Origin of the sequence: Ensifer sp. LC384, from assembly GCF_001695865.1 — a bacterium.
Taxonomy (GTDB): domain Bacteria; phylum Pseudomonadota; class Alphaproteobacteria; order Rhizobiales; family Rhizobiaceae; genus Ensifer.
In genome coordinates this window covers 1-111,717 of the sequence record NZ_MBST01000015.1, presented here as the reverse complement: position 1 = coordinate 111,717, position 111,717 = coordinate 1, and the positions used below count along the sequence as shown (strand labels likewise).

Sequence of the window (111,717 nt, the reverse complement as noted above, 5' to 3'; positions counted from 1 at the left end):
ATCGCGCTTTCCTACGTCTTCCTGGCAAAGGCCGTGAAGACCATTTCCGTCGGTGTGGCCTATGCCATCTGGGAGGGATCCGGGGTCGCGATCATCACGCTTGTTTCGGTGTTCGTGTTTGGCCAAGTGCTGACCGGCCGGGAAATGCTGGGCCTGTCGATGGCGGTGGCCGGCATCCTGCTCGTCAATGCGGGCGAACACCGCGAAGAGGAAGCTACGGCCTCCGAGGGCATCGTCGATGAGCGCGCCTAGCCTTTACTTCGTCTTTGCCGTCATCGCCGGCATCCTCGACGTCGCGGCCAATCTCGCCTCGACCAAATCGAATGGCTTTGCGCGCCGCGGCTGGGGCGCGCTGTCGATCGTTCTTGTGCTTGCCGCTTTCGCCTTCCTCGCAGAAGCGGTCAAGGGCATGGAACTTGCCATCGCCTATGCCGTTCTCGGCGCAACCGGGATTTTCGGGACGGCCATCTGCGGCCGGCTGCTTTTCGGCCAAAAGCTCAAGCCTATCGGCTGGGTCGGCCTCGCCTTGATCTTCGGCGCAGTTCTGGTGCTTCACACGGCCTGATGTGGCCGCCCCTTGGCGCCGGCGCGCTTCGTCGTCGCCATCGCCGGCGCCGCGCTTTGACGGCTCAGCCGGTCAACCAGCGCGAAGTAGACACCGTAAGGCAACAGCCGTGATATCTTTGCCATGGTCGTGGATCGTTTCGGGAAGCTGATTTCGAAATGTTTCGACTTCAGGCCCCTGATGATGTGCTCGGCGGCCTCGTCAGCGCTGATCGCGCCGGATCTTGGAAGTCCAGGACGGGGCGAGCCGATCGTGTCGACTAGGCCAGGGTTGATCAGTTGCAGGCGAATGCCGATCCGCTCCAGATCGGACTTCAGGCTCTCCGCCAGATTGATGAGCGCCGCCTTCGTGGCGCCGTAGGCGGCGTTGCCGGGCAGCCCGCCATATCCGGCAGCCCCCGACACGATGGCGATGTGGCCATGCCCCCTGGCCTTCATATGCGCCACAGCCGGCAACAGACAATTGACGACACCGTTCACATTGACCGCAAAGCTACGCTCAAATGCCTCGCGATGCAGGTCGTCGCCTCTCACGGGGATCGTCACGCCCGCCGTGAACACGGCGAGAGACAGGTCACCATGTTCATATTCGATCGATGCGAGCACACGGTCCATGTCCTGCGGGTCGGTGACATCACCGTCGAGAACGATGATGCGGCCGTCGGCGGCGGCTTCGTGTTGCAGGGCCACCAGTTTGTCGTGATTCCTGGAGGTGACGACCACCGAATAGCCGCCCCGAACCAATCGCAACGCCAGCGCTCTGCCCATTCCCGAACTCGCGCCCGTTACCCATGCCAACCCATGCTCGGAATTTGTCCTGTGCATACTCATTGCCCATACCTCGGCACGCACCCGCGCGGTGCACGCTCAACTCAAGGGGCCAAGGAATGACATGCCCGGCCCAGACCAGTCCCCTCCAATATCCAGCGCGCACTCAGAGCAGCCTCAACCCTAAGCTTTCCCCCGTGAAGACGTTTTTTGTTCGGGACAGGGCAGCGGTGAAACGCTATTTCTTGCCTGAGAAACAGGCTGAGCCGAAAACACGCCAATATTTCGGCGATCCGGCATCGTTCTCAATGTTCGCCGGCCACTCGGCGTTTTTCTTCGGTAACGCGGCCAGCTTCGGCGGCCGTTCTCAAGCACGAGGTTCTGCAAATGGCCATTCTTCCGTCCGTCCTTGAAGCAATCGGCAATACGCCCCTGATCCGGCTGAAGACCGTATCCGAGGCAACCGGCTGCACGATCCTCGGCAAGGCGGAATTTCTCAATCCAGGACAGTCGGTGAAGGATCGCGCCGCGCTCTGGATCATCCGAGAGGCGGAGAAGGCCGGGCAGTTGAAGCCGGGTGGCGTCATCGTCGAAGGGACTGCAGGCAATACCGGCATCGGTCTCGCCCTCGTCGGCCAAGCGCTAGGTTATCGGACGGTGATCGTCATTCCGGAAACCCAGAGCCAAGAAAAAAAGGATGCGCTGCGTCTTCTTGGAGCAGAACTCGTCGAAGTACCGGCTGTGCCCTACAAGAACCCGAACAACTACGTGAAGATCTCCGGGCGTCTGGCTGCTGAACTCACAAAGACAGAGCCGAACGGCGCCATCTGGGCAAACCAGTTCGACAATGTCGCCAACCGTGACGCCCACGTCGCGACCACGGCCCCCGAAATCTGGCGTGATACGGACGGCAAGGTAGACGGCTTCATCTGCGCGGTCGGTTCCGGCGGTACGCTTGCCGGCGTGGCACAAGGCCTGCGGGCGAAAAACCCTTCGATCAAGATCGGTCTTGCCGATCCGGACGGTGCGGCACTCTACAATTACTACGCGCACGGAGAGTTGAAGGCGAGTGGAAGCTCCATCACCGAGGGCATTGGCCAGGGCCGCATCACCGCCAATCTCGAAGGTTTCACGCCGGACTTTTCCTACCAGATCTCCGATGCCGAGGCAGTGCCGCTAGTCTTCGACCTGATCGAACGCGAAGGCATTTGCGTCGGCGGGTCGACGGGTATCAACATTGCCGGCGCGGTCAGGCTCGCCAAGGAGCTCGGTCCGGGACATACGATCGTGACGATCCTTTGCGACTATGGTAACCGCTATCAATCGAAACTCTTCAACCCGGACTTCCTGGCCTCGAAGGGCCTGCCTGTACCAGCCTGGTTGAAGGGGTCTTCAAGCATCACCGTTCCATACGAATCAGTTGGATAAGATTTGCAATGACCAAGACCGTGACTGCCCTCTTCCGCGAAGATTTCTATCTTTCGACTTGCGAAGCAAGCGTGACCGGAATTCTGGAGGATGGCGGGATCGAGCTTGATCAGACCTGCTTCTACGCCACGTCGGGCGGGCAGCCGGGCGACACCGGTTTCCTGGAGCGCAGCGATGGCGGCCGCATCGACATTGCGATTGCACGCCACGGCGCCACGAAGGACATCATCGTCCATGTGCCGGCGGGGGGACAGTCCGCTCCAGCCGTCGGCGAAAAGCTGGTCCTGCATATCGACTGGCCACGCCGCTACCGGCTGATGCGCATGCACACGGCCTGCCATCTGCTCTCCGTGGTCTGTCCCTTCCCGATCACAGGCGCAGCCGTCGGCGAAGACGAAAGCCGCGTCGACTTCGACATGAGCGAAACGATCGACAAGGACGAAGTGACGGCGGCGCTAAAGAAGCTCATCGACGAGAACCACCCGGTCTATCTGCAGTGGATCACCGACGAGGAGCTTGCAGCCAACCCCGGCATCGTCAAATCGAAGAACGTCCGCCCGCCCATCGGTCTTGGTCGCGTCAGCCTCGTCTGCATCGGCGAAAACTCGGCGATCGACAGCCAGCCCTGCGGCGGCACACATGTGTCCGAAACGCAGGAAGTCGGCGAGATCCACATCGCCAAGATAGAGAAGAAGGGCAAGGAAAACCGCCGCTTCCGCATCCGCTTCGGCACGCCAGACGACCGCCAGGCAATCTGAACAGGAGATACGACCATGACCAACAACAAAAGCACTTTCGTCGTTTCCCCGGACTGGTTGTTGCAGCGGCTCGCCGATCCCTCCATTCGCATCCTCGATGCCGCCTGGTACTTGCCGGTGCAGAACAGGAATCCGAAAGCGGAATACGACGCCGGCCACATTCCCGGCGCCGTGTTCTTCGACCAGGATGCGATCGCCGACCACACCAGCGGCCTGCCGCATACGCTGCCGACACCGGAGGCCTTCGCCAAAGCCGTCGGTGCGCTCGGTGTCAGCGAGACCGATACGATCGTCGTTTATGACGGTCCGGGCATCATGACCGCGCCGCGCGTGTGGTGGATGTTGCGCATCATGGGCGCTAAGGACGTCTATGTGCTTGATGGCGGCATGGACGGCTGGAAGAAGGACGGGCGCCCGGTGACGTCGGAAGTGCCCTCGCCCACGCCCGTCACGTTCAACGTCACGTTCGCGCCCTCGGCGGTAACGTCATTCGAGCGCATGAAGGACATCGTGCAGTCGGGCACGATCCAGATTGCCGATGCGCGGGGCACCGGGCGCTTCCTCGGCGAGGAACCGGAGCCGCGCGCTGGAATGCGCTCCGGCCACATGCCGGGCGCACACAGCTTGCCTTCCGGTATTTTCTCCGAGAACGGCAAGTTCAGGGATCTCGATACGCTGCGCAGGACGTTTGCCGATGCGGGGGTCGACCTTACCAAACCCGTGGTGACAACCTGCGGCTCGGGTGTCACGGCGGCGATCATCACGCTTGCGCTACAATCCCTCGGCCATACCGACAATACGCTCTACGACGGCTCCTGGTCCGAATGGGGTGGCCGCGCCGATACCGCCGTTGTGACCGGCAGCGAGTGACATCATGCGCCCTCCCAAGCTCGCCTCACTGACCGCGCATGTCACCGAACTGGAAATGACGACACCGCCCAAGCAGAGCTTGCCGATGCCCGTCAACATCCACACGGCAATCCTGCGCGTGTCCGACATCCCGCTCAACTACTACAGGTTCCTCTATCTGCGGGTCGGCAAACGCTGGCACTGGGCCGATCGCATCCGCATGAGCGACAAAAAATTGGCTGCACTGCTTGCCGACAAACGCACGAGCGTCACGGTGCTCTATGTCAACGGCGCGCCTGCCGGCTTCTTCGAGCTCCATCAGGCCGAGGACGACGTCGTCGAGCTCACCCATTTCGGGTTGATGGAGCACGCCTTGGGGCTTGGCCTCGGCAAATGGTTCCTGCTGCAGACGCTGTTTGCCGCCTGGACCTTGAACCCGAGCAAGGTGACGGTCACAACCAACAATCTCGATCACCCCCGGGCGCTCCAACTCTATCAGCAATTCGGCTTCTCGCCTGTCGCCACCCGCGAGGCGACCGTCGAGCCGCTGACGGACGAAGAGTTGCTGGCCTTCGCGAAGAATCTCTGACCTCGGCGCATTGGCACGTTCCGGGTGTCGCCACCGCACCGGTGGGAGCACAGTGTCCATCGAATGATCCCAATCGATCTGGAGATGCACCATGGCCCTGCGCTATATCCCGATGTCCACCGATCAGGCCGAGCGCCTGAGACATGGCGGAAAAGATGCCTATGGCAACCCGCCGGAACGGCATATATCCGACGGCGATGGCGTGCCCTGCCGGCATTGCCTTCGTAACGTCGAGGCGGGCGACGCCTATCTGATCTTCGCGCTGCGACCCTTCACGTCGCTGCAGCCCTATGCCGAGACCGGTCCTGTCTTCATACATGCCGACGAATGCCCGACCTATACCGAAAGAGCTCGGCCACCCATCCTGAGATCGAGCAAGGACTATCTGTTGCGCGGTTATGGCAGCAACGAACGCATCATCTACGGGACAGGCGGTGTGGTTCCCACCGAGCAGCTCGAAGCCCGCGCTGAAGCCCTGCTCGCCATGCCCGAGGTGGCAAGCGTGCATGTACGATCGGCCAAGAACAATTGTTATCAGTGCAGAATGGAGCGCGCCTGAAGCGCCGGACCGGTTTTGGCCGGACCGGCACCATCACAGGCTTCAGGCGACGTTGAGTATCGCTTCCGGCGCATAGGCGTCATAACCCAGCGCTTCGGCCACGGGGGCGTTGGTCACACGTCCGCGGTGAACGTTGAGCCCGGCGCGCAGGTGGCGATCCTCCGCAACGGCCTTCAGGCCGCGATCAGCCAGTTGCAGGCCGTAGTGCAGCGTCGCGTTGTTGAGCGCATGGGCCGATGTCACAGGGACGGCGCCAGGCATGTTCGCAACGCAATAATGCACGATGCCGTCGACCTCGTAGGTCGGGTCGGAATGGGTGGTCGCGTGCGATGTCTCGAAGCAGCCGCCCTGATCGATGGCGACGTCGACGATGACCGCACCCTTCTTCATCCCGGTCAGCATTTCCCGCGTTACAAGCTTGGGTGCCGCGGCGCCTGGGATGAGAACGGCTCCGATGACCAGATCGGCAGAAAAGACCTCATCCTCAAGGGCGTCGATGGTGGAGTAGCGGGTGTGCACCCGGCCGCCGAAGATATCGTCGAGCTGGCGCAGGCGCGGGATCGAGCGATCGAGGATGCTGACGTCGGCACCAAGACCGGCGGCCATTCTAGCCGCGTGAAGGCCGACGACGCCGCCACCGATGATCGCGACCTTGGCGGGAAGGACGCCTGGTACACCACCGAGCAGAATGCCGCGACCACCATTGGCCTTTTGCAGCGACGTGGCACCAGCCTGTATCGCCAGGCGCCCTGCCACCTCGGACATCGGCGCCAGAAGCGGCAAACCACCACGCTCGTCCGTGACGGTTTCATAGGCGATGGCGGTGACGCCGGAACTCAGAAGCCCCTTGGTCTGTTCCGGATCCGGAGCGAGATGCAGGTAGGTATAGAGAATTTGGCCTTCGCGCAGCTGTGCCCATTCGGAAGGCTGCGGCTCCTTGACCTTGACGATCATGTCCGACTTTTCGAACACGTCCTTTGCCGTCGCGACGATCTTCGCGCCAGCGGCTCGGTAGGTATCGTCATCCGCGCCGATCCCCGCTCCTGCCTTGGTTTCAACGATAACCTCGTGGCCGTGAGCGACATATTCACGTACCGACCCGGGGGTCAGGCCGACTCGGTATTCATGGTTTTTGATTTCCTTCGGGCAACCGACACGCATCGAGCGTTCCTCTCCTGTTGTGGGCAATTTTGCCTCATTGACACCCGCTCAGCAAAACACGCGACGAAACGAATGTCCTTGCAAAGATGTCTCCGCAAAGGCAGTAATTTCGGAGAGTATTGCGCCGTTGGCCGATCTATTGGTGGAAATCGCGAATGAGTGAACTTGATGCCATCGATCATGCGATTCTGCGCATTCTTCAGCAGAATGGCAGGATTTCGAATGCCGATCTGGCAGCTAAGGTGGGGCTGTCACCATCGGCCTGCTCGCGCCGGGTCGACATCCTGGAGAAATCCGGCACGATCAGCGGCTACCATGCCCGCCTTGCCCACAAGGCGCTCGACTACCAGATCATGGTGATCGTGCATATTTCGCTGTCCGGGCAGTTTGCGAAGACGCTGGCAGAGTTCGAGGCGGCGGTAAAACTCTGCCCCAACGTTCTCGTCTGCTACCTGATGTCGGGTGAGTACGACTATATTCTCAGGGTGGCGGCCAAGGATCTGCAGGACTACGAGCGCATCCACCGCGATTGGCTCTCCGCCCTGCCCCACGTGGTCAAGATCAACTCCAGCTTTTCCCTGCGCGAAGTCATCGACAGGCCGAACGTCGGGATCTGATCGCCTGCGACTGCGTTAGCGGCCGACGACGCAATCGCGGCCACGCCCTTTCGCCGCATAGAGCCTGAGATCAGCCTGGGAAAGCAGGTGCTCGATCGCGACACCATCACGTGGCGTCGACGACAATCCGATGCTGGCTGTCACAGGCTTGCCATCAGGTGTGGAAATGCGGGCCGACACCGCATGCCGGATATCCTCTGCATGTTTGAGCGCATCGGCATGCGACAGTCCCGGACACAGCACGACGAACTCCTCGCCCCCATAGCGAAAGAGCCGGTCGCCCGGGCGCAAGCTCGTCTTCACCGCTTCAACCAGCTTCTGGAGGATACGGTCGCCCTGCTGGTGGCCGAAGCGGTCATTGACGCCCTTGAAATGATCGACGTCGATGATCAACAGGCTGACAGCGGCATTCGTGGCTGCGCTCGCGCGCAGCATCTGCGGCCCCTCGATATCGAAGCGGCTGCGATCGAGACATCCGGTCAGCGTGTCCTGGCCAGACCGCGACAGCAGGTCTTCATAGCGTTCGCGGAAGGTCAGATCGTTGAAGATATCGCCGAGCGGCCGGTCCGACATCGCCAGGAAAGGATGGCGCGAAACGTTGAGGTAAAGGCCGATGACGATGGCGTAGAAAGTGGCCGCCAGCATCTTCGCGATCCAACCGCCCCACAACACCTCGGTGGGCGCACCCTTCAGCCAGTGTAGAGCCGCATAAAATGCCAATTGATCGAAACTCAGGATCACGACACCGCAGACCAGGAAGCGGACGGTCACGAAACGGCGCAACCATTTTCCGAGACGCTCGTAGAGCAGGATGATCAGAAGCGTATCGAGGTAGAGAATCAACGTCCCCCACACCATCAGCCCACCCATCTCATCGATGAAGGCGATGTCGGCCGAACGACCGGGGACTATCGCGACGATCTCGTGCTGGCGCAACAGAAAGCTGAGAATGACCGTGAGCAAATTGCCGGCGAGCAGACCATAGATCGGCTGGCGGACGGTCGCTGCATCCTCCTTCACGTAAAGCAGCAGGATGACCATCAGCTTGCCGGAAAAAAGCACGACCGATCCCGGCGAGACGATCCCGAACGGCAGTTGTACGTAAAAGACCGCCGCCAGATAGGTCTCGATGAAATGCATCACACCCAGGGCAGCGACGAAAACGCCGAGACCCAACCGGGCACGAAGCTGCAACAGCCAGATCATCGCCGTGACGTAGACCAGTGCTTCGCCGACAAAAAGAATGAGATTGGCGTTGGGCATGCTCTTGAAAAGGTTCCGGTTTCGCCAGGCAAACCGTTAGGTGAAAATCTTAAGGAAGGCTTTATCCTGGTTGCATACGGCCTGGATTTGCAATGCGAGAATCAACTGCTTTGCGAAGTGTTGCCTTTCCGGCATAGTCGCGACCAACCCACCGTGGTTCGCGTATCGATGAAGAAACCGCGGATTGCACCCGCATCGACCGCAATGGCATTCATCAATGGAGGGCAAGCATGCAATCGACGACATCCCCGTTCCACCTCTCGCGCCGCTCGCTTCTGTCCGGCGTCGTCGCCTCCTCGGCACTCGTGATGCTTCACCCCTTCTCCGCACGTGCCGCAGCCAACCAGGCGCACCTGCGCATCATGGAAACGACTGACCTGCACGTTCACGTCTTTCCCTACGACTATTACGGCGACAAGCCGAATGACACGCTGGGCCTTGCGCGCACGGCCTCGATCGTCGACGCCATCCGGGCGGAGGCGACGAATTCGATCCTTGTCGACAACGGCGATTTCCTGCAGGGAAACCCGATGGGCGACTACATCGCCTATCAGCGCGGCATGAAGGATGGTGACATCCATCCGATCATCGCGGCGATGAACGTGCTCGGCTACGACTGCGGCACGCTCGGCAACCACGAATTCAACTATGGCCTGGACTTCATGTTCAAGGTGCTGAACGGCGCCAACTTCCCGCTCGTCTGCGCCAACCTGACCAAGGGCGCGCTCGCCGCCGATGCCCGCCAGGATCAATTGTTCCTCATGCCCTACGTCATTCTCGATCGCAAGGTGAAGGACGGCACTGGTGCCGAACATGCGATCCGGGTCGGCCTCATCGGTTTCGTGCCGCCGCAGATCATGACCTGGGATGCGAAGAACCTTGAGGGCAAGGCCGGCACCCGCGATATCGTCAAGGCGGCAGAAGCCTGGGTTCCGCAGATGCGCGAGGAAGGTGCCGATATCGTCATCGCGCTTTCCCATTCCGGCATCGGTCAGCAGGACTATGCCGAAAATCTCGAAAACGCGTCCGTGCCGCTGGCCGCGGTCGAAGGCATCGACGCCATTGTGACCGGCCACAGCCATCTCGACTTCCCGGGTCCGAAGTTCGACAAAATTGCCGGCGTCGACAATGCCAAGGGGCTGATTTCGGGAAAGCCGGGTGTCATGGGCGGTTTCTGGGGTTCGCATCTCGGCGTCATCGACCTGCTCATCGAACGCGAAGGCGGCGCCTGGCGCGTCGTCAGTTCCACCAGCGAAGCGCGTCCGATCTACCGGCGCGAGGAAAAGAAGGTGATCGCCGAGGTCGCCGACAAGCGGCAAGTGCTGGCGGCGGCACAAAAGGAGCACGAGGCAACGCTTGCCTATGTCCGCACCCCGGTCGGCAAGAGCGCGGTGCCGCTCTATTCCTACTTCGCCCTGGTCGCCGACGATCCATCGGTCCAGATCGTCAGCCAGGCGCAGACCTGGTACATCAAGGACATGCTGAAGGACACGGAGCACAAGGACCTGCCCGTGCTTTCGGCGGCGGCTCCGTTCAAGGCCGGCGGCCGCGGCGGCGCGGACTACTACACCGACGTTCCGGCCGGCGACATCGCCATCAAGAACGTCGCCGATCTCTATCTCTACCCCAACACGGTCCAGGCCGTGGTCATTACCGGCGAGCAAGTGCGCAACTGGCTCGAAATGTCGGCGGGCATATTCAACCAGATCAAGGCGGGTTCATCGGACGCCGCCCTGATCAATGGAGACTTCCCGTCCTATAACTTCGATGTCATCGACGGCGTGACGTACCAGATCGATCTTTCCGAGCCGCCCAAGTTCGACAAGGACGGCAACGCCGTCAACCCGTCATCCAACCGCATCAAGAACTTGAACTTCAATGGGCAACCGATTGATCATGAGAAGAAATTTGTCGTTGCGACAAACAACTATCGCGCCGGTGGCGGCGGCCATTTTCCTGACATCGCTGCCGACAAGGTAGTCTTCGTCGCGCCCGACACCAACCGCGACGTCGTGGTTCGCTACATCATCGACCAGGGAACCATAAACCCGGCTGCGGATGCCAACTGGACCTTCGCGCCGCTCGCAAACACCAGCGTCACCTTCGACAGTGGCCCGAAGGCAAGGCAGTTCCTGTCGCAGGTCAAGGGCGTGACGATCGAGGATGCGGGTGAAGCCGCCGAAGGATTTGCCCGTTTCCGCATCAAGCTGTGACGCTTCGTGCCCCTGCCAGCGGGGGCACGCTCTCCCCGGCATGGAGAGCGGAAGTGCCGCTGCCGGCAACTGGCGAAAAGCAGCAGCGCGGATGCTGAAGCAGCCATCCGTCCCGGCATTCGTGTGCCCACCGCGCTTACGGGCAGCGCGAGCTTTCAGTACGAAGAGACTGTATGTCTTTATTTTTACGGATAGGCTCCAGCGGCCTGCCGCTGACAATCACACCTGTCGGGTCTGTGCATCGTCGGCAAACAGCGATGGTCCGGTCTGGTCGATGATCTGGCGGCCTTTGCGGAAAGCGGCATCGATCGCGTCCTGCTCGGACGTAAAGAGATCGGCGCGGATAAAGCTGCGCACCCTCACGTCGCCTTCAGCGATCGCCTTCTCGATGCTGCCGGCTAGGCGAAACTGCGAGCCCTCGCGCATAGGCGTGGCGCGGATCGTGCACTCGGCATAGGCCTCGGCTTTCCCCGATGCGCCTTGAGCCTCGTTTTCACCAGAGCCGGAGCGGCCGAACAATTTTGAGAAAAATGATGCCATGAGCAAGACTTAGACGCGACGGCGAAAGCTGTCAAAGCCAAAGTGTCATCACGGCACCAGGCTCTCAGATCTCGCCGCTGTCAGATGATCAGATTGGACAGGATCTCGTTCTCGGTGATGTCCTGATAACGCAAGCCGGCAGCGTCGAACCGCGATTTGAGGATCGGGAAATTCTCCGCATGCTTTGTCTCGATGCCGATAAGGATCGAGCCGAAGTTGCGAGCGGATTTCTTCAAATATTCGAAGCGCGAGATATCGTCCTCGTCGCCGAGCAGGTTGAGGAAGTCGCGCAAGGCACCGGGGCGCTGCGCCATGCGCAGGATGAAGTACTTCTTGAGCCCGGCGTGCCGCATCGCCCTTTCCTTGACGTCGGGCAGACGCTCGAAGTCGAAATTGCCGCCAGAGACGACAGCGACGACGGTCTTGCCTTCGAGCTTCTCGCGCCCGATCGCGTCCAGCGCGGTGATCGACAGAGCGCCCGCCGGCTCGAGCACGACGCCCTCGACATTCAGCATGTCGATGATCGTCATGCAGATCGCGTTTTCCGGCAGCAGCATGACCTGATCGGCAGAGAAGCGCCGAAGGGCAGCGAAATTCAGATCACCGATCCGCCCTACAGCTGCGCCATCGACGAAGTTGTCGACCTGATCGAGCGTAACGACGCTGCCGGTTTCGAGGCTTTGCCTGAGGCTCGGCGCACCGGACGGTTCGCAAAAGACGAAATGGTCGGCGGCAACGTCGTCCTTCAGATAGCCGGTCACACCCGCCGACAAGCCACCACCGCCGACCGGTAGTACGACGAGATCGGGCCTGACGCCTTCGGGCAATTGCTCGGCAATTTCAGCGGCAACGGTCGCCTGCCCCTCGATGATGTCGAGATGATCGAACGGCGGCACCATCACGCCGTCAGTCGTTTCCACGTGCTCGCGCGCGGCCTTGTAGCATTGGTCAAAGATGTCGCCGACAAGGCGGATCGTGATGAACTCGCCGCCGAACATGCGGGTCTTGTCGATCTTCTGCTGCGGCGTGGTCACCGGCATGAAGACAACACCAGGAACACCGAAGTGTCGGCAGACGAAGGCAAAGCCCTGGGCGTGGTTGCCGGCCGAGGCACAAACGAAGGTCTTGCCTGTCGCACCGGCACCAAGCACCTTGCGGAAGAAATTGAACGCACCCCTGATCTTGTAGGAGCGAACCGGCGACAGATCCTCGCGCTTGAGGAAGATGTTGGCGCCGTAGCGGGCGCTCAGATGTTCGTTCAATTGCAGCGGCGTGGCTGGAAAAATATCGCGCATCGCCGTGGTTGCGTTGTCAACATCCTGCTTCGTCACGTGAGGTCATCCATTGAGTTTGCCGATGGCTGCCGCTATTGCACATTGCAGCGCCCGAGGCCATCGCTTTGACTCGAATCGACCGGCGGTGGACAATGTCGCCGCCTCGCGCCTCGCCAGATCATGTAGTTTCATTTCCAGGAAATCGAACGCTTGAACGCAACCCTGATCCGGCATGCTGTGCATATCGCGGCAATCCTTGGTCTCTACCTGTCGCTGGCGATGCTCGTACCGGCGATGGTCGATCTTTATTATGGCCATCCGGATTGGCAAATCTTTGCCGTATCCGCTTTCCTGATCGGTGGCCTGTCGGCAGCGACGTTCATGGCAACACGCATGGGGCCGCCGCCGTTTTCGAAGAAATTCGGCTTCCTGCTCGTCAATCTGCTCTGGGCCGTCTTTTCGGTCGTCGGCGCCATCCCGCTGTGGCTGTCTTCGCTGAAGCTCGACTTCGCGCAAGCCCTGTTCGAATCCGTCTCCGCCATCACCACCACCGGATCAACCGTCATCGTCGGCCTCGACGACGCACCGCCCGGGTTGCTCGTCTGGCGCTCGCTGTTGTGTTGGCTCGGCGGCATCGGCATCGTCGTGCTCGGCCTGTTCATCATCCCCTATCTCAGGGTCGGCGGCATGTCGTTCTTCAAGATGGAATCCTCCGATACCAGCGACAAGCCGTTCGCTCGCTTGGCAAGTTTCAGCCGCGCCTTCCTTCTCATCTATGTCTCGATCACGGTTCTCTGCACGATCGGTTACAAGATGGCGGGCATGAACCGGTTCGACGCCATCAATCACGCGATGTCGACGGTGGCGACCGGCGGCTTTTCCACCCATGACGCATCCTTTGCCTATTTCGGCAGCGTCCCGCTGCTGTGGACGGCGACGTTCTTCATGGCGCTCTGCAGCCTGCCATTCTCGATCCTGATTGTACTCGTCGTGCGCGGGCGCCTCGATGCGCTGCGCGACCCGCAGATCATCGTCTTCCTCGGATATCTCTCGGCCTTCTCGATCGCGGTGGCGATCTATCATCGCCTTGCCAATGACGTCGAATTTCACCTGGCGCTCGCCCATTCGTTCTTCAACATCACCTCGATCCTCTCGACCAGCGGCTACGCGAGCGAGGACTACAGCCTGTGGGGGCCGTTCGTGGTGATGGTCGCGTTCATCGCAACCTTCATGGGCGGCTGTTCCGGATCGACGGCCGGCGGGATCAAGGCCTATCGCTTCGTCGTGCTCTTCAACGCCATCCGCTCCGGCCTCAACAAGCTCATCTATCCCAATGCGATCTATGCGGTGCGCTACGGCAACAACACGGTCGATGCCGATACACAGCGCGCCATCTTCCTGTTCTTCACCACCTATATCCTGCTGTGGGTGCTGGGCAGCCTCGGCATGGGCGCGCTCGGCTACGATTTCATCACCGCGACTTCGGCGGTGATTACCTGCCTTTCCAACGTCGGCCCCGGTCTCGGCAGTCTCATAGGCCCAGCGGGCAACTTTTCGACGCTCCAGGATCCGGAGCTCTATCTTCTTTCGCTGATGATGCTGCTCGGCCGCCTGGAAGTGCTGACCGTGCTCGTGATTCTGACGCCAATCTTCTGGAAACATTGACCATTGCCACGCCGGCCTTATCGTCTTGACTCGATGCGGCAAATGCCGAAAGTCGGATCAACCGGACAAAGGGGAGCGTCATGGCGAAACATCGGTCACGGCTGGCGGTGCTGACCGCAGCAAGCATGCTCTGCATAAGTATCGAGGCAAAGGCTGGACCGCTTGTGGACGCCGCCACCAAGGCGGAACAACTGGCAACCTCCGGCGACGCAGCCAAAGCGCGGGAACTCCTGCGGCAGGCCGTCGGCGACTTTTCGCAAACCCTGCCGTTCTCGATCGGCAAGGCCGTCTTCATCACCAAGGAGCCCGCCGGCTACGCCATGTACGAGCCGAAGGAGGGCACCGTCTTCAAGACCGGCGAAGCACTCGTATCCTATGTCGAACCGGTCGGCCTGACCTGGAAGGATGCGACCACCAAGGGCAAGTTGGAGACGCATTTTACGGTCGATTTCGACATCCTCAATCCCAAGGGCGAGATCCTCGCCGGCCAGAAAGCATTCGGCGACTTCACCTTCACCGGCTATCTCAAGAACCAGGAGATCTATTCGACCCTGACGATAGATGTATCCGGAGCCCCGGCCGGCGACTACGTGCTGCGCTTCCATTTCAACGATATCAACAGCGGCAAGACGGCGACGATCGACCAGCCGTTCAAGATCGCGGGACCGTGAGACGATGGCCGACATGATTACGACGATCGGCTTCGATGCCGATGATACGCTTTGGCAGAACGAACAATTCTTTCGCCTCACCGAGGCGCGCTTTGCCGAACTGCTCAAGGACCACGCCGACACCGATGATCTCCCCGCACGCCTGCTGGCCGCTGAAAAGCGCAACCTCGACCTCTACGGTTTTGGCATCAAGGGTTTCGTGCTGTCGATGGTCGAGACCGCCGTCGACGTGACGGACGGTCGCGTACCGTCATCGGTGATTGCCGAAATTCTTGCCGCCGGGCGCGAGATGCTGGTCCACCCGGTAGAGCCGCTGCCGCATGTCAAGGAAACGCTCGAGGCGCTTCATGGCGCCTTCCGGCTGGTGATGATTACCAAGGGCGACCTCTTCGACCAGGAGCGCAAGCTTGCCGCCTCGGGATTGGGAGACTATTTCAACGCGGTCGAGATCGTCAGCGATAAGACGGTTGCCACATATGACCGCATCTTCACACGCCACGGCGACGGCCCATCGAAAAGCCTGATGGTCGGCAACTCGTTGAAATCCGACATTGTCCCTGCACTCGATGCCGGCAGCTGGGGCATCTACGTGCCGCATGCCCTCACCTGGGCATTCGAGGATCACGACAAACCCGTCGGCCATCCACGCTTCCGCGAGGTCGCCGATCTCGGTGGCCTGTCGGGTGTGCTGCAAACGCTGGACAAATAGCAGGCTCGCCATGAACCGGAGTGATCGTGACGAGCTGTAGAGGATGGTAGCCTAGCCCCTCAATGCAGCCGTTAATTGCTTATTGCGTGAGCTGACATCTTTCTTTGGGAGTCGGAGAAATGTGCGGGCATCCAGAAGTATGCATCACAGGAGAATCAGTATGGCGCAGCTAATCGGAGCCACCGTAGTAATGGCATTCACCAGCATATTGATCGGCTGGATTATCAGGCGATTCTCCGTCATGAGCATCTTTGCCTCTCGCCTTATCGGCTTGGCAGTCATGATGTTCGTCGCGCCGACGGTCTACTTTCTGACGTCGGGCACACCATACTTTCAGGCATTTTTCACCTACGGCCTTGGCGCGTTGATTGCCGGCGCAATTTTCCATTTCTCGCGATCGAAGCACCAGCCGTCGTAAGGGCCCCAAAGGGCGCCCCCCGTCGATGTCCCGATGACGTTCGCTCATGCCGTTGCGCCACGGAAATTGTAGCCTAGCGCGAACGGCTCGACGTCGCGGCAACACAGGTGCCCATCGCACTGCTCGCGGAATCGGCCGGATCTATGCTATGTGCCGCCACCAATCGAAATCGAGGTGATCGACATGGCCGAAAATTGGGAAAACCCCGTGACCTTGGCCCTGGAGGGGCCGGAAAAATACACGATCATCTCGAACACGACCGAAGCGTCCTGGGCAATGATCGAAGACTGGCCGCTGGAAGACAGCGCGCTCTTGACGCGGGCGCTCGATACATGCGCGGCGGTGATCGAGGGCAAGCAATCGGTGGAGGCCGCCCGCCAGGCCTTCATCGATGCTGCGCGCGAGGCCGGGATTCTCATTAAGGAATAACGTGGCAGCACGACCCGGTCGGTCGCGTCTGTGCATCTTCCGGTCTGTGGCATAGGAGACGACGCGCCGCCGACTTCAGGTGCCGCTCCGGCGGAAGCGACGGCTTCCTCCGCCGACGGCGCCAAATCTCCGCTGCCGGCTAAATTAGAATTGGTCGCGCCCACTTCAAAGCAACAGCTAAAACACGTCGAACGAGGGGCGAACATCCCCAGTACGAACCCGGCCTGCCCTCCTCCCAGTAACCCATTTGAGGGAAGAACAATTGGTGAAGATCGGCATCCACCACAGAGATTGCGGGCGCCGGGCAATCGTACGCCCACTTGCGTTTTCGGGTCGTGTGGGTGAACCTGCCGACCAGGACAGGTTGAAGCCGCTGCCGGGCAACCGGACCGCACAACAGCCCCAAAACTGGAGGACATCATGGCGATCAGACTTCTCACGGCAATGGCGGTAACAGCACTCTTGGCGATTTCAGGATGTGCGACCAGTGGCTCCGGCAATACGACCTACTCACAAGCCCAAGGGGTCGACCCCGATATCGATCCCACGGGCACCGCTAACGAAAGCATGGGTGCGGGTTACTAAACCTGACCCAGGCGACCAGGCTGGCGGTGGCCGACAGTCTGCCGGTACGGTTGCTCGCCAAAACTATTTCAACTTCTTGATGCAGGAAAAGTCGTTGACAGGCAGGGGGATAGATTCGTCCTCGATGCTACCGGCACCACAGCAGCGGGCGTGATGTACGCCACGTTCAGCTCCTATCCGAAATAGATTCGAGGCGCGGATAGCGCCATGGCTTGTCCCTCAAAAACTCCAGGAGAACGGCACGTAGCTTGGTGGAGAGGCGGCAGGATCGTGCGTTGGGCCATGAGCGTTTTTCTCGTCTTTGACAGCAATTCGACAGGCATCATTCAGTTTCAATTAAGCCTATTTCCCGGATAATGGGGACAATCATAAATTGAGGGAACCTCTGGTGGCGCTTCCTGGACCAGCTTTCATTCTCGCTCTCGTTGCCTTCATCGTTGTGGTGCCCCTTGCCGCCAAGAAAGCGGAACAGGGCCGGATATACAGCCACAGCATCACAACCAACTTCTGATTTTCACCCGTTGGTCATCCCGCACACCACTGGCGGGCGTCGCCGCAGTGGTATCGCTCGCGTTTGCGGGCTCTGCCTTCGCTGCCGTATCGTCGGCGCCTGTCGAAAACAGGCAGCCGTCAAGGCGAAGCACGAGGTTGAACTCGCCAGCGGGAGGAGTCGCGACCAACGTGTAAGCGTAGAAAGAGAGCCGCAAAGGCGTGGGGAGGCACCCAACAACGGCAAGACTACGTATTCAGGGCGTTAAATTTTACGAAAGGGCGGCCTTGGTCGCCCTTTCCGGATATTTTCACCCATGGCCGGGCGGAAGCTTCCGCTGACGCAAGCCGAGCTATCTCCATCGTCTGTACCAACCGCGAAACACGGACAGAGCAACGCACTCGTCAACGATCAATGGGATGTTGAAGCAATCATCCGCTGGAACCCTATGAGGCTCATTGAATACGGACGCGTTCCGCAAGCCGGGTTTCAAACTGGTGAAAGCGACACAGGCACATGAGCTGAACAACGAAAAATCCGTTGTGCAGGCCTTCCAAAACCGAAGAGCGCAAGGTACTGAAAACACTCAGTGCGGGCGTGGCGAAACTGGTAGACGCAAGAGACTTAAAATCTCTCGGCTTCGGCTGTGCGGGTTCGATCCCCGCCGCCCGCACCAGATGGCCGCTAAGGAAAATTCTTCACACACAATACTTCACCGCCGCCCGCTCAACGGACGGTTTGGCCTGCCGCCTTAAATCGATTTACCGCTCAGTGATAGTAGAAGCAGTCGCATTCGGCTCGCTGGACATCGTCGTGCCAGACCCTGACCGCCAGTTTCGTGCAGGCTCCCTTGTCCTCTAACCGCAAACCAAGCAGCGAAACCGCTGCGGCCTTCGGGTTGAGTGCATCGACTTCAATTGCCGACCCTACCTGCTGCACGCCGTTGCGGGCGGTCCAGGTGAAGATCTGAACGCTGTAGTGTTGCATTGAAAATCCTCCGCTATGCAGACGCAGTGGACGCAATACTCTCGCTGAACTCAGATAAAGATCGGACGGATAAAGGCACGTCCGGAAAATCTATCAACCGTCGTCGACGGTTGCCTCGGGGCGGTCGCCGCCATCGGTATGCTCGAAATGCCAGTTTCCTTTTTCGTCCTGGAAACTGATATCCTCGTCGTCGCCGCCGACCTGCTGCTCGGCTGCCACGGCCTTGGCGGCCGCCAGAGCCATTTCTCGGCTGGGAAAGGGTTCCGAAAAGGCGTCGGCTGCCTTGTAGGCCCAACCGCCGTCGTGGGGAACGATGGAGTACGTAATGCGCGCCATGCTTCTCTCCCTGCACTCCGAAAGGCAATCCCGCCTTTCGCGGGCCGTCCGCCCGGCCCAATATTCCTCCTCGTCAATGGCATTCTCATGCCGAACGGGGCGGATATTAACACAGGAACAGGCCGATAGGCCACTTTCGCGAATCAGAATGTGACAGGGCGTGTCAAGACGAGAAAGCGGCCCTTTGCAGGGACCGCTTTCTTTGCAATCTTTCAAGTCTTTTCCGCGGTTTAGGCCGACTGATTCGCCGCAATCCTGGCGACATGCTCACCCTGGTAGCGGGCGGTATTCAGGCAATTCCGCTTGATCACCGTCGCCGCGAAGACTTATCAACATGCGTCCGGCTGCCGGCAGCCGTACGGTTAACAGAGCCTTCTCAATTCTCGAGCAATCACGAGATACTACTGAACAATCGACTTACATAAGCAGGATCGCCAATGAGCAGCCCTAAGATCGTTACTGCCGCCATGGTCGCCATCGGCGACGAACTCTTGTCCGGCAGAACAAAGGACAAGAACATCGGCCATCTCGCCGACATGATGACGATGGTCGGGATCGACCTGCGCGAGGTCCGCATCGTTCCCGATGAGGAAGGGTCAATCGTCGAAGCCATCAACGCCCTGCGCGCACGCTACGATTACATCTTCACTTCAGGCGGGATCGGCCCGACCCATGACGACATTACGGCCGACGCGGTGTCGAAGGCCTTCGGCGTCAGCTGTATCTATGATGGGCGGGCGATGGCGCTGCTCGGCGCCATGTACGAACGCCGCGGCATGGAATTCTCCGACGCCCGCAAGCGCATGGCGCGCATGCCGGAGGGGTCGCGGCTGATCCCCAACCCGGTCTCCACCGCGCCTGGCTTTGCCATCGGCAATGTACACGTGATGGCCGGCGTGCCGCAGGTGTTCCAGGCGATGCTCGACGCAATCATGCCGGACCTGCAGACCGGCACGCCACTGCTCTCGCAATCGGTGCGTTCACCCTATGGCGAAGGCGATATCGGCACGCCACTGACCGAGGTGCAGAAGAACCATCCGGAGACCAGCATCGGATCCTATCCCAAGTTCGACGGCAAGGTCTTCTCCACCGATATCGTCGTGCGGGCCCGCGACCCGCAGGCTCTATCGGCCGCCGCCACAGATGTGCAGGCGATGATCGAGGCGATTACCGCATCCCGCGCCAAAGGCTGACGACCTGACGGAAGCAGCGGCAGATAGGGCTTGGGCGCGAAGCTCTTGCACATCGGCCGTCATTGCCGCTATTGCATGTCGACAAATCAGGATGAAGCGTCTGCGCCTGCCCGATCTGCCGGATGCTTCGCCCTTACCTCGTCCAGACAAGCCGGAGCCCAGAAATGTCCCTGCCCGATAAAGCCTTCCCCGTTTCCTGGGATCAGTTTCACCGCGATGCGCGTGCGCTTGCCTGGCGGCTGGCCGATCAGGGGCAGGAATGGCGCGCCATGGTCTGCATCACGCGCGGCGGCCTGGTGCCGGCGGCCATCATCTGCCGTGAGCTCAATATCCGCATGATCGAGACGGTCTGCATCGCCTCCTACCACGATTATGACACACAGGGGCAGATGAAGGTGCTGAAAGGCATCGCGCCTGAGATCGCCAAGGACGGCGGTGAAGGCGTGCTGATCATCGACGATCTGACCGATACCGGCAAGACGGCAGCCGAAGTTCGCGCCATGCTCCCGAAGGCGCATTTTGCCGCCGTTTATGCCAAGCCCAAGGGCCGGCCAATGGTCGACACTTTCGTCACCGAAGTGAGCCAGGACACCTGGATCTACTTCCCTTGGGATCTGGGCTTCACCTATCAGGAGCCAATCGCCAAGGGAACGCGCGGTTAACACCGGCATCCGCCCTCGGCTTGCGCTGGCGAGCCGAGGGGCTTTATTTGTCGCTCAGTGACGACTGGGGCCAAACGCTTCAGCCAAGCGACGGGATCGACGCAACCAATGTCTCGGCAGTCAACCCTGTCCCGGCCTTCGTACCGGCAGCGCCATGGCGCCAGACACCGGCGGCTGCCGCCTCGAACGCCGGCATGCCCTGCGCCAGGTGCGCGCCGATAATGCCTGCAAGAACGTCTCCGGATCCCGCCGTTGCCAGCGACGGTGGAGCATTGGCATTGACAGCAACCGTCCCATCCGCACTGGCGATAACCGTATCGGCTCCCTTGTAGACAATCGTGGCGTGGCTCATCCGAGCCGCCGCCTGCGCCCTTTCGATCTTCGACAGTTTCTCGTCGCGGGCGATCTCGGGAAAGAGCCGGGAAAATTCGCCCTCGTGGGGCGTCATCACCACCCTGCCCGCAGCCGCGGCGAGCCGCTCGAACAATTCTGACCTGTGCTTCTGGAAAGAGGTGATGCCGTCGGCATCGAGGACGAGCGCGCGGCCGCATAGCTCAAGCGCAAAGTCGCGCGCTCGATCACCAACTCCGAACCCTGGACCAAGGACAAAAGCGCCGAGCCGGTTGTCCTCCAACCAGCGCTTGAGCTCCTTCCGGTCGTCAATCACCTTCAGCATCACGGCGGTCAGGTGCGCGGCGTTGATGTCGAGAGCAGATTTCGGTGACGCCACAGTCACCAGACCAGCCCCGGCGGCGAGACCGGCCGTAGCCGACAGCCGCGCAGCACCGGTCGCCTGCGGCCCGCCCGAGAAGACGACGAGATGACCGCGGCGGAATTTGTGTGTCGACGCGTCGAGGCACGCCGCCTGCTCCGACCAGAGCGCCGGCGTGTTGATACGCAAACCACTCCCGCCGGCCCTCACCGTTCGTGCCGGAATGCCGATATCGAAGACGTCGAGCGTGCCACACAAGGAACGGCCCGGAAGCAGCAGATGGCCCGGCTTCATCGCCATGAACGTGACTGTGTGGCTGGCGGCGAATGCTGCGCCGCGAATTTGTCCCGTTCGCCCATCAACGCCGGTCGGCAAATCGACAGCAATGATGGGCAAGCCCTGCTCGTTGACGCTTTCGATCGTTTCCCTCACCGGCTCGGGCAGATCCCGCGCGAGGCCAACGCCGAAGAGCGCGTCGACGATGACATCTCCGCTCTGCGGCAAGAGGGAATCAAGCGGATCTATCGCACCAGCCCACAGCAGCCGCGCACGGGCGGCGTCGCCCGCAAGCGCGGCCGGATCGCCGAAGGCGAACACGGCAACGTTGGCACCGCTCTCCGACAGGGCTGATGCTGCGACATAGCCGTCGCCACCATTGTTGCCGGGTCCGCACAGTACGACATAGCGTTGCGCCTGCGGAAACAACCTGAGCGCCGCCGCAGCCACTGCCAACCCCGCACTGCGCATCAGCAGGAAGCTGTCGATGCCCGATTGCGCGGCCGCCAAGTCTATTGCCGCCATTTCGGCCGGGGTAATCAACAGATCACAAAGCGAAGAGTGCATGTCTCAGACTTATCCCTCTGTACCGGCCTTCGGCAAGTGGCACACACGAAATGCCACCTGCTCACAATTCGTGCATTTGCACATAATTATTGCTCAAATAACGTGCTGCATCGCCTCCGATGGCGCGACTATCATCTCAAACCCGGCGACACCGGCGGAAAACTCATAAAAAATAGGCAGATTGCCTGGTGGCAAAGGTATGCAAAGCAGCCCCCGCCCCTCGACGGCAAGAAATTTTGCCGCTTGGCAATCATTTTGCAGAAAAACTGGCATGCAACGTGCATATTGAGCGGCGAGCGGGCATGATCCTGCTTTAAAGGGAGAAGCGGAGAGACATTTTCTCATGAAAAAGATCGAAGCGATCATAAAACCCTTCAAGCTCGACGAAGTGAAGGAAGCCCTTCAGGAAGTCGGCCTGCAGGGCATTACCGTCACGGAAGCAAAGGGCTTCGGTCGACAGAAAGGTCACACGGAGCTGTATCGCGGCGCCGAATACGTCGTGGACTTCCTGCCGAAGGTAAAGGTCGAAGTGGTGCTGGCTGACGAAAACGCGGAGGCTGTCATCGAGGCGATCCGCAATGCCGCACAAACCGGCCGGATTGGCGACGGAAAGATTTTCGTTTCCAACATCGAGGAAGTCATCCGAATTCGTACCGGCGAAACCGGCCTCGACGCCATCTGATCCTCAAGGGCCGCCCGGCCCTGCCACTTTTCAAACCTCGTCATCTCACACAGGGAATTACGGAAAATGACGACTGCAAGCGATATTCTGAAGCAAATCAAGGACAACGACGTCAAGTTCGTCGACCTGCGCTTTACCGACCCCAAGGGCAAGCTGCAGCACGTAACGATGGACGTCGTCTGTGTCGACGAAGACATGTTCGCCGACGGCGTCATGTTCGACGGCTCCTCGATTGGCGGCTGGAAGGCGATCAACGAGTCCGACATGGTGCTGATGCCCGATCCCGAAACAGCGCATATGGACCCATTCTTCGCGCAGTCGACGATGGTCATCATCTGCGACATTCTCGATCCGGTTTCGGGCGAATCCTACAACCGCGACCCGCGCGGCACGGCGAAAAAGGCCGAAGCCTACCTCAAGGCCTCCGGTATCGGCGACACCGTCTTTGTCGGCCCGGAAGCCGAATTCTTCGTCTTCGACGACGTCAAGTACAAGGCCGATCCGTATAACACCGGCTTCAAGCTCGACTCCTCGGAACTGCCGTCCAATGACGACACCGACTATGAGACCGGCAACCTTGGTCACCGCCCGCGCGTCAAGGGCGGTTATTTCCCGGTCCCGCCGATCGACAGCTGCCAGGACATGCGCTCCGAAATGCTGACGGTTCTCTCCGAAATGGGCGTGACGGTCGAAAAGCATCACCATGAAGTGGCGGCTGCCCAGCACGAACTCGGCGTCAAGTTCGACGCGCTGGTTCGCAACGCCGACAAGATGCAGATCTACAAGTATGTCGTGCACCAGGTTGCCAATGCCTACGGCAAGACCGCGACCTTCATGCCGAAGCCGATCTTCGGCGACAATGGCTCGGGCATGCACGTGCACCTGTCGATCTGGAAGGACGGCAAGCCGACCTTCGCAGGCGACGAATATGCCGGCCTGTCGGAAAGCTGCCTCTACTTCATCGGCGGCATCATCAAGCATGCGAAGTCGTTGAACGCCTTCACCAACCCGTCGACGAACTCCTACAAGCGTCTCGTCCCGGGCTACGAAGCCCCGGTCCTGCTCGCCTACTCCGCCCGCAACCGTTCGGCTTCGTGCCGCATTCCGTTCGGCACCAACCCGAAGGCCAAGCGCGTCGAAGTCCGCTTCCCGGATCCGACCGCCAACCCCTACCTCGCCTTCGCAGCGATGCTGATGGCCGGCCTCGACGGCATCAAGAACAAGTTGCATCCGGGCAAAGCCATGGACAAGGACCTCTATGACCTGCCGCCGAAGGAACTGAAGAAGATCCCGACCGTTTGCGGCTCGCTGCGCGAAGCGCTCGAAAGCCTCGACAAGGATCGCAAGTACCTGACCGCCGGCGGCGTCTTCGACGACGATCAGATCGATTCCTTCATCGAACTGAAGATGCAGGAAGTCATGCGTTACGACATGACCCCGCACCCGGTCGAGTACGACATGTACTACTCGGTCTAAGACCGACGGGCCGGGCGGCGGATGCCGCGCCCGGTCTGAAAGCGAGACGTGGCAAGCCGGCGGGGTTCAAGGAGCCCCGCCGGCTTGTTTTTTGGGGGCATGCTGCCGCGAGGCGCAAGAAGGCAAGGCAGGCATACACGAAGCCGTGCATGACACCCTATTGATGTTTTGGGTTTGGCAACCCAGATAATCCCTTGAAAGGATGTGTTGCGTCATGAAACAGAGAAACGCGAAATTCGAGATCGGACAGGTGGTTCGCCATCGGGTTTTCCCGTTCCGCGGCGTCGTCTTCGACGTTGATCCGGAATACGCAAACACCGAGGAATGGTGGAATGCCATCCCCCAGGAGATCCGCCCAAGCAAGGATCAGCCCTTCTACCACCTGTTTGCCGAGAACGACGACAGCGAGTATGTCGCCTACGTGTCCGAGCAGAACCTGGTATCCGACGAAAGCGATCGGCCGATACGCCACGCCCAAGTCGACGCCCTGTTCGAGAAGGACGACATCGGGCACTACAAGCCCAAGGTGACGTTCCGCCACTAGCGGCTTGGCTTGTTGCACTCGCTCAAATGAAAAACGCCCGGACTTGGTCCGGGCGTTTCTTTATTCTTGACGTGAGCCGAAAGGCTTAGTTCTGCTTGGCTGCCTTCTGGGCTTCTTCAAGCTTCTTGCGCGCATCTTCAGCCTTCTTCTGCATTTCTTCCTGCAGCAGGCGCTGACGCTCTTCGAGCTGCGACTGTTCGATCGGCTCGCCGTCGAAAATGCCGGTAAAGCCTTCGAGGCCCATCTTGATCGGGTTCGGAGCGCGCTGGAAGTTGACGGAGGTGAAGACCACCTCGTTACCCTTCTTCAGGCTTGCGATCAGCTGGTCGGACAGCGGGGCCTCAGCCACGCACTTGTCCGGCATGCAGATTGCGTAGTCGAGCTTCACCGGCTTGCCGCCGTCGATCTGCATCTGAACGCCGGTCGGGATCAGTCGCGCAGACGGCACGGAAATCTGCAGAACCTTGCGGTTGACCTTGCCCGTGACGGTGATGAGGCCAACGGCGGTCACGAGCTGACCGTTGTTTGCCGTCAGCAGGTTCTGAACGATGCAGACATCGTTGTCTTCCTGTTTGGTGCAGACCTTGAACCAACCCTGCGGGGGCTTGCCACCTGCCTGCTGGGCAGATGCAACGCCCGGAACGCCCGCAGCTGCTACAGAAAGCGCCAGCGTTGCCAGTCCCGCACGTTTGGTGAAGTTCGACTTGAAGATCATTGTGATTCCGTCTCCTGAAATCCGGTAACGGAACAATTCGTTCCGCAGGTGAGTATCGTCAGCCGCCGTTGTCCTGTTGGCCAAATAAGGCAAATGCATGACCCCGTTTCCGGAAACACCTGTTACATTGGCTCGTGCGGTTTATCCAGTGTTTCTTGCTTTTTTTTGACCTCTTGCCGGCCGGAATTTGGGTATAGCGTCGGTTGGAATTGTCGACCGGCATTGGTAACGTGCCGGGAATCGGCCAAATGCCACTTCACTGGAGATAACGTTGCGCACAATTCTTTCCGGTCTGGCCATCCTGTTGGCCGCAACCGCATTCGGTGGCGCCGCGACGGCCGCTCCCGTGCACGCCATTTCGATGCACGGGGAGCCCGCCCTGCCCGCGGATTTCAAGAGCTTCCCCTACGTCAATCCCGATGCAAAGAAGGGCGGCAAGATTTCCTACGGCGTGGTCGGGACCTTCGATAGCCTCAATCCTTTCATCCTGAAGAGCATGCGGACGACGGCGCGCGGCATGTGGGATCCGGAATACGGCAATCTCGTCTACGAATCGCTGATGCAACGCTCCCGCGACGAACCGTTCACGATGTACGGCCTGCTCGCCCAGACGGTGGAATGGGACGACGACCGGACATTCATTCAGTTCAATATCAATCCCGATGCGCGCTGGGCCGACGGGCAGCCGGTAACAGCTGATGATGTCATCTTCACCTTCGAGTTGATGCGCGACAAGGGTCGCGTTCCCTTCAGCAACCGCATGGCGAAGGTGGCCAAACTCGAAAAGGTCGGCGACCTCAGCGTCCGCTTCACCTTCAACGAAGATGCCGACCGCGAACTGCCGCTGTTGCTTGGACTTTCTCCAGTCCTGCCGAAACATGCAACCGACGTGGCGACCTTCGACCAGACGACGCTTAAGGCCCCACTTGGCTCAGGCCCCTATCGCGTTGCCGATGTAAAACCGGGCGAACGCATCGTCTATCGCCGCAACCCGGACTATTGGGCAAAGAACCTGCCTTCGAAAGTCGGGTTCGACAACTACGACGAGATCTCCGTCGAATACTTCCTCCAGGAGAACTCCCTCTTCGAAGCCTTCAAGAAGGGCGAAATCGACATCTACCCGGAGGGCAGCGCCACGAAATGGGCGCGTGGCTACGATTTTCCCGCTGTCCGCTCCGGTGACGTCGTCAAGGAGACTTTCACGCCGAAAACGCCGTCGGGCATGCTCGGCATCGTCTTCAACACGCGCAAGCCGATGTTCGACAACCTCAAGCTCCGTCAGGGGTTGGCGCTGGTGTTCGACTTCGAGTGGGTCAACAAGAACCTGTTCGACAGCGCCTATACGCGGACCCAAAGCTATTGGCAGAACTCGGCGCTTTCGTTCCTGGGGGCCGCGGCGGACGACCGCGAACTCGGGCTGATCGGTGACGTGCGCGAACACATCAACCCGGCGATCCTCGACGGTACATATCGCCTGCCGGTGACGGATGCATCGGGCCGCGACCGCAATGTGCTGCGCGTCGCCGTCTCGCTGCTGCGCGAGGCCGGTTATCAGATCAAGGACGGCAAGATGGTCGATGCCAAGGGGGCGCCGCTCGCCTTCGAGATCATGAGCCAGAATGCCGGCCAGGAGAAGATCGCCCTTGCTTACCAGCGCTTCCTGGCGCCGCTCGGCATCAAGGCCTCCGTGCGCACGGTCGACGATTCGCAGTACCAGCAGCGCAGCCAGTCGTTCGACTACGACGTCATCATCAAGTCGTTCCCCTCCACGCTCTCGCCGGGCATCGAGCAGGTCGGGCGCTGGACCTCGCAGTCGCGTGATCGCCAGGGGAGCGACAACTTTGCCGGCGTTGCCGACAAGGACGTCGACCGTATGGTCGAGAACATCCTCCAGGCCAGAACGACAGAGGATTTCACCGCGGCCGTTCGTGCCCATGACCGGTTGCTGATCAACAATTCCTATCTTGTGCCGCTCTACCATCTGGATGCCCAGTGGGTCGCGCGGCGCAAGCATATCGGCCGGCCGGCCACGGCACCGCTCTATGGCTACCAGCTGTCCGCATGGTGGGACGAGAACGTCCAATAAAGGGTCGGTTCCCTCTACAGTGCCGCGCGTCTTATCAGACCCACCAAGGTCGCTGTAGTACTTTGAATTGCTGCATGTTTTTATCCTTAAACCGAATGCGATTTAAGGATAAAAACATACAGAAGGTAACGCATTGAAAGCCTGATGGAGCTGGCTTATCTCGCAGCTTTGTCCAAGAGGAAAGGCACCTGCACCATGCAAACCGTCAGCATAGATATCGTCTCCGACGTCGTCTGCCCGTGGTGCTATCTCGGCAAGGCCAGACTCGATCAGGCGATCGCCAATGTCGGCTCGGAAGTACAGGTCGCCGTACAGTGGCGCCCCTACCAACTCAATCCCGACCTTCCGCCAGAAGGCGTGGATCACAAGCAACATCTCGCCGCCAAGCTCGGCGGTCAGGCGGCGGTCGACCGGGCACATGAAACGCTGAATGCACTCGGCAATGCCGATGGCATTGCTTTCGATTTCGACGCCGTGAAGATCAGCCCGAATACGCTCGACGCGCACCGGCTCATTCGATGGGCAGCGACCAATGGCGAAGCTGCGCAATCGGCCGTCGTCGGCTTGCTCTTCAAGGCAAACTTCGAAGAGGGCCGCAATGTCGGCGATCAGTCGGTTCTGCTCGATATCGCCACCGAAGCCGGCCTCGACCGGCCAGTGATCGCGGCGCTCCTCAACTCGGATGCCGACAAGGATGCCGTCAGGGAAGAGATCGGTATGGCCCGCGAAATGGGCGTGACCGGCGTCCCCTGCTTCATCCTCGACGGCCAATATGCCGTGATGGGCGCGCAATCGGTCGACGTGCTCAGCAATGCCTTGCGCGAAATCGCTCAGATGAAGGCCACTGCATAGTTTTAAGGCGCACAGCGCCGCGCCGAACCGACGTAAAGTCCTCTCGCGCCGCCAAACGGACCGGCAGCGCGAAGGCAACTACGCCTGTTTCGCCAGCCCGGCGAGTTGCGTCATCACCATCGCCGCGCCCGAGAGGCGCTTTTCAGGCGTAACCAGCTCGCGTTGGAAGAAGATGCTGTGGTCCGCCCTGATCTTCGCCAGCGTGCCCTGCTTGGCGATGTAGCCAACCAGCGCCGCAGGGTTCGGGAATTCCTTGTTGCGGAGCTGCACGACGACACCCTTCGGACCGGCATCGAGCTTTTCGACATTGGCCGTACGGCAGAGCGACTTGATATAGACGATTTTCAGGAGGTGCTGCACCTCGATCGGCAGCGGGCCGAAGCGGTCGATCATCTCCGCGCCGAAACCATCGATCTCCTTGAGATCGGTCAACTCGCCCAGGCGTCGGTAAAGGCCAAGTCGCAAATGCAGATCCGGCACGTAGTGTTCCGGAATCATCACCGGCGTGCCGACAGAGATCTGCGGTGACCAGCCGGTATCGTGAACCTCTTCCTCGCCCTTGAGTTCGGCGACCGCTTCCTCGAGCATCTGCTGATAGAGCTCGAACCCGACTTCCTTGATATGGCCTGACTGCTCTTCGCCGAGCAGATTGCCGGCGCCGCGGATGTCCAGATCGTGGCTTGCCAGCTGGAAGCCGGCGCCGAGCGTATCGAGCGACTGCAGCACCTTCAACCGCCGCTCGGCGGTTGCCGTCAGCGTCTTGTTGACCGGCAGCGTAAACAGCGCAAAGGCGCGCACCTTTGAACGACCGACACGGCCGCGAAGCTGATAAAGCTGCGCCAGACCGAACATGTCGGCGCGATGGACGATCAAGGTATTGGCCGTCGGCACGTCGAGACCGGATTCGACGATGGTCGTCGACAGCAGCACGTCATAACGCCCGTCATAGAAGGCGTTCATGATGTCTTCGAGTTCCGTTGCCGGCATCTGGCCGTGGGCTACAGCGACCTTCAACTCCGGCACGTCGGATTTCAGGAAATCATGGATTTCGGAGAGGTCGCTGAGGCGCGGGCAGACATAGAAGCTCTGGCCGCCGCGATAATGCTCGCGCATCAAGGTCTCGCGGATCACCAGCGCGTCGAACGGCGAGATGAAGGTGCGGACCGCCATGCGGTCGACAGGGGGCGTGGTAATGAGCGACAGTTCGCGCACCCCGGTCAACGCCAGTTGCAGCGTGCGCGGGATCGGCGTCGCCGACAGCGTCAGCACATGCACGTCCGACTTCAGCTCCTTCAGCCGTTCCTTATGCTTGACGCCGAAATGCTGCTCTTCGTCGATGATGAGCAGGCCGAGATTGGCGAAGTTGACCGAGGTTCCGAGCAGGGCATGGGTGCCGACCACGACGTCGGTCTTACCATCAGCCACTTCCTTCTTGGTCAGTGCCAGTTCCTTCGAGCCGACAAGGCGCGAGGCCTGCTGGATGCGGATCGGCAGGCCTCGAAAACGCTCGATGAACGTCTTGAAATGCTGTCGTGCAAGCAGCGTCGTCGGCACGACGACGGCGACCTGTACCCCGTTCATTGCCGCAATGAAGGCTGCCCTGAGCGCAACCTCCGTCTTGCCGAAACCGACGTCGCCACAGACAAGGCGGTCCATCGGCCGGCCACTGCCGAGATCCTCGCGCACGGCCTCGATCGAGTTCAACTGATCCTCGGTTTCGTCATAGGGAAAGCGTGCGACGAACTCGTCATAGACACCGTCCTGGGCCACCAGAACATGGGCATGCCGGGTGTGGCGCTCGGCTGCGATGCGGATGAGACCGCCTGCCATATCGAGCAGACGCTTCTTGAGCTTTGCCTTGCGAGCCTGCCAGGCGACGCCGCCAAGCTTGTCGAGGATCGCGTCCGTACCTTCTGAACCGTAACGGGAGAGGAGCTCGATGTTTTCGACCGGGAGAAAGAGCTTGGCGTTGTCTGCATAGACGAGCTCGAGACAATCGTGCGGCGCGCCGACCGCCTCGATCGTGCGCAATCCGACGAAACGGCCGATACCGTGTTCGGCGTGCACGACATAGCTGCCTTCATCGAGGCCTGCGACCTCGGCAATGAAGTCAGCACCACGCTTGCGCCGCTTGGAGCGGCGGACCATACGGTCGCCGAGAATATCCTGCTCGCCGATAACAACGAGATCGCCCGTTTCAAAACCTGCTTCAAGGCTGAGAACCGCCGATGCAGCTTCGCCCGGCTTCAACGTCTTGACGTCGGCCAGAGCCTTGATCTGGCGAATGTTGCCGAGACCATGTTCCACCAGCACCTGCAGCAGACGATCGAGAGATCCCTCGCTCCAACCTGATACAACGACCTTGAGACCTTTGGAGCGCTTCTCGGCGATGTATTTGACCGCCTGGTCGAAGACATTGACGCGGTCGCTCTCGGCCTCGCCTTCTCCGGCCGTCTTTGCCCAGCGCACGCCTTGCCGTGCATCGACGGTAACGACCTGGCGGGTCTCGCCTTCCTGCTCATTGAAAGGTGTGAGGCGGACCGCGTTGCGCTCAGCGAGCGCGGCCGTAAAGCCTTCCGAGTTCAGATACAGCAGTTCCGGCGAAACAGGCTTATAGGGCGTTCCCTGTGTTGCGAGCGACTTGCCCGGCGATGCCGCCGTGTGGCGGGCGTCATAGTAATCGAGAATGAGCTTCGAACGTTCGGCGGCGGCTTCTCGCGCCAGATGATCGGTAACGATGCGAAAACCGCCGAGATAGTCGAACACGGTTTCGAGGCGATCGTAGAAGAGCGGCAGCCAATGCTCCATGCCGGCATAGCGGCGCCCTTCGGAGACGGCCTGGTAGAGCGCATCATCCCGGGTCGTAGCGCCGAAGAGCGACAGATACCGCTTGCGGAAGTGACTGATCGTTTCCGGCGTCAGCGACACTTCGCTCATCGGATTGAGGTCGAGCGAACGAACCTGGCCGGTCGTGCGCTGGCTGGCCGGATCGAAGGAGCGGATGGTCTCAAGCGTGTCGCCGAAGAAATCGAGCCGCAGCGGATCGCCACTGCCGGGAACGAAGACGTCGAGGATGCCGCCGCGCACGGCGTACTCGCCGACTTCACGAACGGTGGCCACGCGCTCGAAGCCGTTGCGCTCCAGGCGCGCTGCGACATCGTCCATGCGCACCTGGTTGCCGGGGTGCGCCGAGAAGGCGAGGTTTTCGATCACATCCTGCGGTGAAATCTTCTGCAGGGCGGCATTGACCGTCACCAGCACGATGGCGGCATGCGGCTTCTTGCGGTGGGCAATCAAGGCGCTGAGGGCTGCGAGCCTGCGCGCTGACGTATCAGCACTCGGCGATACGCGGTCGTAGGGAAGGCAATCCCAACCCGGCAAAGTCAGGACCGGAATATCGGGGGCGACGAAACCGAGGACCTGCTCCAGATCGGCTATGCGCTGTCCATCCGAGAGGATGTAGGCGACCGGCGTACCGGCACGCGCCAGATCGGCAAGCACCAGCGCTTCGGCGCCTGATGGAACCGGGCCGATCGTGACTTCACACGTCGCAGCGGCAATCTTCTTCGGGTCAAGGCCAGCCAGCATCGATCTATTTCATCTCTTCAGGGAGCCGCTCGAAATCGGGGCGGTAGGCAGCGATGCGCTCGAACATCGCCGTCTGGTAGCGCTCAGGCACCGGCTTTTCGCCGATGATCCACTTGACGAGATCGTTGTCTTCCTCGGCCATGATGATTTCGAGCTCGTCCAACTCAACCTCAGACAAGGCGGAAAGCTCCGCCTCCGCGAACTGTCCTAGGATCAGGTCCATTTCGCGTATGCCGCGATGCCAGGCGCGAAACAGAATCCGGCGGCGACGCGGATCGAGATCGGCGCTGGTGCGTGAAATGCCAGTCATGGGGGATTCCTTCCTGCCGCCCGAGGAGGTACGGTTTGTCGTCAATGGGCTCTATAAACGCTGAATAGATGATTGTCAGCCTTGCCAAACTCCGAATTGTCGTCGCAATTTCATCGCCATGCGCCCTGCCCTGCTCGACCCGCTCTTTTCACCGCTCAATACTTTGCCCGGCATCGGCCCGAAGATCGGCGAGCTGTATGCCCGCCTTCTCGGCCGTGAAAGCATCGAAGACTGCCGCGTCATCGACTTGGCATTCCATGCGCCGCATTCGTTGATCGATCGACGGCAGCAGCCGGGAATCGCGAATGCACCGCAAGGTGTCGTGGTCACGATCACCGGTCGGGTCGATCGCCATCAGCCGCCGCCGCCGGGCAAGCAGAACCTGCCCTACCGTATCTTCCTGCATGACGACACCGGAGAACTGGCGCTCACCTTCTTCCGCGTCAAAGGCAATTGGCTGGAAAAATCGCTGTCGGTCGACGAGACCGTGATCGTCAGCGGGAAGGTCGACTGGTTCAACGGCCGGCCGTCGATGGTTCATCCGGACTATATCGTCAAGGCAAGCGAGGCGGACAACCTGCCACTCGTCGAACCCATCTACGGCCTAACGGCCGGCCTCTCCGCCCGCATATTGCGTAAATCAATCGAGGCGGCCGTCGCACGCGTGCCTGAAATGCCGGAGTGGATCGACAGCACTCTGGCCGAGAAACAGGGATTTCGGAGTGCGGCCGACAGCTTCCGCGCGCTGCATGAACCTCGCGACGCGACTGATATCGACCCGCAGGCGCCGGCGCGCAGGCGGCTCGCCTATGACGAGTTCCTGGCCGGTCAACTGTCGCTTGCCCTCGTTCGCCAGCGCCTTCGCAAGGTTGCCGGCACCCCGGTGCATGCGACGGGCAAACTCTCCGGCCCCGTCATCGCCGCTCTCCCCTTCTCGCTCACAGCGAGCCAATCGACCGCGATCGCTGACATCCTCAAAGACATGTCCGGTAGCGACCGGATGCTGCGGCTGCTGCAGGGCGACGTCGGCTCCGGCAAGACCATGGTCGCGCTGATGGCGATGCTGGCGGCGGTCGAATCGGGCGGCCAGGCGGTGCTGATGGCCCCGACGGAAATCCTTGCTCGACAGCATTTCGCGACGTTGTCGAAAATGGCTGCTCCCGCAGGCATCACCATTGACGTTCTGACCGGGCGCACCAAGGGCAAGGAGCGCGATGCGATCCTGGAGCGCATTGCCTCTGGCGAGACACGGATCGTGGTCGGCACGCATGCGCTGTTCCAGGACACCGTCAATTACGACAGGCTGACGCTTGCGGTCGTCGACGAACAGCATCGCTTCGGTGTCCACCAGCGTCTGCGCCTGACCGCCAAGGGTATTTCCCCGCATATGCTCGTGATGACCGCCACGCCGATCCCACGCACGCTGGTGCTCGCCGCCTTCGGCGACATGGACGTCTCCAAGCTGACGGAAAAGCCGGCCGGGCGAAAACCCATCCAGACGGTCACCATCCCGACCGAGCGGACCGACGAGATCGTCGACCGCCTGGCTGCAGCCATCAAGGAAGGCAAGAAAGCCTACTGGATCTGCCCGCTCGTCGAGGAATCCGAAGCGATCGACGTCATGTCCGCCGATGAAAGATACCAGGGGCTCTCCAAGCGCTTCGGCCGGGATGTCGGCCTTGTGCACGGCCGCATGAACGGGGCGGAAAAAGACGCCGTCATGCTCGCCTTCAAGAACGGTGAAATCCGCCTGCTCGTCGCCACGACGGTCGTCGAAGTCGGTGTCGACGTACCGGATGCCACCATCATGGTCATCGAGCATGCGGAGCGCTTCGGCCTCGCGCAATTGCACCAGTTGCGTGGCCGCGTCGGTCGTGGCGACGAGGCGTCGACCTGCATCCTGCTCTATAAGAGCCCGCTTGGCGAAACCGGCCGTGCAAGGCTTTCGATCCTGCGCGACAGAGAGGACGGCTTTCTGATTGCCGAGGAAGACCTGAAACTGCGCGGCGAAGGCGAGTTGCTGGGAACGCGCCAATCCGGCACGCCCGGCTTTCGTATCGCCAGCCTCGAAGCGCATGGTGACCTGCTCGAGATCGCCCGCAAGGACGCCGCCTATATGATCGAGCGGGATCCGGATCTCACCTCGCCGCGTGGCGAGGCGTTGAGAACCTTGCTTTATCTTCACCGCCGCGACGAAGCGATCCGCTTCCTGCGCGCCGGTTAGAGCATTTCCAGGAAAAGTGGGAGGCGGTTCTCCGTCAGGAAATGCGTAAAAACAAAAGCGTCAGGCGGTCTTCTGCTGCGCGATCTTGCGCGGCGGAGCGTTGGCAAGTGGCCTGTAGTCGGGAGCGACGAGGCCGCCGGAGATCAGCAGCTTGGCCGCATCCTCGGCGCTCATTTCAAGCGGGATGATCTTGTCGCGGGGCACGAACAACAGGAAGCCGGCCGTCGGGATCGGCGTCGGCGGCAAGAACACTGTCACCATGTCCATGCCACGCTCGTCGAATTTGGCGGCGACCTCGCCTTTCACATCCGTTGCAATGAACACAAGCGACCAGAGGCCAGGGCTCGGATACTCAATCAAGCCCGCCTTCTTGAACGACGAAGATTGCTCTTGAAGCACGGTCTGGAAGATCTGCTTCAGCGATTTGTAGATAGTGCGAACGAGCGGCGTCCGGCTGACAAGGGACTCGCCGAAGGCAACGATCGACCGCCCCACCAGATTGGCGGTGAGGAAACCGACCAATGTGATCACGATGAGCGCGACCAGAAGCCCGAATCCGGGAATAGCCACAGGCGAATAGGTGTCAGGATTATAGAAATTCGGCAGATAGGGTTTCACCCATCCGTCGGCCCATTCGATGAAGGTGCGGACCAACCAGACGGTAATGGCCAGCGGCGCGCAGATGATCAGCCCCGTCAGGAAATAGTTCCGCAACCGGGTCGCAATGTAGCTGCTCTTCGAATTTTCCGTCATGCCTCTTCCGTTTAAACCTCACTCCGAACCGAAAGCCGGATGATAGGCAACCGTGCCTGCCGGCACCGCGCCGGAGAAGGCCAGCGCCATGAAGTATTGCGGCGCACAACCCGGGAATACAAGAGAAGATTCGTTACGGAATCTGAACTTTTGGTAATAGTCGGGATCACCCACGACCACGCAGCCCAAGGCGCCGTCGGCGGTAAGCATCGCAAGGCCCTCGCGGATGAGCCGGCTGCCCACGCCCTGCGCTTGTCGCCCCGGCAAGACCGCCACAGGCCCAAGCCCGAACCAGCCGGATACTGGCGGCGTGAGCGTCACCGGCGAGAAGGCGACATGGCCGACGATCCGGCCTTCATCTTCAGCAACGAGCGAGAGCGTCAGCGCGCCCTGATCCCGAAGGCGCTCGATGATGAAGGGCTCGCTCTGGTCGCTGTGCGGATGCCCTGCGAAAGCAGCGGCGGTTACGTCGTGGATCGCCCGCTCGTCGCCCTTTCTTTCCGGCCGGATGACGATCATTCGACCGTTACCGATTTTGCCAGATTGCGGGGCTGATCGACGTCGGTACCCATGAACACGGCCGTGTGGTAGGCAAGCAGCTGAATCGGCAGCGAGAAGATTATCGGCGCGATGATTTCGTCGACATTCGGCAGCACGATCGTCGCCATCGTCTCGAGCTTCGAGGCGGCTGCGCCCTTTTCGTCGGTGATCAGAATGATCCGTCCGCCGCGGGCTGCCACCTCCTGCATGTTCGACACGGTCTTCTCATAGAAGCGGTCATGCGGGGCGATGACGATGACCGGCATGTTTTCGTCGATCAGCGCGATCGGGCCATGTTTCAGCTCGCCGGCGGCATAACCCTCGGCGTGGATATAGGAGATTTCCTTGAGCTTCAGCGCGCCTTCCATCGCCAGCGGGAAGCTGGTGCCGCGGCCGAGGTAGAGCACGTCGCGGCACTTCGAAAGTTCGCGCGACAGCATCTCGATCTTCGGCTGGATCGCATTCAGCACCTGGCCCATGATCCGCGGCATTTCGGCAAGGTGGCGAACGAGCGTCTGCTCCTCATCGGCCGAGACCGTGCCGCGGGCCCGGCCGGCGCCGATCGACAGCGCGGCAAGTACCGCCAGTTGGCAGGTAAACGCCTTGGTCGAGGCAACACCGATCTCAGGGCCGGCGAGGATCGGGAACACGGCGTCGGATTCACGCGCGATGGTCGATTCACGGGTGTTGACGACAGCGCCGATCTTCAGGCCATGGTCCTTGCAATACCTGAGCGACGCGAGCGTATCGGCGGTCTCGCCCGACTGCGAGATGAACAGGGCTGCCGACTGCGACGACAGCGGGATTTCGCGGTAGCGGAACTCGGAGGCGACGTCGATTTCGACCGGCAGGCGGGCATAGCGCTCGAACCAGTATTTGCCGACGAGACCGGCAAGATAGGCGGTGCCGCAGGCAGAGATCGCCAGGCTCGGCACGTCGGCAAAATCGATCGAGCCCGTGAGTGCCTTCACCCGGTTTTCGGCAAAGTCGATGTAATGGCCGAGCGCATGGGAGATCACCTCCGGCTGCTCGTAGATTTCCTTTTCCATGAAGTGCCGGTGATTGCCCTTGTCGATCATGTAGGCGGCTGCCAATGAGATCTGTCGCGGGCGATCGACGGCATTGCCGGCGAGGTCGAAGATATGGGCGCCATCGGCGCCGATCACGGCCCAGTCGCCGTCGATCAGATAGGTAATCTCGTTGGTAAACGGCGACAGCGCGATCGCATCGGAGCCGAGGAACATCTCGCCCTTGCCGTGGCCGATCGCCAGCGGCGGACCGTTGCGGGCAGCCATGATCGTCGATGGGTCGTCCTGATAGAGCACGGCCAATGCATAGGCGCCGGTCACCCGCTTCAGCATCGCATGCATGGCCTCGCGCCGGCCGAGGCCGTCACGCCGGAACTTTGCCAGCAGATGCGCCACGACTTCCGTATCGGTCTGCGTCTCGAACTTCGCACCGTCGGCGATCAGTTCGTCCTTCAGCGCGGAGAAGTTCTCGATGATGCCGTTGTGAACCACGGCAACCCCGTCGGTAAAATGCGGATGAGCATTACGCTCGGTCGGAGCGCCATGCGTCGCCCAGCGGGTGTGGGCGATGCCGATCGTTCCGGCCAGCGGCTCTTCGCGCAGGCGAGCCTCCAGATTGACCAGCTTGCCTTCGGCCCGGCGGCGCTCAAGCGCGCCGGCATTGATGGTCGCGACCCCGGCCGAATCGTAGCCGCGATATTCCAGGCGCTTCAACGCATCGATCAGTCGCTCCGAGACCGGCTGGTTTCCAACGATGCCAACAATTCCGCACATAGTCGTCTCCGAATTCGTCCCGCGCCGTTTTGACGCCCCAATCGGCAGGGCGGAAGTCCCGCCCGGCGCGTTGCCTTGGTAACGCATTTGCCGGACGAGGCAATCCGCCCCGATTTCACTTTCGGTTTCAGTATTTAACGCGAACCTATCTGGCCGCCTTGGCCGCCTTTTTCGCAGCCTTTTGTGCCTCGTAGCGTTCACGCAGGACACGCGCCCTGCCCGGCTTGATCTCCTGGCGCGCGCGGCCGAAGGCAACGGCGTCGGCCGGCACGTCCTCGGTGATGACGCTGCCGGAGGCGACCAGTGCGCCGTCACCGATCGTCACCGGTGCGACCAGCGAGGAGTTCGAGCCGACGAAGGCATTCTCGCCAATGCGGGTCTCGTGCTTGTTCACGCCGTCATAGTTACAGGTGATCGTGCCGGCACCGATGTTCGAGCCGGCGCCGACGAAGGCATCGCCGATATAGGTCAGATGGTTGACCTTGGCGCCGGCGCCGATTTCCGCCTTCTTGACCTCGCAGAAATTGCCGACTTTCGACTTTTCGCCGAGATCAGCACCGGGCCGCAGGCGCGCATAGGGGCCGACGGTTGCGCCAGCACGCACCGTCGCTCCCTCGACATGCGAGAAGGCATGGATGATGGCGCCGCTCTCGACGCGGACGCCCGGGCCGAACACGACATTCGGTTCGATCAGCACGTCCTGCTGCAATTCAGTGTCCCAGGCGAGGAAAACGGTCTCCGGCGCGATCATCGACACACCCGACAGCATCAGTTCGTGACGGCGGCGCTGCTGCCAGAGCCGCTCGATATAGGCGAGTTCCGCACGGGTATTGCAGCCGGTCAGCTCCTCCTCGGGCGCTTCGACGGCGATGGCGCGGCCGCCGATTGCCCGCACGATCTCGACCAGGTCGGTCAGGTAATACTCGCCCTTGACGTTGGCATTGCCGATGCGGTCGAGCAGGTCGAGCGCCTTGCGGCCGTCGATCGCCATCAGCCCGCCATTGCAATAGGTGATGCGGCGTTCTTCCTCGGTCGCATCCTTGTGCTCGCGGATCGCGAGCAGTGCACCGTCTTCGACGATCAGCCGGCCATAACCCGAGGGATCAGCAGCCTCGAAACCGATGACGACCACATCGTTGCCGGCGGCCAGGCCGTCGCGCGCCGCCCTGAGCGGCTCAGGCGTGATCAGCGGCGTATCGCCGAAGACAACCAGAATGTCGTCAAACCCCCTGGATATCGCTTCGCGCGCCGCCAGCACCGCATGACCGGTGCCAAGACGCTCCTTCTGCAGGAACGACGCAATCGATACGCCGCCGATGCCGGCAGCACCTGAAACAGCCTCGGCGTCGCGTCCGACAACGAGAGCGACGTCGGAAATCGACGCGCTCGAGAGCGCGGCCACCACATGGGCAATCATCGGCCGGCCGGCCACCGGATGCAGCACCTTCGACATCGACGATTTCATCCGCGTGCTTTCACCCGCAGCCAGTACAATCGCCAGGCAACTCCGTTCCATCCAATGAACTCCTTGGTCTTTTTCTTGAGGACCGATATCCGGCTGCCCGATTCGGCCCCTTCATATCAGCAACATATTGCGGGAAGCATAATTCGCACAATCACGTCGCGTTAACCGGCTTAAAACCCGATGATGGCATAAGGGGAAGCGGAGCCTGCCTCGGCAACCCATGCGCGTGCATCGCTCCCTCGGGGAGAGAAGCCGCAATGCATGCCAGCACCGATCTCGACGCAGCAGCAAAGCCGGACAATATCGCTCTGGCTGCCATATGTTCGCCGCTTGCAGGACTCGCTCTGGCACTCGCTCTGCTCTCGCTGCTGCTGACCGTCACGATCCCGCAGCCGATAGGGCCGATGTTCTGGGATCATTATCTCTATCTTGATGCCGCCAACCGGCTTGCTGACGGACAGATCCCGTCCGTCGATTTCTTCGCACCCGTCGGCGGGTTCGGGTACTACCTGTTCACAGCGCTGCAATCGGCGTTCCCGAACGGCCACCCCCTGCTGCTGGCGAGTTGGTGCCTTCTCATCGTCACTGGTCCGTTGATCGGCCTGGTAATGCTCGACATTCAGAAGCGCTCACGGGCACTAGCCTACGCCATCCTGCTGCCGTTCCTTCTCTTTTCCGTGCTTCCTTTCAACACCGGCGACTTTTATCCCTATCCGGGATCCGATGGCTTCGGCATCTACAACCGCCAGGTCTGCCAGTTGCTCTACGTGCTCGCCGCCGCACTCATCTATGTGCGCAGCCCGCGCATTCTTTCGACTGTCGTCGCAGGGGCGATGATCGCGCTTTTCTTCGTGAAGATTACTGGGGCAGTCGCAGGCGTGATCCTGTGTCTGACGGCATTCGCGGCCGGGCGGTTCAGCCTGCGCCCGGCAGTCGCGTCGGCTCTGATCTTCTTCAGCGTCCTTGCCGTTATCGAGCTCTCGCTTGGTGCGGTATCGGCCTATGTCGCCGATATCCTGGCGATGCTAGACGTCAATGACGGCAGTCTGCTGCCGCGCCTTTTTCAGGCAGCGTCGCTGAACGCGGGCCTTCTTCTGCCTGCGGGCCTTCTGTGCCTGACCCTCTTTTTTGCGAACCTGCCAGCTTTCGCCGCGTCGTTGCGGGCCGCCTGCCGCAGACCTTCGGTCGTCGGCATGGGCCAGGTTTTCGACCAGAAATTCTTCTGGCTCGCCGCTTTCGTGGTGGCCGGCATCCTGTTCGAAAGCCAGAACACCGGCAGCCAGGCCTTCATCTTCCTCTATCCATTGCTGCTCAAGATCGCCCTCGACTTCGCCGCCAACAGCACGTCCAAGCGGCTAACGATAGCGGTTTCGCTCCTAGCCGCCGCGGCGGCGCTGCCACCGATGACTGTCATCGCCCAGAAGAGCGCACGCGCCTGGGTCGGCGCCGTCAACAATGTCCGGATCGAGAGCCACAACCTGAAAACGATGGGTGCGGTGAATGTCCGCCCGATCCTGGCAGTGCGGGCCGAGCGCATGCGCGATGCCTATATCACGCAGCGCGGCGCCTTCGATACGCTCGCGGACGCGGGCGAGTTGCCGTCATTCCTGCTCTACAGCGATTTCGACTTCCAGACCGCCTGGCTGACGAATGTCGACGGCGCTGTCGATGCCCTGCGCGCCTACGAGGCCGCCAATGGCGTCCGCTTTGAAACCATCTTCAATATCGATTTCGCCAATCCGTTTCCCTGGTTGATGGATCGCCACGCGCCGAAACGCGTCGCCATCGGCGCAGACCCGTTCCGGGCGATCCCGCCGCCGGACGCAGGGGTGCGCGCGGCAGTGGCTGCCGTCGACATCGCGCTCGTGCCGACTTGCCCACCGACAAATGTCAACAGGACACTGCTGGCGCTCTACCTGCCGAGCCTCGAGGCAGGCCACACGCGCATCACACTGACGCCGTGCTACGACGCGTTCGTCCGGAACGGCTTGCGTCCCGGCGAAACGGCCGCCGGTTCGTAGAGATCACGCCTGTGGTCGCAACCGGCTCTCGGTCAAAAGCCCGCTTTCCTCGAGGATCGGATAGGCGACCGACGCAATGTGGGCGTTGATGCGCTTCAAATCGCGCAACATGTCGAGATGCAGCGAACTGGTCTGCAGGCTTTCCAGTCGTCCGTCGCGTAGCCGCTCGATGTGCCGTTCGGCCGACCGCTTCTCCATGTGGCGCACACTGACCTTCACCTCGATCAATTGTCGGGCGAGATCGGCGTTGCGGGTGACAAAAATGGTCTGGGCAACCCGCAGATTGTCGATCGTCAGGTTGAAGAGGCTCTTCAGTTCCTGATAGCCGTCCTCGGAGAATTTCAGGCCATTGTTGACCTTCTTGCCGATCTGCTCGCACAGCCCCTTCTCGATGATATCGCCCATATGCTCGAGATTGATTGCGTAGTCGATGATCACGATCGAGCGGCGCCCATCCTCCGGGCTCAGGCCGTCGCGACCCAGGCGCGACAGGAAAATCTTCACTTCCTGCTGCAGCAGATCGACCTGCTTCTCGAACTTGCCGATATCGCGGATCTCCGACAGATCGTTGTTGTTGAAGGCGGTCTGGGCGCGGATCAGCATCATCTCGATCAGGTCGCCCACCCGCAGCACTTCCCGCGTCGCGCCCGAAAGAGCCATGACCGGCGTGTGCAGCACGTTCTCGTCGAGATAGCGCGGCCCGGTTTCGTCCGCCTCGCTATCGGGGATGAAGCGGATCATCAGCCGCGACAGCAGGCCCGCAAACGGCCAGGCGAGGATCGCCACGGCAAGATTGAACGCCAGATGGATATCGACCGGCAGGTTCTGCTTCGGCAACGGCAGACTTTGCAGGAACTCGACGCTGACACCGGTCAAAGGCAGCGCGATCAGACATCCGATGGCACGGACGACGAGATTGCCAAGCGTGACGCGTCGCGCCGGCGGCGCCGAAGACAGCGTCGCCATGACAGGCGGGATCGCCCCGCCGAGATTGGCGCCAAGCACCAGCGCAACCGTCAGCCCGACGGAGAGAACGCCGGCGGCGGAAAGGGAGAGCACCAGCATCACCACCGCGAGGCTGGAGGAAGAGGCGAAGGCAAGGCCCGCGGATATGATCAAAGCGACTGGCCAGGCGCTGTCGAGCATGCCGAGAAACGCTGCCAGCGCCGCCGATTCCCGCATCGGCTCGGTGGCCAGGCCAAGCAAATGCAGCGACAGCAGCATCAGACCGATCCCGACAAAGGCCGCGCCAAGGCCTTGGCGGGCGTTCGAGCGGCTGACGCGGTGCAGCAACACGCCGACCAGAATGATCATCGGCGACAGCCATTCGATGCCAGTTGCGACGATCCAGGCGGTGACCGCCGTACCGACATTCGCACCGAGCAAGACGATCTGCGCCATGCGCGAGCGAATAAGCCCCTTCTCCACGAAAGAGGCAGTCATCAATGCCGTCGCAGTCGAGCTTTGCAGAGCGAGTGTCGCAACAAGGCCCGTCAGGAACGATCGCGTCGGCCCGCTCGTCCCCTGGGCCAGGCCGGCCCGCAGCTTCGCCCCGAAGGCGCGCGTTACCCCATCCTTGACCAGGGAAAGGCCGAACAGCAGCAGCGCCACCGCTCCGAACAGATTTACCATCACGATTGTCGATTGCATGGCATGTCTTTCCGCAGGGCCGCATGAATCGCCCCGCCCAATACACACAACCATAGTTCCGAAGTGTTTTCGACCTCAATCCGACGACGGCGATTTCGTCACTCTGACAGATAATTTTCCGTTGCCGGCTAACAAATCCGACATCGATTTTGCCAGCTACGCCCCTCCGTGGACGACCGTCGGCATCGCAAGCAGCCCAACCAAGCCTCAGGTCCGAAGCGCGCCCTGTTCGCGCGATCCGCCGTGATCTTCGGCTGGCGCGCAATTTGCGCCATTGCGCCCTTCATTTCCTGTTTCGTTTGTTTTAAGGAACGAACTCGTTTGGCCAACAGCCACCGCACTGTAACGAGGTTTCTGCCCCCATGCTCGAATTCCTGAGAAAAGCCGCCCAGACCTGGGTCGTCAAAGGCCTGCTCGTCATTCTCGTGCTGTCTTTCATGGTATGGGGCGCATCGACATCGATGATCGCGAACCAATCGGATGCTGTGGTCGTCGTCGGTGACGTCAAGGTCAAGGCTCCGGACTTCCGGCTCGCTTACGAGCGTCAGCTTGCGCTCGTTTCGCGCCAGCTCGGCACCCGCCTGACGCCGCAGCAGGCAAAGGCATTCGGCATCGAGCAGCAGGTCTATTCCCAGCTCGTCGCGGGTGCGGCCCTCGACCAGTTGGCCGGCGACATGAACCTCGGCCTTTCGGAAGATCGGCTGGCCAAGCTCATCGCCGAAGACCCGGCCTTCCACAGCGTCAACGGCCAGTTCGATCGCCTGACGTTCTCGAGCGTGCTGCGCAATGCAGGCCTTCGCGAACAGGACTACATCAACAACCGCAGCCAGGTCGCCGTGCGCTCGCAGATCGTCGACGCCCTGTCCGACGGTTATGTCGCACCGAAGGTGCTCAGCGACGCGATCGCCTCCTATCGCCACGAAAAGCGCTCGATCGACTACGTCCTGCTGTCGAACGCCAATATCGATCCGGTGAAGGCGCCTGGCGACGACGTTCTCGCCCCGTGGTACGACGGTCGCAAGGCAAACTACCGCGCGCCGGAATACCGCAAGATCACCTATCTGAAGCTCGCGCCCGAGGATATCGCCGATGCGACGGCCGTGATCGATGCGGACGTTCGCGCTGACTACGACAAGCGCAAGGACAATTTCCGCACCGAAGGCGCGCGCACAATCGAACAGCTCGCCTTCCCTTCGCGTGAGGCAGCGGACGCCGCGGCAGCCAAACTGGCAGCCGGCACCTCCTTCGACGACCTTGTCAAGGCCGAAGGCAAGACGCCTGCCGACGTTCTGCTGGGCGACTTCACCTCTGCCAGCGTTCCGGACGCAAAGATCGGCGAAGCCGCTTTTGCTATCGCCGCCAATGGCGGCACGTCGCCTGTCATCGATGGCGCCTTCGGACCGGTGATCCTGCGCGCGACGAACATCCGCCTGGAAACGGTTCGCAGCTTCGATGAGGTCAAGGAAGAACTCCGCAAGGACATTGCCCTTGCCAACGCGCAGAACGAAATCATCGGACTTCACGACAAGATCGAGGACGAACGCGCTGCCGGCGCCCCGCTCAAGGACGTCGCCGAGCAACTCAAGCTGAAAGTCACCACCGTCGACGGGATCGACGCGACCGGCAAGGATATGAATGGCGATGAAGTCGCGGGCCTGCCGGAGCCGGCTGCTCTGCTGCAGGAGGCCTTCAAGGCTGAAGTGGGCGGCGAAACCCTGCCGGTCAACATCGGGCGCGACGGTTATATCTGGTTCGACCTCGACGAAGTGGTTCCGGCCCGCGATCGCACGCTCGATGAAGCACGCGACGAAGTCGCAGCAGACTGGACCGCAGAACAGCAGCGCACGGCGCTCGCCGCCAAAGCTACCGAGCTGAAGCAGCGGATCGAAAAGGGTGCGACGCTCGCCGATATCGCGGCGGAACTTGGGCTTGCCGTCGAAGCGAAGACCGGATTGACCCGGTCGACGTCGGATGCGGCGCTGAGCCCGGCCGCCGTCGCAGCCGCCTTTAGCGGTCCGGACGGTCTCGTCGCCAATGCCGCCGGTATCGGCGGTGATGGTCAGATCCTCCTGCGTGTCACCGCGATCGAGAACAACGGCCCGACCGACGCCCTGGAGGACGATAGCCGGCAGATCCAGGCCGTGGCCCGTGCCAGCGGCGACGACATTCTCGACCAGATGGTATCGACGCTGCAGTCGGCCTACGGTGTTTCGATCAATCAGACGCTTGCCGAAACGGCTTTGGCACAGAGATAAGCGGCAAGGAAAGCAACCGATGAGTGATCTGAAACCGTTCGTCGCCAAAGTCGCCGCCGGCGAAGCTCTCAACCGCGAAGATGCACGAGCGGCTTTCGAGATCATCATGTCGGGTGCGGCCACGCCATCGCAGATCGGTGGCTTCCTGATGGCGTTGCGCGTCCGCGGCGAAACCGTCGACGAAATCGTCGGCGCCGTTGCCGCCATGCGCGCCCGCATGCTGCCGGTCGATGCTCCGGCCAATGCCGTCGATATCGTCGGCACTGGCGGCGACGGCGCCGGTACCTACAATATCTCGACCCTCGCCTCACTGATCGTTGCGGGTGCAGGTGTACCAGTCGCCAAGCACGGCAATCGGGCCCTCAGCTCGAAGTCCGGCACGGCCGACGCCCTGTCGTGCCTCGGCGTCAAGCTCGATATCGGCCCTGAGGCCATTTCGCGCTGCATCCGCGAAGCCGGCGTCGGCTTCATGTTTGCCCAGCAGCATCATTCCGCCATGCGTCATGTCGGGCCGACACGCGTCGAGCTCGGCACCCGCACGATCTTCAACCTGCTCGGCCCGCTGTCCAACCCTGCCGGCGTCAAGCGGCAACTGGTGGGCGTCTACGCGCCGCAATGGGTGCAGCCACTGGCGGAAGTCCTGCGCGACCTCGGCTCGGAGAATGTCTGGGTCGTGCACGGCGAAGGTCTCGACGAGATCACCACCACCGGCACGACGCAGGTGGCGGCTCTCGAGAACGGCAAGATCAGGACCTTCACGCTGACGCCGGCGGACTTCGGCCTGCCGACAGTGTCTCTCGACGCCTTGAAGGGCGGCGATGGCGCCCACAATGCCGTTGCGCTGCAGGCTGTTCTCGACGGTGCGGAAAACGCCTACAGGGACATTTCGCTTGCCAACGCAGCTGCATCGCTGATGATTGCCGGCAAGGCCGTAGATCTTGGTGAAGGCATGACGCTCGCCCGCCAGTCGCTCTCGAGCGGTGGCGCCAAGGCGGCACTGCAGCGCCTGATCAGCGTCTCCAACGCTGCCTGAGACAACGCTGCTTTAGACAAGGAACCGCGCCATGACCGATATCCTGCGCAAGATCGAAGCCTACAAGCGCGACGAGATCGCTGCGGCCAAATCGCAGACGTCGATCGAGGATCTGAAGACCCGCATCGCCGATCAGTCCGCTCCGCGCGGGTTCCACGCGGCACTCGCCGCGCGCCAACAGCAGGGCCGCTTCGGCCTGATCGCGGAAATAAAGAAGGCGAGCCCGTCAAAAGGCCTGATCCGTCCTGATTTCGATCCGCCGGCACTGGCCAGGGCCTACGAAGCCGGCGGCGCTGCCTGTCTTTCGGTGCTGACGGATGGTCCGAGCTTCCAGGGTGCACCGGCATTCCTTGAAGCCGCCCGCGCAGCCTGCGCGCTTCCGGCATTGCGCAAGGACTTCATGTTCGACACCTACCAGGTGTTCGAGGCGCGTGCCTGGGGTGCTGACTGCATCCTGCTGATCATGGCTTCGCTCAGCGACGATGACGCCCGGCGCCTGGAGGAGACCGCGCTTTCTCTCGGTATGGATGTGCTCATCGAAGTGCACGACGCCGAAGAGATGGAACGTGCGCTCAAGCTTACCTCGCCGCTGGTCGGCATCAACAATCGCAATCTGAGAACATTCGACGTCGATCTCGCCGTATCCGAGCAACTGGCGTCGATGGTTCCGTCCGATCGGTTGCTCGTCGGCGAGAGCGGCATCTTTACCCACGACGATTGCAAGCGTCTGGAAAGGAGCGGCATCACGACCTTCCTGGTCGGCGAAAGCCTGATGCGCAAGAGCGATGTTGAGGCGGCAACGCGCGCGCTGCTGACCGGCTCCGAAAGCGTGTTGGCGGCCGAGTGATGGGCAAGACCGTACTCACGCATCTCGACAGCAGCGGCGAAGCGAACATGGTCGACGTCGGCGACAAGGCCGAAACCGTCCGTAGTGCCACGGCGGAGGGCCATGTCCGCATGCGCCCGGAGACGCTGGCGTTGATCCTGGAGGGCAACGCCAAGAAGGGCGACGTGATCGGCACTGCGCGGCTGGCCGGCATCATGGCCGCCAAGCAGACGTCGAATCTCATCCCGCTTTGCCATCCGCTGATGTTGACGAAAGTGTCGGTCGACATCACGCCTGATCCGGCTCTGCCCGGCCTGCGCGTCGAAGCGCTTGCCAAACTGACCGGCAAGACCGGCGTCGAGATGGAGGCGCTGACCGCCGTCAGCATCGCCTGCCTGACGATCTACGACATGGCGAAGGCTGCGGACCGGGAAATGGAAATCGGCGGCATCCAGCTCGTCAGTAAATCCGGCGGACGCTCCGGCGATTACCGACGCCAGGGAGACTGACCGCCGATGTCGCTGCTTTCCGTCGAAGAAGCGCTTAAGAGGATCCTAGACAGCGCCAGGCCCCGGCAAGCAAGCGAACGTGTCGATCTGCATGAGGGGCTCGGTCGTGTGCTCGCGCAAGATGTAACTGCGCGCGTCACCCATCCCGCCTTCGACAATTCCGCCATGGATGGCTATGCGGTTCGTCATGAGGATATCCATACCATCGGCGCCGAGCTTACGGTTATCGGCCAGTCCGCCGCCGGCCATGGCTTCGGCGGCGAGGTGAAGTCCGGAGAGGCTGTTCGCATCTTCACCGGAGCACCGCTTCCCGCCGGCGCCGACACGGTCATCATCCAGGAAGACACCGAACAGCTTGCCGACGGCAAGATCCGCACCTTGTTTGCGCCCGGCAAAGGGCGACATATCCGGCTGTCCGGCCAGGATTTTACGTCCGGCGAGACGGTGCTGCTCGCGGGCGACGTTCTGGACGCCGGTCGCCTGACGCTCGCCGCCGGCATGAACTACGCGACCCTGCCGGTATTCAAAAAACCAACAGTGGCAATCCTTGCCACCGGCGACGAGTTGTTGGCGCCCGGTAGCGTACCCGGCGCCGATCAGATCATTGCCTCCAACACATTCGGTGTTGCCGCTATTGCGCGTGAAAGCGGCGCCGAGATCATCGACCTCGGCATCGTCCCGGACAACAGCCTGGCGATTTCAGCGGCCGTCGAGCGGGCAAAGGCAAAGGGAGCCGATGTGCTCGTGACGCTAGGTGGCGCCTCGGTCGGCGATCATGATCTCGTGCAGTCGACATTGGTTGCGAGTGGCATGACGCTCGACTTCTGGCGCATCGCCATGCGGCCCGGAAAACCTCTGATGGTCGGGAAACTCGGTGACATGGCGGTGCTCGGCCTACCCGGCAATCCTGTCTCGAGCCTCGTTTGCGCTCTCTTGTTCCTTGAACCCTTGACCTGCAAACTGGCAAGACTGCCGGGGCGCGATCGCCTGACGACCGCCCGCCTCGCCGCGCCACTACCCGCCAACGACAAGCGCCAGGACTATGTGCGGGCGCGGCTTTCGAGCGATGTGGACGGCTCGCTTGTCGCCCATCCTTTCCCGCGCCAGGACTCGTCAATGATGAAAGTCTTTGCCCAGTCCGATTGCCTGATCGTTCGCGTGCCGAACGCCGAAGAGGCACCCTCAGGTACGTCCTGCCAAATCGTCCGGCTCAGGTAGTCTTCCTCGAAAGATCGTGGTGAACCAGGTTCGGCTTTCGGCTCGCCGGACATGCCAAGCTCAACGCCACGGCAGAAACAAAGGATATTCCGGCTGCGCTGTCATATGCCCGACATGGTAACCCTTTAATAACACAGTCATTCAATCATCGCTCAAGGCGAATGACTACGGATGTACTAGCAGGCGCCGTGATGATTTGAAGGAAAGGTCGGGTATTGCCCGACCTTTTGCTTTTCTAGGGCAATCTGCTTTTCTGGAACGACCACCGCTTCTGCCGCGGTAGCGATGGCACGAGCCGCGACGCCCAGGCGGCGTCGCACCCTCAGCAGGGGCCTCAGGAGGCCGCGTTCTCACAACGGCTCACGAGTATCTTGTCGATACGGCGGGAATCCATATCGACCACTTCGAAGCGATAGCCATGCGCAATGGCGATATCGCCTTCTTCCGGCGTCTTGCGCAGTTGCTGAACCAGGAAACCAGCGATCGTTTCGAAGTTTCCGTCCGCATCGATGCCGTCGATGCCGATGGTCAGATGGATCTCATCGATCGGCGTGCGTCCGTCGACGAGGTAGGTTCCATCCTCACGCTGGCGGATCAGTGCGTGCTCGAGGTCGTCATAGTTCGACGGCAGCACGCCGACGATCGCCTCCAGAATATCGGCAATGGTGATAATGCCTTCGGTGCTGCCGTATTCGTCGACAATCATCGCCATGTTGATGCTCGACGATTTGAAAGCATCGAGTGCCTTCAGGCAGGACGCGGTTTCCGGCAAAGTATGGATCTCACGCACATATTTGCGAACGTCGAGAGGGACGGATGTCGGCGCGTTGAGGATTTCCTTGGCCAGAACCGCGCCAAGGACATCGCCGCTCGGCCCGTCGACGACTGGATAACGGGAATGGCCGTATTGGCGGATCTTCTCCCCGATGGTCTCCAGGCTGTCGTTGATATCGATGAAGCTCATTTCGGTGCGGTGCGTCATGATCGACTTCACGTTACGGTCACCGAGACGGATGATGCGACGAAGCATCTCGTGCTCCGACTTTTCGATCGCGCCGCTCTCGACACCCTCCGCCATGATCGCGTGGACTTCCTCTTCGGTGACATGGTCCGGATCATCCGGGCGTATGCCGAGCAGCCGCATCATCAGGGCTGCCGAGGTTTCGAAGAGATAGACGACCGGCGCCACGATGCGCGACAACAACGTCATCGGCCGCGCCACGAACATCGCGAAGCCCTCCGAGTTCTTCAACGCCAGTTGCTTGGGGATCAACTCACCGATGACGACGGAGAGGAAGGTGATGAGCGTCACCACGATCGCCACGGCCACCGGATGACCGTAGGGGTTGATCCAGGCGATGCTATCGAAAATCGGGGCGAACTTGGCCGCGATCGTCGCGCCACCATAGGCACCGGCAAGCGTGCCGACCAGCGTGATGCCCACCTGGACGGTGGATAGAAACTTGCCGGGGTCTTCCGCCAGCTTCAGTGCCGCTTCGGCACGGAGATTTCCCTGTCTTGCCATCTGGCGAAGCAATGGCTTGCTTGCCGAGACGATTGCCATTTCCGAGAGAGCAAAAAATGCGTTGATCAAAAGCAGGACGAAAATGACAAAAAATTCGGACATGGTCTCCAAGTCACCGTTGACGAAAAGTCGCCCAATCGAGAGCGACCGTTCACCAAATAGGGCCAGCGGGCGATCCGAGCAAGCGCAAGTCTCGAAATCCGTGAAGCCAAATGCGCTTCACCCGTATTTCGCGAGGTAGGAGCAGGCGGAATTGCGGAAGAATCCGGCGAAGGCGGTTCAGCTTTCGTCCGACCGCAGGGCGCCACGCACGCGCTCACGCCCGATCTTGATGACATTTTCCATCGCGGCCCGTGCGCCCGCCTCGTCACGCCGGCCGATTTCCTCGACGATCCGGATGTGATTGCGGGCAACTTCGTCGACGCCGCCTTTTTCAGCGACCGGCGAACTCAGCTTGAAAATGCCGACCAGCGCCGCCTCGATCAGGCCGCCGACCGTGCGCATGAACGGATTGCCCGAGGCTTCGGCAATCGACAGATGGAATTTCAGATCGGCATACGCGAGGCTCTCGGCCGTGTGCCCGGCTTCACCCATGGCGACGGCCAGGCGCATCATGCGGCTGATCTCTGCGTCAGACGCATTCCTTGCGGCAAGGGCAGCCGCATGCGGTTCGAAGGCCAGGCGGACTTCGCTCAAGTGATAGAGGAATTCCTCGTCCACACCGCATTCGAAATGCCAGGTCAGGATATCGTTGTCGAAGAGGTTCCAGTCGTTCCTGGGCGTGACGCGCGTGCCGATGCGCGCACGTGGAACGACCAGACCCTTGGCGGCAAGCGTCTTCATCGCTTCGCGAAGAACCGTGCGCGATACTTTGAAGCGCGCCGCAAGCTCCGGATCGCCGGGCAGGATCGACCCGATCGGGAACTCGCCTGAAACGATCGCCTTGCCAAGCTGGTCGACCACATGCGCATGACTGGTGCGCTTCCGCGTCCCGGAAAGGACAGTCTCCAGCAAACTCCTGTTCAACCCACCTCCTCCAGGCACTCCCTTGCCTGACAGCGCCAAATGCAGCGCCCCTACTGCCATTCCCCGTCCACCCATCCCCACGAACACGACGAGCGGGCCCGAGAACAGCCTATCCGATTCCTCAAGCATTACACGAAATGCACCAAAGCTGCACTATGGCCGAATCCGGTCGGCCACAACCATTCATTGCGCCGTTCTCAGCAAGCCAACCAACGCCGGGATCCCGGTGTCAACAAGCCGCTGCGTCGTGTCTCGACCCGCCGACAAGAACGACAAACCCCGCCATCGCGGCGGGGTTTGCACATTTGCTGCGTTCTTTCGCCGTGCTTACTTCGGCAGCTGGTCGTCGACGCCTTCGACGTAGAAGTTCATGCCGAGCAGCGTGCCGTCATCCGACGACGCGCCTGCGGCCAGCCACTCGCTGCCATCCTGCTTCTTCAGCGGACCGGTGAACGGCTTCAGCTCGCCCGACTTGATCTTGGCTTCCGCGTCCTCGGCCAGCTTCTTCACGTCGTCAGGCATGTTGGTGTAGGGCGCCATGGTCAGGATGCCGTCCTTCAGGCCATCCCAGCTCGACGTGGTTTCCCACTTGCCGTCGAGGAAGGCCTGGGTGCGCTTGACGTAGTAGGCGCCCCAGGTGTCTACGATCGCGGTCAGCTGGGTCTGCGGGCCTGCGGCGATCATGTCGGATGCCTGGCCGAAGGCCTTAATGCCGCGCTCTGCGGCAACCTGCATCGGCGCCGTCGTGTCGGTGTGCTGGGTCAGGATATCGACACCCTGGTCGACCAGCGCCTTGGCAGCGTCGGCTTCCTTGCCCGGGTCGAACCAGGTGTTTGCCCATACGACCTTGATCTTGAAGTCCGGGTTAACCGAGCGCGCGCCGATGACGAAGGCATTGATGCCCATCACCACTTCCGGAATTGGGAAGGAAGCGATGTAGCCGGCGACGCCCTTCTCGGACATCTTGGCAGCGATCACGCCCTGGATGTAGCGGCCTTCATAGAAACGGCTGTTGTAGGTCGCCACATTCGGCGCGCTCTTGTAGCCGGTTGCGTGTTCGAACTTCACGTCCGGGAATTTCTGGGCGATCTTGATCGTCGCGTCCATGAAACCGAAGGACGTGGTGTAGATCAGGCCGCAGCCGGAACGGGCCATACGCTCGATTGCGCGCTCGGCGTCCGGACCTTCCGGCACGTTTTCGAGGAACTGGGTTTCGATCTTGTCGCCGAGCGTCTTCTCCAGTTCCAGGCGGCCAATGTCATGCGCCTGGGTCCAACCGCCGTCGGTCTTGGAACCGACGTAGACGAAGCAGACCTTGGCCTTGTCCTGAGCGGCGGCGGCCGAAGCAAAGCCGATGACGGCCGCGGTACTTGCGAGAGCGAGCAATAGTTTTTTCATTTTCTTGACCTCTGTCGGTTTGAGAAACGTCCGTCTGGATTGTTATTGTCACCGATCTGGCACAAACGGCTTACCGAGCGATGCCGGCGTATTGATCAGGGTCGTGCGCCGGTTATGTGAAATGAGGATGAGGACGACGATCGTCGCGAGATAGGGAAGCGACGACAAGAATTGCGACGGAATGCCGATGCCGAAAGCCTGCGCGTGAAGCTGGCTGATGGAAACGGCGCCGAATAGATAGCCGCCGGCCACGAGACGCCACGGACGCCAGGACGAAAACACCACCAGCGCAAGCGCGATCCAGCCGCGCCCGGCCGACATGTTTTCCACCCATTGCGGGGTGTAGACCAGCGATAGTTGCGCGCCCGCAAGGCCTGCGCAGGCACCGCCGAACATCACGGCAAGATAGCGCGTCGTGATGACGTTTACACCAAGAGCATGGGCGGACGCATGGCTGTCGCCGACGGCGCGCAGCTTCAAGCCCGTGCGGCTCCTGAACAGGAACCAATGGACGCCTGCGACCAGCGCGATCGACAGATAGAAGATGATGTCCTGACGAAACAGCAAGGGGCCGATGAACGGGATCTCGGCCAGCACCGGGATGACGATCGGCTGCAGCTTGATACCCTGCATGCCGAGAAAGCTCTCTCCGAGCATGCCGGAAACGCCGAGGCCGAGCAGCGTCAGCGCCAGGCCGGTCGCCACCTGATTGGCAACCAGCGTCAGTGTCAGGAATGCAAAGAGGAGGGAAAATACCGCGCCGCAGACGACGCCTGCCAGAATCCCGAGATAGGGCGATCCGGTGATCTGGGTCGCGGCAAAGGCACAGACGGCGCCCATGACCATCATGCCTTCGACGCCGAGGTTGAGTACGCCCGAGCGTTCCGTCACCAATTCGCCCAGCGCGGCAATGACGAGCGGTGTCGCGGCGGTAATGACGCTCAGCAGTATGGCTTCAACGATCCCCATCAGCGGCTCCCGTCCAAATCTGACGCAGTAAAGCGGTACCAAACCAGCCGGATGCGATAATGAATGAGCGTGTCGCAGGAGAGCACGAAGAACAGCAGCAGGCCCTGGAAGACGCGGGTGACTTTGTCCGACACCCCGAGCGACAGCTGTGCGGCTTCGCCGCCGAGATAGGTCAGCGCCAGCACGAGACCGGCCGCAATGATGCCGAGCGGATTGAGCCGGCCGAGAAATGCAACGATGATCGCGGTGAAGCCGTAGCCGGGCGAGATTACCGGGCGCAGCTGTTGGATCGCACCGCTCACCTCGGAAATGCCGGCAAGCCCCGCAAGCGCGCCTGACAGCAGCATCGAAAACCAGATCATGCGCCGGGACGAGAAACCGGCGAAGCGCCCTGCCCGCTCGGATTGCCCGAGAACCGAGATCTCGAAGCCCTTCAGCGTATAGCGCATCATGAACCAGACCAGGATCGCCGCAATGATGGCGAAGGCGAAACCCCAGTGGGTGCGCCCGGACGCGATCAGTTCCGGCAGGATCGCGTCGGCCGCAAAGCTGCGCGTCTCCGGGAAATTCATGCCCTGCGGGTTGCGCCAGGGGCCGCGCACGATCCAGTCGAGAAAGAGCTGGGCGACGTAGACAAGCATCAGGCTCGTCAGGATCTCGTTGGTGTTCATATGCGCCTTGAGGAAGGCGGGAATGGCGGCAAACAGCGCGCCGCCGAGCATGCCCATCAGCATCATCAGCGGCAGCACCAGCGGCGACTGCCACTCGTAAAACACCACCGGCAGGATCGAGCCGGCGATGGCGCCCATGATGAATTGCCCCTCGGCGCCGATGTTCCAGTTGCTCGACCGGAAACAGACGGAAAGGCCAACGGCGATCAGGATAAGCGGTGCGGCCTTGATCGCCAGTTCGTGCAGCGACCAGACCTCGCTCAGAGGCTCGACGAAGAAACTGTAGAGCGCCGTAACCGGGTTCTTGCCCAGAAGCGCAAACATGATGCCGCCGAAAATGATCGTCAGCAGGAAGGCGATGAACGGAGACAGGATCGAGAACAGCGCCGATATCTTGGCGCGCTTTTCCAGTTCAATGCGCATGCACAGCCCCCGTGCCTTCCGTCTTGCCGTACATGCCGCCCATCAGGAGGCCGATCTTCTCGCGCGAAAGCTCGCGCGCCGGATAGGGATCGGAGAGCCGCCCTTCGCTGATCACCGCGATCTCCGTCGCCACCTCGAAGATTTCGTCAAGGTCCTGGCTGATCACCAGCACGGCGGACCCAGCCTTGGCGAGATCGACGAGCGCCTGCCGGATCCGGCTTGCAGCACCTGCATCCACCCCCCAGGTCGGCTGATTGACGATCAAGACGGCCGGTTGGCGGTCGAGCTCGCGACCGACGATGAACTTCTGCAGGTTGCCACCCGAGAGCGACCCGGCCGGCGGGTCTTCACCGCTTTTGCGCACGTCCATCGCTTCTGAGATGCGCTTGGTTGCCGTCGTCACCGCATCTCGGCGGATGATGTTGAGGAAGCCGCCGCCGAGGAAGGCTTTTGCATCGGACCGGCTTCTGGCAAGCACCAGATTGTCCGAGAGCGGCATGGCCGAAACCGCCGCATGGCCATGACGCTCTTCGGGAACGAAGCCTGCGCCCATCAGCCGCCGCGCATTGATGTTCCTGTTGCCGACCGGCTTCTGCCTGATCTGCACCGCAGCGTCGTCGGCAACCGGATATTCGCCGGAAAGCGCATCGAAAAGCTCGCCCTGACCGTTGCCGGCCACACCGGCGATCGCCAGCACTTCGCCGGCACGCACCTTGAGACAGATGTTTTTCAGCGAAACGGCAAACGGCGTGCGCGCGGAAACGGAAAGGTGGCGGGCTTCCAGTTGCACGTCGCCCTTGGTGCTGGTGCCCTCGGCGGTAACGGCCGCGACGTCGCTTCCCACCATCATGCGTGCCAAAGACGCCGGCGTTTCGGCCTTGGGGTCGCAGGCGCCCGTCACCTTGCCGTGGCGCAACACGGTAGCGCGGTCGCAGATGCGCTGCACTTCCTCAAGCCGATGGCTGATATAGAGGACCGAGCGACCTTCCGCCTTGAGCTTGTTCAGCGTTTCGAACAGTCGATCGGCCTCCTGCGGCGTCAGGACCGACGTCGGTTCATCGAGAATGATCAGACGCGGGTTCTGCAACAAGGCGCGGACGATCTCGATGCGCTGACGCTCGCCGACGGAAAGGTCAGCCACGTGCGCCTTGGGATCGAGCGGCAGGCCATAGGCGTGCGACAGGCGCGAGGCTTCTTCCGCGACCTTGGCGAGCGAGATGTTGCCGTCCATCGACAGCGCGATGTTTTCCGCGACGGTCAACGCCTCGAACAGCGAAAAATGCTGAAAAACCATACCGATGCCGAGCTTGCGAGCGGCCGCCGGGCTGGCGACGCGCACGCTGCGCCCTTGCCAAACGATCTCGCCGGCCGTCGGCGCCAGAACGCCGAACAGCATCTTCACCAGCGTTGATTTTCCGGCGCCGTTTTCGCCGAGAAGGGCGTGGATTTCGCCCTGGTTGATCTGCAGGTTGATCTCATTGCAGGCTGCAAACGAGCCAAACAATTTCGTCAGGTTGCTCACAGTCAACAACGGACCGTTCGCAGTTGCTCCCTCAACAGGCACGCTGCCCTCTTTTCCCCTCTGTCGATCCCCGTCCGCCTTAAGGCTTCGATCAAGGAATCAGCAGTGTTGTTCCACTCGTTTTTCTTGTCTCAAGATCCGTGTGCGCGCGACCGGCGTCAGCAAGCGGATAAGTCTGATTTATATTGATACGCACTTTGTTGCTTTGCACAATATCAAAGAGGGAATTTGCACACGCTTCAAGCGCAGGCCGCGTCGACACATAACCGAAGAGTGTCGGACGCGTCGCAAACAGTGAACCCTTCTGCGCCAGAATGCCGATGCTGAAGGCGTCGACCGGGCCCGACGAGTTGCCGAAGCTCACCCAAAGACCGCGCGATTTCAGGCAATCGAGCGACGCCGGATAGGTGTCCTTCCCGACCGAATCATAGACGACATCGACACCCTTGCCGTCCGTCAGCTCCTTGACCCGGGCAACGAAGTTGTCCTTGCGGTAGTTGATGACGTGGTCGTAGCCATGGGCGAGCGCCAGATCGACCTTGTCCTGCGAGCCGGCCGTACCGATGACGGTTGCGCCCAAAGCCTTTGCCCATTGACCGGCAATCAAGCCGACGCCACCGGCGGCGGCATGGAAGAGCAGCGTCGTTTCAGGGCCAACCTGGAATGTCTGGTTGAGCAGATATTGCGCTGTCATGCCCTTCAGCATCATCGCCGCCGCGGTCTCGAGCGGGATATCGTCTGGAACCTTGACCAGTTGCGAAGCTTCGACGTTGCGCTCGCTGGCATAGGCGCCATCCGACGAGGCATAGGCCACCCGGTCGCCAACGCCAAAAAGGCTGACGCCATCGCCGACGGCCGTCACGATCCCCGCGCCCTCCTTGCCCGGGACAAAGGGCAGGCCAGCGGCCGACTTGTAGAGCCCGGTGCGGAAATAGACGTCGATGAAATTCAACCCGACGGCCACCTGGCGGATCTGCACTTCACCCGGCCCCGGCGGCGAGAGCGTAACGCCCTCCAGCTTCAGGACCTCGGGTCCACCGAGTTCGCGTACGACAATTGCCTGTGCCATCGAAGAGCTCCTAGGTCTGGCCGAGCTTGGGGAAAATCTGCAGGACGAAACCGATCACGTAGAGATAGATGCCTGTCGCAAGAACACCGGTCACCACCCAGGCCGGTGTCTCGAAATGTAGAAGCAGTGCGTACATGCTGAGCGCCGACCAGAGGAGGAAGATGCCGAGATTCAAGGGCCTCAACCGCTGGACGCGCACCGGATGCAGGAAATTGATTGGCAGGAAGGTTAGCACCACCGACACGAGGACGACGATTGAGGCGGTCAGTTCGCTTGCCTGAATGACGAAGAGCGTAAAGACGACCATGTTCCAGACCACGGGAAAGCCCGAGAAGAAATATTCGTCCGTCTTCATGCCCATGTCGGCATAGTAGATCGCGCTCGAAACGACGATCGCGCCCGCCGCAACGAAGGACCACGGTTCGCCGATCATGCCGCTCTGATAGAGCGCAAAGGCCGGCAGAAGCACGTATGTGACATAGTCGATGACGTTGTCGAGCGTGTCGCCCGACCAATTGGGAAGCACTTCCTTGACCCGCACCTTGCGGGCGATCGGACCGTCGATGCCGTCCACCAGCAAGGCCAGGCCCAGCCACCAGAACATGTCGACGAAGCGGTGCTCAGCTGCGGCGACGACACCAAGAAAAGCGAGGAATGACCCGGAAGCGGTCAATATGTGCACGGAGAAGGCGCGGATCTCGGCGTAGGGGACTCGTTTGTAGTTGAAAAACTTCATCTGCGGACGCCGCCTATCCCCTTGTGCACTTCGCCAGACAGGGCCGTCACCCCGCCCCAACCGCTTTGGCGGCGCATTGCGCGTAATATGCACCCTTTGCAACGTATCGCCAGCAAAATTCAAGCACGACTTTGCCCGATGGGGATTGTTCTGTGGACACTTTCAAATTGCTTCTGCGCTGATTCAACCCATTTATTTCGCCTTTGTCGAGGACTAGAAGTAAGATCATGTTCAAGACAGCAGGCGCTTGATGGCGCGAGCGAAAGGGTTCTTCCATCATGGATCATTACGACATCGCCGTCGTCGGCGCTGGTCTCGCGGGCTCTCTGGCAGCGATCGCGCTCGCCGAAGCTGGCTACCGCGTCGCGCTGATCGGACCGGAACCGGCATCGTCCGACGGCCGGACGACCGCGCTGATGGACCAGTCGATCGAATACCTGAAGAAACTGAGCCTCTGGGAGAAGGTGCAGCCGTCGACGGCACCCCTCTCGACGATGCGCATTCTGGACGGGACTGACCGCCTGCTGCGGGCGCCGACGGTGAACTTTCGCGCGTCGGAAGTCGGTCTATCGGCCTTCGGCTACAACATTCCGAACGCCCCGTTCCTCGACATTCTGCGCCAGCGGGCGTCCGAGACCGAAACGCTCGATCGCATGACCGTGTCGGCGGCCGATTTCGACCTCTCCGGCGACAAGGCGCGGATCTCGCTCGATGACGGACGCGATATCACGGCCGATCTGGTTGTCGGTGCCGACGGCCGCCGTTCGCCGGTGCGCGAAGCGGCCAAGATTTCCGTCAGCACCTGGTCCTATCCGCAGACCGCCGTCGTCCTCAACTTCTCGCACGAGCTTCCCCACCAGGACACTTCGACGGAGTTTCACACGGAGAGCGGACCATTCACCCAGGTGCCTCTGCCCGGCAACCGCTCGAGCCTCGTTTGGGTGCGTAAACCCGAAGATGCCGCAACCACGCTGGCGCTCGACCTGGCCGCACTCTCGCGCGCTGTGGAGGACCGGATGCAGTCGATCCTCGGCAAGGTCACGGTCGAGGCTGGCCCGCAGTCCTTCCCGCTGTCTGGCATGAGCGCCCATCGCTTCGGCAAGGGCCGGGTCGCGCTTGTCGGCGAGGCGGCGCACGCCTTCCCGCCGATCGGTGCCCAGGGCCTCAACTTGAGCCTTCGCGACGCGATGACGCTGGTCGATCTGATCGGCGCACCGACGGGCGGCAACCTTCCGGGCGATATCGGCGACCGTTTTGACAGCCGCCGTCGCCTCGATATTATCAGTCGCACGGCGAGCGTCGACCTCTTGAACCGATCGCTGCTGTCAAGCTTCCTCCCGGTGCAGGCGTTGCGCGCCGTCGGCCTGCACATCCTCTCGGCAGCAGGACCACTGCGCAGTGTGTTGATGCGCGAGGGCGTACACCCCGGCAGCGCGTTTCACGCGCTGAAGGACAGCTTACGGGAAAAGATCGGGCGGAAGAGCGCCTGAGCGGATCAGATAGAGCAGCCCGGTTACGGTTGCTACCGAGAGCAACGTCGTGATCAGAATGGTTGCCGACGCCCGCTCCTGCCAGACGCCATACTGGTGGCCTATGACAAAGACGTTGGTCGCGGTCGGCAGCGCCGCCAGCAGCACAGCCGTCTGCACCCAGACCGGATCATAGTTTCCCATCAGGCTGAGCGCGATGAAAACCAGCACCGGATGCAGGATGAGCTTGGCCGGCACGATGTAGCCGATCTCGATCGGGATGCGCTTGATTGGCCGGAGCGCCAGTGTCACGCCCATGGCAAACAGCGCGCAGGGTGCGGCCGCCTGCGCCAGATAGTCGATCAGCCGCTGCACCGGCAGCGGCGGCTGGACGGCAAAGAATGCCGCTGCGACCCCGGCAAAGGTAGACAGGATGAACGGGTGCATGATGATCTTGCGGGCGATGCCAAAGGCAAGAACCGCAGCGTTTTCCTTTCGCCCACCCGAAAGCGCCATCATCGCCGGCGCCACGGTAAAGTGTGCCGCATTCTCGAAGCAGAAGATCAGTGCGACCGGCACTGCCGCCGCGTCACCCAGCGCCAGCAATGCCAGGCCCGGCCCCATGTATCCGATATTGCCATAGGCTGCGGCAAACCCCTGTATTGTCGCCTCGCCGATGGAATTGCGCCGCACGAAAAGACCGACGATGAAGATCAGCGAAAAGACGACATAGGTCGCACCGACGCTCGTCAGGATGAAATCGGCGCGCGTCAGCTGCTCGATCGGAGTTCGCGACACCAGCTTGAAGAACAGCGCCGGCAAAGCGAGATAGATGATGAAGGTGTTCAGCCACCCCATCGCCTCGCCCGGATGCTCGACCAAGCGGGCCGTGAGATAGCCGAGAAAGATCAGCCCGAAGAACGGCAGCACCAGGCCAGCAATTTCCGTCATGCCTCTCCTCGACCATGCTCATGCGTGCACTGAAGGCGACTAATCCCCCAAAGCCCAATCGCCGTCGCGGTATCCACGCTTTGGGCACGGTACTCGCGCGCCCTGCACAATCGGGCCTGATCAACCCAATAGCATCAACCCGATCGATTCCAATAGGTTGAGGCGCAACCGGCGAAGCCCAATCCCCTCCATTGATCCGCTGGAGACCTAGCCGATTTTCATCAGAATCGGGAACGTCTGCTGGAACCAGATGGCGACGGAACTGATGAAACCGAAGAGGAAAGCAAGGCCGGCCAGCACCAGAAGCGCACCCATCAGTTTTTCGACGAGGCCAAGGTGGCGGCGGAATCGCAGGAGAAAGCGCATGAAAGCACCGGAAAAACCGGCGGCGATCCAGAACGGTATGGCAAGCCCGAGCGAATACACGGCCAGAAGCATGGCACCGTCCGTGACCGTATCGCGGGCAGCCGCAACGCCGAGAATCGTGCCGAGCACCGGACCGATGCACGGCGTCCAGCCGAAGGCGAAGGCAAGGCCCATGATATAGGCGCCGGACAGCGTCGCCGGCTTGCCGCCGCCTTGAAACCGCGCCTCGCGCGCAAGCAGGCCGATCTTGAAAACACCGAGGAAATGCAGGCCCATGATGATGATGATCACGCCGCCGATACGCGACAGCAGATCCATGTGCTGGCGCAAAAGCAGGCCGATCGAGGATGCGCCGGCACCAAGCGACACGAACACGGTTGCGAAGCCGAGCGTGAACAGAAGGGCTGCCGGCAGAACGGCGCGCCGGGTGCTGCGGGCCGAAACCGCCTCGCCGCTTCGAAACTGATCGACTGACACCCCGGCCATATAGCAGAGATAGGGCGGCACAAGCGGCAGGACACAGGGCGAAAGGAAGGACAGCGCGCCAGCGAGAATGGCGGTCCAGATCGAAATATCGGCAATCGACAACGGCAAGAACTCCGGCATGCGGTATTTGGGCCATTCCTTAGCCGCATGGTCGCGATGATACCAATCACCTTTTGGCGATCATTGCGCCATGCACCATTTCTTCACGAAAGCAGTAATTTTTGGGTTGACCGGCGGGAAGCTCAAGTGCATATGTCCGCCCACTTCCGCCGGGCCTCACGGTCGCGGCTAGGGAGCGCGTAGCTCAGCCGGTAGAGCAACTGACTTTTAATCAGTAGGTCCAGGGTTCGAATCCCTGCGCGCTCACCATCAACATTCTGATTTCATTGCTTTTTAGCCTCACATTCTGGAATGTCATCCGAGATTTCCGACGCATCCGACGTCCCCCAAAATGTCGTAAGCAACGACATTGTACGCATACTCTGATCGCTGTTTCTCCATGACCGTCGTACCAGGTAACCATCTTGTCGATCGCTGTGGTCGCCATTTCCGGGTGAAGGGCGAAGTAGTGTCTCAGGATCTGGTGGACGCCCTGGAGCGAATGGCCCGTAACCGAGCAGATCTCGGGCGGCGTGGCGCTTGACCGCATTGTCGGAGCTCGACGCTCTCCTTAGGAATGCCGCTCCGAGCAATGAATGGCGCATCTGGGAAGGCGAAGAGCAGTTTGCCCCCGGCGGGTTACCGTTGTTCGAGCTATCCCAGCAGCGAACGTGAGCGGCGACTCGGATGAGAGGCCACGCGGCGCGCCGGCCACCTTCAGGAATCGGCACTATCGACAATCGTACGCATTGCGTAGATGCTGAGCCTCATGCCGAGGATGCAAAGACGCGTATCAGGATAACCCAGATTGATATCGAGCACAGGGATGAAAGCATGAGAAAGCTTATCATTGCGGTTGGAATGATTGGTACCCTCGCGTCCTGCACTCAGACAGAGCGAGGGACCGCGATCGGTGCAGGAACCGGCGCAATAATCGGGGGCGTGGTGAGCGACAGCTGGGGCGGCGCGGCTATCGGCGCTGTGGCCGGTGGGATCATGGGCAACCTGATTGGCCGTTCCCGGGAGCGCGAAGGCTATTGTATCTATCGCGATCGCTACGGCCGCCGATTCGAGGCACGCTGCCGATAATAGCCGACCAGGTGTCCGATTGCACGACCGCCAAGCATAGCAATGGCTAGCGAAGGATTCGGTGCGCTCACCACCTTCAGATCCCCTCACTGCCATCCGACATAGCAACCGTTCCGCGGTGCCTGCTTCGCATCTTCAGCGGGCTCGTTCCATATTCGCGGCTATAGGCGCGGGAAAAGGCTGACAAGCTGTCGAAGCCGCAGCGAAGGGCAATCTCGCGGATCGGGCTGCCCGAATCGCGCACCAGCCGATGGGCGACCTGAAGGCGCAGGCGCAGGTAATAGGCGCCGGGGCTGGTCGACAGGCCCTTCGCGAATAGAACCTCCAGCTTGCGCTGCGACACGGACAGCCGGCGTGCAAGCGCAGACACAGTCAGCGGCCGTTCGAGCGTTCGCTCCATCAGGCGGATCGCCTCCGCCAGACCGGGATCACGGGTCTCGATCCGTCCGAGGGACACGACGGGCTGGACGTCCGTTGCGCTGTGGGTCTGGTCGTAGACGAAGATGCTGGCCACATCGAGCGCCAGCGCCGAGCCAAGGCGTTGGGTAATCAGGTGCAGCATCATGTCGAAGGTCGGCGATGCGCCGCCCGAGGTCCAGAACTTTCCATCGGTGACGAAACGGTCTCCCAGCACCGATAGTGCCGGGAACGCCTGACTGAAATCCTCCAACTCTTCCCAATGGGCGGTGGCCTTGCGACCGTTGAGCAGACCGCTGCGACCGAGCAGCCAGCAACCCGATTCGATGCCGGCGACGACTTCAAAATGGCGCGCGCATTCCTGAAGCGTGGCGATGAACTTGCGGCCGACATGCCGGTCGAGATTGAAGCCACCGATCGCAAGCAGGACATCGCCGTCAAGCGGCAGCGTGAACATGCCGTCGACCGTGATCGGAATGCCGCATGTCAGGGCGACCGGCTCACCGTCCGCCGACAGCAGCCGCCAGCGAAAGACCTCGCGGCCGGAGACGCGATTGGCCGCGCGCATCGGATCGAGCACCGACGCCAGCGACATGATCGACGACTCTGGCAGGACGACCACCACGACATCGATCACAGATTGTATTTTCTCAGCGCTGGACATGCGAGAAATGTCAAATTTCCGGCGTGAAATGTCAATTGGGCAGGCCGCATTCAGGCATTATCAGGTGGCAATCGATCTCCCTTCGCGCGGCGCTGCAGCCCCGCGCAGAGACGTTCCCCTTTCCGCGAGATTGCCGGAACGGGCCGGCCGGATCCAGTTCCGCCGGCCCGTTTTTTTTAATCCACCGCCCATGCGAACCGAACGAACAGCGATGCACCGATGCTGGTAAGAATGGCCGGGAAGCACACTCAGGCAAATCGCCGCCCGTTTGATGCAACCCTCAACCTGTCCGTGCGGTCGAGATATCGATTGCGAACGAAGCCTGTGGCGGGGCATAGGCGATCACGCGGTTACGGCCGGCATCTTTGGCCTGATAGAGTGCGGCATCCGCCATACTGAAAAGTTCTTCCCAGCTGTTTTCCACGCCTCGGCCGACGACAACTCCGATGCTGACGCTGAGGGCAACGCGCTGGCCGTCGAAACGGACATGCAATTGTTCGGTGGCAAGGCGGAGCCGTTCGGCGATCGCCTGCGCCTGCACCTCGTTCGTTTTCGGGAGATAGAGCCCGAACTCCTCGCCGCCGAGCCTTGCGAAGCAATCGGTCGCGCGCAGGTTTGCGCGCACCAGTTCGGCAAAAGCGATCAGCACCTGGTCACCCGCCTGGTGACCAAAACGGTCATTGACGCGCTTGAAGAAATCCAAATCCATGACCGCAAGTGCATCGTCCTTCCAGCCTAAGCGCGGCAACTGCGACAGGAACCAGCGGCGATTACCGACCCCCGTCAGCATGTCGGTGTCGGCCGTCCGACGCAATGCGGCCTCTGCTCGCTCCTTGACTAGCACGAGCGCAAAGAGCGCGATTGCGAAGTGGCTGATGATCAGGAGGAAGAAGGCATAGGTCGTCGTGATCGGTACGACGGCCGGCCTGAGCAGGCCCACCACCACGACAAGGCAGAGCATGGCACCGATCGTCAGGGAAGCTGCGAAGATCGTCCGAACCGGCAACGGCTCGCCTTTCCGATCCGAGACGACTGCAAAGGCGGAAGCGGCAAGGAACAGGAAGGCGCCTGAGTTGAAGGCGCTTGCACGTGCGTAGTTCACAACGTGGAAATGCGTGATCAAGCCGACAACCGCCCCAGTCAAGGGAATGGCAAGTGCCAGCCAATCGGCCCGTCGGCGACTTTGGCCACTCAGCCGGCGCAGACCGATCCAGAACAGTGCATAGCCGCCAAGGCCGAGTGTGAAGCTCGACAGCGTCCATAGAAAAGCCGGCAGCAGCTTCTGTTCGCCATAACCTGCCAGCGTCGAAGCCAGAGCAAGAAAGAGAAACCCGGCCGCCAGAATGCCAAGCCCCTCGTTCCGGGGTGATTGCCACCGGAGGTAAAGAAAGCACAGGGCGCCGACCAGAAACGACGACTTGTGAAGCAGCAGTACAGTTGCGAGGTCAAGTTGGGCAGTCATCGGTCCGGCTCGGCGTGGTTGTTTGTCGCCGCGCCTCTATCGCACGGAGTTTAGCGATTACTAAATGGAAATGAGAAATCGGCTGCAAAGCCCGAAATTGCGGCATGTCGATCATCCCTGCACCCTGCCATCGCATGACTTTTGGCCCCTCGTTTCGGCCGAGGCGAAATTTCATGTTGCAGGGCGTGGGTGAAGCGTGTATCTCCGGCGCCGTTGGCACGGAGTGTAGCGCAGTCTGGTAGCGCATCTGGTTTGGGACCAGAGGGTCGGGAGTTCGAATCTCTCCACTCCGACCACTTTATCTAATTGAAATCATTCGAACCCCTTGCGCCGTAAGGCTTTTAGCCCATATTGACGTCACAAACCACGTCACAAATGGGCCTTCGAATGGCTGGAAAACCTCAGCACTGGAAAGAACGAAACGGGCGCTACTCGGCGCGAGTCGTTATCCCTCCCGCACTTCGCCCCTATCTCGACAACCGGGCTGAACTCGAAATTCAGCTTGGCGGCGACCGCCGCACGGCCCTTCGGAATCACGCCGCTGCCGTCGCATCGATCCAAAGACAGATTGGAATCGCCCGGCACAAGCACGAGGCGGCGAACGGCAACGCACCGAAAGCCGCCCCTTATGCTCTCACAACGCAACAGATCGCCCTTCGCGACTATCAGAGCCAAATCACCTTCGATGCAGAGATTCGACAGCATGATTACCGTTATGCGCAAGACGGTATCGACGCTGACGAAGGACGCCGGTTCCGCGATGGTTTCGCCGGACGTCTTAGCGACGACGAGCTAGAGGAACTGGTCGGCGCTCGGCTGGAGCGCGCCCGCCTTGCTGGCAACACCGACACCGTGAAGGGAACCCCGGAATGGCGAGCGCTGGCGCAAGCCCTTTGCGTCGCTTCCTATGAGGCCATGCTTCGGCAGGACGAGCGCGACGAAGGTGTTTTTAACGGCCAGCCCGTGCACCCCCTGCTTGTCGAGGCGATAAAGGAGGTCGAGGAACAGCCGGAAGATGCGTCACCTTTTCATGCCGTGACCTTTGCCGACGTGATCACGGAACAGAAGCGCCTAGCGTCCATCGGTCTCAGCCGTCCGAAATCGGAAGCGACCTTGGATAAGTATGGAACAGCGCAAGCCGACTTCGAAGACTTCCGAAAGAGCAAGAGCGTTGCCACAATCACGCTGGCCGATGGTAAGGCATGGCGCGACCACATGCTCACGGATGGAAACCTATCCCGTAAGACGGTCCACGACAAAATCACCATCATCCGGTCATTGATGAATGAGGCGAACCGGCAAGCTGAAAACAAGATGTTCCCAGGCGGCGACCCATGGACGGCGCTAGAACTGCCGGTGGTGGAAAAGGGCGATAGCGCCGACCGAACCTATTCTCTGAAGGATGCGCGGCATTTCCTTGAATTTGCTCGCACTGCTACCCGTGCAAGTTTCCGCTGGATACCTTGGATCATCGCCCATACCGGCGCACGCGTGAACGAAGTGACCCCGCTAGAGAAGCGCGATATCTCCGAAGTTGAAGGTCATTGGTTCATTCATATTCGTGTCGGCAATGGCCGGACGACTAAGACTCACAAGGCCCGAAAAGTGCCGGTGCATAGGGCGCTAATCAAAGAGGGATTTGTCGAATGGGTGAAAGCACGGCCAGACGGCAAGCTCTTTCCGGGTGGGAAGAACGAAGACCAGCGTCTTCGCGAATGGATACATGAGAAAGTCTTTCCGAACCGGGATGACTTGCCGCCGCCGAACCACGGTTTTCGCCATCTGTTTGAGGACGCCCTTACGACGGGTGGAATTACCGAACGGGCGGCCCGTTACATCACTGGCCGCTCTTCCGGTTCCTCTGCCGACGATTACGGCGGCAGCGATGTGAAGCTGGTCGAGATTGCGAGGCAAATGGACAACGTTCGGGACATCCTTCCTTCTGCTCCGGAACCAACCAATCAGAATTCGTGATCAATAGGCAATAAATCATCACTTTTGATGATTTAAGGGATTCACAGGCGAATCTGAGTGTGGGACAATATTCCTAGATTAATGGGAGTATTGTCCTTAATGGGAATTTGGACTGAGGTAAAAAGCAAGATCGGTTTTGACGGGCGCAAAGCTTACGCCCTGTCTGATCCTGCTATTTCAGAGCTTTTCGGCGTTCGCTCTACCGTTTCGGGCGTGAACGTCGGCGGCATGTCAGCGCTTTACGTTCCTGCCGTAGCGCAAGCCGTCCGGTTGATTTCCCAAAGCGTCGGCTCTCTTCCCGTAAAGCTTTACCGCGAGACGAAAGATACCAAGCAGGCGGCAGAGGATCATTCCGCCTATCGCATCGTGCACCGCCGCTCCAATGCATGGACGGGCCCGATTTGGCTTCGCACCCAACTGACCGCCGAAGCCCTCATTTACGGGAGCGGCTTCGCCCGCGTCGTGCGCTACCCGGATGGGCGCCCGTTCGAATTCATCTATCTGAAACCGGGAACTGTCTCGATTATCGAAGACACACCCGCCGCACCTCCGGTCTACCGCGTCACTGAAGACGGCGGCACCACAGATTACCCGCACACCGAAATCCTTCATATCCGATCCTTCCTTGGCCGGTCGCCTGTAGCATTCGGACGCGAGGCTATCGGCCTTTCCGCCATTCTTGAGCGTGATGCCGCCCGTCTATTCGGCAGCGGTCGAATGCCCCGTGGCGTGATCGAAGACCCGGAGAAGGTGCCGGAGAATACAGGGGGCGCGCAGCGCCTTTTCAACGTCCTGAAATCTTGGCGGAAGTGGCAGGAATCAGAGAACCGGGAACCCCTCTATCTGGACGGTGGGCGCAAATTCGTTTCGCAAACAATGCCTTCTACCGACGCGCAGTTCCTTGAAAATCGCGTGTTCCAGATTGCCGACATCGCACGCGTCTTCGGCGTTCCGCCGCATCTGCTTTTTGAGATGAGCCGGGCGACCTGGAGCAACGCCGAACAGATGGGTGCGTCCTTCCTTCAGCTTTGCCTTCGCCCGTGGCTGGATACGTGGACGGAAGCACTCGCAACCGTCCTTCTGACCGAAGACGAACACGACAGCTACTACTTCGAGTTTGTCACTGAAGACCTCATGCGCGCCGACGCGGCGAGCCGCACCGCGAACATGACCGCCCTTGTGACAAACCGGATCATGACGCCGAACGAGGCGCGCGCGATCCAGAATATGCCGCCCCTCCCAGACGGCAACGAACTTATCAATCCCCATACCACCAGCAGCGCCGCGCCAGCGTCGGTTGCGGCGAAGGAAGCCGCGTGAGCCGATCATCTTTCGACATCGCTACAACGATTCTGAAATCGAACATGCCAGAGAAGGCCCAGCTTGCAGCGCGACGAGTTCTTGCCGCTCGTCTCGACCTTGAACTTTTCCGCCCCAATGGTGCCGCCTGTAGCTCCACCGGGCGCGCCTTCCGCGCGTTGGTCGAGTTAGAGCAACGAAAACCTCTTCACGACGCATACCGCGTGTCGGTTGAGCAACTGAATGCCGCACTCAAGGAACACCCATGAACGAACACCGTGCATTCTTTGGCGACGGGGAAAAGACCTTCGCCTTCCCCTCGCGTGATCTAATTGAAGAACTTGAGCGCAAGACCGGCCAAGGCGTCGGCGCTCTGTTCCGACGCTTCCGTGGGTCCGATTACAGCTTTTCGGACGTGACTGAAATTATCCGGCTCGGACTTGTTGGTGGCGGCACCGCTCCCGCTGAAGCCGACCGCCTTGTTTCCGTTTATGCCATCGGGCGTCCGCTGGCCGAAGTCTTCGCCGTTGCCGATGGCGTCATTACCGCTCTGTTCTTCGGCACGGAGGCGATCAACGACGCTCTGCAGCAGGTGGCCGCATGATCGACGCCGCCACGCTCGAAAATCTCGAAATTAAAGCGGAAGTCTCAATTGACGACACCGGCACCGTGACCGGCACCGCGTGGCCGTTCGGCAAGCCGGACAGCTACGGCGACCTTATCGAGCCTTCCGCCTTCAGCTTCGTGCCCGAAATTCCGATGCTCATGGAACATGACGGGCGGAAGGTTGTCGGCATCTGGAATTCCTATGCCGTCACCGACAAGGGCCTTGAGGTGAAGGGCCGCCTGTTTGTCGAAGGCGTGGACCCTGCCAAGGAAGCCCGCCGCTACATGAAGGCAGGCGTCATGCGTGGCCTGTCCATTGGCTATCGCCTCCACGAACACAAGGCCCGCCCTGAAGGTGGGCGTGTTTTGACCAATCTCACCATCACCGAAATCAGCCTTTGCCGCCGCCCGGTTCACCCGGACGCCGCCGCCGAAGTCAAATCAATCATCGAAGGAAACAGCATGGAAAACGAACTGAAGAATGAGCCGGAAGTGAAGTCCGATCCGGTTGCCAGCGCCGAAGAGGTCAAGGCTCTCAAAGAAGAAATCGCCACGATGAAGGCGAAGATGAACCGCCGCCCCGCCGCCGATAACAACAACCATCCCACTGCCGTCAACGATAACGTCGAACAGAAGGCGTTCGTCTCTTATCTTCGCCGTGGTGTTGAACGTATCAGCCCGGATGAAGTCAAGGCGCTCACCGTCTCGACCGACGCCAACGGCGGATACCTGGCCCCGGAAGAATTCGGCAGCGAGCTTATCAAGCTCTTGAACGAATATTCCCCGATCCGCAGCTATGCCCGCGTCGTCAATATCTCAGCCCCGGAAATCAAGTATCCGCGCCGCGTGTCCGGCACTGCTGCAACGTGGGTGGACGAAACCGGCGACCGCACCGAAAGCGGCATGACCTTCGAACAGGTCACGCTGACCCCGTTCGAACTGGCGACCTTCACCGACGTTTCGAACCAGCTTCTCGAAGACAATGCTTACGGCCTTGAGGGCGAACTTCTTGCCGACTACGCCGAAAGCTTCGGCAAGACCGAAGGCATTGCATTCGTGAAGGGCACGGGCACCGGCCAGCCGAAGGGCATCATGACCGCTTCCGGCATCAAGGAAGTGAAGACCGGCGTTGCCGCGACTTTCCCGACTTCGAACCCCGCAGACGTGATCATTGGCATGTATCACCAGATTGCCACGTCGCACGCTCAGAACGGCGCTTGGCTCATGAACCGCAACACCCTGTCCGTTATTCGGCAGTGGAAGGACGGCACTGGCCGTTACCTTGTGCTCGATCCGATCACGGCAGGCGGCGTCATGACCCTGCTTGGCCGTCCGATTGTCGAAATGCCCGACATGGATGATATCGGCGCTGGCAAGTTCCCGATCCTGTTCGGCGATCTCTCCGGCTACCGGATCATTGACCGCGTTGGCCTTTCGACCCTTCGCGACCCTTACAGCCTCGCAGGCAAGGGACAGGTTCGGTTCCACGCCCGCAAGCGCGTCGGCGCTGACGTGACGCATCCCGACCGCTTCGTGAAGCTGAAGGTTGCCGCGTAAGCCATGAACAAGCGGCGCGCATACGAAGAAATCACCATTGTTCACGGCGGCAACGCCGTGACGCTTCGCCCCTCCCTGCGCGCCGCCACCATCCTTGAAGAACTCCACGGCATTCCGGCCTTGTTCCGGGCGTTGGACGATTGCAACCTTACGATCATTTCCGAAATGATCCTGACGATGACAAGCCGTCAGGATGCAGCGGCCTTCCTGTCTTCAATCCCCGGAAGGCCGCTTCTCCCATTCTTCCTGTCCGTTCGCGCCCCGCTGGTCGAGCTCGTTTCTATGCTCACCCCGGCGCCCGATCCGAAGGGGAAAAACCAGCTGACGATTGATAGGCCCATGACATGGGCTGAAATCTTCGCGAACTTTTATGATCGCGCAACCGGCATCCTCGGATGGACGGCAGAACAGGCTTGGAACGCCACACCTACCGAAATTAACAGGGCGTATTGGGCGCGTTTCCGCAGTGACGATAAAACCGACCCGGAACAGGCAGAGCGTAACGTCGTCGCTGGCCTTGATCCCGAATTTGACCGTGCCGGACTGCACGCACTCAAAGGCCAAGGGCGTGACCGATGAGAAAGCCACCCCGCATTTGCGCCTGTGGCGCAATCGTCCCCCACGGCCAGCTTTGTGAATGCCAGCGCACTATCCAGCGTGAGCGAAAGGCCCGGCACGATGCGCGCCGCCCTTCAGCCCGTGCCCGTGGCTATGACCACGAATGGCGCAAAGCACGTGCCGAATACCTTCAGGCGCACCCGTATTGCCGCACATGCGGAAGCCCCGCCTCGCTGGTGGATCACGTCATCCCGCACCGTGGCGACAAGCGCCTCTTCTGGCATAGGGCAAACTGGCAGCCCCTTTGCGCGCCATGCCACAACAGCGTGAAACAGCGGCAGGAGCGTGCATTGTGATGACGCCCGCCACCATCCTTGATCACGACGGTATCGGCCAGCCTATCACCGAATGGGCGCTCGATTACGGGATCACTCCAGCCATCATCATCGGGCGACTTGAGCGCGGCGCAACCATTGCTGACGCGATCACTACGCCAATGCAAATCGGCCTTGGCACCCAGCGGTTGCCGATCTTCAGCCCTGAACAACTTCCAGCCTCGCGCCGTAAAGGGACGAGCTATTGGGTAAACGGCGTGAGCAAGACACTGACAGAGTGGGCCGCACACGTTGGCATTAGCAGGACGGCCTTCCTTGTCCGGCTTGGCAGGATGCCGATTGAGGAAGCGGTAGCGCTCGCGCCCAGATCGAAAACAGCCCGCAAGCACCCGGGGGTGGTCTTGGACTTTACCCCTTCAAAGGGGACCGGCGCGGGGAAGGCTTTGGAAGAGAGGCCGAATTTAACTTTTTCACAGGAAGCAGCCGAATGACAGGCATCACGCCGGAACTGGCGAAGCAACATATGAAGGTGGATAGCACCGATGAAGACGCCTTGATCGAGCTTTACATCGAAGCCGCCGAACAATACGTGGCGAACTATGTCGGCAAGCCGCTGACCGATCTCGACCCGTTCCCGGCTGATCTTAAGTTGGCGATCCTTCGGCTTGTCGCCTTCTATTATGAGGTTCGCAACATCGCGACCTTCGGTCTGACCTCGCAGCTTGCGCCGCATGGCGTGGCCGTCGTCCTCGATAGCTATCGGGAAAGGTGGTTCCACGATGGCGAATGATGGTCTCGATAACCTCATGAGCGCCTTTGATCGCGTGAAGGCAGCACCCCGGAAGAGCATCAACAAGGCGCTCATGTCGTCGGCGGAAGAACTCGCCGCGATGCAGCGTCACCTTGCGCCCGACGATCCGGCGACCAGTGCGCCCGACCTCAAGACCTCAATTGCCGTCACCGGACCCGGAAAGGCGACCCCGCCTTACAGTCAGCCGGGCGGCTCCCGCGTGGCGGGTGAAAATGAGGTGATCGTGACCGCTGGCAATACAGACGTTCGGTATGCGCACCTTGTCGAATACGGGACCAGCAAGACCGATGCGCAGCCATTCTTTTGGCTCGCCGTTCGCCTTCTCGGCGAACGCCTTCAGCAACGCATTGACCGTGCCGGACGTAGGGCCGTGCGCGATGCATGGAAAGGATAATCCGTGGAACCCGTTCTTGCCCTTCAGACCGCCATTCGCACCCGGCTTCTGGATAAGCCGGAAGTCACGGCGCTTGTCCCGGCTGACCATATCCGCGCCGGCTCCACCCGCCCGGATAAGACGCCATGCATCGTCATGAGCGACGGCACGACGACCTTGCACGGTAACGACTACGCAAGCCAGAGCGCCGCGTGGGTTTATCTCGACCTGCATATCTGGACGCCGGATGCCGGGCAGGATGCCGCGAAAGAAATCACCGGCACCCTTGCCGCCGCCCTGTCCAAATACAATCTGCCGATTGAAGGCGGCTATTGCGACCACTTCAAGGTGACAGGAACCCGGTTCCCGCGTGATCCGAAGCCCGAATATGGGCACGGCGTCCTTTCCGTCGAAGCCCTCATTCGGTGGGTGGTCTAGTGCTCAATATCGGGAACATGGATCGCCGCATCACCATTGACCGGCAGACCGAAACCGTGAAGCCGACCGGCGACGTGGTGAAGGCATGGACGCCCGTGGCCGTGGTTTGGGCCGAAGTCCTTCAGCAGACCGCTACCGAATTTTTCACCGGCTACGGCGAGGCCGAAACCGGCACCATGATTTTCCGTGTCCGGTATCGCCCTGGCATCACCACCGCCGACCGTGTGACACACAACGGCCAGAGCTACGGCCTCAAAGAAATCAAGGAACTCGGCAGGCATGAAGCCCTTGAGCTTCGCGGCGAGGTGATCCGGTGACACACCTTCGCGGCGTGAAGCCGCCCATTTCCCGCGACAGCAACGCGTTGACGAAAGCGCCCGCCGCGCCGAGGACTCTTTCAGAGTATGCCCGTGCGGAATGGAAACGCGTCTGGCCCGGCCTTATTGAACGCGGGATTATCACCCGTGGCGATCTCGGCGGCGTCGAAGACTATTGCCGCGCCCGTGGCCTTGTTCGCGAGATTGAGGACCAGCTTCGCGCAACCGGCGAGATCGATCTTAAGTTTTGCCGCGCGCAGGATAAGGCGATGCAGACAGCGCGGCAGCTTGCGGCTGAATATGGTCTCTCGCCCGTGTCGCGTGCGCGTGTCGGTGGTGCATCCGCCGATGACGACAGCGACAACCCCCTGAAGGTGCTTTGATGGCAAGCACCTATCCCGATTGGATTTTTGACGGCAGCGATATTCCCGACCCTTTCGGCTATGGCGAAAGGGCTGTGAAGTTCCTCCGGTTGTTGAGGCACCCGAACAGCACCGCGTCGAAGTCGGCTTTCCAGCTCTACGATTGGCAGGAACGGATTGTTCGCCGCATCTATGGACCCCGACACGCGGACGGCAGGCGGATTGTTGAAACCGTGTTCTGGATGATCCCGCGTGGCAACCGCAAGACCAGTCTCGCCGCAGCCCTTGCCTTGCTCCATACCATCGGCCCCGAACGTGTCGCTGCAGGACAGGTGATCTTTGCCGCGTCCGACCGTGAACAAGCCGGGCTTGGCTTCAAGGAAGCTGCGAACATTGTCCGCATGGACAAGCGGATTGTTGCGGCGACCCGCATCTATAACGCCCATAACAGCGCGAAGAAGATCGTCCTGAATTCTGAAGGGGTCGAGCTTCAAGCCATTTCCAGCGATGGCGCGGCCCAGCATGGCAAGACGCCCGCTTTCGTCCTCGTGGACGAAATCCACGTTTGGAAGGGCCGAGACCTTTGGGAAGCCCTGAAATCCGGCATGGTCAAGACCAGCGGCACGCTTATGGTGATCGCGACGACTGCCGGGCGCGGTTCTGAAAATCTTGGCTTCACCGAATACGATTATGCCCGCAAGGTCGCGCTCGGCGAGATCGACAATCCGGCATATCTGCCGATTATCTTCGAAGCAGCGCCCGGCGACGATTGGCAGGATGAAGCCGTTTGGCATCGTTGCAATCCCGGCCTTGCCCACGGCTTCCCGAACTTGAACGCCTTGCGCACCGCTGCGAAGGAAGCAGCCGACCGGCCCGCCGAACGGTTCGCGTTTCAGCAGTTCAACTTGAATATCTGGCAGGCCCATTCCCGCGACCCGCTGTTCAACATGGCGACCTATGACGCCGGGATTGATCAGCATTTTGACCTTGTCGACCTTGCGGCGCTGCCGTGCTTCCTCGGAGTCGATATGTCCGTGAACGGCGACCTGACTGCCGTGGTTGGCGCATGGCGTCACGACGATGGCCGGATCTTCGTTCACCCGTGGTTCTTTGTGCCGGGCGATGACCTGAAGGGCCGTTCGCAGCGTGACGGCGTGCCTTATGAACAGTGGCGCGATGAAGGCTTGATTACCGTAATTGACGGCCCGGTGATCGAGCCGGAAGCTGTCGAGCAGCACATTCGCGAGATTTGCGCCGACAATGACAACGTCCAGGAAATCGCATTCGACCCGCACCTTGCCCGGATGACCATGCAGCGCCTTCATGATGACGGCTTGCCTGCAATTGAGATGCGACAGGGACCGCTCACCATGGGACCGGCCATCGGCACCCTTGAGCGCGTCGTGAATGGCTTCAATATTCGCCACAACGGGCACCCGGTCCTTCGCCATCACTTCGATAGCGTCGTTGCCAGCCGCAACGATACCGGCCTTGTGCGGATGCACAAGGGCAAGAAGACCGACCGTATCGACGGCGCTGTTGCCGCCGCCATGGCCGTGTCCCGTGCCGTTGCGAACGACAACCGCCGATCCATTTTCGACCTCGATCCCGATGAATTTGACCGGCTTCGCGACGAAGCCGAAGCCGCATAGGAGCCTATCAGATGGCAGACGACGAACAGCGCCTTTTGGTCTCGTTTGAGGCCCGCCTTACGAAATTCGAACGCGACCTTGAGCGCGGTAAGAATCGGACCCGCCGCGACTTCGGCCAGATGAAGAAGGACGCCGAAAACGCCGGTTCGGGCATCGAGAAGGCCATGGGCAATGCCATGAAGACCATGGGCGCATTCAGCAAGGGGCTGGCTGGTGGTATCGTGGGCGGGCTGGCAATCGGCGGGCTGGATGCCATCATTGGCCGCGTCACCGACCTTACAAGGGGCGTGGCGAACATCGGATCAGAAGCCAAGCGCGCCGGTCTATCCAATCGCACTTTCCAAGAACTGTCCCATGTGGCGAACCAAGCCCGCATCCCGGTTGACGCGCTTGTCGACGGAATGAAGGAGCTTTCCCTTCGCGCAGACGAATTCATTGTCACCGGAAAGGGCAGCGCCGCCGACGCCTTCGCCCGCCTTGGCTACAGCGCCACGGAACTTAAGCGCAAGCTGGCCGACCCGAACGAATTGCTTATCGAAATCATTGCCCGACTTCAGCAATTCGACCGGGCGGCACAAATCCGCATTGCCGATGAACTGTTCGGCGGCACGGGCGGCGAACGTTTCGTGGAACTCATTAGCCAAGGTGCCGACGGTATCCGGCGAGCCATCAAGGAAGCTCACGACCTTGGCCTTGTCCTTGACGACGAGGTGATTCAGCGCGCCGACGAAATCGACCGGAAGTTCTCGAAGATCACCGGCACCGTTGGCACGGCTCTAAAGAAAGCCGTGGTTGATGTCGTCGGTGCTATGGACGATTGGCTTGACCGGATGAACCGCATCGAGGAACAGACGACGCGGAACGTCCAGTCTCAGCTTCTCAGCACCTACGACAAGCTTCGCGAAGCGAAAGACCTTCTGTCCGATCTTCAGCTTGATAAGGGCATCAATCCCGACGATCCGACCATTGACCTCAACATTGATCGCCAGAAGCAGCTTGTCGAGGAATTGACCGGCGAGGCGATGAAGCTTCGCGACATTCTCGACCGGCGCAACGGCTATTCCGAAAGCTTCATCTACAAGACCGGCGAGGAAGCACGCGGCGCAAAGCCGCCGCTCGACAACCTCAACGCTACCTTGTCCGGCACTGATACCGCCGCAGGCCGCGCCGTCGCCAACATCAAGAACTTCGGTGACGCAATCCGCGCCCTGAAGAACGAAGTCCCGGAACTGGCGAAATCGCTGGCCGATCTCGACAAGAAAGCCCAAATCGAAGCCGTCTATCAGGCTGCAATCGCACGTGCGCAAGGTCAGCGCGAAATCGCCCTGGCTAACGAAATGCGCGGCAAGGCGCTTTCGTCTGTGAACCTCAAGAGCGCGACCGACGATCCGACAGGCTACCTTTCTAGCAGGCTGGCGTCCGGCAAAGCGCAGGATCACGTCAACGGCATGGCCGACGCCTTCGCGGCGAAGCTGGCGAAAATGCTGGCCTCCATGCCCGACGACCTTCGCGGTTCGGTCACGATCAACTCCGGCTATCGCTCCATTCAGCGCCAACAGGAAATTTGGCTTGATGCGTTGGAAAAACATGGATCGCCGGAAGCCGCCCGGAAGTGGGCGGCACCGCCCGGCAACAGCCAGCACAATAAGGGTAACGCTGCCGATCTCGGCTATGCGTCCGACGCTGCCCGGAAGTGGATGCACCAGAATGCAGGAAGCTTCGGCCTGTCCTTCCCGTTGTCGAATGAGAACTGGCACATTGAGGACGCCGACGCCCGTAGTAAGAACACAACCGCCGAAATTCAACGTCTGACCGACGCAGCGACTCGGCAGGCCGACGCCTATAGCCAGATCACGGCCAATGCCCGCGAATACGTCGCGGCGCAGGGCACCGAACAACAGGCGCTTGGCATGACGGCGCAGCGGGCGCAGGCGCTCCGGTATGAGCAAGAGATGCTCAATCAGGCGCAGCGAGCGGGCATCACCCTCACCCCTCAGCAGCGCGCCCAGATCGCCCAGCTTGCGCAGGGTATGGCGCAAGCGGAAGTGGCAACCGAAGGGCTTCGCCAGAAACAGGAAGGGCTTGCCGAAGCCGGGCATTTCTTCGGCTCGCAAATCACGGACGCCCTTGCCGGTCTTTTGTCAGGCACCATGACGGCGGAACAGGCGTTGCAATCCATGTTGCAAACGCTGATCAAAGTTGGCCTTCAGGCCGTTCTTATGGGCGAAGGGCCGCTTGCCGGTTTGTTCGGTGGTGGTGCTGGCGCTGGAAGTAGCGGCGGCGGTTTCGGTGGTATCCTCGGCGGCTTGCTCGGCGCACTCTTCGGCTTCGCGGAAGGGGGATACACTGGCGATGGCGGCAAGCACGAGCCGAAGGGTATCGTCCATGGCGGTGAATACGTCGTGACGAAGGAAGCCACGCGGCGGATTGGCACCCGCGCACTTGACGCGATGAACTATGGGAGGATGCCCGGCTATGCCGAAGGTGGCCTTGTCACCGGCACGCCGATGCTTTCCACGCCGGACCTTGGCAGCATGAGCGCCGCCCCGGTGCAAGCGATCTCGATTAACGCCCCTGTCACCGTCAACACGAACGGCGGCGGGACACCTGAACAGAATGCCGACCTCGCGAAGCGGATGGCCCGGCAGATGGAAGTTACAATGCGCGGCGTGGTGGCCGACGAGATGCGGAAACAGACAAGGCCCGGCAATTTCGCCAATAGCAGGAGCCGATAGACAACAAAACACCCGGCGCGTCTGACTTCGCCGGGTGTTTGTGAAAACAATTGCCGCTGCTGCTGCAATTGTCTCTATTATAGCAGGTAGAAAATCGGATGCATGGGGTTTTTCTTCTGATTTCAACGAAATAGTTCGTCAGGGCGATTGTGAACTTGCTATAATATAACCCAGAAAAGCAGCGTCTGACTTTACCTGCTTCCTGAATAGGCTGGCCTAGCCGCCGATGATTTCACGCCGTAATGTCAGACGTCGCAGGAGTGGGCTCCGCTGGTAGCTTGCGACCCACAAAACGCGTCGATATCGCCAAACTGGTATGACACGTTTACGCCTGCTCAGTCGTAAGGAAACGGCCCACACCGGAAGGGTGGCCTGTTTCTAAGGGACAGAGGAAGCCAGAGATAAAAGGCGACAGTCAGACCCCGCCTTACCTGTCACAAGGTTCTCTAGTTTGGTTATGTCCTCCCCCTGCACCCCGTCATAAGGTGTGTGCTGTGGTGGCCTCAGAAGAAGGTTTTGGATAGCTCTTCACCAAGCATAGATTAGACACTTGCCAATAGGCCCTTTGTCTTTTCTATGCGCATAGTGAAGCTATGTCCTTTTTCCTAGAAGATGGTTATTGTTGTTACGTGGATTTTGCTTCTTTAGATCGCTACGCGACTGGATAAAGCTTCCAATCCTAATGTCTCCGGTCCCCAAAAGCTCGCCGCCCTCATTTTTCCCACAGCGTCCGATTTCCAGACCGCTATAGCAGCGTGTGCGCGAAAGCGCGGCTCCATGGGAATGAGGCCGGGGCGGTTTTCCTTTCTGACACCCCGGCCTCACTGTTCGTTAGCAGGGAAGCAGCACGTGGCAATATCTCCGGTATTCCGTGAAAAGTATAAAGCTCAGCAACAGAAGCGCGCACAAGGCATCGTCGCTCGCGAAAAAGCTGAAGCGGATGCTGCCGGTTTGACCATCGCGGAACTCCGCAACCACAAGGACGCCGTTGCAAAGCGGAAGTGGCAGGAACGGACGCAAGCCGCCTATCACCGCGCAAAGGGCGAGAAAGCCCTTGCCAAGCGCAACGCCCGGATCGAGCAAGAAAGCACCGAACGTATGAAGGAAAACGAGGTATTCGGTCGGTTCTAGCGCCGAACGGCCAAAAATAAGTATGTTCTTACTTATATTAAGCCTTTGTTTTATAACAACAAAAATTAGCAATCCTCTAGACGCGTGAATCTGCGCGGCCTAAGATTCATGTCGAAAAATCAGAAAGGCTACCTATGCAAACCACCTTCATTCCCACTGCCATCTTCGACAGCCTCACCCACGGCCTCGCCGCCAATATTGCCAAGCTTCAGCCGGACATGGTTTCCGGCCAGATCGCCCCGCACCAGATCGCGGAATTGCTCACTGATTACGGCATCGTGCCAGAGGATATGATGCGACAGATCATTGAAGATCAGCGCGCGGAAGCGGCAAAGCAAATTGTTGCAGGTATTCCTTCGCTTATCCGGCCAGCCGCTTAGAGGTGAAGCATCATGTCTGATCAATCGAACATCCTTCCGTGGAAGGATACCGATGAAGCTTTCGTCAAAAAAATCAGCGTCATCATTGAAGAAACGCTGATCCAGGCACGCAATGAGCCGCAGGAAGAATGGGACTTTGTGCCCGTCTCCCGGCGCGCTGACGAACTCGCCAGCGTCATCTTTTACGCCTTCGAAAATCAGCGACGGCGTGAAGCATGACGAAGTTTGCGGCGGAAGCGATAGAGAAGCACATTCGCCGCAAGCATCCCGGATGCCCGGATTTCGCCGTCACGTTCTTCGTCGCAGAGATCGCCAAAAAGGACTGGCAGAAGGCATCCATCGGTAAGGCGGTCGGCATCACCATGCAGACCACGCTTCGACATACCATGACCGACTATGACCAGATGCTTTTAGTCGGCACCGATCGGAATGAAGCACGGCGGCGAGTGCAACCAAAGATCAACGCTATGATTGGGGCGTGGAAGAAGCGGCCAAGGCAAGCGCTTGATGACTTCCCGGCAACCCGCGCCATTCAACAGGGGATGCGATGATAAACATTGCAGCACTGCGACCTTCAGACATAACAACCCTTGATCACCGACTTTCAGATCAAAGCTTCGCTCAAGATTTTCTCGCTGCGCTTGCGAAGTTTCTGACCGAAGTTGGTCCTGACGGGGGAGCGGACAGCGACCGAATTTTCATGGCGGCAGTCCAGTTGACGCAGGCGAAAGCGTGGAACCACTTCGACGCAACCGCCCTACGAAAGGCCCTTTCATCCGTTCCACAAGACGCCATGGTGATTTTTTGCGATGGGCTGCCGACGACGCTTGCATCGCGGCTACTTCCCTAAATCGACGGCAGACAAGAGGCATCAGTCGTGAACGGCAGCTTCACTCAGTTTCCAATCCGCTTAGCCGCCGCCGTCAGTTCGCTATCCATCATAAGGGCGCACTGACGGCGTTCGAATACGATGATACCACCGTCCTGAGTCAGTTTCGGCGGCACCACATCCCGGTTGAGGTTGGCTGCTTGCTCCTCGCATTGTTCCATCGGCAGGATGGTCAACACTTTGGTCTCAATCCGGGGCTCGGCAGAACCACCGATCATTTGCACGAGGATCATTACACCGACGAATTTCATGTGGGCTCTTTGTGTCAGGTTTACAGGATATGCAAACCTTAGTTGCGCAAGAGGCAGCATGCAATCACTTAGCAGACTCGTCAGATCGGTTATTGCAGCGTGGAGAAGCGCCAGACCTCTTGTCGGGCAACACAAGCGTCGATACACGACAAGTTGTAAATCTGTGGGGGATTCCAAGAAATGAGAATGCTTATCGTTGCCGGTGCAGCGGCCTTGACGCTTGCCGGGTGCAATACCACGCCCGCCGCCACTCCAATGGAGGCGCACCTCAATCGCTATGCAGGCGCGGAAGCTGTTGCAATGAACTGCCCGGCATATGGCGGATACGGTTCGGTTGCGCAAATGCGCGCCGACGCTCAGTCGAACCTTGCAAAGGCGAAGGCGCTAGGAGCGACAGACGCGGACGTTGCCAAGGCTCGCCAAAAGGTCAACGGCAACCTAGCGGGCGCTACCGTATTGGTCGGACCCATCCAAGCTTGCAGTGCGTTCATGAACGGCCTCGCGTGGGCTGGAACAGAGACACCGAAAATACAGCCGGCAACGGCAGCGAAAAAGAAGAAGTGATCAACGAAAGCCCACTGGCCTTCACCAGCGGGCTTTCCACTCAGATTTAGCCGATGACCTGAATACCCAAGCTGATCAAAGTTAATACAATCGCGACAATTCCTGCCCAGCCAGCTATCTTCGCCCAGCGAAGCGTCGACTGGCCACCTTCCGCCGCTCGGCGCGCAATCTCGCCGCGTGCCTTTAGTGCTTCCGGGCTATCATTCATCCATGCGATTTCGGCAAGCTCGGCATCGGACAACTTTCGCGCCTGCTCTTCCATCTCACTAGAACTGCCCACTAGCCTTGCCATCTTCTAACCCCATCGGTTGCCCCTCGCGGCTCTCCCCGAACGCCTTGACTTCTGCGACAAAAAGAACAAAATAAGAACATTAAAGATATCCCCAAGTTGTGGAGGGTGCCGGACGACGCTACTTAGTCCCCACTAAACAAGAGCTACTTTTAGTGTTTCAATCCCTACGAGTGCGAATCGCTAGTTGTAAGCTGTTACGGGATATCAGGGCGAATGGTTACGAGAAAGAATGAAGAGGTAAGCGCTAGCTTCCACTATCTGGCGCGAATGAAGAAATCCGGCAACGAGGAGGCGATTTCACCGTTCACAACGGCGGAATTCTCTGCGCTTTTCGCGAAGATGCAGGCCCAAAAACCCTTCGACTTGAAACAGGAATCCGACATCGAAAGGTTGCGGTCCCGCAAAGAAGCGCCGCTTGAGAACCTTGATTTTCCCAACGCTCGCACCATTACGGGCACATTCAGGGCTTCTTACTATGGTCACGGATACGACAATACTGACAAAGGAAAGATATCCGCACAAAGCGTAAACCTACGCCCGTTTCATTTTGTGCTGTATTTGTCCGAGACTGGCATGATTTACATAGGGTCCCAATACCTTGGACTATTCGGAGGGTATAATACTCTAAAGGATACGCTTGTCGGTTTTATGCCTGAACGAAAGGGAATTCGCTCCCATTCTTTCAGACTAGGTGCGTCTTACTATAAGAACGCAGAGCCGCGTGAAATCCGGGTAAATGTTGCGAACAAATCAACAGCGATCAACGGTCGAAGCACTCTTGGCGGTAAAATAATGATTGCCCTGACCCGCTCTGGCAAGGATGACATTCTTGTCGAGCGGGTTAAACGAAACATCATTCCATTTTTCGGACAGGGCCAGAATGCGATCAAACATGCCGTCGCTGGCCTTATGAATCAAAGCGACGTGATCGCCATCGAAGACGACGACGTTATCGATTGCACCGTGCTCGCGGATATGAACGGAAAATCGACAACCATTTACATGTTCGAGAATGGGTTTCGGGCGACAAGATTTCCGCTTGAAGTCGATGTTGATGAAGACGGCCATCCTGGCAACGCAGACACATGCAACGAGATACTGATAGCCCTTAATGATCACGTCATAAAAGTCACAGAGAATGGTTAGCATTAGGTCCATCATCGCGGAGAATAACGCAACCTTCTATAACTATAGAACGGACGGGCGTATCCGTATTTGGCCGCGAATCGCTGCATTTGTAGCGATATCGCCGGCTATAGCTTTCCTTCTCACGGATAACCTGACAGATTTCGTCAATTCCATTAATACTGTGGCGTCAATTCTTCTTGGCTTCGGCTTCAGTGTTCTTTTCTATATCGCAAGTGGCAACGAGGGAACTGTTTCCAGCGACGCATCCTTAGAGAAAAAGAACAGGATGGAACGCATTCGTGATCTGTCCAAAGAACTGTTTCACAACGTTTCCTATTTCGTGATGACGGCGTCCGCCGCACTGGCCGTGGCTATGGTAGTTATTGCGCCTGAGGCACAGAACGATTGGTTTGCTAAACGAGTGCTGCCTTGCTTGCTGGAAATCACCCCTAAGGCGTCGGATTACATTTGGTGGCTGCAGCTAGTGATTCGCAGCGCCTTCTTTTTCTTAATCCTTGAAGGAGGCTACACGTTCGCTCGGATTGTTGGCCGGGTTAACTTTCTTTTTGAAGAGAAATTGAAAGACAGCAGTAAGAAGGGCGCGTAACACGTCACAAAATTACGCCCGTCACAATGTCACAAATGATCGAATGCTAATATTCATTTTATCATTTAAAAACAATTTGATACGAGGTTATAAAGTGGAGAGATGGCGATTTCGAATCTCTCCACTCCGACCAACGAAATCCCCAAAAGCATTAGATTATTAGCTGCACACGATGTTGCTGACCGCGAATCTGTGGGAGCAGTGTCGGCGTATAATGCCTGTCGAGACGAAGGCCATGCGACACGCCGGTGCCGTCGGCCCTTCATGGCCAAGCGATCGCTCGACCATTGCCGGCAAAATACGGACGAAAGCCAGATTTATCGGTCTGAAAGTCATTCCGTTTTAAATCATTCTGCGCTATGGGAAGACGCATGTTGGGGCCGCAAAATGCTCCACCAGCGAAATAACGGAGCCGTTCGAGACCATGTCCGCAAAGATCTATCGTCCAGCAAAGACCGCCATGCAGTCTGGCAAAGCCAAGACGAATCTGTGGTTGCTGGAGTTCGATCAGGAAAAGCCGCGCACAATCGATCCGGTCATGGGCTACACCAGCTCGGGCGATACGCTGCAGCAGCTGCGACTGACTTTTGAAAGCGCTGAGCAGGCAATTGCCTATGCCGAGCGCAACGGCATCGAATACCGCGTGATCGCGCCGAAAGAGGCAACGCGCAAGACTGTGTCCTACCCGGACAATTTCCGTTTCAGCCGGATGCAGCCCTGGACCCATTGAGGTCCTTGAGCCGCTTTCAACGGGCTCCGCCCGGAACGGCCCCTTAGCTCAGTTGGATAGAGCACCTGCCTTCTAAGCAGGTTGTCGCAGGTTCGAATCCTGCAGGGGTCGCCATCACTTCTCCTTGTTCAGGTTCTACGGGCCTGACCAACCTATCCTCGATAGATCCTGGGCTCTACTGGATATCGAACCTCTGAAGTGAACTGCAGCGGGTATCTGCTTATATGGCGACACAATTGATTTATCTGCTTCGTCATGGCGAGACGATGTGGAACACCTTGGGTCGCTACCAAGGTCAATTGGATTCCCCGCTTACGGCGCGTGGTATTGAGCAGGCGGATCGGGTGGCTGAACTCCTTTGGAAAGAGATTTCGGGCAGCCAGCAATCATTCCAAATGGACGTCAGCCCCCTAGGCCGAACTCGACAGACAGCTGATCGCCTAACGCGAGTGCTCCCCTTGGTCGCTCGTGACGACGCCCGGCTGATGGAGGTTTCCGTCGGCTCTTGGGATGGTATGACGAAGTTCGAGATCGACAATGAGTTTCCGACAATGCTGGATGGCTCGGACGCTTTTGATTGGTATTTTAGGTCTCCAGACGGCGAAAGTTTTGATGCTGCGTGTGCCCGGGCAAGAGACTGGCTCGCAGATACGCTTTTGCCAACCATTGCGATTTCTCACGGGCTCTTCGGTAGATTGGTACGCGGCGTGTATTCCGGCCTTTCGAAGCGCGAAATGCTGGAGCTGCCCGTTCCTCAGGATGGTTTCTATCGCCTTTGCGACGGTGAATTCAGTCTTGTAGGCGGTTCGGCGCCCATGTTCGCGTAGCCGGAGTTCATCTCGATGGCCGTCAGGGATCAAGTCGCGCCGACCTAACTCCGAAAACAGCTGCAGTTCAATCGGTCCGTACCATAACCCGACGTGATATCGCTTGGTGAAGCCAGTCAGCAAAGCGGAACGCCAGGAAATGACGACGCACCAACCACCTCAATTCGGTTGCAATTGGTCAGGTAAAACGGAGCTCATCGATTGATTCACGCTCCCGGAAAGGAACTTTCATGACCTCGAGATTGCGTGTGGGTGTGCTCTTTGGCGGGCAATCCGCCGAGCACGACGTTTCCATCCTCTCAGCACGCAATGTCCTCAAAGCGATCGATCCGGCCAAGTACGAGATCGTGCCGATCCTCATCGATCGTACCGGACAATGGTTGTTGATCGAGATGACGGCTGGCAGCCTGCCTGCTGACATCGCCTATGCCGGTACAAAAGTATGCCTGGTGCCTGGCGGACGCGGTCGCCTGATCGCCTTCGACGGAGCTCCCGGCACGATGATGCACCCACCGGCGATCGACATTCTGTTTCCCGTCCTGCACGGATTGTACGGCGAGGACGGATCGATCCAGGGGCTCGCTCAGGTCTGCAATATCCCGCTGGTCGGCTGCGGCATCCTCGGCTCCGCCACGGCCATCGACAAGGAAATGGCCAAGCGCCTGTTGCGCGAGGCGGGTTTACCGGTTGCCCGCTCCGTCACCGCAAGGCCCAATCAGCGTCCGGACTTCGAGAATGTAACGGCCGCATTGGGACAGCCGGTCTTCGTCAAACCCGCACGACAGGGTTCGTCGGTCGGCGTCAGCAAGGCGAAAACTGCCGAAGAGTTCGATGCGGCGCTCGACGAAGGCTTCAAGTTCGACACGAAGGTTCTCATCGAGGAATTCGTCCAGGCACGGGAAATCGAGTGCGCCGTGCTCGAAAGATCAGACGGAAGCCTGATGGTTTCCGTTCCGGGCGAGATCGCGACCAGTGCCAGCCACGGCTTTTATACCTATGAGGCTAAGTACCTTGATGAAGATGGCGCCGCCATCAGCATTCCGGCAGTTCTGCCAGACGAGGTAACGCAACGCTTGCAGGACATGGCCGGACAAGCGTTCATCGCGCTCGGCTGCGAAGGGCTGGCGCGCGTCGACTTTTTCGTCCGGCCGGACTTGAGCGTTGTGATCAACGAGGTCAACACCATGCCTGGCTTTACCGATATCAGCATGTACCCGAAGGCCATGGCCGCGAGCGGCGTGCCCTACACTGAGCTTGTCGGCCTGTTGATCGAGCATGGATTGGCAAGGGCCACGCTGGCTCGCTGATCATTTTCCCAAGTCCGCATTGCATTGGTGGAACGCGTCGCGTCGCGCGTTCCGACTGCGCGATGAATCGCGAAATTGCTACTTCCCGTAGCAGTCATATTCGGCTAGGAGGGTTGCGCAGCAAATTGCGCTGTCTTTTCCTGGAGTTCGGCTTTGCCTTTGTAAACCCCGGTCTCGCTTGTTTCACCACGTACGCCCGATAGCGATCGTCGCTGTCGGATCGCAGCCTAATGCGTTCGTCGAGGTGACGGTTCGAGACCGGAATGGCATTGCCGACCTGTCGCCGCATGATTCTTCGTGCGGATCGAACCATCACCAAAACGCTGCCAGACCGCGTCCCCTGAACGGGTGCTCAAACCGTCGTCTTGATGGACTTCCAATCGGAAGAACCAGACGACATGTCTCACACACTCCTGGTCCAGTGGACCATCAAACCCAGGATCGCGCCGCGCCCGTGGCTCGCCTGCAACCGCTGCCGAACAGTGCGTCCGTTTGAGCCGAGCGGCAAAACGCGGCTCAATGCCAATGGCCGGCGGCTGGATGCCTGGTTGATCTATCGCTGCAGCGGCTGCGACAGCACCTGGAATCGCCCCATCTTCGAGCGCCGCCACATCCGCGATATCGATCCGGCCACGCTGCACGCCTTGCAGAACAACGACGGAGCCTGGATCGAAAAGGTTTCTTTCGATCTCGACGGACTGCGCCAGAATGCAGGGCGAATCGAAGAATTTGCCGACGTTCATGTAGAAAAGACGATACTGAACCCTGCCGCCGAGTCATCCTTACGCTTGGAGATCGTTCTCGGCCTGGCAATGAAAACATCGCTGAGAACGGAAAGGCTGCTATCCATGGAGCTCGGCCTGTCACGCAAGCGTATCGCCATGCTTGAAGAAGCGGGCCGCGTCACCACGACTCCGTTGGGCAGGAATACGCTACGGCACTCTGTGAAGGATCAGATGCGTATCACCATCGATCTTGCAGGCGAAGCCGATCGCAACGCGATCCTCAGCCGCGCCGGGCCTTAGCCGAAGACCGGCCGGGGCCCGGCCTCGGGCTACTGCATAATTCCTTAAATCGGAATCGATTTAAGGATAAATTATGCAGCAATTTTAAAGTGTGACAGCGTCCTTAGCGCGTCATGTTTGACGCGCGGCGCTGTAAGCGTGAATAACGCGGACAACGACAGCGAAAGAGGGCTCCGATGCCATCGGAGCCCTCCTGACATCGATGGTCTTCAGAACTTCACGCCGATACCGACGGTGAATTGATGCTGGTCGAGATCGACGTTGATGCCGCCGATGTCCTTGTCGCCATAGTCGTTGTAGCGGTATTCGGCTCGGCCAAACATGCTGTCGGTGAAGGCGTAGTCGACGCCCGCACCGATCGTCCAGCCATTGAAGGTTTCCTTTTCCTTGGAAGCCCCCGGCACATCAACGAATCCGCGTGTAATTGCCCAACCGCCGGTCGCATAGACAAGCGCCTTTTCATTGACGGTGTAGCCGAGGCGGCCGCGGACGGAGCCGGACACATCGGTCCCGACTTCCGGAGAAGTACCGAAGATATCGAAGGTCTTGTCGTTCCAGTTATAACTGACATCGCCCTCGATGCCGTAGACCCAATCGCCTTGCTGATAGTTGTAGCCGGCGAAGGCACCGAGAAGGCCACCATTGAAGTCCTCAGAAGCATTTGCACCAGGCGCGCTGAAGTCGCCATTAAGCCAGCCGCCACCGCCTTGCAGACCGACATAGCCGCCCGTCCAGACAAAGGTAGGCGCGGCTTCCACCAGGGGCACCGGCTCGAGATTTTCGGTCAGATCGGCGGCCGATGCAGCGGGCGCAAGAGCGGCAGTAGCAAAGATTGCAACAAGCACATGCCTGATCATCACAGATGCCTCCTGTTGGTCCGATAGCAAGATTACCAACTTATGTAGGGCGCGTCTGCCGAAAAGGCTCGCTTCGGAGCGGGAATAATAAATTTCTCTTTTAAATCATATGATTATACATTTCCAGTCAGCCAATTCTGAAGCTGGGCGCTACTTGATCAATTGCCGCCGATGCGAGCGCCTTCGAGCCGGTCGCCGGCCTTGATGCCCAGGCGCTTGACGGTGCCGGCATTGAGCTCCAGCACAAAGGCCACCGGTTCGCCCGAATCGATGATCGCCTCCGAGAACGGAACTGCATCCTGATGGATGGTGCGAACGATGCCGCGCTTGTCGACGAACAGCATATCGAGCGCCAGATGGGTGTTCTTCATCCACATCATGACCCGGCGCGTTTCGCCGAAATCGAACAGCATCCCATGGTCAGGCGCCATTGAGCGGCGAAACATCAGCCCCTGCTCGCGTTGATCGGCATCGATGGCAAGCTCGACCGTCAACTCATGGGCCTGGTTGTCTGCCGTCACCACACGCATCCGGTCGGCGGTGAATTGCACCTCTGCAAACGCAGCAACGGCAAACAACAGCAGAGACAAAAAAAGCGCCATGGCGGCGCTTCTTGCAGAAAGGGTTCGAGCTATCGACATCAGTGCGAACGGCTCGTCGGCGTTGGGCCGTCGGGATGGATCTCGGCCGCCATCAGGCCCTTTTCACCATCGCCGAAGCGCACGAGAACTACCTGGCCGGGGCGAAGTTCGGTCAGTCCGAAACGGCGCAGCGTTTCCATATGCACGAAAATATCTTCCGTGCCCTCGCCGCGCGTCAGGAAGCCGAACCCCTTGGTCCGGTTGAACCACTTGACGAGAACACGCTCGAGGCCGCTCGTCGGCGTGACCTGCACATGGGTTCTGATCGGCGGCAGCTGCGAGGGATGAATGGCTGTCGACTGATCCATCGAGAGAATGCGGAAGGCCTGGTAGCCACGATCGCGTTTCTGGATGAGAGCCACGACCCGGGCCCCTTCGAGCACCGTCTGATAACCGTCACGCCGCAGGCAGGTCACATGCACCAGTACGTCCTGCATGCCGTTATCGGGCACGATGAAGCCAAAGCCCTTGGCGACATCGAACCACTTGATCACGCCGGTGATTTCGACGAGGTCGAGGGCGTCGCTGCCAAAGTCGTCATCATGCATGACGTCTTTTGAAGATGTCCTATCCGCCATTCTCTCCCAGCCCCTCGTTTACGCGCGACTACCGACTACGGTTAACTGATTCTTATTGACTAGAATAACATCGTCCCGCCGCTGATGCGCAAGACCCTCGGCGTATTTTGGCCTGGGCCGAATGTAGGGACGCAGCCTTGCCTCTGGCTTGCTGGCAGATCAGTATACGCCATCTTCTTCGAAACAGGGACATTGCAATGCGTTATCTGCACACGATGGTTCGCGTCAAAAATCTGGACGAGGCCTTGAAGTTCTACTGCACGATTTTCGGCCTCAGCGAAATCCGTCGCTACGAGAACGAAAAGGGCCGTTTCACGCTTGTCTTCCTGGCCGCCCCCGGCGATCTTGACCGGGCAAAGGGCAAGCTCTCGCCGTGCCTCGAACTCACCTACAATTGGGACAGCGAAGATTATACAGGCGGCCGGAACTTTGGTCACCTGGCCTATGAGGTGGATGACATCTATGGCTTCTGCCAGCATCTGATGGACAATGGCGTGACCATCAACCGTCCGCCGCGCGATGGGCACATGGCCTTCGTGCGCTCGCCCGACGGCATTTCGATCGAGATCCTGCAGAAGGGCGAAAATCGACCCACGCAAGAGCCCTGGGCCTCGATGGCCAACACCGGCGCCTGGTAAGCCTCGCGCAATTCTGGCCGCCGATGATCGACGTCTGCAGCCGGGAAGTCAGGCTTGGCAAAGTCGAGTCGCGGATCCGTTAAAATGATGAATGATCCGGGGCCTGGCACCGACACCGGGCCTTTGCATGCTAAGCGCATGTGGGCTCAAGGTTAGCGCCAGTTTACAAATCACGTATCGTTCAGTAACTTCCGCGCGAAACGTTGATACGGGGTTCTATCCGCGATGTCTCGTGGCGACGCCCCCTAACTGTATTTGGCCTAATCCTTCCCGCGGCGATCCGTTTGGCCCGCCGCGCGAAATTCGTTTTCGTTTGTTCTGGGCGATGTTTCGGAACTGAGACTTAATGCATGGAAAGGCGACGATCTCGCCAATCATGCACGGAGAGCGGGGATAGGACGTTGCAACATCGGGAAACCAAGAGGGCGCTGCTGTCGTCAATTGGCCGCGCAACCGCGATATCCGTTTCACTGCTCGCCTTGAGCGGCTGCGTGTCCGCTGTGGCCGACAGCGAAGCCGCGAACGCGCTGAAAGTCGAGGAAGCGCAAGAATCGCTGCAGGTCGCCGATTCGACCCAGGCCGGCGCGACTGTTCGCGACGCCCAGGTATCGGCGGTCGGCAGCAACCCGCAGGCAACCCAGGGCAATGGCGCCCTCGTGCCGGGGCAAGACCCCGCACAACAGGCTGGATCGCTGACGATGCAGAGCACCGGCCTGCGAGCAGCCTCCTCCAGTATCTATGGCCAGGTTCCGGCGGGCGGCCAGGCGGCTGCGACGGGCGCACAGCCGCAGGCGACGGGCTCCATCCCGGCCACGGGCGCTGCCCAGCCGACCATGAACGCAACGACGAACAGTCTTTTCAGCGGCAACCGGGGACAGGGGCAAACTCAGCCTCAACCCCAACCCCAACCGATCATCCAGCCGCAGCAGGGCGCCTCGAACGACACCTCCGGCGCGCCGTCGGATACGGCTGTGATGGCCTATGCCTCTCCGGAGGGAGCCACCCTTCCCGCCTCCGTACCGCTGCCCTTGAGTGCGCAGGCTGCCCTCGGCGGAAAGACGTCGCGTGTGCTGCAACCCGTGCAGGCCGCCGAGCAGGCGCAGGCAACGACGGAAGTTGCCCAGACGATGACGGCCGCGCCGGACGGCAAGACCAGCGAGAACGATTCCAAGGAAGAGCCGAAGACCTGGACCCTTGCGAGCCTTTTTGCCGGCAAGCGCAAGGAGAAGCAGCAGCAGGTAACGGCGCGCGCAGCGCAGCCCGCCGAAAAAAAGACCATCACCACCAGCAATGCCAGCCAACCGCAAATGGCTTCGCTCGCCTACAGTGGCCTGCCCGGCGTCAAGATGAGTCCGCTGTTCAGCGTCGCGCATGAAGACCATGCAGCAGATGAAGAGGACGCGCCCGTTCAGCTCGCCTCGCTTTCCGGCCTTGCCCGGCTGGCGCCAAGCGGCCTCATCCTGCAGACCGAAAAGGTCGAGGCCGGCTGCTTCAAGCCGGAACTGATGCAGATGCTGAAGCAGGTGGAGACGCGTTACGGCCGCCAAGTCATGGTGACTTCGGGCCTGCGTCCGATCAGGGTCAACCGCGCGAAGCAATCCCTCCATACGCGCTGCGAAGCGGCCGACATCCAGGTCCAGGGCGTCAGCAAGTGGGAATTGGCAGATTTCCTGCGCAGCATTCCCGGGCGCGGCGGCGTCGGCACCTACTGCCACACGGAATCGGTTCATATCGACATCGGCGCGCAGCGCGACTGGAACTGGCGTTGCCGCCGCAGCAAGGGCTGAACGCAAGCCCTTGTTTCGACGGGTTAATCCACAGAATCCACCCCCTGCCCCCTGCCTGTGCATTTTTTACAGAAAAATGAAAATTGACGCTTGCGGTAATCAAATCGCCTGACTATAAGACGCCCACACAGCAAGTGCGCCCTTCGTCTATCGGTTAGGACACCAGATTTTCATTCTGGGAAGAGGGGTTCGACTCCCCTAGGGCGTGCCACTGTGACCCTCCCCTTCAAATGATTTCCCTGCTCGTGAGCGGCAGTTCTGCATCCAGAATCCGACGCGCGCTCGATTATGTGTCGCTCTCCGGGACGACCGGGTGGTGGCAGATTTTTCCGGTTCTTTTCACAGGAAAAGCGCGCGAATTCTCAGATTACCGCTTGCAGTCTGCAAAGGCGCTGCCTATAAGGCGCCCACACAGCAAGTGCGCCCTTCGTCTATCGGTTAGGACACCAGATTTTCATTCTGGGAAGAGGGGTTCGACTCCCCTAGGGCGTGCCACTGTGATCCTTTCCCCAGCACATTCGCTACAGATTTGACGCCGATTGCGTGGTCCATGCTCCCCTCTGTGTCGGCCACGGGCACGGTGTTTTTAACCCGTGATTTTTCCTGCATTTTCCACAGAAAAACCTCGAAAATCCTGACATTAGCGCTTGCAGCTGGCAAAAGCGCTGACTATAAGACGCCCACACAGCAAGTGCGCCCTTCGTCTATCGGTTAGGACACCAGATTTTCATTCTGGGAAGAGGGGTTCGACTCCCCTAGGGCGTGCCACTGTGTTGACCTCCCCCACGCCGCAAACGTCGACCGCGCTCACGCTGCGGCTGAACGTCATTCTTTTGGCGGGACCGCTGCCGTATCCGCTCAGGCAACACCGATGGATTTCTGTCGTCGTCTTCGCGGAAAAGGCATAGTATCCGAAGAGGAATTGATTGCGGCCACTAGGCCGTGATCGCGAGCCCTCAGCGACCAGCGTGGGCGCCCATCGTCTAGCGGTCAGGACGCCGCCCTCTCACGGCGGCAACACGGGTTCGATTCCCGTTGGGCGTGCCAGTCCTCACAGAGCAGTTTGGCTGGTCATACCAAATCGTTGGTTCGGATGAGCCAGCCGCGTTTCGAGCGCGCCGTCAAACCGCTTTCGCGGCATCGGTGACGCGAAGCTGCACCCGCCGTTGCCCCTGCCACAGATCCGCTGAAACCGAACCCGCGACGTGCATGGAGGCGCCGCGGCTCGAAAGAAGAAAATCGCCAAGCGGGGTCTCGATTGCGCGAAAGGCGATGCCATCGAGACGACTGCCGTCCTGCCCCTCGAGCGTCACCTTGACGTGGTTGGCTCCCACTTGCCGGCTGTCGCGCAGTCGGTGCTGCGGGAAGGCGAAGACCGGCTGCGGATGGGCGGAACCGTAAGGCCCGGCCTGCTCCAGCAGATCGATCAGTTCCAGTGTTGCCCCCGACGCGCCGAGCGCACCATCGACCTTCAGCGTCTGTACCGCAACGAGGTCGCGCACGGCGACTTCGGCCTTCTCCTCGAAGAACTGCCGCAACCGGCCGAGCTTCGTCCGCTCGACCGTCAGGCCCGCCGCCATCGCGTGACCGCCGCCCTTCACCAAAAATCCGCCGTCGACGGCAGCACGAACCATCTTTCCCATGTCGAAACCAGCGATCGATCGGCCGGATCCCGTCCCCCGGCCATTCGGATCGAAGGCGATGGCGAAGGTCGGACGGCGGAACTTCTCTTTTATTCTCGCTGCAATCAGCCCGACTATCCCCGGATGCCAGTTCTCCCGTGCCGTCACGATCACCGAGGCGCCCTCACCCGTGCCGTATTCGGCCAGAACCTCGGCTTCGGCTTCAGCCAGCATCGCAGCCTCCATTGCCTGCCGCTCGCGGTTGAGTTCGTCGAGCCGTGCCGCGATCGTTTCAGCGGCGGCACTATCGCCCATCGTCAACAGGCGGCTGCCAAGCGCCGCGTCGCCAATTCGGCCGCCGGCATTGATGCGTGGCCCGACCAGAAACCCGAGATGATACGGCGTCACCGGACCGCCGATCGCCGCCTTGCGCAACAGGGCCGCCAGCCCGACATTGCCCATGTGCCGGGCTGCAATCAGCCCCTTGACGACGTAGGCGCGATTGAGCCCCTTGAGCGGCACCACGTCACAAACGGTTGCCAGCGCCACGAGGTCGAGCTGTGCTAACAGATCGAAAGACCCGACGCGCGCGTCACCGGCGGCACGCAGCACACGCACCGTATTGACGAGAACGAGATAGACGACGCCGGCCGCGCAAAGGTGTCCTTGACCGGAGAGATCGTCCTCGCGGTTGGGGTTGACGAGCGCATGGCATGGCGGCAGCGAGGAGCCGACCTGGTGATGGTCGATAACGACCACATCGACGCTGCGCTGCGCTGCCACGGCAAGCGCCTCGTGGCTGGTCGAGCCGCAATCGACAGTGACGATGAGCCTGGCGCCATTGTCGATCAACTGTTCGATCGCCTGTGGGTTGGGGCCATACCCCTCGAAGATACGATCGGGGATATAGATCTCGGCCTCGAGCCCGAAATGTTTGAGGAAACGCGCCATCAGCGCCGACGAGGCGGCGCCGTCTACGTCGTAGTCGCCGAAGATCACCACCTTCTCGCGCCTGGAAATCGCCATCGCCAGGCGCTCGGCCGCCTTACGGCAGTCGGTCATGGTATCGGGATCCGGCATCAGCGAGCGAAGCGTCGGGTCGAGGAAGACCGCCGCATCGTCGAGCGTTACTCCGCGCCCGGCAAGCACGCGGCCGATCAGATCGGAATAGCCATGGACCTGGCTGATCGCCAGCGCCCGGTTCTGGCCGGCCTGGTCGAGACGCGACACCCAGCGTTGACCGCTGATCGATCGTTCCACGCCAAGGAAAGCTCGCTGTATCGGATCTACCGGTTCTTCCATGCTGTCCACCTGCCTCAATCTTTTGTTCTTAGCGAACAATGCGCGCATGCAAAACCCGGCATGAAAAAGGCCCCACCGACACCAATGGTCGATGGGGCCCTTTCTCAACAGTTTTGCGCTTTGACTTAAGCTGCCTTCGGCCGCTCGATGCGGATCACCTGCGGCTCTCCGACCAGATAGCCCTCGCTCTTGATCGCCACGATCGCATCGCGCACCGAATGCTCGGCGGTCGCGTGCGTCACCAGGATGATCGTCTGCGGCTCGAATGATTCCTGCGGGTGCTTGGAATGCTGCATGATCGATTCCAGCGAGATACCGTTCTCGGCCATGCGCGAAGCAATGCTTGCAAAGACGCCGGTACGATCGACGACCTTCAGGCGGATGAAGTAGCCGCCCTCGTGGCTCTGGATCTGCGCGCGCTTGTAGGGCAGCAACGCATTGGTCGGGCGGCCGAAGGCCGGCACGTGCTGCGCGCCAGGGCGGCTCTTGGCGATATCGGCGACGTCGCCAAGAACGGCGGACGCCGTCGCGTTGCCGCCGGCACCGGGGCCGACCATCAGCAGCTCGCCGAGAATATCGGATTCGATCGCGACCGCATTGGTGACGCCATCGACCTGGGCGATCACCGAATCATAGGGAACCATCGTCGGGTGCACCCGTTGCTCGATGCCGCTTTCGGTGCGCTGGGCGACACCGAGAAGCTTGATCCGATATCCGAGATCGGCGGCAGCATGAATATCATCGATGGAAATATTGGTGATGCCCTCGAGATAGATGTCGTCGGCCGCGATCGCCGTACCGAAGGCCAGGCTCGTCAGGATCGACAGCTTGTGCGCGGTATCGTTGCCTTCGATGTCGAAAGCCGGGTCTGCCTCGGCATAACCGAGCCTCTGCGCTTCCTTCAGGCAGGCCTCGAATGAGAGCTCTTCCTTTTCCATCTTCGTCAGGATGTAGTTGCAGGTACCGTTCATGATCCCGTAGACGCGCGAGATCGTGTTGCCGGTCATGGATTCGCGCAGCGCCTTGATGACGGGAATGCCACCGGCAACGGCCGCTTCATAGTTGAGCAGCGCGCCGTTGTTCTCGGCAATGGCTGCAAGCTCGATGCCGTGCGCAGCCAGCAACGCCTTGTTGGCGGTGACGACATGGATACCACGGCCGAGCGCCGTCTTGACCGCAGTGTACGCCGGATCGCCGGAGCCGCCCATCAGCTCAATGAAAACATCGATATCGGCCTTGGCCGCAAGCGAAACGGCATCGTCGAACCAGGTCGTCTTCGACAGGTCGACGCCGCGATCTCTAGAGCGGTCACGCGCCGTCACGGCTGTAATTTCGATTGCCCTGCCACATGTCGTTGCCAGCATCTCGTGACGATCCTGGAGGATTCGCACGAGCGAGGCACCGACGGTACCCAAGCCCGCAATGCCGATTTTGAGGGCATCTGCCATAGCCATTTCCTAACATGTGAGGGCGCCCCGCCAGAACGGCGGGGCCGTTGCAGTAGGGGCGCGCGCCTGGCACGCCCCCGTCTTTTACCGATGCGCGTTGAGCGAGATGACGTTGTGCATCGTCTCGTCAGCCGTGGACAGGAACTTCTTGATATTGCGGGCCGCCTGGCGAATCCGATGCTCGTTCTCGACGAGGGCGAGACGCACGTAGTCGTCACCCTGCTCACCGAAGCCGATGCCCGGCGCGACGGCCACATCAGCCTTTTCGACGAGCAGCTTGGAGAATTCGAGGGATCCGAGGTGACGGAACTTCTCCGGGATCTTGGCCCAGGCAAACATCGTGGCTGCCGGCGGCGGCACGTCGAAGCCGGCCTTGCCGAAGCTTTCGACCATCACGTCGCGGCGGCGCTTGTAGATGTTGCGGACTTCGGCGATGTCGCTGCCGTCACCGTTGAGCGCCTGGGTGGCGGCAACCTGGATCGGCGTGAACGCACCATAGTCGAGGTAGGACTTCACGCGCGTCAGCGCCGCGATCAGCCGCTCGTTGCCGACGGCAAAGCCCATGCGCCAGCCGGGCATGGAGAATGTCTTCGACATCGAGGTGAACTCGACCGTGACATCGATCGCGCCCGGCACTTCGAGCACGGATGGCGGCGGTGCGTCGTTGAAGTAGATCTCCGAATAGGCCAGATCCGACAGCACGATGATGTCGTGCTTCTTCGCAAACGCCACGACTTCCTTGTAGAAATCGAACGTGGCGACCTGCGCCGTCGGGTTCGACGGGTAGTTGAGGATCAGCGCCAGCGGCTTCGGGATAGAATGGCGAACGGCGCGCTCCAGCGGTCCGAAGAACGTGTCGTCGGGCTCGACCGAAATCGAGCGGATGACGCCGCCTGCCATCAGGAAGCCGAAGGCATGGATCGGATAGGTCGGATTTGGGCACAGGATCACGTCGCCCGGCGCGGTGATCGCCTGGGCCATGTTGGCGAAGCCTTCCTTGGAGCCAAGGGTGGCGACGACCTGCGTGTCCGGGTTGAGTTTGACGCCGAAGCGGCGGGCGTAATAGGCGGCCTGGGCACGACGCAGCCCGGGAATGCCCTTCGACGACGAATAACGATGCGTGCGCGGGTCCTGGACGGCCTCGCAAAGCTTGTCGACAATCGACTGTGGAGTGGGAAGATCCGGATTGCCCATGCCGAGGTCGATGATGTCAGCACCGGCCGCTCGCGCGCTTGCTTTCAAACGGTTGACCTGTTCGAAAACATAAGGCGGCAAACGCCGGACTTTGTGAAACTCTTCCATCTCCAAACCTCGTTTGGCGCACGTCTCCGCCAGCGGTTGGCCGTCGCGAAAACATGCGCTTTGGTGAACGGCCGTCACTGCGGCCATTGAACGCTTTGCGTCCAAATCACCTGAAACGCAAGTGCTAATTCGCGATCTGTTTCAGCGTGTCGGAGCCATGGTCTTCGGCGAGCGTACGCATTTCCTTCATGCGACGCTGATATTCCGCTTCGGAGATGGAACCGGATTTGCGCGCAGCACCGAGAGCCGCTAGCCGTGCCTGCATATCGGCTGCTTCCTCATTGGTCATCTGTTGCGTTGCCGCCGGCTTCTGACCGTAGACGGAGGGATAGTTTTCGAAGGGGGTCTTCTGGCTGTTGCAGCCCGCAAGCGTGCCCAGGAGAATGATCCCGGCAACCCAGGTGATGGAGCGCTGTTTTCCGACGGCGAGCATACTGGCAAAGACCTCTGTTTCGTGGCGCGACGATGCGCTAGCCCTTGTAATCATTTTCGGGCAGAATGTAAAAATACAAAACAAACAAGATGCTGTGGAGGAAACCGGGTGACAGCAGACAGGAATGCCGAAGGCCACGCCGGCAAGGACGGCTTTGCTGGCTTCGACCCGAAGTCCGTTGAACCCTACATCGTCAAGGATCCCGAAAGCCTTGCGGTCAACCTTGCCCGCGCGATGGAACAGCTCGGCAAGGCGGCTTCCGCCTGGCTTGCGCCGCGCGAGACCGGCGAAAAATCCGACGTCTTCTCCGAACCCGTCACCGATATGGTCAAAACCCTCTCCAGGGTTTCCGAATACTGGCTTTCCGATCCGCGCCGGACCCTTGAAGCACAGACCCATCTCATGGGCAGCTTCTTCGAGATGTGGTCTCGAACCCTGCATCGCATGTCCGGTGATGTTGCCACCGCCGATCCCGCCAGCCTACAGCGGATGGACAAACACTTCGCGGACGAGGACTGGGTGAAGAACCCCTTCTTCGATTTTGTCCGGCAGGCCTATTTCATCACGTCCGACTGGGCCGACAAAATGGTGCGCGATGCCGAGGGCCTCGACGATCACACCAAACACAAGGCTGCCTTCTATGTCCGGCAGATCTCGAGCGCGCTCTCGCCGACCAATTTCGTCACCACCAATCCGCAACTCTACCGGGAAACGGTCGCGACCAGCGGCGCCAACCTCGTCAAGGGTATGCAGATGTTTGCCGAGGACGTCGCCGCAGGTCGCGGCGATTTGCGGTTGAGGCAGACCGATACCAGCAAATTCGCAATCGGCGAGAACATCGCGATCACCCCCGGCAAGGTGATCGCGCAGAGCGACGTCTGCCAAGTGATCCAGTACGAAGCCTCGACGGAAACAGTGCTCAAGCGTCCGCTGTTGATCTGCCCGCCGTGGATCAACAAATTCTACGTGCTCGATCTCAACCCGCAAAAATCCTTCATCAAGTGGGCCGTCGATCAGGGACACACGGTCTTCGTCATCTCTTGGGTCAACCCGGACGAGCGGCATGCGACCAAGGATTGGGAAGCGTACGCACGCGAAGGCATCGGTTTTGCGCTCGACACCGTCGAGCAGGCGACGGGTGAACGGGACGTCAATGCCATCGGCTATTGCGTCGGCGGAACGCTGTTGGCCGCAACGCTTGCGCTTCATGCCGCAGAGGGCGACGAACGCATCCACTCGGCAACACTATTTACCACCCAGGTCGACTTCACCCACGCCGGCGATCTCAAGGTCTTCGTCGACGAAGACCAGATCAGCCAGATGGAAGAGAACATGCGGGTGGCCGGCTATCTCGACGGCTCAAAAATGGCGACGGCGTTCAATATGCTGCGCGCCTCCGAGCTGATCTGGCCCTATTTCGTCAACAACTACCTCAAGGGTCAGGAGCCCCTGCCCTTCGACCTGCTCTATTGGAATTCCGATTCGACCCGGATGCCGGCGGCCAACCACTCGTTCTACCTGCGCAACTGCTATCTGGAGAACCGCCTGTCAAAGGGCGAGATGGTACTGGCCGGCAAGCAGGTGTCGCTCGGTGACGTCAAAATCCCGATCTACAACCTGGCCACCAAGGAGGACCATATCGCCCCGCCGCGCTCCGTCTTCCTCGGCAGCTCGTCTTTCGGCGGTAAGGTCACCTACGTGCTTTCCGGCTCCGGCCACATCGCCGGTGTCGTCAATCCGCCGGACAAGGGCAAATACCAGTTCTGGACCGGCGGAGCGCCCAAGGGCGAATTCGATGACTGGGTCAAGGCAGCTAAGGAAACGCCCGGATCCTGGTGGCCGCACTGGCATCAGTGGATCGAAAAACTGGACAAGAAGCGCGTACCCGCGCGCAAGCCCGGTGGCAAGCTCAATACACTGGAAGAGGCGCCCGGCTCCTACGTGCGCGCCCGCGCCTGACGAAAGCCTAGAATTATCGTGATCTTCGATCGGCCACTCGTGCCCGCCACGCTCGTGCAGCGCTACAAGCGCTTTCTGTTCGACGCCCTCCTCGCCGACGGTACCGCATTGACCGGCTCATGCCCCAACACCGGCTCGATGCGCGGGCTGACGACGCCGGGTTCGCGTATATGGATGTCGGAACACGACAGCCCGACACGCAAGTACCGGCAGATGCTCGAGATCGTCGAGGCGGACAACACACTCGTCGGCATCAACACCGGCCTGCCCAACCGCCTGGCGGAAGAAGCCATCCGTCTTGGGCTTGTTTCGGACCTTCACGGTTACGGGTCGCTTTCGCGCGAGCAGAAGTATGGGCGCAATTCCCGCATCGACATCCTGCTCAGCGATCCAATCCGCGGGCTTGCCTATGTCGAGGTCAAGAACGTGCATTTCAGCCGGACCCGCGGTGTCGCCGAGTTTCCCGACAGTCCCACCGCCCGTGGCGCCAAACACCTCGAAGAACTCGGCGACATGGTTGAAGCCGGCCACCGGGGTATCATGATCTATCTGGTGCAGCGCAGCGATTGCGACAGCTTGAGCATATGCGGCGAGTACGACCCAGTCTATGCCCAAGCCTTCGAGCGCGCCAAGGCCCGCGGCGTGGAAGCTTACGCAGTGAAATGCCTGATATCGCCGACCGAGATCGCACCCATCGGCTTGATCTCTATCGATGAGGCAGATGTCGGCGCTCTTCGCAACTCGGCCTGAACGATCGCATCGGGCCGGCGCTGGATCGCCAATCTGAGCAACTTGCAACATTCTGCGGATATACCGCAGCATCGATCCGCGTTAGGCTTGACGACTGGCCGGGCGGAAGAGCGAGGTGGCGAAATATCGTGCGCTGCATCCCAAATCAGTGCCTCATGGCGCACGGCAGTGGACGAGGCCGCCCCTGCTGCATTATGAAATTCGACAGGAAACAACTGAAAGTTCTGGAATGGTGACTTACATCGAGGCAGGGTCTGCGCCCTACAAGAACACCGGCGTTATCCGCCTCTACGGACAGGAAGGGTTCGAAGGCATGCGCAAGGCCTGTCAGGTGACGGCGCGCTGCCTCGATGAGCTGGTGTCGCGGGTCCGACCGGGGGTGACGACCGAGGAGATCGATCGCTTCGTCTTCGAATTCGGCATGGACAACGGCGCCTTGCCGGCGACGCTGAATTACCGCGGCTATACCAAGTCGTCCTGCACCTCGATCAACCATGTGGTCTGTCACGGCATTCCGAACGACAAACCGCTTCGCGACGGCGATGTCGTCAACATCGATGTCACCTACGTCATCGATGGCTGGCACGGCGATTCCAGCCGCATGTATCCGGTCGGCGAGATCAAGCGCGCCGCCGAGCGGCTTCTCGATGTGACGCATGAATGCCTGATGCGCGGCATCGCCGCCGTCCGCCCCGGCGCCCGCACAGGCGCGATCGGCGAGGCGATCCAGGCCTATGCCGAAGCGGAGCGGTGCTCTGTCGTGCGCGACTTCTGCGGACACGGCGTCGGCCGGCTTTTCCACGACGCGCCCAACATCCTGCATTATGGTCGCGCCAACGAGGGGCCTGAGTTGCGCGAGGGCATGATCTTCACGATCGAGCCGATGATCAATCTCGGCCGCCCGCACGTGAAGGTGCTGGCGGATGGCTGGACGGCCGTCACCCGCGACCGCTCTTTGTCGGCGCAATACGAACATACGGTCGGCGTCACGGCTGACGGCTGCGAGATCTTCACACTCTCGCCGGCCGGCCTCTTCAAGCCCGACATGACCGCCATGGGCGCCGCATGAAGAAAAACTCCGGTTCATCCGCAGGCGATGCGACGCAGCCGGCGGGCGAACGGTCATTTTTCGCGGATCTGCAGCCGCAGGACGCGCATGCTCCAGACACGGCTCCCGCTGCCACCGAGGCGCACTACCTCGGTCACCGCGATCGGCTTCGCACCCGATACCGCGAGCATGGCGATGCCGCGCTTGCCGATTATGAAATCCTCGAAATGCTGCTGTTTCGGCTCATTCCGCGCAAGGATACCAAGCCGATAGCAAAGGCGCTGCTAACGCGCTTCGGGACGCTTGCCGGCGTGTTCGGCGCACCGCTCGCACTGCTGCAGGAGATCAAGGGTGTCGGCGAATCGGTCGCGCTCGATCTGAAGCTCGTCGCCACCATCGGGCACCGGACGCTGAAGAGCGATCTGCGCAAGAAACACATCCTCTCGTCCTGGTCGGCGGTGATTGAATATTGCCATGCGGCGATGGCTTACGAGACCAAGGAACAATTCCGCATCCTGTTTCTCGACAAGCGCAATGCACTGATTGCCGACGAGGTTCAGCAGACAGGCACGATCGATCATACGCCGGTCTATCCGCGCGAGGTCGTCAAGCGGGCGCTCGAACTGTCGGCGACCGCGATCATCCTTGCGCATAACCATCCCTCCGGCGACCCAACGCCCTCACGGGCGGATATCGATATGACCAAGCTGATCGTCGAGACGGCAAAGCCACTCGGCATCGCCGTGCACGATCACATCATCATCGGCAAGGACGGCCATGTGAGCCTGAAGGGGCTGCGTCTGTTCTAACGGCTACGTGTGATGATCAAAGCCATCTCGCGCGGCGGAAGAAGCGGTAAAGCGTCAGGCAGAACCCGATGATGATGGCGAGCACGACAAAATAACCGTACTTGAATCTGAGCTCAGGCATCTCGTCGAAGTTCATCCCATAGATACCCGCAATTGCCGTCGGCACCGCCAAGATCGCCGCCCAGGACGCAAGCTTGCGCGAGATCTCCGTTTGCTCCGACTGACCGATCATCAAGCTCGCTTCGAAGGTGAAGGCCAGAACCTCGCGCAAAGCGTCAATATCTTCCTGCACGCGGCGGACATGGTCGGTCACATCTCGAAACAGCGGCTGCAATGCCGCTTCCATGCCGGGCAGATCGATATGTTCGTGCCGCCGACACACGTCGACCAGCGGCACCGCGGCATTGCGAAGCCGGAGCAGGTTGCGCCGGAGCAGATAGAGCCGTTCGATATCGGCCTTCTCCAGGCGCTGGCGAAGCAGGCGATCCTCGAGCCGTTCGACCTCTTCGTGGATGGCCTCGATCACCGGCATGTAGTTGTCGACGATGAAATCGAGGATCGAATAGAGGATGTAGTTCTCGCCATGGGCAAGGGCCGCCGGCGACGCCTCGCATCGCTGCCGCACGGCCATATAGGACGTCGAGGCACCGTGGCGGACGGAGACGACATAGCCGCGGCCGACGAAGAGATGCGTCTCACCAAAGGCGATTTCGTCACCGACCATATGGGCAGTGCGGGCGACAACGAAGATCGAATCGCCGTAGATCTCCAGTTTCGGGCGTTGATGTGCCTTGCAGGCGTCCTCGATCGCCAGGTCATGCAGATCGAACTCGCGCTGCACTTGGCGAAGCAGGTCCGCGTCCGGTTCGTGCAGACCGATCCAGATGACGGCGTTCGGGCGACTGCGCCATTTGCCGGCGTCTTCCACGTGAATGTCCTGGATGCGCACGCCGTTTTCGTAGACCGCAGCGGCGATCACGCCCTGCCTCTCTTCCGCATGCGGCGCTTCCGTCGCGTGCGAGTTGCCTGGGGATGCTTCATTCGTCAGGTCCAGCGCCATAGACGACCTCCCATGCCCGCATGAATTCGATGGACCGGCATGCCATTGGGCTATCGAGCATACGCGTATTTCCTCATATTCGCATCCAACAGGTTTCAAACACGAAAACCACTTCATCAAACTGTGCGATTGACGATATAGACGCATGCGAGCGAGACTTTTCGCAGCGCGCAACGATTCTTCCCTTTTTACGGAAATGCCCATGCACCAGTTCGATCTCATCGTCGTCGGCAGCGGACCCGCCGGCCGCCGGGGCGCCATCCAGGCCGCCAAGCTCGGCAAGAAGGTTCTCGTCATCGAACAGGGCAAACGCGTCGGCGGCGTTTCCGTGCACACCGGCACCATTCCTTCAAAAACGCTGAGGGAAACGGCACTCAATCTTTCCGGCTGGCGCGAGCGCGGCTTTTACGGCCGGGCCTATCGCGTCAAGCAGGAGATCAGCGCCGACGACCTGCGCCAGCGCCTGATCATCACATTGGACCACGAGGTCGAAGTTCTCGAACATCAGTTCGCACGAAACCGCGTCCAGCATATGCGCGGCAAAGCGAGCTTCGTCGATCCGAACACGCTGGAAGTGATCAAGGACGATGGCGAGAGCATGCTGGTGACCGGGGTCAGCATTCTGCTGGCCGTCGGTACCAAGCCGTTGCGCCCGGATTACATTCCCTTCGATGGCAAGACCGTGCTCGACAGCGACGAACTGCTGGAGATCAGCGAGCTGCCGCGCTCTCTGGCGGTGATCGGCGCCGGCGTCGTCGGCATCGAATATGCCACCATCTTCAGTGCGCTCGATACCCAGGTCACCGTCATCGATCCGAAGACGACGATGCTCGACTTCATCGACAAGGAGATCGTCGAAGATTTCACCTACCAGCTTCGTGATCGCAACATGAAGCTCAACCTCGGCCAGAAGGCCGAAAAGGTCGAGCGACTGGAAGATGGCAAGGTGCTGCTGACGCTCGACAACGGCCGCAAGATCACGACCGAGATGGTGCTGTTCGCCGCCGGCCGCATGGGTGCGACCGATACGCTCAACCTGCCCGCCGCCGGACTTGAAGCCGACAGCCGCGGCCGGCTCAAGGTCAATCCGGAAACCTTCCAGACGTCCGTGCCGAACATTTACGCGGCCGGCGACGTCGTCGGCTTTCCGAGCCTTGCCTCGACCTCGATGGAACAGGGGCGCGTCGCCGCCCGTGTCGCCGTCGGCGCGATTGCCAAGGAACCGCAGAAATACTTCCCCTACGGCATCTACGCCGTACCGGAGATTTCGACCTGCGGCCTGTCGGAGGAAGAGGTCAAGGAGCGCGGCATCCCCTACGAATGCGGCATTGCGCGTTTTCGCGAGACGTCACGCGGCCACATCATGGGCCTTGAAGCCGGGCTGCTGAAGATGATCTTCTCGCTGAAGACGCGCCGGCTTCTCGGCGTGCACATCATCGGCGAAGGCGCCACGGAACTGGTGCATATCGGGCAGGCAGTGCTGAACCTCAAGGGCACCGTCGAGTACTTCGTCGAAAATACCTTCAATTATCCGACGCTTGCCGAAGCCTACAAGATCGCCGGTCTCGACGCCTGGAACCGCATGGGCGAGATCAAGCCGAAGGCGTAAAACGCCGCGAGGCCGGCCGGGCCGGCCTCGAACAAAGCGCCACGAATCAGATAGCCTTGCTGCCCTGACATCCCCAACGTTCCTCGCTTGCGAACGGAATCAAGTGATCGGCTTGGGGCTTCGTTTTCACGCATATCGCCCCGAATGCGCTGCGCATTTTCGGGCGGCATGTTTCGGCGGGCGTTTGAACATGGCACTACGCATCCTTTCCCTGAATGCCTGGGGCGGCAAGCTGCATGCGCCGCTGCTGCCATACCTCGTCGAAGTCGACGCAGATGTGTTGTGTCTGCAGGAGGTCGTGCGTTCTCCGGAGACGACGTCCGACTGGCTGGTCTACCGCGATCGCGATGTCGAGCTGCCGCAACGCGCCAATCTTTTCGACGAAATCCGCGCAGCCCTGCCGGAACACGACGGCTATTTCTGCCCGACGGCGAGAGGCGAGCTCTCCGATGGTGATCGCATGATCCACTCCGAATTCGGATTGGCAACATTCGTGCGCAAATCCCTTCCCGTCATCGGCCAGGCGCTCGATTTCGTCCATGGAAGGTTTTCGCCTGACGGTTGGGGCGCGTGCCCGCAATGCCCATTGCCTCCGCCTCTTCAGCTATGAGGACGGCTTTTCCATAACCATCGCTCAGCTACACGGCTTACGGGATACCAATGGCAAGGGCGACACGCCGGAACGACAGGCGCAGGCGGATGCTCTGATGCAACTTGTCGGCCGCGTTTGGCCCGGAAACGAACGGCTGGTCGTCTGCGGCGATTTCAATGTCCTGCCGGATAGCGCAACCTTTGCGGCACTCGGCACTTTAGGCCTGTCCGATCTCGTCACCGGCCGCGGCCACACCGATACACGCACGTCGCACTACGGCAAGCCGGGACGTTTCGCCGACTACATGCTGGCCACACCGGATGTCGACGTCGTTCGCTTCGACGTAGTCGAACAACCTGAAGTCTCGGACCATCGCGCGTTGTTGCTGGATCTTCGGTAGAGCAAATCCCACTCCGCACCTGCTGCGCCCAACAAACATTTCCGCAACGGAAAAGGCCCTGCCGTAAACGGCAGGGCCTCAATCTCAAAGCAATCGAAGAAGTGATTACTCGGCGCTGTCGTCAGCAGCCTTCTTCTTGGCCGGAGCCTTCTTCTTCGGAGCAGCAGCTTCTTCGCCTTCAGCGGCGTCAGCCTTGGCAGCGGCTTTCTTCTTGGCCGGAGCCTTCTTGGCAGCCTTGCCTTCGGCTTCTTCGTCGTCAGCCGTCAGCTCTTCCTTGGAAACCGTCTTGTCGGTCACCGAGATCTCGGAGAGCAGGTGATCGACGACCTTTTCTTCGAACAGCGGAGCGCGCAGCGAAGCGGCGGCACCGGGGGTGTTCTTGAAGTAGTCGAGGATCTGCTTTTCCTGGCCCGGGAACTGGCGGAGCTGTTCGAACAGCGAACGCTGCAGTTCGTCGTCGCTGACCTGAACGCCGGCCTTTTCGCCGATTTCCGAGAGAACGAGGCCGAGACGAACGCGGCGCTCGGCGAGCTTGCGGTATTCGGCGCGTGCTTCTTCTTCGGTGGTTTCTTCGTCAGCGAAGGTCTTGCCGGCCTGCTGCAGGTCGGTGTTGATCTGGCGCCAGATGTTTTCGAATTCGGCTTCGACGAGGCGCTCCGGCGTTTCGAACTGGTAGAGTTCGTCGAGCTGGTCGAGGATCTGGCGCTTCACCTTCTGGCGGGTCAGCGAACCATACTGGCTCTCGATCTGGCCGCGAACGATTTCCTTCAGCTTGTCAGCCGATTCGAGACCGAGCTTGGTGGCCAGTTCGTCGTTGATTTCAATGTCCTGGGCCGAAGCGACGTCCTTGACGGTGATGTCGAAGGTGGCTTCCTTGCCGGCGAGGTTCGCTGCCGGGTAATCGGCCGGGAACGTCACGGTGATGGTCTTCTCGTCGCCAGCCTTGAGGCCGACGAGCTGCTCTTCGAAGCCCGGGATGAAGCGGTTGGAGCCGAGAACGAGTTCTGCGTCTTCGTCCTTGCCGCCGTCGAAGGCTTCGCCGTCAACCTTGCCGAGATAGTCGATGGTGACGCGGTCGCCGTTGGCGGCCTTGCCCTTCTTCGATTCGTAGGTGCGTGCGCTTTCAGCGATACGCAGGATCTGCTCGTTGACTTCGTCTTCAGCGATCTCGACGACTTCGCGCGTCACCTTGATGCCGCTGACGTCCTTGAGTTCGATCGCCGGGATGATTTCGTAAGCGACGGTGAATTCGAGGTCAGCCTGAGCGTTGAGGATCTTGTCGGCTTCGGACTCGTCCTCGGTCATCGCGATTTCCGGCTGGGTCGCCGACTTCTCGCCACGGCCCGACAGGATCTCGGTCGGCTTTTCGCGGACGATCTCATTGACGAGATCTGCCATGATCGACTTGCCATAGACCTTCTTCAGATGCGCGAACGGCACCTTGCCCGGCCGGAAGCCGTTGATGCGCACACGGTCTTTCACTTCAGCCAGACGCTCGTTCATACGAGCTTCCATGTCCTTGGCCGGGATAACGACCTTGAGTTCGCGCTTCAGCCCTTGAGCGAGCGTTTCGATAACCTGCATGTTCAAACCTTCATTTCACGTTGACTGTGCTCTTCCCCTTGAAAAGGTCTGGCGAGCACGTGAGCCGATCCATTTGCCGGGAGTGGCTTTACGCAGTTCCGTAACCGTTTTGCAAGCAAAATGGCACTCCAGCCCCCTTCATCATAGCAGAATCCGGACTTTTGGCGCGATCATTGTCCTGGTGCGGGTAGAGAGACTTGAACTCCCACGCCTTGCGGCACCAGAACCTAAATCTGGCGTGTCTACCAATTTCACCATACCCGCGTTCAGACAATCGCACCGACTGAGCGTATTCCCGCAAGACCAACCAACGGAAATACCGCGGATAAGATGGGCATGCTGAGGTTCAGGGCTTTCCCGAGCGCGGCGTCTCTATATCACTCGTTTTCGCGGGATCAAAGGGAAAATGCGGGATACCCACGACAGAACGATTTGATCCCGCAGCGGCGGTCAATAGAGCGGCTCCTCGTAGACCGGCGTGCCCTCGACGGCGATCTGCCTTATCTGCGCACGACCCGCATCATTGATGCGAACGCTGACCGAAAGCGCCTCGGCATTGCGCGCCTGCTCCAGCACTCGGCCCTCGCCCTCCGGAACATAGAATCGCTCGATGCCGTAGTCGACATTGATCGATGACGGGTTTTCACTCGACGAAGGGTAATAGGTGAACGGCTGCGATTGAAGAACGACGCTGTCGTCCGTTGGCGCAAGCGGCTTGAAAGAGGCCTCGGACGAGCCCCAGAAGCCGTCGGGTTGTTTGGCAAGACGCAGGAAGACCGTCGCTTCCTGCGGCTCCGTCGGCAATCCGCCCTTGAAAAGCGCCGGCGGCAGCCTGGAAATATCATAGCTCAGGATGACATAGTCGCCGCGCAGCAGATCTCTCGGATCGACGGGCACGGTCTTCAGCAGGACTTCCCGGCCGTTCCGCAGGATCGATGCCCGGCTTTCGACCATATAGCCGAGGGCTGCCGTCTGGAGGACGGCGGCAATCAGCGCGGCGATGAGCGGGGGTAACCAGCGGCCCTTTGATGCGATACCTGTCATGGCGACACCTCCTCGCGTCGCGTCCGCATCAAGCGCCCTTCTATCCGGATGACCAACCAGGCGATCGCCGCAACCAGCAACCCGGAAATCAGGAAGAAGCCCGACGTACCGAGCATGGAGCCAAGCGTCTCGAACGCGAGATAAAGAAGCTCGCCGGCAAAGGCCGCATAACCAAGGTAGCGCACTGCCCCATTCTGCGCGCCGGCAAGCGCGATCCCGAGCAGGGCGACGATGAGCACAGCCGCACCGGCGGCCACTTCATTGATCAAACCGTCTGCCTCGAACTGCAACGCCGCGAAACCGATGAGCGCCAAAGCGAAGGAATAGAATGCAGGTGCCGAGCCCGCCTCAAGCGCCATGGGGCGAAGCGGCGAGCCGGGCATCGCTGCCGCGAGAAATGCGACAATGCCACCGCCTGCCAGCGCGCCTGCAAAAGCCAAGGACGGGTTCTCGATATAGAGCCACACCAGCCACGCCATGACCAGAAGATAGGCCAGGTGGCGTGCGCGCCCTGCATCGGTCACGCGCACTAAGACGACGACGAGGACGGCGAGCGCCGGGACAAGCCAGGTCTGCCACTGGACAATATCGCCAAGGTCGCTCTCGGACAGCAACGTCAGGAAATAGGCCCAGGCCAACCCGCCGCACACCGTCGTGACGGCGGCTGATCGAAAGGCAAGCGCCGTCACGCAGGCTCCGGCAATCCAGAGCAGGATCGCATCGGCGGCCTCCCCTGAGAGATGATACATCTGCCCGACAAGCGCGATGCCTGCACCGAACGACATCGCCGCCAGCACCAGCGCCGCTGCGGCCAAGCCACCATTGCCCCGCGGCAGAAGTAACGCACCGGCAAAATGAAAGCCCCAGATCAAGCCGACAATGCCGATCAGGCGTGCAAGACGTGGCAGTGCTTCCCAGTTGGCCGCCACCAGCAGCAGGATAGAGGCCGACAGCAGCAGGGCGGCGAGCACCAGCAGAACACGCCCCGCCCGAAAGGTGGATTCGCGGCCATCATACTCCGCAAGCATCTGACGCGCGGACGCCTCTGGCAGAAGCCCCATGCCGACCCAATGCTTGAAATCCCTTTCAAGACGCCCGCGATACATGCTGCCTCACCTCCTGCGACGAGCTTCCCTTGAAGGCAGAACCCGACATGCTCACCTAATCACGCAATCGCGGAAAAACACAACCATTCGATCGCTAGCACCACGATTGCCGCTGCCAGGATTTGACGGCTTGCGCGATGCGCATATCTTCCATGCGGATATTGCACTGCACAAATCGATTTAAACATCCTATGTTCAGATCATCAGAGGCGAACGAAGGCAAACAGCCAACCGGACGCCCGCGGCGATGGTCAGCCGCCCCGGAGCGCCGGGAAAGACCCGGACGAAAGTTCGATGGAATTCGGAGCGGCGCACTCCTCCTCCCAGCGCCCCTCCGATACGATTGGCAACACTCCTCCTCCCAGTTGCCAATCACCTTCAATGACGCTCGCTGGACCTCCTCCCCCAGCGGGCGTTATTCTTTTCAGGCTCCTTTTGTTTATCGCAGTTGATCGAGGCGTTTGCACAATCTTTGCGCAGATTTCGCTCAATCTGACACTGAGATATGTTCTAGGCGCATAGGTGCCATGAAGCATCCGATCTACCCAAATTCGGCAGACTGAACTATCTTCAACTCATCGATCGGGGCGGCGCACTCCTCCTCCCAGCGCCCCTCGATTTGGATCGGCAGCACTCCTCCTCCCAGTTGCCGATCAGAACAAAACGACGCTCGCTGGACCTCCTCCCCCAGCGGGCGTTGTTTGATTCAGCCAGCCCCTTCTCTCTACAATCTCTGCGCCACGCCACCGGCTCGGTGGCGGCATTGGGCGCACGGCCCGGGCACAGCGGCCATAGAGAGGCTTGCAAGAGCTGCATGGGTGCGATGCAGCATTATCTCTGTAACTTCTGCTCAAAACGATTATATTCCGGGACATCAGATGATGGCCAGCAGAGAGATAAGCGCTGGCAAACGACCCTAGAAAGGATAGGATCATGAACCTCGCACGCTCTTTCAACAATTGGCGCAAGTATCGTCAGACCTGCAACGAACTCGGCCGCATGAGCGACCGTGAACTGAGCGACCTCGGCATCGGCCGCGGCGACATCGCCTACGTTGCACGTCAGGCCATCAAGTAATTCCAGGAGCGCTGCTTCGCGCAGCGCGCCGGACATTACCAACGCCCTCCGGTTCATTCCGGGGGGCGTTTTTCGTTGTCGAAGTACCGGGCCAATTCGCTTTCGCAACTGCGAAAGCGCGCCGCCGATCCGGAACCGCGCACGGCCAAGCAATCTTGTTCGGATTCAAGCGGGCACCACCGGCAACACCTTCGGTCATCCACGCGGAAAATGACACAATTACAAATCCTTAACGCGACACATCCGCACTTTAATCAATCTTTAAGTGATGGCGTATTTTCGAGCGGGCGCAAATCTTGCCCAGCAATTTGGCGATGCACTGCACAAATGCATAGCAGCTGCATTTTCTTTGCACTCCACCTTCTAATTAGACAAGCGTATAAGAACCTCAACGACGCAGACAGATGGCTGTCGCGACAAACCGCTCTTGAGGAAAAAGTCATGAACCCGATTCGTATCGCAAAAAGCTGGATCAACTACCGCCGCACCGTCAGCGAGCTCGGCAACCTGTCGAACCACGCTCTGAATGATATCGGCATCACCCGCTACGATATCCGCAACATTGCATCGCGTTCCTTCCGTTAATCGGAACGAACGACCAGACTTCCAAGACGGCGCCTTCGGGCGCCGTCAGACCGCTGACAAACCCGTCGATTTTTCGGCGGGTTTTGTTTTGCGGATTGGGTTGTTTTTGACGGCCGTGTTTTGGCGGAGGTGAAGAAGGACGCGCCGGCTCACGCCATGGCCGG

110 protein-coding genes, 9 tRNA genes and 1 pseudogene (1 of these 120 only partly in view) are annotated in these 111,717 nt (G+C 60.2%); 77 read left to right on the top strand and 43 right to left on the bottom strand.

What is annotated here, in order from left to right:
• Nucleotides 1-252, top strand: partial view of an SMR family transporter gene (locus BC363_RS13845; protein ID WP_065781449.1) — the 3' portion only. Its footprint begins 120 nt before the window's first position; the window shows 252 of its 372 coding nt (coding positions 121-372); the start codon falls outside the window, past its left edge; its stop codon occupies nucleotides 250-252.
• Nucleotides 239-565, top strand: a complete 327-nt coding sequence (locus tag BC363_RS13840) for an SMR family transporter (protein ID WP_065781450.1) — start codon at nucleotides 239-241, stop codon at nucleotides 563-565. Before BC363_RS13845 ends, BC363_RS13840 begins: the two co-directional genes overlap by 14 nt.
• Here the strand turns inward: BC363_RS13840 and BC363_RS13835 are convergent.
• Nucleotides 553-1,395, bottom strand: coding sequence for an SDR family NAD(P)-dependent oxidoreductase (locus tag BC363_RS13835; protein WP_065781451.1), 843 nt, complete (start codon nucleotides 1,393-1,395; stop codon nucleotides 553-555). The genes BC363_RS13840 and BC363_RS13835 overlap by 13 nt on opposite strands.
• 167 nt (nucleotides 1,396-1,562) lie before the next feature.
• Between BC363_RS13835 and BC363_RS34375 the strand changes: the two genes are divergently transcribed.
• From BC363_RS34375 to BC363_RS13810, 6 genes are all read left to right on the top strand, one after another.
• Nucleotides 1,563-1,745: a hypothetical protein gene (locus BC363_RS34375; RefSeq protein ID WP_141690301.1), complete on the top strand. Its 183-nt coding sequence runs from the start codon at nucleotides 1,563-1,565 to the stop codon at nucleotides 1,743-1,745.
• A complete protein-coding gene (locus tag BC363_RS13830) occupies nucleotides 1,720-2,760 on the top strand; it encodes a cysteine synthase A (protein WP_065781452.1) in 1,041 nt (346 codons plus the stop codon). Before BC363_RS34375 ends, BC363_RS13830 begins: the two co-directional genes overlap by 26 nt.
• Nucleotides 2,761-2,768: 8 nt before the next feature.
• Entirely contained in the window at nucleotides 2,769-3,518 is a 750-nt protein-coding gene (locus tag BC363_RS13825) for an alanyl-tRNA editing protein (protein ID WP_065781453.1), read from the top strand.
• A 15-nt stretch (nucleotides 3,519-3,533) separates the two neighbouring features.
• Complete coding sequence (sseA, locus tag BC363_RS13820) at nucleotides 3,534-4,388, top strand: 3-mercaptopyruvate sulfurtransferase (RefSeq protein ID WP_065781454.1); 855 nt, start codon at nucleotides 3,534-3,536, stop codon at nucleotides 4,386-4,388.
• 4 nt (nucleotides 4,389-4,392) lie between these two features.
• Complete coding sequence (locus BC363_RS13815; RefSeq protein WP_065781455.1) at nucleotides 4,393-4,956, top strand: GNAT family N-acetyltransferase; 564 nt, start codon at nucleotides 4,393-4,395, stop codon at nucleotides 4,954-4,956.
• Nucleotides 4,957-5,047: 91 nt separating this feature from the next.
• Entirely contained in the window at nucleotides 5,048-5,515 is a 468-nt protein-coding gene (locus BC363_RS13810) for a DUF1203 domain-containing protein (protein WP_065781456.1), read from the top strand.
• 42 nt (nucleotides 5,516-5,557) lie between these two features.
• On the opposite strand, the gene ald is transcribed toward BC363_RS13810, so the two are convergent.
• Nucleotides 5,558-6,676 carry an alanine dehydrogenase gene (ald, locus tag BC363_RS13805; protein ID WP_065781457.1) on the bottom strand — a complete coding sequence of 373 codons (1,119 nt, stop codon included), beginning with the start codon at nucleotides 6,674-6,676 and terminating at the stop codon, nucleotides 5,558-5,560.
• Between the two features lie 155 nt (nucleotides 6,677-6,831).
• On the opposite strand from ald, the gene BC363_RS13800 reads away from it, so the two are divergent.
• Nucleotides 6,832-7,293, top strand: coding sequence for an Lrp/AsnC family transcriptional regulator (locus BC363_RS13800; RefSeq protein WP_025427034.1), 462 nt, complete (start codon nucleotides 6,832-6,834; stop codon nucleotides 7,291-7,293).
• Nucleotides 7,294-7,308: 15 nt separating this feature from the next.
• Here BC363_RS13800 and BC363_RS13795 read toward each other — a convergent pair whose 3' ends face one another.
• Nucleotides 7,309-8,556, bottom strand: coding sequence for a GGDEF domain-containing protein (locus BC363_RS13795; RefSeq protein WP_065781458.1), 1,248 nt, complete (start codon nucleotides 8,554-8,556; stop codon nucleotides 7,309-7,311).
• A gap of 230 nt (nucleotides 8,557-8,786) precedes the next feature.
• On the opposite strand from BC363_RS13795, the gene BC363_RS13790 reads away from it, so the two are divergent.
• The gene (locus BC363_RS13790; RefSeq protein ID WP_065781459.1) at nucleotides 8,787-10,769 is read left to right on the top strand and encodes a bifunctional 2',3'-cyclic-nucleotide 2'-phosphodiesterase/3'-nucleotidase; all 1,983 of its coding nucleotides are present in this window, start codon (nucleotides 8,787-8,789) and stop codon (nucleotides 10,767-10,769) included.
• 219 nt (nucleotides 10,770-10,988) lie between these two features.
• Here the strand turns inward: BC363_RS13790 and BC363_RS13785 are convergent, their stop codons facing one another.
• The gene (locus BC363_RS13785) at nucleotides 10,989-11,309 is read right to left on the bottom strand and encodes an HlyU family transcriptional regulator (RefSeq protein ID WP_065781460.1); all 321 of its coding nucleotides are present in this window, start codon (nucleotides 11,307-11,309) and stop codon (nucleotides 10,989-10,991) included.
• Nucleotides 11,310-11,389: 80 nt separating this feature from the next.
• Nucleotides 11,390-12,640: a threonine ammonia-lyase gene (gene ilvA, locus BC363_RS13780; RefSeq protein WP_065781461.1), complete on the bottom strand. Its 1,251-nt coding sequence runs from the start codon at nucleotides 12,638-12,640 to the stop codon at nucleotides 11,390-11,392.
• Between the two features lie 153 nt (nucleotides 12,641-12,793).
• Between ilvA and BC363_RS13775 the strand changes: the two genes are divergently transcribed.
• The 7 genes from BC363_RS13775 (at nucleotide 12,794) to BC363_RS13750 (ending at nucleotide 18,226) form a co-directional block, all read left to right on the top strand.
• A complete protein-coding gene (locus BC363_RS13775) occupies nucleotides 12,794-14,248 on the top strand; it encodes a TrkH family potassium uptake protein (RefSeq protein ID WP_065781462.1) in 1,455 nt (484 codons plus the stop codon).
• Nucleotides 14,249-14,328: 80 nt separating this feature from the next.
• Nucleotides 14,329-14,919: a hypothetical protein gene (locus tag BC363_RS13770; protein ID WP_065781463.1), complete on the top strand. Its 591-nt coding sequence runs from the start codon at nucleotides 14,329-14,331 to the stop codon at nucleotides 14,917-14,919.
• Nucleotides 14,920-14,923: 4 nt separating this feature from the next.
• Entirely contained in the window at nucleotides 14,924-15,628 is a 705-nt protein-coding gene (locus BC363_RS13765) for an HAD family hydrolase (protein WP_065781464.1), read from the top strand.
• Nucleotides 15,629-15,788: 160 nt separating this feature from the next.
• Nucleotides 15,789-16,046, top strand: coding sequence for a hypothetical protein (locus tag BC363_RS13760; RefSeq protein WP_065781465.1), 258 nt, complete (start codon nucleotides 15,789-15,791; stop codon nucleotides 16,044-16,046).
• Nucleotides 16,047-16,229: 183 nt separating this feature from the next.
• Nucleotides 16,230-16,475 (top strand): DUF982 domain-containing protein, encoded by a 246-nt coding sequence (locus tag BC363_RS13755; protein WP_065781542.1) that lies wholly within the window; start codon nucleotides 16,230-16,232, stop codon nucleotides 16,473-16,475.
• A 420-nt stretch (nucleotides 16,476-16,895) separates the two neighbouring features.
• Nucleotides 16,896-17,060 carry a hypothetical protein gene (locus tag BC363_RS35425; protein ID WP_202618568.1) on the top strand — a complete coding sequence of 55 codons (165 nt, stop codon included), beginning with the start codon at nucleotides 16,896-16,898 and terminating at the stop codon, nucleotides 17,058-17,060.
• Between the two features lie 1,081 nt (nucleotides 17,061-18,141).
• Nucleotides 18,142-18,226: transfer RNA gene (locus BC363_RS13750), tRNA-Leu, on the top strand.
• A 92-nt stretch (nucleotides 18,227-18,318) separates the two neighbouring features.
• On the opposite strand, the gene BC363_RS13745 is transcribed toward BC363_RS13750, so the two are convergent.
• Entirely contained in the window at nucleotides 18,319-18,537 is a 219-nt protein-coding gene (locus BC363_RS13745) for a hypothetical protein (protein WP_065781466.1), read from the bottom strand.
• 93 nt (nucleotides 18,538-18,630) lie between these two features.
• Nucleotides 18,631-18,873 (bottom strand): DUF2188 domain-containing protein, encoded by a 243-nt coding sequence (locus BC363_RS13740; RefSeq protein ID WP_065781467.1) that lies wholly within the window; start codon nucleotides 18,871-18,873, stop codon nucleotides 18,631-18,633.
• Nucleotides 18,874-19,310: 437 nt separating this feature from the next.
• On the opposite strand from BC363_RS13740, the gene BC363_RS13735 reads away from it, so the two are divergent.
• Nucleotides 19,311-20,066, top strand: a complete 756-nt coding sequence (locus BC363_RS13735) for a competence/damage-inducible protein A (protein ID WP_065781468.1) — start codon at nucleotides 19,311-19,313, stop codon at nucleotides 20,064-20,066.
• Nucleotides 20,067-20,230: 164 nt separating this feature from the next.
• The gene (gene gpt / locus BC363_RS13730) at nucleotides 20,231-20,728 is read left to right on the top strand and encodes a xanthine phosphoribosyltransferase (protein WP_025427018.1); all 498 of its coding nucleotides are present in this window, start codon (nucleotides 20,231-20,233) and stop codon (nucleotides 20,726-20,728) included.
• Between the two features lie 79 nt (nucleotides 20,729-20,807).
• Here gpt and BC363_RS13725 read toward each other — a convergent pair whose 3' ends face one another.
• Nucleotides 20,808-22,283, bottom strand: a complete 1,476-nt coding sequence (locus BC363_RS13725) for a bifunctional ADP-dependent NAD(P)H-hydrate dehydratase/NAD(P)H-hydrate epimerase (RefSeq protein ID WP_065781469.1) — start codon at nucleotides 22,281-22,283, stop codon at nucleotides 20,808-20,810.
• A gap of 93 nt (nucleotides 22,284-22,376) precedes the next feature.
• Nucleotides 22,377-22,649 (bottom strand): hypothetical protein, encoded by a 273-nt coding sequence (locus BC363_RS34370; protein ID WP_141690300.1) that lies wholly within the window; start codon nucleotides 22,647-22,649, stop codon nucleotides 22,377-22,379.
• Between BC363_RS34370 and BC363_RS13720 the strand changes: the two genes are divergently transcribed.
• From BC363_RS13720 to hspQ, 3 genes are all read left to right on the top strand, one after another.
• Entirely contained in the window at nucleotides 22,627-22,965 is a 339-nt protein-coding gene (locus BC363_RS13720) for a P-II family nitrogen regulator (protein ID WP_025427016.1), read from the top strand. The two genes, BC363_RS34370 and BC363_RS13720, sit on opposite strands and share 23 nt — an antisense overlap.
• A gap of 66 nt (nucleotides 22,966-23,031) precedes the next feature.
• A complete protein-coding gene (gene glnA, locus BC363_RS13715; protein WP_053247387.1) occupies nucleotides 23,032-24,441 on the top strand; it encodes a type I glutamate--ammonia ligase in 1,410 nt (469 codons plus the stop codon).
• A 214-nt stretch (nucleotides 24,442-24,655) separates the two neighbouring features.
• Entirely contained in the window at nucleotides 24,656-24,985 is a 330-nt protein-coding gene (gene hspQ, locus BC363_RS13710; protein ID WP_025427014.1) for a heat shock protein HspQ, read from the top strand.
• Between the two features lie 85 nt (nucleotides 24,986-25,070).
• Here hspQ and BC363_RS13705 read toward each other — a convergent pair whose 3' ends face one another.
• Nucleotides 25,071-25,700, bottom strand: a complete 630-nt coding sequence (locus BC363_RS13705; RefSeq protein ID WP_065781470.1) for an invasion associated locus B family protein — start codon at nucleotides 25,698-25,700, stop codon at nucleotides 25,071-25,073.
• 271 nt (nucleotides 25,701-25,971) lie between these two features.
• Here BC363_RS13705 and BC363_RS13700 point away from each other — a divergent pair, with 271 nt between their 5' ends.
• Together BC363_RS13700 and BC363_RS13695 are read left to right on the top strand one after the other, a co-directional pair.
• Nucleotides 25,972-27,786 carry an extracellular solute-binding protein gene (locus BC363_RS13700; protein ID WP_083223409.1) on the top strand — a complete coding sequence of 605 codons (1,815 nt, stop codon included), beginning with the start codon at nucleotides 25,972-25,974 and terminating at the stop codon, nucleotides 27,784-27,786.
• A 195-nt stretch (nucleotides 27,787-27,981) separates the two neighbouring features.
• A complete protein-coding gene (locus tag BC363_RS13695) occupies nucleotides 27,982-28,638 on the top strand; it encodes a DsbA family oxidoreductase (RefSeq protein WP_065781544.1) in 657 nt (218 codons plus the stop codon).
• A gap of 78 nt (nucleotides 28,639-28,716) precedes the next feature.
• Here the strand turns inward: BC363_RS13695 and mfd are convergent, their stop codons facing one another.
• Entirely contained in the window at nucleotides 28,717-32,226 is a 3,510-nt protein-coding gene (gene mfd / locus BC363_RS13690; RefSeq protein ID WP_065781471.1) for a transcription-repair coupling factor, read from the bottom strand.
• Between the two features lie 4 nt (nucleotides 32,227-32,230).
• Nucleotides 32,231-32,536: a succinate dehydrogenase assembly factor 2 gene (locus BC363_RS13685; RefSeq protein WP_065781472.1), complete on the bottom strand. Its 306-nt coding sequence runs from the start codon at nucleotides 32,534-32,536 to the stop codon at nucleotides 32,231-32,233.
• A gap of 118 nt (nucleotides 32,537-32,654) precedes the next feature.
• On the opposite strand from BC363_RS13685, the gene recG reads away from it, so the two are divergent.
• The gene (gene recG / locus BC363_RS13680) at nucleotides 32,655-34,760 is read left to right on the top strand and encodes an ATP-dependent DNA helicase RecG (protein ID WP_065781473.1); all 2,106 of its coding nucleotides are present in this window, start codon (nucleotides 32,655-32,657) and stop codon (nucleotides 34,758-34,760) included.
• 60 nt (nucleotides 34,761-34,820) lie between these two features.
• On the opposite strand, the gene BC363_RS13675 is transcribed toward recG, so the two are convergent.
• The 4 genes from BC363_RS13675 to glmU form a co-directional block, all read right to left on the bottom strand.
• Complete coding sequence (locus BC363_RS13675) at nucleotides 34,821-35,513, bottom strand: DUF502 domain-containing protein (RefSeq protein ID WP_065781474.1); 693 nt, start codon at nucleotides 35,511-35,513, stop codon at nucleotides 34,821-34,823.
• A gap of 18 nt (nucleotides 35,514-35,531) precedes the next feature.
• Nucleotides 35,532-36,029, bottom strand: coding sequence for an N-acetyltransferase (locus tag BC363_RS13670; protein WP_065781545.1), 498 nt, complete (start codon nucleotides 36,027-36,029; stop codon nucleotides 35,532-35,534).
• Nucleotides 36,029-37,855: a glutamine--fructose-6-phosphate transaminase (isomerizing) gene (glmS, locus tag BC363_RS13665; RefSeq protein ID WP_065781475.1), complete on the bottom strand. Its 1,827-nt coding sequence runs from the start codon at nucleotides 37,853-37,855 to the stop codon at nucleotides 36,029-36,031. Before glmS ends, BC363_RS13670 begins: the two co-directional genes overlap by 1 nt.
• Before the next feature lie 145 nt (nucleotides 37,856-38,000).
• Nucleotides 38,001-39,371, bottom strand: coding sequence for a bifunctional UDP-N-acetylglucosamine diphosphorylase/glucosamine-1-phosphate N-acetyltransferase GlmU (glmU, locus tag BC363_RS13660; RefSeq protein WP_065781476.1), 1,371 nt, complete (start codon nucleotides 39,369-39,371; stop codon nucleotides 38,001-38,003).
• 206 nt (nucleotides 39,372-39,577) lie between these two features.
• On the opposite strand from glmU, the gene BC363_RS13655 reads away from it, so the two are divergent.
• The gene (locus tag BC363_RS13655) at nucleotides 39,578-41,341 is read left to right on the top strand and encodes a hypothetical protein (RefSeq protein WP_065781477.1); all 1,764 of its coding nucleotides are present in this window, start codon (nucleotides 39,578-39,580) and stop codon (nucleotides 41,339-41,341) included.
• Nucleotides 41,342-41,344: 3 nt separating this feature from the next.
• Here the strand turns inward: BC363_RS13655 and BC363_RS13650 are convergent, their stop codons facing one another.
• Nucleotides 41,345-42,991 carry a Na/Pi cotransporter family protein gene (locus BC363_RS13650; RefSeq protein ID WP_065781478.1) on the bottom strand — a complete coding sequence of 549 codons (1,647 nt, stop codon included), beginning with the start codon at nucleotides 42,989-42,991 and terminating at the stop codon, nucleotides 41,345-41,347.
• 362 nt (nucleotides 42,992-43,353) lie between these two features.
• Here BC363_RS13650 and BC363_RS13645 point away from each other — a divergent pair, with 362 nt between their 5' ends.
• From BC363_RS13645 to glp, 5 genes are read left to right on the top strand one after another with little or no spacing between them, the layout of a single operon-like run.
• Nucleotides 43,354-45,246, top strand: coding sequence for a peptidylprolyl isomerase (locus BC363_RS13645; protein WP_065781479.1), 1,893 nt, complete (start codon nucleotides 43,354-43,356; stop codon nucleotides 45,244-45,246).
• 19 nt (nucleotides 45,247-45,265) lie between these two features.
• A complete protein-coding gene (trpD, locus tag BC363_RS13640; RefSeq protein WP_065781480.1) occupies nucleotides 45,266-46,279 on the top strand; it encodes an anthranilate phosphoribosyltransferase in 1,014 nt (337 codons plus the stop codon).
• 31 nt (nucleotides 46,280-46,310) lie between these two features.
• Entirely contained in the window at nucleotides 46,311-47,126 is an 816-nt protein-coding gene (gene trpC / locus BC363_RS13635; RefSeq protein ID WP_065781481.1) for an indole-3-glycerol phosphate synthase TrpC, read from the top strand.
• Nucleotides 47,126-47,614, top strand: coding sequence for a cyclic pyranopterin monophosphate synthase MoaC (moaC, locus tag BC363_RS13630; RefSeq protein WP_065781482.1), 489 nt, complete (start codon nucleotides 47,126-47,128; stop codon nucleotides 47,612-47,614). Before trpC ends, moaC begins: the two co-directional genes overlap by 1 nt.
• A 6-nt stretch (nucleotides 47,615-47,620) precedes the next feature.
• Complete coding sequence (gene glp, locus BC363_RS13625) at nucleotides 47,621-48,832, top strand: gephyrin-like molybdotransferase Glp (protein WP_065781483.1); 1,212 nt, start codon at nucleotides 47,621-47,623, stop codon at nucleotides 48,830-48,832.
• A 334-nt stretch (nucleotides 48,833-49,166) separates the two neighbouring features.
• Here the strand turns inward: glp and BC363_RS13620 are convergent, their stop codons facing one another.
• The 8 genes from BC363_RS13620 to pcsA all read right to left on the bottom strand — a co-directional run bounded on the left by BC363_RS13620 (nucleotide 49,167) and on the right by pcsA (nucleotide 58,171).
• Complete coding sequence (locus tag BC363_RS13620) at nucleotides 49,167-50,459, bottom strand: hemolysin family protein (protein ID WP_065781484.1); 1,293 nt, start codon at nucleotides 50,457-50,459, stop codon at nucleotides 49,167-49,169.
• Nucleotides 50,460-50,636: 177 nt separating this feature from the next.
• On the bottom strand, nucleotides 50,637-51,383 hold the full coding sequence (locus tag BC363_RS13615) for a FadR/GntR family transcriptional regulator (protein WP_065781485.1): 747 nt from the start codon (nucleotides 51,381-51,383) through the stop codon (nucleotides 50,637-50,639).
• A gap of 327 nt (nucleotides 51,384-51,710) precedes the next feature.
• Entirely contained in the window at nucleotides 51,711-52,781 is a 1,071-nt protein-coding gene (locus tag BC363_RS13610; RefSeq protein WP_065781486.1) for a BMP family ABC transporter substrate-binding protein, read from the bottom strand.
• Nucleotides 52,782-52,829: 48 nt separating this feature from the next.
• On the bottom strand, nucleotides 52,830-53,750 hold the full coding sequence (locus tag BC363_RS13605; protein ID WP_065781487.1) for an ABC transporter permease: 921 nt from the start codon (nucleotides 53,748-53,750) through the stop codon (nucleotides 52,830-52,832).
• Nucleotides 53,750-54,844: an ABC transporter permease gene (locus BC363_RS13600; RefSeq protein ID WP_065781488.1), complete on the bottom strand. Its 1,095-nt coding sequence runs from the start codon at nucleotides 54,842-54,844 to the stop codon at nucleotides 53,750-53,752. Before BC363_RS13600 ends, BC363_RS13605 begins: the two co-directional genes overlap by 1 nt.
• Nucleotides 54,834-56,408, bottom strand: a complete 1,575-nt coding sequence (locus BC363_RS13595) for an ABC transporter ATP-binding protein (RefSeq protein ID WP_065781489.1) — start codon at nucleotides 56,406-56,408, stop codon at nucleotides 54,834-54,836. The genes BC363_RS13600 and BC363_RS13595 overlap by 11 nt, the downstream gene beginning before the upstream one ends.
• Nucleotides 56,409-56,457: 49 nt before the next feature.
• Entirely contained in the window at nucleotides 56,458-57,435 is a 978-nt protein-coding gene (locus BC363_RS13590; RefSeq protein WP_065781490.1) for a quinone oxidoreductase, read from the bottom strand.
• Nucleotides 57,436-57,445: 10 nt separating this feature from the next.
• Entirely contained in the window at nucleotides 57,446-58,171 is a 726-nt protein-coding gene (pcsA, locus tag BC363_RS13585) for a phosphatidylcholine synthase (RefSeq protein WP_065781491.1), read from the bottom strand.
• A 278-nt stretch (nucleotides 58,172-58,449) separates the two neighbouring features.
• Here pcsA and BC363_RS13580 point away from each other — a divergent pair, with 278 nt between their 5' ends.
• Nucleotides 58,450-59,661: a UbiH/UbiF family hydroxylase gene (locus BC363_RS13580; protein ID WP_065781492.1), complete on the top strand. Its 1,212-nt coding sequence runs from the start codon at nucleotides 58,450-58,452 to the stop codon at nucleotides 59,659-59,661.
• Here BC363_RS13580 and BC363_RS13575 read toward each other — a convergent pair.
• The gene (locus BC363_RS13575; RefSeq protein WP_065781493.1) at nucleotides 59,629-60,591 is read right to left on the bottom strand and encodes an AEC family transporter; all 963 of its coding nucleotides are present in this window, start codon (nucleotides 60,589-60,591) and stop codon (nucleotides 59,629-59,631) included. The genes BC363_RS13580 and BC363_RS13575 overlap by 33 nt on opposite strands.
• Before the next feature lie 207 nt (nucleotides 60,592-60,798).
• Nucleotides 60,799-61,545, bottom strand: coding sequence for a cytochrome c biogenesis CcdA family protein (locus BC363_RS13570; RefSeq protein WP_065781546.1), 747 nt, complete (start codon nucleotides 61,543-61,545; stop codon nucleotides 60,799-60,801).
• A gap of 191 nt (nucleotides 61,546-61,736) precedes the next feature.
• On the opposite strand from BC363_RS13570, the gene BC363_RS13565 reads away from it, so the two are divergent.
• Both BC363_RS13565 and BC363_RS13560 read left to right on the top strand, forming a co-directional pair.
• A tRNA-Lys gene (locus BC363_RS13565) sits at nucleotides 61,737-61,812 on the top strand.
• A 564-nt stretch (nucleotides 61,813-62,376) separates the two neighbouring features.
• Entirely contained in the window at nucleotides 62,377-62,631 is a 255-nt protein-coding gene (locus BC363_RS13560; protein WP_065781547.1) for a YMGG-like glycine zipper-containing protein, read from the top strand.
• A 76-nt stretch (nucleotides 62,632-62,707) separates the two neighbouring features.
• Here the strand turns inward: BC363_RS13560 and BC363_RS13555 are convergent, their stop codons facing one another.
• Both BC363_RS13555 and BC363_RS13550 read right to left on the bottom strand, forming a co-directional pair.
• The gene (locus tag BC363_RS13555; RefSeq protein WP_065781494.1) at nucleotides 62,708-63,712 is read right to left on the bottom strand and encodes a GlxA family transcriptional regulator; all 1,005 of its coding nucleotides are present in this window, start codon (nucleotides 63,710-63,712) and stop codon (nucleotides 62,708-62,710) included.
• Nucleotides 63,713-63,992: 280 nt separating this feature from the next.
• Nucleotides 63,993-65,174 carry a GGDEF domain-containing protein gene (locus tag BC363_RS13550; RefSeq protein ID WP_065781495.1) on the bottom strand — a complete coding sequence of 394 codons (1,182 nt, stop codon included), beginning with the start codon at nucleotides 65,172-65,174 and terminating at the stop codon, nucleotides 63,993-63,995.
• A gap of 219 nt (nucleotides 65,175-65,393) precedes the next feature.
• On the opposite strand from BC363_RS13550, the gene BC363_RS13545 reads away from it, so the two are divergent.
• The 21 genes from BC363_RS13545 (at nucleotide 65,394) to BC363_RS13450 (ending at nucleotide 80,552) form a co-directional block, all read left to right on the top strand.
• A tRNA-Pro gene (locus BC363_RS13545) sits at nucleotides 65,394-65,470 on the top strand.
• Nucleotides 65,471-65,561: 91 nt separating this feature from the next.
• Nucleotides 65,562-67,148 carry a tyrosine-type recombinase/integrase gene (locus tag BC363_RS13540; protein ID WP_065781496.1) on the top strand — a complete coding sequence of 529 codons (1,587 nt, stop codon included), beginning with the start codon at nucleotides 65,562-65,564 and terminating at the stop codon, nucleotides 67,146-67,148.
• Nucleotides 67,149-67,247: 99 nt separating this feature from the next.
• Complete coding sequence (locus tag BC363_RS13535; RefSeq protein ID WP_065781497.1) at nucleotides 67,248-68,468, top strand: phage portal protein; 1,221 nt, start codon at nucleotides 67,248-67,250, stop codon at nucleotides 68,466-68,468.
• Entirely contained in the window at nucleotides 68,465-68,716 is a 252-nt protein-coding gene (locus tag BC363_RS13530; protein WP_139110195.1) for a hypothetical protein, read from the top strand. Before BC363_RS13535 ends, BC363_RS13530 begins: the two co-directional genes overlap by 4 nt.
• A complete protein-coding gene (locus BC363_RS13525) occupies nucleotides 68,713-69,051 on the top strand; it encodes a gene transfer agent family protein (protein ID WP_065781498.1) in 339 nt (112 codons plus the stop codon). Before BC363_RS13530 ends, BC363_RS13525 begins: the two co-directional genes overlap by 4 nt.
• Complete coding sequence (locus BC363_RS13520; RefSeq protein WP_065781499.1) at nucleotides 69,048-70,610, top strand: phage major capsid protein; 1,563 nt, start codon at nucleotides 69,048-69,050, stop codon at nucleotides 70,608-70,610. The genes BC363_RS13525 and BC363_RS13520 overlap by 4 nt, the downstream gene beginning before the upstream one ends.
• A gap of 3 nt (nucleotides 70,611-70,613) precedes the next feature.
• Entirely contained in the window at nucleotides 70,614-71,189 is a 576-nt protein-coding gene (locus BC363_RS13515) for a hypothetical protein (protein WP_065781500.1), read from the top strand.
• Entirely contained in the window at nucleotides 71,186-71,524 is a 339-nt protein-coding gene (locus BC363_RS33480; protein ID WP_083222726.1) for an HNH endonuclease, read from the top strand. The genes BC363_RS13515 and BC363_RS33480 overlap by 4 nt, the downstream gene beginning before the upstream one ends.
• Nucleotides 71,524-71,994 carry a hypothetical protein gene (locus BC363_RS13510; protein ID WP_065781501.1) on the top strand — a complete coding sequence of 157 codons (471 nt, stop codon included), beginning with the start codon at nucleotides 71,524-71,526 and terminating at the stop codon, nucleotides 71,992-71,994. Before BC363_RS33480 ends, BC363_RS13510 begins: the two co-directional genes overlap by 1 nt.
• Nucleotides 71,991-72,293, top strand: coding sequence for a head-tail connector protein (locus BC363_RS13505; protein ID WP_065781502.1), 303 nt, complete (start codon nucleotides 71,991-71,993; stop codon nucleotides 72,291-72,293). Before BC363_RS13510 ends, BC363_RS13505 begins: the two co-directional genes overlap by 4 nt.
• Nucleotides 72,283-72,708 carry an HK97-gp10 family putative phage morphogenesis protein gene (locus BC363_RS13500; protein WP_065781503.1) on the top strand — a complete coding sequence of 142 codons (426 nt, stop codon included), beginning with the start codon at nucleotides 72,283-72,285 and terminating at the stop codon, nucleotides 72,706-72,708. Before BC363_RS13505 ends, BC363_RS13500 begins: the two co-directional genes overlap by 11 nt.
• A 3-nt stretch (nucleotides 72,709-72,711) precedes the next feature.
• On the top strand, nucleotides 72,712-73,125 hold the full coding sequence (locus BC363_RS13495) for a DUF3168 domain-containing protein (RefSeq protein WP_065781504.1): 414 nt from the start codon (nucleotides 72,712-72,714) through the stop codon (nucleotides 73,123-73,125).
• A gap of 17 nt (nucleotides 73,126-73,142) precedes the next feature.
• A complete protein-coding gene (locus tag BC363_RS13490; RefSeq protein WP_065781548.1) occupies nucleotides 73,143-73,442 on the top strand; it encodes a phage head closure protein in 300 nt (99 codons plus the stop codon).
• Complete coding sequence (locus tag BC363_RS13485) at nucleotides 73,439-73,825, top strand: phage terminase small subunit P27 family (RefSeq protein WP_065781505.1); 387 nt, start codon at nucleotides 73,439-73,441, stop codon at nucleotides 73,823-73,825. The genes BC363_RS13490 and BC363_RS13485 overlap by 4 nt, the downstream gene beginning before the upstream one ends.
• Nucleotides 73,825-75,456 (top strand): terminase TerL endonuclease subunit, encoded by a 1,632-nt coding sequence (locus tag BC363_RS13480; protein WP_065781506.1) that lies wholly within the window; start codon nucleotides 73,825-73,827, stop codon nucleotides 75,454-75,456. The genes BC363_RS13485 and BC363_RS13480 overlap by 1 nt, the downstream gene beginning before the upstream one ends.
• An 11-nt stretch (nucleotides 75,457-75,467) precedes the next feature.
• Nucleotides 75,468-78,191, top strand: a complete 2,724-nt coding sequence (locus tag BC363_RS13475; RefSeq protein WP_065781507.1) for a D-alanyl-D-alanine carboxypeptidase family protein — start codon at nucleotides 75,468-75,470, stop codon at nucleotides 78,189-78,191.
• 849 nt (nucleotides 78,192-79,040) lie between these two features.
• Nucleotides 79,041-79,322 (top strand): hypothetical protein, encoded by a 282-nt coding sequence (locus tag BC363_RS13470; protein ID WP_065781508.1) that lies wholly within the window; start codon nucleotides 79,041-79,043, stop codon nucleotides 79,320-79,322.
• A 134-nt stretch (nucleotides 79,323-79,456) separates the two neighbouring features.
• Entirely contained in the window at nucleotides 79,457-79,702 is a 246-nt protein-coding gene (locus BC363_RS13465; protein WP_065781509.1) for a hypothetical protein, read from the top strand.
• 12 nt (nucleotides 79,703-79,714) lie between these two features.
• A complete protein-coding gene (locus tag BC363_RS13460) occupies nucleotides 79,715-79,921 on the top strand; it encodes a hypothetical protein (RefSeq protein WP_065781510.1) in 207 nt (68 codons plus the stop codon).
• Nucleotides 79,918-80,253, top strand: coding sequence for a DUF2293 domain-containing protein (locus BC363_RS13455; RefSeq protein ID WP_065781511.1), 336 nt, complete (start codon nucleotides 79,918-79,920; stop codon nucleotides 80,251-80,253). The genes BC363_RS13460 and BC363_RS13455 overlap by 4 nt, the downstream gene beginning before the upstream one ends.
• Nucleotides 80,250-80,552 carry a hypothetical protein gene (locus BC363_RS13450; RefSeq protein WP_065781512.1) on the top strand — a complete coding sequence of 101 codons (303 nt, stop codon included), beginning with the start codon at nucleotides 80,250-80,252 and terminating at the stop codon, nucleotides 80,550-80,552. The genes BC363_RS13455 and BC363_RS13450 overlap by 4 nt, the downstream gene beginning before the upstream one ends.
• Before the next feature lie 44 nt (nucleotides 80,553-80,596).
• On the opposite strand, the gene BC363_RS13445 is transcribed toward BC363_RS13450, so the two are convergent.
• Nucleotides 80,597-80,842 (bottom strand): hypothetical protein, encoded by a 246-nt coding sequence (locus BC363_RS13445; protein WP_139110197.1) that lies wholly within the window; start codon nucleotides 80,840-80,842, stop codon nucleotides 80,597-80,599.
• A 186-nt stretch (nucleotides 80,843-81,028) separates the two neighbouring features.
• Between BC363_RS13445 and BC363_RS13440 the strand changes: the two genes are divergently transcribed.
• Entirely contained in the window at nucleotides 81,029-81,406 is a 378-nt protein-coding gene (locus BC363_RS13440; RefSeq protein ID WP_244512896.1) for a hypothetical protein, read from the top strand.
• A gap of 46 nt (nucleotides 81,407-81,452) precedes the next feature.
• Here the strand turns inward: BC363_RS13440 and BC363_RS13435 are convergent, their stop codons facing one another.
• Nucleotides 81,453-81,698, bottom strand: a complete 246-nt coding sequence (locus BC363_RS13435) for a hypothetical protein (RefSeq protein WP_065781515.1) — start codon at nucleotides 81,696-81,698, stop codon at nucleotides 81,453-81,455.
• Between the two features lie 213 nt (nucleotides 81,699-81,911).
• Between BC363_RS13435 and BC363_RS13430 the strand changes: the two genes are divergently transcribed.
• The 7 genes from BC363_RS13430 to BC363_RS13400 all read left to right on the top strand — a co-directional run bounded on the left by BC363_RS13430 (nucleotide 81,912) and on the right by BC363_RS13400 (nucleotide 87,322).
• On the top strand, nucleotides 81,912-82,844 hold the full coding sequence (locus BC363_RS13430; protein WP_065781516.1) for a hypothetical protein: 933 nt from the start codon (nucleotides 81,912-81,914) through the stop codon (nucleotides 82,842-82,844).
• Nucleotides 82,837-83,433, top strand: coding sequence for a hypothetical protein (locus BC363_RS13425; protein ID WP_065781517.1), 597 nt, complete (start codon nucleotides 82,837-82,839; stop codon nucleotides 83,431-83,433). The genes BC363_RS13430 and BC363_RS13425 overlap by 8 nt, the downstream gene beginning before the upstream one ends.
• Before the next feature lie 424 nt (nucleotides 83,434-83,857).
• Nucleotides 83,858-84,163: an ETC complex I subunit gene (locus tag BC363_RS13420; RefSeq protein ID WP_065781518.1), complete on the top strand. Its 306-nt coding sequence runs from the start codon at nucleotides 83,858-83,860 to the stop codon at nucleotides 84,161-84,163.
• Between the two features lie 37 nt (nucleotides 84,164-84,200).
• Nucleotides 84,201-84,277: transfer RNA gene (locus BC363_RS13415), tRNA-Arg, on the top strand.
• Between the two features lie 110 nt (nucleotides 84,278-84,387).
• The gene (locus BC363_RS13410; protein WP_244519870.1) at nucleotides 84,388-84,990 is read left to right on the top strand and encodes a histidine phosphatase family protein; all 603 of its coding nucleotides are present in this window, start codon (nucleotides 84,388-84,390) and stop codon (nucleotides 84,988-84,990) included.
• A 230-nt stretch (nucleotides 84,991-85,220) separates the two neighbouring features.
• Nucleotides 85,221-86,297 carry a D-alanine--D-alanine ligase family protein gene (locus BC363_RS13405; RefSeq protein ID WP_065781519.1) on the top strand — a complete coding sequence of 359 codons (1,077 nt, stop codon included), beginning with the start codon at nucleotides 85,221-85,223 and terminating at the stop codon, nucleotides 86,295-86,297.
• A gap of 368 nt (nucleotides 86,298-86,665) precedes the next feature.
• A complete protein-coding gene (locus tag BC363_RS13400) occupies nucleotides 86,666-87,322 on the top strand; it encodes a DUF1062 domain-containing protein (RefSeq protein ID WP_244519869.1) in 657 nt (218 codons plus the stop codon).
• A gap of 209 nt (nucleotides 87,323-87,531) precedes the next feature.
• Here BC363_RS13400 and BC363_RS13395 read toward each other — a convergent pair whose 3' ends face one another.
• From BC363_RS13395 to BC363_RS13385, 3 genes are all read right to left on the bottom strand, one after another.
• Nucleotides 87,532-88,179 (bottom strand): outer membrane protein, encoded by a 648-nt coding sequence (locus BC363_RS13395; RefSeq protein WP_065781521.1) that lies wholly within the window; start codon nucleotides 88,177-88,179, stop codon nucleotides 87,532-87,534.
• A gap of 158 nt (nucleotides 88,180-88,337) precedes the next feature.
• Nucleotides 88,338-88,820, bottom strand: a complete 483-nt coding sequence (locus BC363_RS13390) for a DUF192 domain-containing protein (RefSeq protein WP_065781522.1) — start codon at nucleotides 88,818-88,820, stop codon at nucleotides 88,338-88,340.
• A complete protein-coding gene (locus BC363_RS13385; RefSeq protein ID WP_025426885.1) occupies nucleotides 88,820-89,398 on the bottom strand; it encodes a cold-shock protein in 579 nt (192 codons plus the stop codon). The genes BC363_RS13390 and BC363_RS13385 overlap by 1 nt, the downstream gene beginning before the upstream one ends.
• A 197-nt stretch (nucleotides 89,399-89,595) precedes the next feature.
• Here BC363_RS13385 and BC363_RS13380 point away from each other — a divergent pair, with 197 nt between their 5' ends.
• The 6 genes from BC363_RS13380 (at nucleotide 89,596) to BC363_RS13355 (ending at nucleotide 92,870) form a co-directional block, all read left to right on the top strand.
• Nucleotides 89,596-90,036 (top strand): VOC family protein, encoded by a 441-nt coding sequence (locus tag BC363_RS13380; RefSeq protein WP_065781523.1) that lies wholly within the window; start codon nucleotides 89,596-89,598, stop codon nucleotides 90,034-90,036.
• Between the two features lie 401 nt (nucleotides 90,037-90,437).
• Nucleotides 90,438-91,823 (top strand): YcbK family protein, encoded by a 1,386-nt coding sequence (locus tag BC363_RS13375; RefSeq protein WP_065781524.1) that lies wholly within the window; start codon nucleotides 90,438-90,440, stop codon nucleotides 91,821-91,823.
• A 136-nt stretch (nucleotides 91,824-91,959) separates the two neighbouring features.
• Nucleotides 91,960-92,034, top strand: a tRNA-Glu gene (locus BC363_RS13370).
• A 209-nt stretch (nucleotides 92,035-92,243) separates the two neighbouring features.
• A tRNA-Glu gene (locus BC363_RS13365) sits at nucleotides 92,244-92,318 on the top strand.
• Between the two features lie 198 nt (nucleotides 92,319-92,516).
• Nucleotides 92,517-92,591, top strand: a tRNA-Glu gene (locus BC363_RS13360).
• 204 nt (nucleotides 92,592-92,795) lie between these two features.
• A tRNA-Glu gene (locus BC363_RS13355) sits at nucleotides 92,796-92,870 on the top strand.
• Nucleotides 92,871-92,944: 74 nt separating this feature from the next.
• Here the strand turns inward: BC363_RS13355 and recJ are convergent.
• The 4 genes from recJ to BC363_RS13335 form a co-directional block, all read right to left on the bottom strand.
• Nucleotides 92,945-94,747, bottom strand: coding sequence for a single-stranded-DNA-specific exonuclease RecJ (gene recJ / locus BC363_RS13350; RefSeq protein ID WP_065781525.1), 1,803 nt, complete (start codon nucleotides 94,745-94,747; stop codon nucleotides 92,945-92,947).
• A 125-nt stretch (nucleotides 94,748-94,872) separates the two neighbouring features.
• Complete coding sequence (locus BC363_RS13345) at nucleotides 94,873-96,195, bottom strand: homoserine dehydrogenase (protein ID WP_065781526.1); 1,323 nt, start codon at nucleotides 96,193-96,195, stop codon at nucleotides 94,873-94,875.
• A gap of 84 nt (nucleotides 96,196-96,279) precedes the next feature.
• Nucleotides 96,280-97,497: an LL-diaminopimelate aminotransferase gene (locus tag BC363_RS13340; RefSeq protein WP_065781527.1), complete on the bottom strand. Its 1,218-nt coding sequence runs from the start codon at nucleotides 97,495-97,497 to the stop codon at nucleotides 96,280-96,282.
• Nucleotides 97,498-97,621: 124 nt separating this feature from the next.
• Nucleotides 97,622-97,930 carry a hypothetical protein gene (locus BC363_RS13335; protein ID WP_065781528.1) on the bottom strand — a complete coding sequence of 103 codons (309 nt, stop codon included), beginning with the start codon at nucleotides 97,928-97,930 and terminating at the stop codon, nucleotides 97,622-97,624.
• A 108-nt stretch (nucleotides 97,931-98,038) separates the two neighbouring features.
• On the opposite strand from BC363_RS13335, the gene phaC reads away from it, so the two are divergent.
• The 4 genes from phaC (at nucleotide 98,039) to radC (ending at nucleotide 102,496) form a co-directional block, all read left to right on the top strand.
• Nucleotides 98,039-99,889 (top strand): poly(3-hydroxyalkanoate) polymerase subunit PhaC, encoded by a 1,851-nt coding sequence (gene phaC, locus BC363_RS13330; RefSeq protein WP_065781529.1) that lies wholly within the window; start codon nucleotides 98,039-98,041, stop codon nucleotides 99,887-99,889.
• An 18-nt stretch (nucleotides 99,890-99,907) separates the two neighbouring features.
• Nucleotides 99,908-100,639 (top strand): DNA/RNA nuclease SfsA, encoded by a 732-nt coding sequence (sfsA, locus tag BC363_RS13325; protein WP_065781530.1) that lies wholly within the window; start codon nucleotides 99,908-99,910, stop codon nucleotides 100,637-100,639.
• Between the two features lie 229 nt (nucleotides 100,640-100,868).
• A complete protein-coding gene (gene map, locus BC363_RS13320; protein WP_065781531.1) occupies nucleotides 100,869-101,708 on the top strand; it encodes a type I methionyl aminopeptidase in 840 nt (279 codons plus the stop codon).
• A complete protein-coding gene (gene radC / locus BC363_RS13315) occupies nucleotides 101,705-102,496 on the top strand; it encodes a DNA repair protein RadC (RefSeq protein ID WP_065781532.1) in 792 nt (263 codons plus the stop codon). The genes map and radC overlap by 4 nt, the downstream gene beginning before the upstream one ends.
• 16 nt (nucleotides 102,497-102,512) lie before the next feature.
• On the opposite strand, the gene BC363_RS13310 is transcribed toward radC, so the two are convergent.
• On the bottom strand, nucleotides 102,513-103,556 hold the full coding sequence (locus BC363_RS13310; protein WP_065781533.1) for a magnesium and cobalt transport protein CorA: 1,044 nt from the start codon (nucleotides 103,554-103,556) through the stop codon (nucleotides 102,513-102,515).
• A 202-nt stretch (nucleotides 103,557-103,758) separates the two neighbouring features.
• Between BC363_RS13310 and sthA the strand changes: the two genes are divergently transcribed.
• The gene (sthA, locus tag BC363_RS13305; RefSeq protein WP_065781534.1) at nucleotides 103,759-105,165 is read left to right on the top strand and encodes a Si-specific NAD(P)(+) transhydrogenase; all 1,407 of its coding nucleotides are present in this window, start codon (nucleotides 103,759-103,761) and stop codon (nucleotides 105,163-105,165) included.
• A 190-nt stretch (nucleotides 105,166-105,355) separates the two neighbouring features.
• Nucleotides 105,356-106,157 (top strand): annotated as a pseudogene (locus tag BC363_RS13300) (endonuclease/exonuclease/phosphatase family protein).
• A 105-nt stretch (nucleotides 106,158-106,262) separates the two neighbouring features.
• On the opposite strand, the gene tig reads toward BC363_RS13300, so the two are convergent.
• From tig to BC363_RS13280, 4 genes are all read right to left on the bottom strand, one after another.
• Nucleotides 106,263-107,741 carry a trigger factor gene (gene tig / locus BC363_RS13295; protein WP_065781535.1) on the bottom strand — a complete coding sequence of 493 codons (1,479 nt, stop codon included), beginning with the start codon at nucleotides 107,739-107,741 and terminating at the stop codon, nucleotides 106,263-106,265.
• A gap of 179 nt (nucleotides 107,742-107,920) precedes the next feature.
• A tRNA-Leu gene (locus BC363_RS13290) sits at nucleotides 107,921-108,005 on the bottom strand.
• Nucleotides 108,006-108,191: 186 nt separating this feature from the next.
• Entirely contained in the window at nucleotides 108,192-108,785 is a 594-nt protein-coding gene (locus BC363_RS13285; RefSeq protein WP_065781536.1) for a GDYXXLXY domain-containing protein, read from the bottom strand.
• Nucleotides 108,782-109,891 carry a DUF2157 domain-containing protein gene (locus BC363_RS13280; RefSeq protein WP_065781537.1) on the bottom strand — a complete coding sequence of 370 codons (1,110 nt, stop codon included), beginning with the start codon at nucleotides 109,889-109,891 and terminating at the stop codon, nucleotides 108,782-108,784. Before BC363_RS13280 ends, BC363_RS13285 begins: the two co-directional genes overlap by 4 nt.
• 933 nt (nucleotides 109,892-110,824) lie before the next feature.
• On the opposite strand from BC363_RS13280, the gene BC363_RS13275 reads away from it, so the two are divergent.
• Together BC363_RS13275 and BC363_RS36345 are read left to right on the top strand one after the other, a co-directional pair.
• Complete coding sequence (locus BC363_RS13275) at nucleotides 110,825-110,968, top strand: DUF1127 domain-containing protein (protein ID WP_065781538.1); 144 nt, start codon at nucleotides 110,825-110,827, stop codon at nucleotides 110,966-110,968.
• A gap of 441 nt (nucleotides 110,969-111,409) precedes the next feature.
• Complete coding sequence (locus BC363_RS36345; protein WP_065781539.1) at nucleotides 111,410-111,553, top strand: DUF1127 domain-containing protein; 144 nt, start codon at nucleotides 111,410-111,412, stop codon at nucleotides 111,551-111,553.
• Nucleotides 111,554-111,717 lie beyond the last annotated feature (164 nt).

What these genes read in the sequence shown, in the direction of transcription:
- BC363_RS13840 (WP_065781450.1), top strand. Translation starts at nt 239, where the DNA reads ATGAGCGCGCCTAGCCTTTACTTCGTCTTTGCCGTCATCGCCGGCATC.
- BC363_RS13835 (WP_065781451.1), bottom strand. Translation starts at nt 1,395, where the DNA reads ATGAGTATGCACAGGACAAATTCCGAGCATGGGTTGGCATGGGTAACG.
- BC363_RS13830 (WP_065781452.1), top strand. Translation starts at nt 1,720, where the DNA reads ATGGCCATTCTTCCGTCCGTCCTTGAAGCAATCGGCAATACGCCCCTG.
- BC363_RS13825 (WP_065781453.1), top strand. Translation starts at nt 2,769, where the DNA reads ATGACCAAGACCGTGACTGCCCTCTTCCGCGAAGATTTCTATCTTTCG.
- sseA (WP_065781454.1), top strand. Translation starts at nt 3,534, where the DNA reads ATGACCAACAACAAAAGCACTTTCGTCGTTTCCCCGGACTGGTTGTTG.
- BC363_RS13815 (WP_065781455.1), top strand. Translation starts at nt 4,393, where the DNA reads ATGCGCCCTCCCAAGCTCGCCTCACTGACCGCGCATGTCACCGAACTG.
- BC363_RS13810 (WP_065781456.1), top strand. Translation starts at nt 5,048, where the DNA reads ATGGCCCTGCGCTATATCCCGATGTCCACCGATCAGGCCGAGCGCCTG.
- ald (WP_065781457.1), bottom strand. Translation starts at nt 6,676, where the DNA reads ATGCGTGTCGGTTGCCCGAAGGAAATCAAAAACCATGAATACCGAGTC.
- BC363_RS13800 (WP_025427034.1), top strand. Translation starts at nt 6,832, where the DNA reads ATGAGTGAACTTGATGCCATCGATCATGCGATTCTGCGCATTCTTCAG.
- BC363_RS13795 (WP_065781458.1), bottom strand. Translation starts at nt 8,556, where the DNA reads ATGCCCAACGCCAATCTCATTCTTTTTGTCGGCGAAGCACTGGTCTAC.
- BC363_RS13790 (WP_065781459.1), top strand. Translation starts at nt 8,787, where the DNA reads ATGCAATCGACGACATCCCCGTTCCACCTCTCGCGCCGCTCGCTTCTG.
- BC363_RS13785 (WP_065781460.1), bottom strand. Translation starts at nt 11,309, where the DNA reads ATGGCATCATTTTTCTCAAAATTGTTCGGCCGCTCCGGCTCTGGTGAA.
- BC363_RS13770 (WP_065781463.1), top strand. Translation starts at nt 14,329, where the DNA reads ATGGCGAAACATCGGTCACGGCTGGCGGTGCTGACCGCAGCAAGCATG.
- BC363_RS13765 (WP_065781464.1), top strand. Translation starts at nt 14,924, where the DNA reads ATGGCCGACATGATTACGACGATCGGCTTCGATGCCGATGATACGCTT.
- BC363_RS13760 (WP_065781465.1), top strand. Translation starts at nt 15,789, where the DNA reads ATGGCGCAGCTAATCGGAGCCACCGTAGTAATGGCATTCACCAGCATA.
- BC363_RS13755 (WP_065781542.1), top strand. Translation starts at nt 16,230, where the DNA reads ATGGCCGAAAATTGGGAAAACCCCGTGACCTTGGCCCTGGAGGGGCCG.
- BC363_RS35425 (WP_202618568.1), top strand. Translation starts at nt 16,896, where the DNA reads ATGGCGATCAGACTTCTCACGGCAATGGCGGTAACAGCACTCTTGGCG.
- BC363_RS13745 (WP_065781466.1), bottom strand. Translation starts at nt 18,537, where the DNA reads ATGCAACACTACAGCGTTCAGATCTTCACCTGGACCGCCCGCAACGGC.
- BC363_RS13740 (WP_065781467.1), bottom strand. Translation starts at nt 18,873, where the DNA reads ATGGCGCGCATTACGTACTCCATCGTTCCCCACGACGGCGGTTGGGCC.
- BC363_RS13735 (WP_065781468.1), top strand. Translation starts at nt 19,311, where the DNA reads ATGAGCAGCCCTAAGATCGTTACTGCCGCCATGGTCGCCATCGGCGAC.
- gpt (WP_025427018.1), top strand. Translation starts at nt 20,231, where the DNA reads ATGTCCCTGCCCGATAAAGCCTTCCCCGTTTCCTGGGATCAGTTTCAC.
- BC363_RS13725 (WP_065781469.1), bottom strand. Translation starts at nt 22,283, where the DNA reads ATGCACTCTTCGCTTTGTGATCTGTTGATTACCCCGGCCGAAATGGCG.
- BC363_RS13720 (WP_025427016.1), top strand. Translation starts at nt 22,627, where the DNA reads ATGAAAAAGATCGAAGCGATCATAAAACCCTTCAAGCTCGACGAAGTG.
- BC363_RS34370 (WP_141690300.1), bottom strand. Translation starts at nt 22,649, where the DNA reads ATGATCGCTTCGATCTTTTTCATGAGAAAATGTCTCTCCGCTTCTCCC.
- glnA (WP_053247387.1), top strand. Translation starts at nt 23,032, where the DNA reads ATGACGACTGCAAGCGATATTCTGAAGCAAATCAAGGACAACGACGTC.
- hspQ (WP_025427014.1), top strand. Translation starts at nt 24,656, where the DNA reads ATGAAACAGAGAAACGCGAAATTCGAGATCGGACAGGTGGTTCGCCAT.
- BC363_RS13705 (WP_065781470.1), bottom strand. Translation starts at nt 25,700, where the DNA reads ATGATCTTCAAGTCGAACTTCACCAAACGTGCGGGACTGGCAACGCTG.
- BC363_RS13695 (WP_065781544.1), top strand. Translation starts at nt 27,982, where the DNA reads ATGCAAACCGTCAGCATAGATATCGTCTCCGACGTCGTCTGCCCGTGG.
- mfd (WP_065781471.1), bottom strand. Translation starts at nt 32,226, where the DNA reads ATGCTGGCTGGCCTTGACCCGAAGAAGATTGCCGCTGCGACGTGTGAA.
- BC363_RS13685 (WP_065781472.1), bottom strand. Translation starts at nt 32,536, where the DNA reads ATGACTGGCATTTCACGCACCAGCGCCGATCTCGATCCGCGTCGCCGC.
- recG (WP_065781473.1), top strand. Translation starts at nt 32,655, where the DNA reads ATGCGCCCTGCCCTGCTCGACCCGCTCTTTTCACCGCTCAATACTTTG.
- BC363_RS13675 (WP_065781474.1), bottom strand. Translation starts at nt 35,513, where the DNA reads ATGACGGAAAATTCGAAGAGCAGCTACATTGCGACCCGGTTGCGGAAC.
- glmS (WP_065781475.1), bottom strand. Translation starts at nt 37,855, where the DNA reads ATGTGCGGAATTGTTGGCATCGTTGGAAACCAGCCGGTCTCGGAGCGA.
- glmU (WP_065781476.1), bottom strand. Translation starts at nt 39,371, where the DNA reads ATGGAACGGAGTTGCCTGGCGATTGTACTGGCTGCGGGTGAAAGCACG.
- BC363_RS13655 (WP_065781477.1), top strand. Translation starts at nt 39,578, where the DNA reads ATGCATGCCAGCACCGATCTCGACGCAGCAGCAAAGCCGGACAATATC.
- BC363_RS13650 (WP_065781478.1), bottom strand. Translation starts at nt 42,991, where the DNA reads ATGCAATCGACAATCGTGATGGTAAATCTGTTCGGAGCGGTGGCGCTG.
- BC363_RS13645 (WP_065781479.1), top strand. Translation starts at nt 43,354, where the DNA reads ATGCTCGAATTCCTGAGAAAAGCCGCCCAGACCTGGGTCGTCAAAGGC.
- trpD (WP_065781480.1), top strand. Translation starts at nt 45,266, where the DNA reads ATGAGTGATCTGAAACCGTTCGTCGCCAAAGTCGCCGCCGGCGAAGCT.
- trpC (WP_065781481.1), top strand. Translation starts at nt 46,311, where the DNA reads ATGACCGATATCCTGCGCAAGATCGAAGCCTACAAGCGCGACGAGATC.
- moaC (WP_065781482.1), top strand. Translation starts at nt 47,126, where the DNA reads ATGGGCAAGACCGTACTCACGCATCTCGACAGCAGCGGCGAAGCGAAC.
- glp (WP_065781483.1), top strand. Translation starts at nt 47,621, where the DNA reads ATGTCGCTGCTTTCCGTCGAAGAAGCGCTTAAGAGGATCCTAGACAGC.
- BC363_RS13620 (WP_065781484.1), bottom strand. Translation starts at nt 50,459, where the DNA reads ATGTCCGAATTTTTTGTCATTTTCGTCCTGCTTTTGATCAACGCATTT.
- BC363_RS13610 (WP_065781486.1), bottom strand. Translation starts at nt 52,781, where the DNA reads ATGAAAAAACTATTGCTCGCTCTCGCAAGTACCGCGGCCGTCATCGGC.
- BC363_RS13605 (WP_065781487.1), bottom strand. Translation starts at nt 53,750, where the DNA reads ATGGGGATCGTTGAAGCCATACTGCTGAGCGTCATTACCGCCGCGACA.
- BC363_RS13600 (WP_065781488.1), bottom strand. Translation starts at nt 54,844, where the DNA reads ATGCGCATTGAACTGGAAAAGCGCGCCAAGATATCGGCGCTGTTCTCG.
- BC363_RS13590 (WP_065781490.1), bottom strand. Translation starts at nt 57,435, where the DNA reads ATGGCACAGGCAATTGTCGTACGCGAACTCGGTGGACCCGAGGTCCTG.
- pcsA (WP_065781491.1), bottom strand. Translation starts at nt 58,171, where the DNA reads ATGAAGTTTTTCAACTACAAACGAGTCCCCTACGCCGAGATCCGCGCC.
- BC363_RS13580 (WP_065781492.1), top strand. Translation starts at nt 58,450, where the DNA reads ATGGATCATTACGACATCGCCGTCGTCGGCGCTGGTCTCGCGGGCTCT.
- BC363_RS13575 (WP_065781493.1), bottom strand. Translation starts at nt 60,591, where the DNA reads ATGACGGAAATTGCTGGCCTGGTGCTGCCGTTCTTCGGGCTGATCTTT.
- BC363_RS13560 (WP_065781547.1), top strand. Translation starts at nt 62,377, where the DNA reads ATGAGAAAGCTTATCATTGCGGTTGGAATGATTGGTACCCTCGCGTCC.
- BC363_RS13555 (WP_065781494.1), bottom strand. Translation starts at nt 63,712, where the DNA reads ATGTCCAGCGCTGAGAAAATACAATCTGTGATCGATGTCGTGGTGGTC.
- BC363_RS13550 (WP_065781495.1), bottom strand. Translation starts at nt 65,174, where the DNA reads ATGACTGCCCAACTTGACCTCGCAACTGTACTGCTGCTTCACAAGTCG.
- BC363_RS13540 (WP_065781496.1), top strand. Translation starts at nt 65,562, where the DNA reads ATGGCTGGAAAACCTCAGCACTGGAAAGAACGAAACGGGCGCTACTCG.
- BC363_RS13535 (WP_065781497.1), top strand. Translation starts at nt 67,248, where the DNA reads ATGGGAATTTGGACTGAGGTAAAAAGCAAGATCGGTTTTGACGGGCGC.
- BC363_RS13525 (WP_065781498.1), top strand. Translation starts at nt 68,713, where the DNA reads ATGAACGAACACCGTGCATTCTTTGGCGACGGGGAAAAGACCTTCGCC.
- BC363_RS13520 (WP_065781499.1), top strand. Translation starts at nt 69,048, where the DNA reads ATGATCGACGCCGCCACGCTCGAAAATCTCGAAATTAAAGCGGAAGTC.
- BC363_RS13515 (WP_065781500.1), top strand. Translation starts at nt 70,614, where the DNA reads ATGAACAAGCGGCGCGCATACGAAGAAATCACCATTGTTCACGGCGGC.
- BC363_RS33480 (WP_083222726.1), top strand. Translation starts at nt 71,186, where the DNA reads ATGAGAAAGCCACCCCGCATTTGCGCCTGTGGCGCAATCGTCCCCCAC.
- BC363_RS13510 (WP_065781501.1), top strand. Translation starts at nt 71,524, where the DNA reads ATGACGCCCGCCACCATCCTTGATCACGACGGTATCGGCCAGCCTATC.
- BC363_RS13505 (WP_065781502.1), top strand. Translation starts at nt 71,991, where the DNA reads ATGACAGGCATCACGCCGGAACTGGCGAAGCAACATATGAAGGTGGAT.
- BC363_RS13500 (WP_065781503.1), top strand. Translation starts at nt 72,283, where the DNA reads ATGGCGAATGATGGTCTCGATAACCTCATGAGCGCCTTTGATCGCGTG.
- BC363_RS13490 (WP_065781548.1), top strand. Translation starts at nt 73,143, where the DNA reads ATGGATCGCCGCATCACCATTGACCGGCAGACCGAAACCGTGAAGCCG.
- BC363_RS13480 (WP_065781506.1), top strand. Translation starts at nt 73,825, where the DNA reads ATGGCAAGCACCTATCCCGATTGGATTTTTGACGGCAGCGATATTCCC.
- BC363_RS13475 (WP_065781507.1), top strand. Translation starts at nt 75,468, where the DNA reads ATGGCAGACGACGAACAGCGCCTTTTGGTCTCGTTTGAGGCCCGCCTT.
- BC363_RS13465 (WP_065781509.1), top strand. Translation starts at nt 79,457, where the DNA reads ATGCAAACCACCTTCATTCCCACTGCCATCTTCGACAGCCTCACCCAC.
- BC363_RS13460 (WP_065781510.1), top strand. Translation starts at nt 79,715, where the DNA reads ATGTCTGATCAATCGAACATCCTTCCGTGGAAGGATACCGATGAAGCT.
- BC363_RS13455 (WP_065781511.1), top strand. Translation starts at nt 79,918, where the DNA reads ATGACGAAGTTTGCGGCGGAAGCGATAGAGAAGCACATTCGCCGCAAG.
- BC363_RS13450 (WP_065781512.1), top strand. Translation starts at nt 80,250, where the DNA reads ATGATAAACATTGCAGCACTGCGACCTTCAGACATAACAACCCTTGAT.
- BC363_RS13445 (WP_139110197.1), bottom strand. Translation starts at nt 80,842, where the DNA reads ATGAAATTCGTCGGTGTAATGATCCTCGTGCAAATGATCGGTGGTTCT.
- BC363_RS13440 (WP_244512896.1), top strand. Translation starts at nt 81,029, where the DNA reads ATGCTTATCGTTGCCGGTGCAGCGGCCTTGACGCTTGCCGGGTGCAAT.
- BC363_RS13435 (WP_065781515.1), bottom strand. Translation starts at nt 81,698, where the DNA reads ATGGCAAGGCTAGTGGGCAGTTCTAGTGAGATGGAAGAGCAGGCGCGA.
- BC363_RS13430 (WP_065781516.1), top strand. Translation starts at nt 81,912, where the DNA reads ATGGTTACGAGAAAGAATGAAGAGGTAAGCGCTAGCTTCCACTATCTG.
- BC363_RS13425 (WP_065781517.1), top strand. Translation starts at nt 82,837, where the DNA reads ATGGTTAGCATTAGGTCCATCATCGCGGAGAATAACGCAACCTTCTAT.
- BC363_RS13420 (WP_065781518.1), top strand. Translation starts at nt 83,858, where the DNA reads ATGTCCGCAAAGATCTATCGTCCAGCAAAGACCGCCATGCAGTCTGGC.
- BC363_RS13410 (WP_244519870.1), top strand. Translation starts at nt 84,388, where the DNA reads ATGGCGACACAATTGATTTATCTGCTTCGTCATGGCGAGACGATGTGG.
- BC363_RS13405 (WP_065781519.1), top strand. Translation starts at nt 85,221, where the DNA reads ATGACCTCGAGATTGCGTGTGGGTGTGCTCTTTGGCGGGCAATCCGCC.
- BC363_RS13400 (WP_244519869.1), top strand. Translation starts at nt 86,666, where the DNA reads ATGGACTTCCAATCGGAAGAACCAGACGACATGTCTCACACACTCCTG.
- BC363_RS13395 (WP_065781521.1), bottom strand. Translation starts at nt 88,179, where the DNA reads ATGATCAGGCATGTGCTTGTTGCAATCTTTGCTACTGCCGCTCTTGCG.
- BC363_RS13390 (WP_065781522.1), bottom strand. Translation starts at nt 88,820, where the DNA reads ATGTCGATAGCTCGAACCCTTTCTGCAAGAAGCGCCGCCATGGCGCTT.
- BC363_RS13385 (WP_025426885.1), bottom strand. Translation starts at nt 89,398, where the DNA reads ATGGCGGATAGGACATCTTCAAAAGACGTCATGCATGATGACGACTTT.
- BC363_RS13380 (WP_065781523.1), top strand. Translation starts at nt 89,596, where the DNA reads ATGCGTTATCTGCACACGATGGTTCGCGTCAAAAATCTGGACGAGGCC.
- recJ (WP_065781525.1), bottom strand. Translation starts at nt 94,747, where the DNA reads ATGGAAGAACCGGTAGATCCGATACAGCGAGCTTTCCTTGGCGTGGAA.
- BC363_RS13345 (WP_065781526.1), bottom strand. Translation starts at nt 96,195, where the DNA reads ATGGCAGATGCCCTCAAAATCGGCATTGCGGGCTTGGGTACCGTCGGT.
- BC363_RS13340 (WP_065781527.1), bottom strand. Translation starts at nt 97,497, where the DNA reads ATGGAAGAGTTTCACAAAGTCCGGCGTTTGCCGCCTTATGTTTTCGAA.
- BC363_RS13335 (WP_065781528.1), bottom strand. Translation starts at nt 97,930, where the DNA reads ATGCTCGCCGTCGGAAAACAGCGCTCCATCACCTGGGTTGCCGGGATC.
- map (WP_065781531.1), top strand. Translation starts at nt 100,869, where the DNA reads ATGGTGACTTACATCGAGGCAGGGTCTGCGCCCTACAAGAACACCGGC.
- radC (WP_065781532.1), top strand. Translation starts at nt 101,705, where the DNA reads ATGAAGAAAAACTCCGGTTCATCCGCAGGCGATGCGACGCAGCCGGCG.
- BC363_RS13310 (WP_065781533.1), bottom strand. Translation starts at nt 103,556, where the DNA reads ATGGCGCTGGACCTGACGAATGAAGCATCCCCAGGCAACTCGCACGCG.
- sthA (WP_065781534.1), top strand. Translation starts at nt 103,759, where the DNA reads ATGCACCAGTTCGATCTCATCGTCGTCGGCAGCGGACCCGCCGGCCGC.
- tig (WP_065781535.1), bottom strand. Translation starts at nt 107,741, where the DNA reads ATGCAGGTTATCGAAACGCTCGCTCAAGGGCTGAAGCGCGAACTCAAG.
- BC363_RS13285 (WP_065781536.1), bottom strand. Translation starts at nt 108,785, where the DNA reads ATGACAGGTATCGCATCAAAGGGCCGCTGGTTACCCCCGCTCATCGCC.
- BC363_RS13280 (WP_065781537.1), bottom strand. Translation starts at nt 109,891, where the DNA reads ATGTATCGCGGGCGTCTTGAAAGGGATTTCAAGCATTGGGTCGGCATG.
- BC363_RS13275 (WP_065781538.1), top strand. Translation starts at nt 110,825, where the DNA reads ATGAACCTCGCACGCTCTTTCAACAATTGGCGCAAGTATCGTCAGACC.
- BC363_RS36345 (WP_065781539.1), top strand. Translation starts at nt 111,410, where the DNA reads ATGAACCCGATTCGTATCGCAAAAAGCTGGATCAACTACCGCCGCACC.